A 114,463-nucleotide genomic window follows, 5' to 3' on the forward strand; every position below is an offset into this window, starting at 1 on the left:
GGGCAGTCCGATCTCCGTCGCCAGTTCGAGCGTCGGCTTGGCAGAGACGGGCGACTGATGCGCGTCCGGCGCGGCAAGGGGAGGAAACCATGCGAGCGATAGCAAAGCTCGGCCCCCGTGACGGGGCCATGTCTATCATCGACAAGCCGGCGCCCGCCCGGGTCGAGGGCGACGTTCTGGTGCGCATCGCCGCCGCCGGCATCTGCGGCACGGATGTCGCGATCTGGAAATGGCACGAGGCGGTGGTCGCCCAGTATGCCCCCGCCTCCCCAGTGGTGGTGGGACACGAGTTTTCGGGAACGGTGGAGGAAGCGCCTGCGGGCAGTGCGCTCAGGAAAGGCAACGTCGTTGCCGTCAACCCACAGATCGCCTGCGGCAAGTGCCGCTATTGCGGTCTTGGGCGGCCGACGCTTTTCGACGATCGCCGGTTGATGGGCGGCCCACATCGACGGCGGCTGGGCCGAATGGATCAGTGTGTCGGCGAAGCAGGTTTATCGTCTTCCCGACTCCGTTGATGCGGCGATTGCGCCGCTTCTGGAGCCTCTGGCGGTCGCCGTTCATGCGGTGTTCGAGCGTGCGCCGGTTTGCAGCGGCAACGTTGTGGCGGTGATCGGCGTCGGGCCGATCGGCCTGCTTTCCGGCAAACTCGCCCTGCACGCCGGGGCGTCGGACGTTCTGATTACGGGCGTAGCGGCCGACCGCGCACGGCTCGACCTGGCGCGGTCGCTCGGCATGATCGCGGTCGATGTGAGCGAAGCCGATCCGATCGCGGCGCTGCGCAGGGTGGCCCTGGCCGGCGCGGACGTGGTCTATGAAACCAGCGGCGACGCCGCCGTCGTCGAACAGGCTCTGGGCCTTGCGGGCAAGGCTGGGCGGGTCGGTCTCGTCGGCCTATGCCACGGGCCGGCAACCTTCGTGACCACGCCGGCCGTGCTTAAGGAACTCGAACTGATCGGCTCGCGCGGCTACAACGATCCGACCTGGTGTTTGATGATGCGGCTGTTGCCGGCGCTGGCACCGGCCATCATGAAACTTGTGACGCACCAACTGCTCTTCGAGGAGTTCGAACAGGCGCTTGGCCTGGTAGAGCGTCGCGAAGGCATGAAGATCATTCTGCGGCCATAGCAATGACCGCCTCGCGGCAAACGAGACGGTCAGGCTCCGGCCCGGTTCCAACCTCTGTAATCGTCGCCAAACGCTTCCCAACCCTGATCGGTCACGGCAACCGTGTCCTCGAGCTTCAGGAAGCCGAGGCGCGGGTGGTTCCATGTGGTCTCGATCGACAGGACCATGCCGGCAAGGAGCGGCCTGTCACGGTGCGACGCGGGGTACGGAATGGGCCCGTCCGCCATCAGACGCGGCGCTTCGTGACTGATGAGGCCCATGCCGTGCGCGACGAAGCTGAGCGTTCCCTCGCGCGGTGCCGAGGCAAGGTCCCTCACTTGCGCGAAAATCTCCGCGCCGAGCTGGCCGGGCGCGATCGCGCTACGCGCCGCCTGCTGGAAGTGCTCGATCCGCGACAGCGCGTCGACGAGTTCGGGCGACGGTTCGCCGAGGATGCCCATGCGGCAGATGTCGCCGATGTAGCCGCCGAGATTTCCGCCCGAGTCAAGCGAGACGATATCGCCCTCCCGCACAATCTGACTAGAGGGCGCGCGGTTGAGGCTGCTGCCTGCGGTGACAAGGCAATATTCGAAGACGAGGCCGCGCGATTGCTCTTGCTGTCGCAGCGTCTCAACGATCTGCGCCTTGGTTTGGCCGGGCCGGATCGACGCGAAGGTATCGAGCATCGATTGTTCGATCCGCTCGGACGCCGATTTCAGGAGCGCGAGTTCCGCCGGCGTCTTCACGGCCCGAAGCGCCTCCATCACCTCGATGCAGTCGTCGATCCGTTCGGCCGCCTCCCGCGAGAGCAGCGAAAAGGCGTCGGCGGGGAGAAAACCCGCCTCTATTCCAATCCGGCGGTGGTTTCGCCCGATCATGCGGAGATGATCGAGACACAGCGCCATCGCATCAACACTTCCGCGCGCTCTGGCCACGACCGTCTCGACCCAGAAGCCCCGAGCTTCCTGCTCGTAGCGCTCGTTGGAATTGGCGATGTAGGCGGCTTTTTCGGGCGCGCCTTTTGGATAGACAAGGATCGGCAGGTAGCGGCTGAGCCCTATCGCGTCCATGTAGTCGAACATGAAGAACCGGTATCCGCCGAGCATGTACTGAAGGTTGTGTTTCGAGGTGAGGAGAAGCGCGTCGAAGCCGGCTTCGTCCATCAGCCGATCGAGCCTTTCGGCATCGAAAGGCAACCTGCCGGCGGCGCCGGGCTTTGTGGTCTCGCTCATCTTTCCTCCCTCCGTGTTCCGGGTCTACGGTCAGGCGCGAACGCTGACCGGTTTTGTCCGCCTTGCATCGAACCGCTCCACCGTCTGTCGCGAAGCCTCAAGTGTGCGGCGAGCCCATTCAGCGGCGCCGTACTGCGCGATCCTGTTGTGGCTTGGAACCTCGACGCTGACGATCAGGTCTGCGGGCAGCGCGGCAAGTTGTCCCTCGATGTCCACGCCGCCTTCGCCGGGAAGCAGCCTTTCCTGGCGGGCCGTGAACAGCAGCTCCTCGCGGCTCGTGGGGATGCCGGGCGGTGCATCGCAGATCTGTACGTAGCTCATGTGCGAGGCAGGGATCGCCGACAGGTCCGCCAGGGTCGTCGTCGAACGGGCGACGTGGATGGTGTCGATCAGCACCTGCGCGTTGGAGGCGCCCGACTGTTCGACGATGCGCCTGGCCATGCGCGCGTCGCAGACGGCGGTCCAAGGTGTGAATTCGAGGTTTACGCAGAGGTTGAAACTTGCTGCTGCTTCGCAAAGGGCCGAGAACGTGTCCTGCATGCGCGAGCGGTCCGGATCGTCGCCCGCGGCGATGACGGTGCCGGCGCCGAGCCGGTCGGCGGCTTCCAGCATGGGCAGCCAGTCGTCGACAGCATTGCGGCCGTCGATCTTGGCGATCTCCACGTCGAGTATGCCGATCCCAGTGTCGCGCAAGCAGGTGATCGTCTCGGTAAGCAGCCCCGGATCGGCAAAGAGCGGAAATGCCTTTCCACCTTCCAATGCAGGCAACATTCGCAATCCTGCGAGGTCGTAGCCAGCCGAAGCAGCGTGTGCGATCGTCTCATGCGGATTGCACGCAAGTGTCAGATAAGAAAGGGAAAAACGTCTTTTCATTGCAGCAGTCCAGCTCTTCCGGCAGGTCAGAAAACACAACGCTTATTGACATACAGTACCTCATTTGCCAAGCATGTAGCCGAGATCGTGCAGGGAGCGAAACACACACCGACCCGGTGGGTCGGGGATGCCGGTCGGACCTAGGAATGCCACCCCTAAGGAGGAGAGACATGCGTTCCATTACGAGAAGACTATTCGTGGCCGGGCTTTCGGCTGGCATTGCGCTGGCGGCCGGATCGGCGATGGCACAGGACACCGTCGTCATGCGCATCGCCCACAACATGCCCGAAACGCACAGCTACGCGCAGTGGCTGGGCAAGTTCCGTGAAGTGGTGGAGGAAAAGCTCCCCGGCCGCTTCGACATCCGCGTGTTCCCGGCGGCCCAACTCGGCACTGAGACCGAGTACCTAGAGTCGATGCAACTCGGTACGCTCGATGGCGCCATCATGGGTCGTCACGGCCAGATCGACGCCCGGCTCGACGTGCTCAACCTGCCGATGATCTTCGACGGCGACGCGCATGTCGACGCAGTGCTGCATAGCGACAGCGAGGTGCGCGGGCAGCTGGAGGACATTCTCTACGAGAAGGGCTTCAAGGTTCTCGCCTGGGGCGAACTCGGTTTCCGCCACATCACCACCAACGGAAAGGAAGTGCGCACCGCCGATGACCTGAAGGGCATCGATATCCGCGTGCCGAATGTCCAGCCGTGGTTGACCGCCTTCCGCGCCTGGGGTGCGAACCCGACTCCGCTGCCGTTCGAGGAAGTCTATTCGGCGTTGCAGCAGGGCGTGATGAGCGCGCAGGAGAACCCGCCCGAGAACATCTACACCTCGAAGTTCTACGAGGTGCAGAAGACGATGAGCCTGACCGAACACGCCAACATCCCGAGCGAGTTCATGCTTTCGCGCGCCTTCTGGGAGAAACTGCCGGAAGACGCGCAGGCCGTTATGCTGGAGGCGGCGCAGGAAGGCAGCAAGATCCAGGTGGCGGCTGCGCGGCAGGCAAATGCCGATCTCGTCGCCAAGCTGGAAGAGCTGGGGCTTACGATCGTCCGCGACGTCGATAAAGAGTCCTTCCGCGCCGGCGCCGAAGAGTCCTACTCCGCTTCGGAGGCGACGATCGGGCGCGAGCTCATCGACGCAGTGCTGAGCACGAAGTAGTCACGTGCGCTTCGTCAACCGCACACTTAGGGTAGTGATCGGACTGCTCATCGCCACGCTGGTTGCCAGCGTGGCGATGGGGGTCTTCTACCGCTATTTGCTGCGCCAGTCGCTACACTGGGCGACCGAGGTGCCGAACGTGCTCCTCATCTGGATCGTTTTCCTGGGCAGTGTCGTGGCGTTCTACGAAAAGCGGCACATCGTTTTCGACGCCTTCGTCGAGGCTCTGCCGGCCACGCTCTCGCGACTGTTGCGCATTCTCTCGGAACTGCTCGTTCTGGTGTTCTTCGTCGTGCTCATCGTCTATGGCTACCAGATCGTCATGCAGGCGATGAACAGCTTGTCCGATGCACTGAAGCTGCCGCGGGGCTACTTCTACATCTGCCTGCCACTCTCGGCCGGGCTGATGGCACTGTGCAGCCTCGAAAATCTCTTCCGCCTGATCATCACGAAATCACCGGGCTCCGCGCCATGATATCCATCATCTTCCTGGTCTTCTTCTTCGGGCTCCTGATTGGCATGCCGATCGCGATCGCCATCGGCCTCGGCGCCGTCACGGCCTTCTGGGTCGAGGGCGCATTCCCGATCGCCCAAGTTCCGCACAAGATGGTCAACGGCGTCTATTCCTTCCCGCTGGTCGCGGTGCCGTTGTTCATCCTCGCCGGCTCGCTCGCCGGCGAGACGAGCATCGCGGTGCGGCTGGTCCGCCTCGCTTCGGCGCTTGTGGGCCATATCCGCGGCGGTCTCGGCCACGTCAACGTCGCGTCCTCGATGTTCTTCGGCGGCATCTCCGGCTCGGCCGTCGCCGACACCGCGGCCGTCGGCAGCCTGATGATCCCGGCGATGGAGAAGCAGGGTTATTCGCGCGCCGACGCGGGCGCCATCACCATCAGCTCGTCGACCATCGGCATCCTCATCCCGCCGTCGATCCCGATGGTGCTCTATGGCGTCACCGTCGGCTCTTCTATCGGCGCGCTGTTTCTGGCGGGCATCGTGCCGGGCCTCCTCGTCGGCCTCCTGCTGATGGTCTCCGTCTACGTCATGGCCAAGCGCAAGGGCTGGCCGCAAAGCGAGCAGCGCGCGCCGGCGAGCGAGCTGTGGGAGGCGTTCAAGGGCGCCATCCTGTCGCTGCTCCTGCCGGTTTTCTTGCTCGGCGCCATCGTGACTGGCCTGACAACGGCGACCGAGGCAGGCGTGATCGGCGTGCTCTATGCGCTGTTTCTCGCCGGTGTCGTCTATCGCGAATACACATGGCGTCAGCTCTTCACCATCACAGTCGAGTCTGCCATCAACACGGCAGTGCCGCTGTTTGTCGTCGCCACCACCTCGGTCGTCGCCTGGGTCGTCGCCATCGAACAGTTTCCGGCCGCGCTGGTGGGCTTTTTCAACGACCTCGACATCGGCCCGGTCTTCGTGCTCCTGATCATGAACCTGTTCCTGCTCATGATCGGCATGTTCATCGACCTGGTGCCGGCGATCATCCTGTTCGGCCCGATCCTGCTGCCGGTCGCCGCCGTCTCGGGCATGGACCCGATCCAGTTCGGCGCCATGATGGTCGTCAATCTTGGTGTCGGTCTGATCACCCCGCCGGTGGGCAACTGCCTCTATGTGGGCGCGGCCGTGGCCAAGGTGTCTATCTGGCGGCTGGTACGCGCGACGCTGCCGTTCCTCACCGTCAACGTCATCGTGCTGATGCTCGTCACCTATGTGCCGGCCGTCACGCTCTGGCTGCCTTCCCTGTTCTTCTGATTGCGGAGCGATCATGAAAGCGCTCGTCTTTCTCGGCAGAGAGAGCATTGAGTTTCGCGACGTGGCCGATCCGGTCGCGGGGCCGGGCGAGGCAATCGTCGGTGTCGAGGCGTGCGGCATATGCGGGTCCGACATGCACGGCTATCACGGCCACGATCCGCGCCGGGTGCCGCCAATGATCATGGGCCACGAGATCGCCGGGGTGGTGCAGGGCGGCGCGCTCGCCGGCCGCCGCGTCGCGGTCAACCCGCTGTTGACCTGCGGGCGCTGCCCGGCCTGCTTGTCAGGCGCGCAGCAGCTTTGCGAGGAACAGAAGAACATCGGCCTGCCGCCGAACGAAGGCGGGTTCGCGGAGCTGGTTAAGGTGCCGGAACGCAATGTCGTTCTTCTTCCCGACGGGCTCGACTTCGCCGCCGCAGCGCTGAGCGAACCGGTCGCGGTCGCTTACCATGCGATGCTCGTCGGCGCGCGGCTCACGCGCCGCCCGCTGTCGGCCTCGCTTGTCGTCGTGCTCGGCGGAGGGGCGATCGGCCTTGCGGCGGCGCTCGTCGCGCTGACGCAAGGCGCAGGCCGAGTCATGCTCGCCGAGACCAATGAGGCGCGCCGCCGCACCGCAGCTGCCGCATCCGGGCGCATCGAAGCCTATGATCCCGCCGGCTCGTCGGGTCCGGTGGAGGGCAGCGCCGACCTGGTCTTCGACGCCGTCGGCGCAAGGGCTACGCGCGAGGCGGCCTTCGCGATGGCCGCGCGGGGCGCGGCGATCGTCCACCTCGGGCTTTTGCCGGGCGCCGAAGGCGTCGACGTGCGGCGGCTGACGCTGCGCGAGATCAGCTTCGCCGGCTCTTATTGCTATTCCACGTCCGACTTCAACGAGACGGTCGGGCTCATCGCGGCGGGTCGCCTCGGTCCGCTCGGCTGGGTGGAGGAACGGTCGATGGCCGAAGGCGCGGCCGCGTTTCGCGACATCGACACCGGAACCGCTGCAGCGGCCAAGATCATTCTGAGAAACTGAGGAACTGCAATGATAGTGAAGAGTGTCCGCGGGCTCGATGTCCCCGCGATCGGACTGGGCACGTTCGGCCTTTCGGGTAACGAGGGCGAGGCGGCGATCCGTGCCGCGCTCGACATGGGTTACCGGCATCTCGACACCGCCATCCGCTACGGCAACGAGCGCGAGGTGGGTGTAGCCGTGCGCGCTTCGGGCATCAATCGCAGCGAATTGTTCGTTACGACCAAGATCTGGCCGACCGACCATGCTCCGGACATGGTGCGTCGGCGCGTAGACGAAAGCCTCGAACGGCTCGGTCTCGACCATGTCGACCTCCTGCTCGTCCACTGGCCGAGCAAGGAGGTGCCTCTGGGCGAAACGCTGGCGGCTTTCGCCGAGGCGCGCGATGCCGGTAGGGCGCGGGCGATCGGCGTCAGCAACTTCACCACCGCGCTGCTCGGCGAGGCTATTGACCGTCACGGAGCGGAGCTTGCCGTGAACCAGGTCGAGTACCATCCCTTCCTGGCGCAGCCGAAATTGTTGGCGGCGCTGCGCGCGGCCGACATGCTGATGACCGCCTATCTGCCACTGGCGCGGGGCGCGGTGTTCAGCGACGAGGTTCTCGCTCGCATCGGTCGCCGACACGGCAAGAGCGCCGGTCAGGTAGCGCTGCGCTGGCTCGTCCAGCAGGACAATGTTCTTGCCATCCCGCGCTCGTCGAAGCCCGACAACATGCGCGCCAACATCGACATCTTCGATTTCGAGCTGGATGCGAAGGAGATGGCGGAAATCCACGCCCTCGACCGTCAGGAGCGACAGGTCGAGATGGAATGGTCGCCGCAGTGGGACCGGGCATGACGATGTCTCAGGCCGAGCGGCGGTTTCTCTCGCGCCGCTGCCGACGATCAGCGATGGGCCGCGTTCTCCACCGCCGGTTTGCCGATACGCGCCTTTTGCATCTCAGTAGGTCGCCCGGCCGCCCGAGACGTCGAAGGTGAAACCGGTCGCGAACGAGCATTCCGGACTGGCTGTGAAGGCTGCGGCGGTGGCGACCTCATCGGCGGTGATGAAGCGGCCGAGCGGGATCTTGTTCCTGCCTGCTTCCACGAAGCCGGGCGTCATCTGCTTCAGAAGGTCGGTTTCGACCATCGCCGGCGCAATGCAATTGGCAAGCACGCCAGTGCCCGCCAGTTCACGCGCGATGGTCTTGGTAAAGCCGATGACGCCCGCTTTCGCTGCACCGTAGGCGCAGATTCCCGGCACAGGCTCCTTGCCTCCGATGGAGGCGACATTGACGATCCTGCCGTATCCCCTCGACTTCATGTGCGGGATGCAGGCGCGGCAGCACAGGAAAACGGCCGTCAGATCGAGGGTAAGCACCCGCATCCAGTCGTCCAGGGCGTACGCCTCGACGGGCTCGACAGGTCCGGTGATGCCCGCATTGTTGACCATGACATCGATACGGCCGAAACGCGAAATAACATCCTGCGTGGCCGCCTCGACCGCGTCAGGCCCCGTCACGTCTATGGTCGTGATCCCGAGGGGCTTGAAACCGGCGACGGCCGGGTCGAAGCCCGCCGTGTCGATGTCCCACAGGACGATGTTTGCGCCTTCCGACGCCAGCCGTCCGGCTATGGCCAGCCCAAGCCCACTGGCCCCGCCGGTCACGACTGCGACCTGACCTGAAAACCTGCCCATCAGAGCGTCTCGCGATAGAAGTCGATCGTGGCGCGCAGCCCGTCATCCACGCCGATGGGCGTCCACCGGGGAAAGAGCGTTTCGAGCGCGGCATCGCTCCGCGGGCTGTCGATCGGTATGGGCTCTCCCGCACAGTCGATCCGCGCGCCGGGAACCGCGTTGCGGATCGACGAGACGACCTCTTCGGCCGTCGCACGATGGCCGATGAGGTTGACGACATGCGCGTCCGTGAGCGGCATCCGCACAGCATCGAGAAAAGCGGCGGCAACGTCTTTCACGTGGATCATATCGAACGCGCCGGTGATTGGCATCGTGTAGGCCTCGCCGCGTGCCGCCGCCCGGCAGGCAAGTGTCGGGCCGGCAGAAAGCCCACCGTCGCGCCCCGGCCCATAGACCACATAGGGACGGAAGCCGATGGAAGCGATGCCGCTGTCTTCCATGAATGCGCGGGCGCTGTGCTCCGACGCCAGCTTGAAGGCGCCGTAGAGTGTAACGGGGTGGGGCTCCGCATTGCCATCGGGGCCGAAGACGCCGGCGCTGCTCATGTAGACCACCGACGGCATGCCATGCGCGCGCGCTGCAAGGAACGCATTGAGCGTACCGATGAGGTTGACGCGCGCGCCAAGCACAGGATCGGCCTTGCAGGCCGGCGTGAGCAGGCCCGCCAGGTGGATGATGCGGTGGCAACCCTTCGCTGCGGTGACGACCGCGTCGGTGTCCGCGATGTCTGTGGCGATCCATTCGAGGCCTGAAGCGATATCGCTGCCGGCGATTTCGACAACCTTGCGCCTGTCGTCGGCACGGTCTAGCACGACCGGTGTGTGGCCGCCGCAGATGATGGTCCGGACGATCCACGCGCCAATGAATCCGCCGCCACCCGTCACCAGTATCTTCAAAGGTGTGCCTCCTGCTTGACGGATTGAGAGAACGACTCAGCGGGCGTCGTTGGCGACAATCACGTGCTGGGTCCGATAGAGCGTCGCGATTGGCGCCTGCAAAACGACACCAGTGAGACGATCGACCACTTCGCGCAGCGCTGTTTCGGCCGCGCGTGGATCGTAGGCGTCAACGAGGATCGCCGCCGCGACTGTCCGGTCGACATCGCCGCGGCTCTCGCGGAACGTCTTCTCGGCGGTCGGCTGCTGGCCGAGCGCGCCGTCTCCGTCGAGAAGATGAACACCGAGGACGCCTGCAATCCGGGCAATCGCCGGAAGCCAGTCGATCTCTCCCAGCGGAGCTGAGAACTGGGCAGTCGCGTTCCAGCCGCCCACGCCGCGCCCGATGCTCTGGCGTACGCGGCATACAGTGCGCGAGGGGGCGACATAGGCCGACAGGATTCGCCGGGTCCAGGGCGTCGGATCGTTAAGGCGCGCGAGATAGGGCGCCGACACGAAAACGTCCGCACTTTCGGCCTCGTACATCATGAAATATTTCTGGTCTTCGGCAGTACCTTCGACGCCGATGCCGCGCCGACCCCGCCTGAAACCCGGCACCCCCAGGCGTTCCGGCATATGCTCGATACTGTGCCAGGCGTTGTAGTCGTCTTCCTGATCGGCGACGACGCCGCCCCAGTTGACCAGCGCACCCTGTCCCAAAAGCCCCGACACGGACACCTCCAGATTGCTTCTCCCGCTATTTGCCTTTTGAGGTACTGTATGTCAATGAGCGATGTCTCATCGAGGTTGGACCATGGTGCAAACTTGTCTAAAGTCTGCATTTTGTATGTCAGGCACGAGCGGCGGAAAACGAGACGATGGCGTTGAAGGCAAACAAGAACATTAACCCGATGAAGAAGAGTCCCATCAACCGGCCGCAATCGCTTGCCGTGACCGTCGCGGAGCGGCTGAAGGCGGCGATCTTGAAGCGCGAGCTCTCGCTTGGCGAGGCGCTGTCGGAGGAGAAGATCGCGGCGGCGATGGACGTCAGCAGAACGCCGGTGCGCGAAGCCCTGACCATACTGCAACTGCAAGGTCTGATTACCATCCTGCCTCGGCGCGGAAGCTTCGTCTTCAAGCCCGAGAAGGAAGACCTGCATGCCATCGTCGAGTACAGGCTGCGGCTGGAACTGCTTGCCAGCGAACTGGCGCTGGAACGCTCCCCGGCGGCACTACACAAGGCGCTGGCAAAGACCATAGACACGATGGAGAAGGCGCGCGACAATGACGACACGCTCGCCTACGCTAACGCCGACACGCAGTTCCACAACGCCTTTTTCGACCATTGCGGAAACCACTTCTTCGTCGAAGCCTACGATATCGTCGCAGGCAGGATCGCCGCGCTGCGCGCCCATATGTCGGCACAACTCGGGCTGCATCGCCAGAAGACATTCCAGGAACATCTGGAGATGCTCGGCGCAGTCGAGAGGCGCGACCGTGACGCGCTGCAGCGGATGCTTAGGGACCACATCGCCGAAATGGAACCCAACTACGCCAACGCGCTGAATCTTGTCTGACGTGGCCTTCCGACCACTCAGGCGCGTCCCGACCTTCTCAGTATCGCCATGGACGCGGCATGAGCCATTGCGGCACGACCCAACGCGTCGATCCTCTCGGCGAGACGCTTGTGCGGAACCTCGACGCTGATTGTCACCCCCTCCGGGATAACGCGAGCCAAGCCTGTCAGATCGATCCCGCCTTCACCCGGGAACAGACGTTCGCCGCGTGCGATGCGGATCAATCCTTCATCCGACGCATCGTAGAGAGTCGCGCCATCGCAGAACTGCACGTAGTTTACCCGATTTACCGGCAAGGCGGCAATCTCGTCGAGTGTCGTTGCCGAGCGGTCGTAGTGCAGCGCATCGACCAGCACGCCGCCGTTTTCGCACGCGGCCGCCTCGACGATCCGCGCTGCCGCAGCAAGATTTGGCACACCCGTCCACGGCATGAATTCGAGGTCAGCTGTGAGTCTGCGCGGGGCAGCCATTTCACAGAAGCGCGCGAAGCTCTCCGTCAGCCGCGCATGATCAGTGTCATCACCTGCCACCAGGACATGCCGCGCCTCGAGCGCAGCGCAGCGGTCGCAGAAGCGATCGAACAGAACCCAGTCGTTCTCTGGCTTCAGCCGAATGATCTCGATATCTCCAATCCGCACTCCGGTGTCCGCCAAGGCCGACTTTACCTCTGCAAGTAACCGGTCGTCGGTTAGCAGCGGATAGTCGGGTTCGCCGCTGGCCGCGGACGGCAGGATGCGCAGGCCGACCATAGCGTAGCCGGCGGTTGCGGCGATCCTGACTGCCTCGACCGGGCCGACATCGAAGGTCGTCAGGAAGGCGAGGGAGAGGGGATGTGTCATTTCCGGTCTCACTTCAGTGGCGAGAAGGGAAGCGGCATCGCGATTTGGCTCGTCATGCCGGGGCTCAGCCAGTCAGGCCCGCCCTTGGGCGGCCACTTGCCGTCGGCAACGGATTTACTCCGTGCCTCGGTGCGGGCGGCTAGGCTCGGATAGGGCCAGATCTGCGTGAGGCGTGGCGCCCCGTCGAGGCCGTACATGGCAACCGTGAGCTTCGAATAGGCTTTGCGCTCCGGCACCGCCAAACGCCATTTTTCCATCGTCGGCACGATGCCGTTGACCTTCGTGTGGTAAGTGCGGAACTCGTAGACGGGCCCGAAATTGCCCGGTTCTACCGGCGGCAGGAAGTCCAGCGCGCGATAGCTTTCCATGCTGAGTGCCGTCAGGTGTTCAGTGCAGCCGAACGGATCGTCGCTGCGCAATGCGCGTTCGCGCTCCCCCATCATTTCGCCGAGATCGTCGAAGGCGCGCAGCACGAACACCCGGTTCAGCGTGCCGATGTCGGTGCTCCAAGCGCCGCACAGCTGGCCCTTGCCGGCGTTGATCCATGCCTCGATGCCGGGCGAAGCCTTGCCTGCGCCAAAAATGACCGTGTCGAGCGTCGCCAGTTCGTAGTAGCTCATGCCGGTTCCTCCTTCTCTATATCGATACCCGCGACGGGCCAGCCGGCGATCAGGCGGCCGGCGACGTAGCCGAAAGTCATGCCGGGACCGAGCGTGATGCCGCCCGACGGATAGTTGCCGCCCATGATCGAGGCCATGTCGTTGCCCACGGCGTGCAGGCCTGGTATAGGCCGCCCCTGCGCGTCCAGCACGCGCGTCGCGGGATCGGTCGTGAGGCCGGCGAAGGTGCCGAGCGAGCCCGGCACGATCTTCACCGCGTAGAACGGCGCACGGTCGAGCGGTGCAAGCGAGGGGTTGGGCCGGTGGTCCACATCGCCCTGAGCGCGGTTATAGGCGCTTTCGCCGCGATGAAAGTCGAGATCTTCGCCCTCGGCTGCAAAGCCATTGAAGCGTGCGATGGTCTCGGCGAGTGTGCCCTGCGGAATGTCGCAATACCGCGCCAGTTCCGCGAGCGTGCGCCCCCGCTTGAGATAGCCCACGCGGATTGCCGGGCCGAGCGGAAACGGAAACGGTTTGGACCAGCCGAGACCCCAGCGTCGCTGCGCACGATGGTCCGCTATTAGCCAGCATGAGGGGGCCTCGCCTTCGGGTGTGACTGCGATCAGCGCCCGCATGAAGTCATGGTAGCTGTCGGCCTCCGATACGAAACGCCGGCCCTGTGGCGTCACGGCGATGATGCCTGGCTTCGCGCGCTCGATCAGGTGCGGGAAGTTGGCGAGAGAACCATCGGCGCGCGGCACGACAGAGACGGGCGCCAGCGCCACGTTCGAGACGAGATGGTGCATGAGAGCGCCGCCCGCTGCCTCGCCCAATCGGATACCATCGCCGGTGTTCTCGCGCGGCGCGGCGGAATGGTGGCCGGCGCCGCCACCGGCCTGCGGGGCGAGCGCGTCGAGTCGCTTCCGGTCGTGTGGAAAGCCGCCCGTAGCTAGCACGACGCCGCGCGTCGCCCTGACCACAAGCGGCCCTTGGCGGGTCGCAAGCCTCGCTCCGGCGACGCGCGTGCCTTCGCGTAGCAGCGTCGTGGCGGGCGCGCTGTCCATAAGCTTCACTCCCTTGTCCAACGCAGAGCGTATCAGCCGCGCCATCAGCGCGTTGCCGTTAACCAGTTGCATTCCTTGTCGGTGCAGGACGCGGTCGCGCAGATGGCGTGCGATGCGGCCTGCCACATGCATCGCCGAACGGGGGCTCCGCGACGCCTTGAAAAAGTGCGCAAGGTCCGCTCCGCTGGCGATGCCCATTCCCCACAGGCTGACGACATCCAGCGGCGGGCGCAGCTTCGCAATCCAGCCGCCGAGCGCGCGGCCGTCATAGGGCGCCGCGGAAACCGAGCGCCCACCCTTCAACGCACCCGGCGTCTCGTGAAAGTCGGGAATGCGGTTGCCGTCGATCCAACGCATTGCGGTGTGTTCGCGGAAGAAGGAGACCATCTCCGGCCCGTTGGCGAGAAACACCGCCAGCCGTGGGTCGCCCGCGCGATTGCCCAGTTCGCTGCGCAGATACAGCATCGGGCCGTCCGGCTGCTCCTCGATCCCTGCCTCGCGAGCCAGCGGATTGCCCGGAACCCAAAGCCATCCGCCCGACCAGGCCGACGTGCCGCCGAAGACCGGCGCCTTCTCGGCGACCACCACCTTCAGCCCGAAATGCGCCGCAGTCACCGCCGCCGCGAGGCCGGAGGCTCCGGAGCCGATCACCAATACGTCGCATGCTGTCTCGCGGCTCGGTTGCCCAGCCATTCATTCCTGCCCGAGGGCGTCTGCACGGTTTCCCGCGCGCCGGAGCCGCAGGCACTTCATGCCTGCTCGCGCTCCGCCTCTGGAAACGGGTCCAGAGCCCTCACTTTTGATTGAAAATACTGTGAACCGGCGGCCGCCTCGCCCAACTCCGCCGCAGCGGCCTGGAGGCGCGGCGCCAGTTCCGCCATTCTTTCGTCGGTCATCCTGACGGCCGGCCCTGCGATCGAGAGGCAACCCAGTACTGGTCCGTCGCCGTGGTAGCGAACCGTCACCGCCATGGCGGCCATACCCGGAATGTAGCTGTCGACCGCAACCGCGTAGCCACGCGCGCGGGCCTCTGCCAGATGCTGCAGCAGCACAGTCAGGCTGCGCGGCGCGTTCGGACCGATCTCTTCAGCCTGCCGGATCAGCCCCTGCGCCGAGACACGCGCCAACGCTTCCTCATCGCTCATCACCGACAGCCAGGCCTTTCCGCCGGCCGAGCTCGCGAGATGGACGATCACGCCCTGTTCCTGGCCCGGGTCGTAACGCAGTCCGCGCGTCGTACCCTGTGCGACCGCCACCCAGATCAGATTGTCACCGTCGATGACGGAAAGGCGGATCAGTTCGCCGCTGTCGGTCGCAAGCCTGTCCAGCACGGGCTGGGCGACGTCCGTGATGCCAGCCCGGCCCAAGAAGCCGAGCCCCATGGCCGGCAGCTTGATGGTGAGAGCATAGTCGCGCTGCGCGTGCGTTTGTCGCACATAACCGAGCCGCGCCAGTTCCTGCAGCGTGCGATGCACACCCGAGATCGGCTGGTCAATCGCGGCGGCGATTGAGGAGACGGGCATGCCCGCCGGATGATCGACGAGAAGTTCGACGATGGCAAGGGACTTTTCGAGGACGCTGCTCATGGGATCGTTCCATTGTTGAAAGTGGTCCCAGAAAGTCCTTGCAGCGGCGAGAGGTCAACCCCCACCCGGGTTCCGCGTGCGGCGGCCTCGCGGATCGCGTCGAGAACGATTAGATTGGCAGTGGCGTCGCGCAGTGACACGTGAGGGAACATCTCTCTGCCCCGAATGAGGTCCGCAAAGTGCGCGAGTTGCGCCTCGTAGGGATCGCCGTGAACGACCGGCAGTTGCTCGGCATGCAGCGCGCGCGTCCAGTCGGGTTCGTCCTCTGGCAGCCAGAGTGTCAGGTCAGGCAGCGACAGCGCGCCCCGGCTGCCGGCATAGTGGTGCGCCGTCGTCTTGTGGGCCGGAAACCGCGCGAGGTTCTCGCCCGATGACAGATCCCAGGCCCAGGGACCTGACGCCGCGTCGGAGATGACGAGCGTTGCGATGCCGCCATTTTCGAACGTCAGGCAGACGGCGGCGCTGTCTTCGACCGCAAAGCCCCTGCGGATGCTGGAGGCGATCGCCTGTACGTTGACGATTCCCCCGAAGAAGTGTCGAAGCAGGTCTATTTCGTGGACAAGATTGATGAGCAACGGACCGCCCACACCAGGTGTGCACCGCCACCGCGCGTCGAAATAGCTTTCGGGCTTCGCGAGCGAACAGGTGACACTGGCGATCACCAGATCGCCGATCCGACCGGAGCGGATTGCCTGTTGCGCGGCGCGGACGATGGGGTTGTGGCGACGGTGATGGCCGACGAGGACAGGAAGCCCGGTCTCGTCGGCAACGGCGATCAGCTTCAAGGCAGAGTCCAAGCTCTCGGCGACGGGCTTCTCCAGAAGCACCGGCAGGCCTGCGCGCAGAAGCGTTGCCGACACTGGCAGGTGGGTTTCGTTCGGCGTCGCCACGATCGCCGCCTGCGCCAGCCCGGAGGAAATGAGCGCCGCCACGTCCGGCAGGCAAGGCACGCCAGTAGATTCAGCCAGAGCGGCTACGGCAGGTGACGGATCGACCAAAGCGGAAAGGCGCATCCCGCCGACGCGCGCCAATGTGTCGACATGCGTGCGCCCGATAGCGCCGGCACCGATCACTGCTACGTCGATGGGTTCAACCATGTGCTGCATCCTCCCCGGACAGGCGGATTGGATAGTCGAATTTCGAGAGAAACGGAAGAGCTTTTTATTCTTGAAAGGACTTCAACATTCATCCATAGTCGCCCCGTCCGGCCGGGAAGAGCCGGAAACGGGAGGCGTGCATGCATCGCGTATTGGCCGACATCTCGAAAGATTACGACGTCGTCGTGCTAGGTTCCGGCGCGGGCGGCATGTCGGCTGCAGTGTTTGCCGCGCTGGACGGCGCGCGCGTCCTTCTGGTGGAGCGCACCGAATATCTCGGCGGTACCTCGGCCTATTCCGCTGCCACCACCTGGATCCCGCTCACCCATCACGCAGCGACGGTCGACGCCGAAGACAGCTTCGAGAAGGTATCCCGTTACCTTGACCGTGCGGTCGGCAACCGATCGCCGCGCGCGATGCGGGCCGCATTCCTTGACGCGGGGGCGGGCGTCGTGGAGGAATTGGAGCAACGCACGGAGGTGAAATTCCGGCCGCGTCCTTTCCATCCCGATTACCTTTACGAACTGGAAGGCGCGACGTCCTGCGGACGCGCGCTCGAGCCTGAACCGTTCGAGGCGGCGGGATTGGGAGAAGCGCTGAAGTTGATTCGCCCGCCAATTCCCGAGTTTACCGTACTCGGCGGGATGATGGTCGACCGCGACGACATCCCGCATCTGATGAAGATCGGCAAATCGTTGAAGTCGACAGCCTATTCGGCGCGTCTCATTGGTAAATACTATCTTGCGCGCCTGCGCCACGGGCGTGATTCCCGCCTGTTGATGGGCAATGCCCTGATCGGACGGATGCTGGCCAGCGCCCAGCGGCTCGGTGTCGATATCGTGACGCAGGCAGAAACCATTGCACTTCGCGCAGAGGGGAATTCCGTTGGCGGCCTGACGCTACGCCAGGGAGAGACCGAGCGGGAGATCGCGGTTGTTGGTGGCATCGTGCTCGCCACCGGCGGGTTTGCTCGACATCCGCGGATGCGTCAGGAAAAGCTTCCGCAGCCGGCTCCCGAGTTCAGTCCCTCGGCGCCCGGTCACACCGGTGCGCTGCACGATCTGGCCTTTAACCTCGGTGCGTATCACTCCGATGAAGGGGTTCAACCGTGTTTCTGGGCACCCTGTTCGCACCGCCGTCGCAAAGATGGTACGGTCGCCGTCTTCCCGCACTTCGTGTTCGATCGCTCCAAGCCGGGAATCATCTCTGTCGGACGGGACGGTCGTCGCTTCGTGAACGAGTCGACCAGCTACCACCTTTTCGGCGCCTCCCAGTTTGCTGCCGACGTGGATGGTTCGCACATTCCTGCGTATCTGATTGCCGATGCAACCGCCTTGGCCAAGTACGGGATGGGCATGATTCGTCCCGGCGGCGGCGACATCAAGTCGTTCCTCGCTGATGGCTATCTGACGGAGGGTGTGACGCTCGATATTCTAGCTGCAAAGCTCGGCATCGACGCGGAAGGGCTCAAAGATTCGGTCGCTCGCATGAACCGCTATGCGACAACCGGTGTAGACAAGGATTTTCAGCGCGGTACCACAGTCTACGAGAGGGCCAATGGGGATCCCGTTCACGGACCGAACCCGACGCTCGGAAAGCTGGAAACAGCTCCATATTATGCGGTCAAGCTTTGGCCGGGCGATATTGGATCGGCGATGGGTCTGGTCGGCGATGAAAACGCGCGACTGCTGCGCCGCGACGGTTCCGTGATCGAGGGGCTCTACGCCTGTGGCAATGACCTTCAGTCGATTATGGGCGGGGTCTATCCTGGACCGGGCATCACCGTTGGTCCGGCGATCGTTTTTGGAGCTATCGCCGCGCGCGATGCGGCTGCGCGATCTCGCGCTGCTCGTGGGAGGCATGCGGCATGAGCCGGGTTCTCGTCACCGGGGGTACCGGGTTCGTCGGCCCTCCCACCGTCGCTGCGCTGCTGGCGGCGGGTCATGAAGTGCGTGTATTCGATCTCAAGCCGCGCGAGGATGTGCTGCCGCGCAGCGTCGAGATTGTCTCAGGCGACGTCACGGATGCCGGTGCGGTGGTCCGCGCAACTGAAGGTTGCAGTGGCATCGTGCATCTTGCCGGGTTGATGACGGTCGACTGTGCCCGTGATCCGCTGCTCGGTGCACGGGTCAATCTGCTCGGCAGCATCAATGTGTTTGAGGCCGCTCGGCCAGGCGGCCTGCCAATCGCCTATCTCAGCACCGCGGGCGTGTTCGGTCCACAGGATGCGGTGCACCCGAAGCCGATGACCATCTACGGAACCACCAAGCTGGCGGTGGAAGGCGTGGCCCGCTCCTTCTGGCTGGACCACAAGGTGCCGAGTCTTGGACTGCGGCCCTATATTGTCTACGGACCAGGCGTCAGTTCCGGCATCGCTGCGGGACCGTCGATCGCCATTGGTGCATCGCTGCGGCGCGAGTCGGCCACCATCCGTTTCTCTGGACGGGTGGGGTTCGTCCATGTTGGCGATGTGGCGCGGCTGCTGGCTGCTGCGATCGATCATCGGCTCTGCGGGGCCGAGGCTCTGACCATGGCGGGCGACACCCGCGAGATGGACGAATTTCTCGCTGAGCTGGCGCGCCAGACCGACTGGAACGGTATCACCGTCGAAGGAGAGCCCCTGCGCATTCCCGCCGAACTGACGTCCGATCCCGTGCCCGCCGTGCTGGGCGATCATTCAGCGACCGCCATCGAAGAGGGGATCGCGCTCTCTCTCGCCGTACTCCGGGAGGCAGCGGGTGTCGAATAGTCCAACGATTGGAGCCCATTGTCTATTTTGCGCAGGACCGCCGCATGATTGTTTCAGCAATATCCGGCCATGTTCACAAGAACCGGCAGCCATGGGGAGGAATGCATGACAGCGGCGCTCAGGATCGACGGGGAGACGATGATCTTTCCCATTGTGGGCCATCCGATCGGACAGGTAAAATCACCCGCTTCCCTCAGCCAGATTATGACAGAGCGCAACTTCAACGGCATCGTGGTGCCGGTGCATGTGCTGCCGGAAGCCCTTTCGGGTTGGCTCGCCCAGACGCATGCCGTGCGAAACTGTGGCGGCATCGTCGTGACGGTGCCGCACAAGGGACCTTGTCTCGAAGCCTGCGCCCGGGTCACGGCGCGCGCCGGGGCAGCCGGAGCTGTCAATATCATGATTCGCGAGGGTGACGAATGGATCGGCGATGCGACAGATGGGCAGGGGTACATGGACGGCATCGCAGCGGAAGGCTTCGACGTTGCCGGCAAGGCGGCGCTTCTGATCGGTGGTGGTGGCGCGGGGTCGGCTATTGCATACGAGATACTGTCTCGCGGTGCCAAGGAACTTGCGCTGCATGATATCGATGCAGCGCGACGCGATGCCCTCATCTATCGGCTTGACGCCGCTTTCCCTGGCCGGGTTCGCGTCGGCGGCACCGATCCGCGAGGATTTGCCCTTGTGGCCAACGCCACGCCGTTGGGCATGCGTGAGAGTGACCCGTTGCCGGTCCGGACGGAACTGCTGACCGCGGACCAGTTTGTCGCCGACGTGGTCACGCGACCTGCCATTCCTCCCCTGATTGCAGCCGCAAGGTCAGCCGGTTGCCGGACGATGCCTGGATCGGGGATGTTCAATGCGCAGGCCATCTTGCTGGCCGAGCTGCTCATGGGAGGGAGGACGATCGAAGCCTGATTAACATCAGGTTACGCAGTCCGGCATATCGGCACTCGTCGTTACGGCAGGTTTCGTGCATGCAGGATAGTCAGTCAGCGGGAGTGGCTGCGGCATCCGTGTCGAGCTGCCCGTAGGGTTGAAGCGAATCAGCTTTCCGTGGCGTCCGGATAGCCATGGAGGTGGTTGATGTAGATCCGGGTACAAAGGGAGGAAACTATGTTGCGCACATTCTTGGGAGCGACGGCTGTTGCGCTCGTCTTGTCGGCGATACCGGCGTTGGGGGAGGTGAAGGTTGGCTCGATCATTGAGCTTTCGGGTCCCGGCGCAGCCGCCGGCACAAATTTCCATGACGGCGTGAAGATGGGCTTCGAGGAAATAAATGCCGCTGGTGGTGTTCTTGGTGAACAGGTCCAGTTGTCCGAATATGATAGCCAGACCGATCCGCAAGTCAGCCGCGCCATGGTGCAAAAGGCCATCGACGATGGTGTCTATGTAATCACCGGCACCGTGTTCTCGTCCTCGACGGTGGTGAACATGCTGGTCGCACAGCAAGCGGGCATCCCGCAGTTCACCGGCTCTGAGGCGCCCTCGATCACACAGAAAGGCAATCCCTACATCTTCCGCACAACGTTCGGAGCGCAGAAGGGCATGCCGAAGGTGGTCAAGTATATGGCCGAAGAGATGGGCGTGAAGAAGGTCGCCATTGTCTGGGCGAATACCGAGTTCGGCAAGGGCGGCTATGGCGCCTTCATGGATGAGGCAAGGAACTATGGCATTGAGATTGTTGCCGACCTGCCGACGGAGCAGGCCCAGACCGATTTCTCGGCTGACGTGCTAAAGGCCAAGAATTCCGGCGCGGACGCCGTGTTCGTCTACCTGACGGAAGAGGAAAGCGCCCGCTTCCTGCGCGAGGCCCAGAAGCAGTCCATCGGGCTCCCGCTGGTCGGCGAGACCACCCTGATCGGCGCGAAGGTGATCCAACTGGCGGGCGATGCCGCCAGCGGAGCCATGGGCCATGTCGGGCTCACCGCAGATGCGGGTATCCCGGCGATCACCGAGATGGTGGACCGCTTCAAGGCAAAGTACAACTACACGCCCGACCACAATGCCATCAAGGGCTACACGGCGGCGTGGACGATCAAGTGTGTGACTGAGATGGTTGGCAGCACCGACAGTCAGGCCATTGCCGACAAGATGCACGGCCTCACCCTGACGACCGATGAGTGCCCGGGCGTGCTGATGGACGCCACCTGGGACGAAACTGGCGAAATGTCGCGCGAGAGCTTCTTCGTCGAGGTCGAGAATGGCAAGCAGACCGTGAAGGCGATCCTGCCGCCAAACTGAGTTTCATCACTTACATGCCGACTGGCCTCGAGGGTGCCGGTCGGCATGTATTTTCTGACGACGCCAGCTTCACAACGGGGATGCTCATGGCCGAGTTCCTACAGCTCATTCTTTCTGGCCTTGCCGCCGGCTCGATCTACGCCCTCGCGGCGGTTGGATTCACGCTGCTCTGGCAGGCCTCCCAGACGATCAATTTCGCGCAGGGTGAGTTTGTCATGCTCCCGGCCTTCTTTGTGCTTGTCGGAATGACGGTCCTCGGCCTGCCTCTATGGACCTCGATTGCATTTGCGCTGGTGCTTTCTCTGATTGTCCTCGGTCTGATGTTCAAGAAGCTGGTCGTGGAGCCGATGCTGCCGCATGGCACGCTGCCGCTCGTCATCGCCACGATCGCACTCGGCGTGCTATTGAAGGAGAGCGTCAAGGAATTCTACGGCGCGACGGCCCAGCCGTTCCCCGCGATCTTTCCCCAGACGGTCTACAATGTCGCCGGCGCCAGCATCTCGCTGCAAGATATCGGCAACCTCACGGTCTCGATGCTCGCCATTGTCGGCCTTCAGCTGTTCCTCGGTCGGACCCGCACCGGCCGCTGCATGCAGGCAACGGCCCAAAACCCGAACGTGGCCGAAATACTTGGCGTCAACGTCAAGCGGATGGTGTTGTACACCTTCCTCATCAATGCCGCGCTCGCCACCGTCGCCTCGGTGCTGATCTCACCGATCTATCTGGCGAAATTTTCCAACGGCGAAACGCTTGGCTTGGTCGCTTTCATTGCCGCCATCGTCGGGGGGTTCAACCAGATCCGCGGTGCACTCGTGGGCGGATTGCTTATCGGCGTCATAGACAATCTTTCCGCTGTCTACATCTCTGCCCAGTACCGCTCAGCAATGCCACTGATATTGCTCATCATCATCATCCTGGTGCGCCCGCAAGGCCTACTGGGCACCTCGGAGGGCCGCTCGGTATGAACCCTTTCAAGCTTCTGCTGCTCGCTGTCGGCCTTGTCGCGCTGTTCGTCGCGCCGATCGGACAGGGCAACTACATCATCTACACGCTGAATTCCTGGCTGCTGTTTTCCATCGCTGCCATGGGTCTGAATCTGACCTTGGGCTATGCCGGTCAGGTTTCGCTGGCCCAGGCAGGGTTCATGGGCATTGGCGCATATGTCACTGCTTTGATGACACTGGCCGGGATCCACTGGATCTTCGCAGCGGTCCTGGCGATCTCATCCTGCTTCCTGGTCGGCTTGATGCTCGGCTATCCGGCTCTGCGGGTGCAACATCATTTCCTTGCTTTCGTGACGCTGGCCTTCAACACGCTACTGTTTCTGGTTCTGCGGAATGAAGAAGAGATGACCGGTGGCTCATTGGGTCTCGTCGGCATGCCGCGTCCAGATATCTTCGGACTATCCACCGGCGGCAATCTCCAGTTCTACTATTTCACGCTCGTCTGCTTCGTGTGTGCGGCCGGCGTCATGTGGTGGATTTTGCGCTCGCCATGGGGCAGGGCCTTCATGGCATTGCGCGAGAACCCGATCCGGGCCGAAAGTCTTGGGCTCAAGGTGCGTCGCCAGACGCTCCTGGCATTCGCCATCGGTTCCGCCTTTGGCGGTCTCGCCGGAGCGATCCAGGCGCCGCTGGTCCAGTTCATCGAGCCGCACAGCTTTGGGCTGATCCATTCGCTCAAGTTGCTTCTTATGGTCGTTGTTGGCGGCTCCGGCTTCTTCTTCGGCCCGATGCTGGGTGCCGCAGTCGTCATCCTTCTGCCGGAGGTTCTGCGCTTTACTGAAGGCTATTATCTCATCATCTACTCGGCGCTTGTCATCGTGCTGATGGCCTACTCGCCGGGCGGCCTGATAGGCTTGGGCCAAAAGCTGTTCGACAAATTCAGGCCGAAACAGCAAGCCCGCCACGACCTGAAACAGGGGGTCCAGCTGTGACGGAAACGATCCTATCAGTTCACAACATTTCGAAGCAGTTCGGCGGTATCCATGCCGTAAGTAATGTAAGCTTCGACGTGAAAAGAGGTGAAATTCTCGGCCTGATCGGCCCGAACGGATCCGGCAAATCGACGCTGTTCAACTGCATCCTTGGCCAGCTCAAGCCTTCGGCAGGACATTGTGAGATCGATGGCCGGCCAACCGACGGCGTGCGCCCGGCGGATCTGTCGCTGATGGGGGTCGGCCGCACCTTCCAGCAACTCTCGGTGTTTCCGAAGATGACCGTGCTCGACAATGTGCTGCTGTCCGGCCAGGAACACGAGGGTTCGATGCTTTCACGTCTGTTCGGTCCCGGTGACGCGGGCCTGACGAAGAAGGCGGAGCAGTTGATCGAGTTCTTTCGTCTTACACCTTATCGGGACACCGAGGCGGGCTCGCTCTCCTACGGCCAGCAGAAACTGGTCGACGCAGCAATGGCCTTCATGGCGGGGCCGGGCATCGTGCTGCTCGATGAGCCGGCTGGTGGCGTGAACCTGACGATGCTGACGCATCTGAAGGATCGGCTGATGACCTACAACCGCGAGCACGGCACTACATTCGTGGTGATCGAGCACAATATGGAATTCGTGATGTCGCTCTGCACACGCATTATCGTGCTCGCCGAGGGCGAGCTGATCGCTGAAGGGACACCGGAGGAGGTTCGGTCGAACCAGACGGTCATCGACGCCTATCTTGGAGGCTGACATGTTGGAATTGAAGAATGTGGCTGGTGGCTACGGCCGTATCACCATCCTGAACGGTACAAGTTTCGAGATCCCGAAGGCGTCGATCACCACAGTTATCGGCCCTAATGGTGCCGGCAAGTCCACGGTGTTCAAGGCTGTGTTCGGCCTGCTCAATATTCATTCCGGGCAGATACTTCTGGAAGGCGAAGATGTGACGGGCCGTAAGCCTGCGGAAATGATCGCGCGCGGCGTCACCTATGTGCCGCAGGGTCGCAATGTGGTGCCGCAGCTTTCGGTCTTTCACAATCTCGAACTAGGCGGCATCACATCGAAAGACCAGGCGACGGTTCGACGGCGAATCGATGAGGTGATGGAGCAATTTCCCATGTTGCGCGAGCGGCGCAATCAGAAGGCGATTGAGCTTTCTGGCGGCCAGCAGAAGCAGATGGAGGTGGCACGTGCACTCCTGCTCGACCCCAAACTGATGCTGATCGACGAGCCATCGATCGGTCTGTCGCCCAACCTTGTGCAGGAAGTGTTTCAGACGCTCATCCGCCTGCGCGACCAGGGAGTGACCATCCTGATGGTGGAACAGAACGCCAAGGCCGCGCTAGCGATCTCCGACTTCGGGCTGGTGCTTGAGCTAGGCCAGACGCGCATGCATGACAAGGCCGACGAGTTGCTTGCGGACCCGCGCGTCGGCCAGCTTTTCCTGGGTGGCCATATCGATGACGCGGCCTGAACCTCCCGAGCGCCGCACTGCGAAGGTCGGGCCGCCTCACGGCACCCGACCTTCGCCCGTTCTGGGGTTGTCAACCCTTGGATGCATCTCCGAAGTCGCCGAATGCGGTCCATCCGCCGTCGACCGGCAGCACCGCCCCGGTGATGCCACTGGCGGCGTCCGAGCACAGGAACGCCACTGCCGCCGCCACTTCTTGCGTTGCGATCAACCGCCCGATCGGCGTTCGGCGACGCAGCGTCGTCAGGTCGATCCGGCCGGCATCCGCAAGCTTCTTCACCAGCGCGGTTTCCACGAACGCCGGCGCCACGGCATTAACCCGAACACCGGCGCCGGCCCATTCGCAAGCCATCGCCCTCGTCATCGCTACGATGCCAGCCTTGGCCGCACCGTATGCGTTGCGCTTCGGGAGGCCGGTCAACCCTGCGATCGAGGATAAATTGACGATTGCGCCCCGGCGGCGCCCGACCATGCCGCGCCCCACCTCTCTCGTCATCAGGAAAGTACCGGCCAAATGCACGTCCAGCACACGGCGGAAGGCGTCAAGGCCCTGCTCGAGCGTTGGCAGATGGCTGTCACCGATCCCGGCATTGTTCACCAAGATGTCGAAGGGAGCGCGCGATGCCGCCGCGACAACCAGGGACTCAATGGTAACATCGCAAGCGATGCCGCGATGCGCTTCACCCAGTTCGGCCGCGCGGCTGACAGCCTTGTCGGCCTCGAGATCGGCAATCGTCACGCGATGGCCAGAGCTGGCGAGCGCCCGGGCGATGGCGAGGCCGATGCCGTCGGCCCCTCCCGTGACCAGCGCCTCACGCATAGCCGGGCCTTGGCACCTGCGCCATCAGGCTCTGCGAAAGACCGCCATCCACCACGATATCCTGCCCCGTCACGTAGGACGCACGATCCGATGCGAGGAAGAGCGTGACGTCTGCCATGTCCTGCGGCGTCGCGATGCGTCTCAGCGGCACCATGGATTCCCGCTTCGCCTTGATGTCTGGGTCGGCATAGAACGAGGCTGACATCGGCGTCATCACGAGACCGGGACTGACGCAGTTGGACCGTACCCCACGCGGGCCCCACTCATAGGCGAGTTGCCGCGACAGCATCACCGTCGCCGCCTTGGACGCGGAATAGGCACCACTGGCGGGCTGCGGCTGGCCGCCGGAGATCGAGGCTACATGGACGATGGCACCGCGCCCGCGCGCGAGCATGCCGCGGCCGAAGGTCTGCGAGGCAGTGAGGTAGCCGGTCAAGTTCACTGCCAGCATCGCCGACCAGTCAGCTTCCGAAAGCGTGTCTAGTGTGCCGGGACGCAGGATCGCGGCGGAATTGACCAGTATGTCAGCCCCGCCTTCAGCCTCCACGTGGGCAGCAGATTCGGCAACCTCGTCGGGTTTCGCCAGATCGCAGCGCAGCGCGAAGGCATTACCGCCGAGCGAAGCCGCCTGCTCCTCGGCGCGCTCGGTGTCGCGGTCGAGCAACACGACCCGCACTCCCTCGCCGGCCAGCCCAGCGCAGATCGCTTGACCGATACCGCCGCCCGCACCTGTGACCACGGCGGTCTTTCCCTCAAGTCCGAGCCAGTTCATGCGGCCTTCTCCCCTGTTGCGCCGGGCGCGATCCCGGCCAGATAGCGGCCGGTGATCCAGCCGAACGTCATCGCGGGACCGAGCGTGATGCCCGCGCCGGGATAATTGCCGCCCATGATCGAGGCGCGGTCGTTTCCGACGGCGAACAGGCCGGGAATGACCCGGTTCTGCCGGTCGAGTACCTCGCCCGGCACCGTCGTCTTAAGACCATCGAAGGTGCCGAGGTCGCCCATTTCCATCCTGACCGCGTAGTACGGGCCCTTCTCGATGGGCGCGACCGTCGGATTGGGCTTATGGTCGGGGTCGGCGAGATAGCGGTTGAAGGAGGTCTCGCCGCGATGAAACTGCTCGTCGCGGCCCTGCCGAGCGCCCCGGTTGAACGCCTCGACCGTGGCCTCCAATCCGCGGCGATCAATACCGCAGGCATCCGCTAGATTGGCAAGCGTGCGCCCGGTCTTGAGATAGCCTGTCCGTGTCCAAAGCCACCGCGGCATCGGTGCCGGCTTGGCGTGGCCCAGCCCATACTTGCGGATCGTGCGGCTGTCGCAGATCAGCCAGGCCGAAGCCTCGCCCGACGCGATCATCGCCGCGCCGACATCGTGATAGCTTTCGCTTTCGTTCGTGAAGCGGCGTCCATCGGACAGCACTGCGATCATGCCAGGCTTGTAGCGGTCGAGCAGATGCGGAAAGATGCCTTGGCCCGGCACGCGGCTCACCGGCATCCATGCCGCGGGTTGAGGAAACTCGGCGTCGAACGCGCCGCCTACCTCCTCGCCGAGCCGTATGCCGTCGCCGGTATTGCCCTCAGGCACAGGCGAATATTGTGCGCCGCCTGCCTTCAGATGCGCATAGACGCTTGCGCGCCGGACGAGATCGTTGGCATAGCCGCCGCAGGCGAGCACCACGCCTTTCGTCGCCATGATGCGGCCGGGTGTCGCTCCGCCCGTCTCGACACCGACGATACGGCCGCCTTCTCGGATCAGTTTGAGCGCCGGCGTGTCGGTGAGAATGTCGATACCGAGATCAAAGCAGCTCTTGGCCAGCCGCGCCGCCAGCGCGTTGCCGCTCGTCACCTGTACGCCGCGCCCATGGCGGACCACCTCGCCAGCATGGGCGATGAGACGCTTCATCACGTATGAGAATGAGACAAGCGACCTGGTCGCACTGAAAAAGTGCTTGATGTCTGCATTTGACGAATTGAACATCATCCCCATGAAGGTGATAGTCGAGAGCGGCGGGCGCAGCCGCTTCAGATTGCCGCCCAGGACACTTGTATCGAACGGCGCAGCCAGCACCGAGCGGCCGACATCCACCCCACCTTCAACAGTCGGGTGATAGTCGGGGTAGAGGGTTGGTACGAACTTCACCGCAGTCTCGCGCTCGAACCAGTCGAGCATCGCCGGGCCGGCATCGAGATAGGCGTCGACTGCGGCTGCGTCGAACCAGTTGCCGGTCTCCGCCTGCATATAGGCGCGCGCCGCCGCCCGCGAATCCGATGGGTTGTTCGCCTTGCCATGGCGATTGCCTGGCACCCACAGCACACCGCCGGAAAAGGCTGTCGTGCCGCCATAGACCGACTCCTTCTCGATGACGATCACCGAGAGCCCGTGCTTCCTGGCGGTGACAGCCGTGGCCAGGCCACCGGCACCCGAACCGATCACCAGAACGTCACAGTGGCGCTCGTCCATATGCTCCTCCCATATCGGGCTTATCCACGCCGATGTTAATTGCGAACTGGTCCGGCAACCAATGGACGATCGCTCCCAATTCTTGCACAATCGGTGCCGAGTGGTTCCATAGGCAAGGGGAAGAGCCAGGATGGCAGACGCGCTTGATGAGCCGATCCCGCGCTATTATCTCTATGGAGATCAGGGCGTTGATGTTGAGCTCGATTTCCTCCACATCGAAGCAATCCGCGAACGAAGCGGCGCAAATGATTGGAGAATCCGTCCTCACTCGCATCCCGACCACACGCAGGTGCTGCTGGTTCGCGAAGGGGGTGGAGTCATCAGGATGGAGGACCAGGCCAACTCGATCGACCCGCCCGCGGTAATGGTGATCCCGGCCGGCATCGTCCATCAAATCGACTTTCACACAGGGACGGATGGCTTCGTCGTTACCTCTGCCCTGGGATGTCTGAAGACGGCGGCGGCCGGAGATCCTCGCCTCGACTCGGCAGCGGCCCGACCGGCCGTCTACCCGCTTACGGGAACCGGTCTCAACCTGACTGCGGTGGAAGAGACCTTCGCCTGGCTGCATCGCGAGTTCATCTGGTCGGCCCCGGGTCGGCGCAAGGTGATCATGGCCCAATGGATGCGCATACTCGTGATGATCCTTCGTTTGAGCATTACCCGCGACGATGCGAGCGGCGCTCCGACCCGAGACTACGATCTGCTCGTGCGTTACCGGGCGCTGCTGGAGAGCAATTTCAGGGAGCAGCGAAGCCTCCGCTTCTATGCCGATACCCTCGCGGTAACGCGGGCGAGGCTCAACGCCGCTTGCAAGAGTCGGACGGGCAAGACCGCGTCTGACCTGCTACACGAACGCATCGTGATCGAAGCCAAGCGCTATCTCGTCTACAGCGGGAGCGGCATCGCACAGATCGCCCATATGATCGGGTTTGACGATCCTGCCTATTTCAACCGCTTCTTCGCGCATCGCGTCGGCATCTCGCCGGGGGCGTTCCGCAAGCAGGCGCGGCGCTCGGCGGAGTGACTCTTGAGGCCGGAAAACCACATTTCGACCAATCGTCCAATGATTGTCGCGGGCGGTCCATTTTCTCGCCTTCCGGCGAATGGCAGAGTGCGCACACGGAGGTACAGATGATCCACGAATGGCGCACCTACAGGCTGAAACCTGGCGCGGCCAACGCCTATCTCACGCTGCTAGCTGACGAAGGTCTCCCGCTCGTCACGCGGTACCTGCCGCTAATGGGCTACTGGCTCGCCGAGACGGGCATGTTGAATGCTATCCATCATCTGTGGGCCTATGCCGACTGGGCCGAAAGGGAAAAGGCGCGCACCGCGCTGGCGCGGGAAGAAGGTTGGACCGCGGGCTTCATTCCCAAAGCCTTCCCTATGGTCGAGGCGCAGGAAAATCGGTTTCTACAAATCAGGCGATCGTCGCCGGCCTACGACGCCGCGCTGGCGCAGCGCCGGGAAGTCCGGCCGGCGCGGCTGGCCGGATCGCAACTATTAGCCGGGGCGTGCGCCGTCCTGCTGACTGGCACTACGCACGAAGCGGCGGTTGCGGAGTGGCTCCCGCTTTCCGGGAGCGACGATCGGACCGTGACGCTGCTCGGGCGTGACGAGAATCCGGTTCCATCCTCGCCACTCGCAGCAGAAAGCCATGTGATCCTTCGGCCGCTGGCGTTTTCACCACTTTGAAGCATGGCGGCAGCGGCCCTTTGCGGGGGTGATCCGGGAACATGCCGGGAGCCAGGCAGCCAGATTGAGCGTTAACGGATCTTCCTCACTTTGTGTGGGTGGCAGCATTCGTGCCGTCAGCAGTTCGGGGCACGACCCAGGGAGCACATGCATGCCGTCCCGCGATCGATGATGCACAAGTTATAGCCGTGAGCGCGGTATGGCGCCCTGCCTGAACCGGTCTCCATCGGCAGCGTCAGCTGCGCCAGGCAAATTGCACCAGATAGCGAATCAAAACTGGTCTGAATGCGGCTTGCGCGAGGGCGGTTTCATCCGATAAAGCTCGGCGAAACAATCGAGCGCCCGAACGCCGGCTCTTTCCACGGGTCAGCGGCGAATTGCAGGGGCTGTTTCTCATCTAGGATGGACTATGAAGCGTCAGATCAGGCCATTTGTCGTGGAGGTCAAACACAAGCGGGGCAATTCCAAATGGAACCGCTCAATCTGGGGTGACCTCGACCTCTCCGCCATGGCTGCCGAGGCTACCAGGGAGGCCGACGCGATGGAGCTGCAGAGTCCTCAGCTTATTGACTCTGATCTGGCCCCCATTGATGCTGAAGATAGCAATAAACAGCGAGTGGAGCATTCCATGCCCGACCCCCAGGAAGCTGAAGCAGCACAAGCGACGACAGATGCGCCTGCGAAAGCTGATTCAACCGAAACAAAGATGCTGGCGCCACGACCCAAAAGAGCGGCAAGAGCAAAACCAAAGCGGTCAACTGCAAAGGAAGCTGCCAAGGCGGTTGCCTCGGCTTCCGTCCCTCCTGCGCGCGCCACGGCGCCCCGCAAGATCTACTCCGAGAAGGAGCGCGCACAAAAGCTTGGCCAGATCGAGAAATCGATCGGTCGCGGTGACAGTGTCAAGAAAGCAACAAAGCAGGCCGGTATTTCGGAGCAGACCTATTACCAATGGAAGAAAGCTGCGGCGTCATTACCAAAGGGCGACGACCTGAAGGACCTCCTCGCGCTCGAGGAAGAAAATGCCCGGCTGAAGAAGCAGCTGGCCGAGCGTTTGCGCAAGGAGAATGCCGAGTTGAAGAAGAAGCTCGGGCTCGACTAACACAACATTTGGAACGGGCCCATCGGGCCAAGATTTGCGATGGCAGGAGAGGTGGTGGTGGTCAAAATGTCCGGCCTTTCCGTGCGGCGCCTATGGCCGCTGCCCGGCACGGGTACCGACCAAGAACCTGCCTTGATTCAGTTCCCGCTGCCTATTCGCGTGACCGCAAGTATTCGAGGCGGTGCGCAAGCACTCCGGCCGCTCTCCCCACACTACGCGTCAGCGTTGGGCGCTAGCTAAAGCATCGACCCCTGGGAGGTACGCCTGCGGGAGGGGGAGTTCGGGTGAAGGTTAGGAGCCGCCCTGCACGAGGTGGCAGCGTGAGGTCGGCTGGGTCAGTTACATTTGCAGCCGCTGAAGGCTGCTAACGCTGCGCCGATTTCAACGTTTTCAGGATACGGTTCTCCGCATCCCGCAGCGCCTGCTGTGGTGCCTTGCCTACGAAAACGGCGTCGTGAATTTCCTCGCCCAGCGTCCGTTCGATCAGGTTGAACTGCGGCACAGGCGGCCGGGCCCATGTCACCAGTTCGCTCCTGCGCGCCATCCGGTCGACCATGCTGACGATGGGCGAGGAGGCCAAGGCCTCGGGATCGGCGCAGACGGAGAAGCGCGGTGCGACGGGAAAACCGTTTTTTACATGCGCCTTCATCGCCTCGGGTGAAACCATCCAGGCGATCGCACTCATGATGTGCCGCTGGCGCTCGGGGTCGACGTAAGCCGGGATCGTCATCAGGAAACCGCCGACTGGCGCCGACACGCGACGCATTCGGCGCGAGGGGGGCGGAAGATAGGCCACGCGTCGCGCGACCCTCGAACTCAGCTCGTGCTCAAAGCGGGCGGCGCGCATCGTCCAGCAATAGGTGAGCGCTGTCTGGCCGGACATGAAGTAGTGGATGCGCCGATCCCAGTCGATGCTGGCGATGTCTGGTGGCGACACCTCGGCGAGTTGCTTCATATATTCGATGACCTCGAGCGTGTCGTCGGTGTCGATCTGGAGCTTCAGCGTCTCAAACGTGTCGAAGCTCCAGCTTTCCTGATTGTGCAGCGGCATGTCGATGACGGTGGTCCGGCATGCCGCGAGGAAGAACATGAAGGAATTCGCGATGGGCATGCCGCGCTGCCCGTTCCACCCGATGCCGTAGAAGTCGCGGCCAGGGTCATGGAACGCGCGCGCAGCGGCGATGGTCTCATCGAAAGTCTTGGGGAAGGGCATATCGCGAGTCTCGAACAGATCCTTGCGCGCAGCGAGAATTTCGATCGTGCAGTAAAGGGGGATTCCGAACTGTGTTCCTTTCCAGTTCCCCGTTCCCCAGACCGAAGGGTGGAAGTCGAGCGGGTTGATGGCGGCATCCGCGATCAGATCGCCGAGCGGCGCGAGGTCGCCCCGCTCGGCGAACTCGCCGAGCCACGGCATGTTGATCGACACGATGTCGTATGCGGGATCCTTCGTCTCAAAACTCCGCCGCGCATTGGCGTAGAGGTCGGGCAGGCGCTGAAGGTCGAAGTTGCTCTTGCGGCCAAAGTCATTGCGGAAGTCGGACCACATGTTCCGCATTGCTACGAAGTAGTTGTCGTCGTTGAGCAGGAACTTGATGTCGGAGAGGCCCATCTCCTCGAGGTCCTCGCCGCGGATGGGCGAGATGATCTTGGAGCCGAAGTAGCTGCCACCGAAATAGTATTCGTTTGCCTCGGTGCCCTTCCTCAGGCCGAAGGTTTTTGCGAGATGCGCCTTCACGTGCGTGGCATAGGTCATGAAGGTGTCTAGCAGCACGTCCGTCGGCTCGAGGAAATGCGTCTTGAGCCCGTTGCCGCGCGGGACCTGCCGGATGAGCCCGTCCTCGATCATATTCGTAATCATGCGGTTGCCGGTGCTGTAGGGTACGTCCGCAAGCGTGATCAGACCCGACTTGTCAATCGGGTTCAGGCGCAGATGGGCGTCCACGAGCTCGAGCGTGATGTTGAGATAGACGTCCGGTTTGGCCCCGGGCATGCGCTCGTCGAAGGGCTGCCGGAGCCTTCGCAGGAAATCTACAATCCGCGACACCTCGTGGCTGGTGAGTTCCACATCCTGTGGCTGCAATTTTTCCGCGTGTCGCACTTCTGCCTCTACGTCATTACAAATTACGGTGCCATTTCACCAAAGAGAAGAAATCTTCTTCGCTAAGCCCCGCGTTCGCTGCCGCGCGGTATAGCTCAAGAATTAGGCCGTTGACTAGAAGCGGCACCTCCTTGTGGCGCGCGGCATCGCTGATCAGGGTGAAATCCTTCATCATCTGGGCGACTGAGAAGGCGGACGAATAGTCGTCCGAAACCACTGCGTCGACCTTGTATTTGAACAGGGGCGAAGCGACGGCGCTCTCGCAGATCACCTTCATCATGTCCGATCTGGACAGTCCCCCGTGTTCTCCGAGGTTTAGCGCTTCCGCCAGAATCGCGGATGACGCGCCGACGAGTGTGTTGAGCACCAGTTTCATGTAGCGCGCCTCCTCTCCCAGGCCGAGCAGGAGCTGCTTGGCCGATACGGCTTTGAGGAAGGGTAGGGCGGCGTCCCAAGCCGTTTCGTCACCCGAGGCGAGAATGGTGAGGGAGGCTTGCTCGGCCATCGCCGTGCTGCCCGAAAGCGGAGCGCGAAGGTAATGAATCGCTTTGGCAGCCAGAGCCTTGGCGACAGTCTCCGACGCTTGCGGCGAGACCGTGCTCATCTCGACGAAGACGGCGCCGGGGCGGAGCATTTCTGAAAGAGACACGCCCTCGCTTCCCTGACGCCCGAGCGCAACTTCTAGCAGCGCATCGTCGTTCGGAAGCGTCGCGAAGACGATGGGAGACTCGGCGTGATGCGCCAAGGTGTCGACAGCGGTCGCACCTTGGTCGGATAGCCATGCTCGCTGGTCCTCGCGAGGCTCCGTAACGACGAGATCGACGCCCGCGGACAGAAGGTTCAGAGCCATTGGCGCGCCCATCTTGCCTGCCCCAATCCAGCCTGCGCGCCTGCCCGACAATACGTTCTTGCGAGCTGCGTCCACCTTCCGATCCATGAGTCGTACCTCCGTTGTCCTGCCCTTGATCCTACGTTTCCACTTCGGGTTAGTAGCGGGCAATTTCTCCAAAGCGGAGAAATTATCTGCGCGACGGTCGGATTGGTTTGCTACGACTTTTCGGCAAATGAGCGCGTTTCGTGCCCCAAGGAGGACACGGTGGCGTAGCGCGCTCGCCGGAGCAGACAAGAGGGAGGGTAGTCCTTGAGAGCGGTACGTTTTCACGGTGCCAAGGACATTCGTGTCGAGGATGTGGGGGAACCAGCGGGCAATATCGCAGCGGACGACGTCCTTATTGCGCCCATCGTCACCGGTATCTGCGGCACCGATCTTCACGAATACGTTACAGGCCCGATTGTCACGCCGGTCCAGCCGCACGTCTATACGGGTGCCGCCAACCCACAGATACTCGGACACGAGTTTTCGGCCAGGGTTCTCGCCGTGGGAGACGCAGTCAGCTCGGTCTCGGCAGGCGATCGTGTCTCGGTCCAGCCGCTCGTTTCGCCTCGACACGACTACTATGGCAAACGCGGCCTCTACCATTTGTCCCCGCAGCTCGGTTGCGTGGGTCTCAGTTGGGCCTGGGGCGGCATGGGCGAGAAGGCGATCGTCAAGGACTACAACGCCCAGCTCGTGCCCGACGGCATTACCGACGAACAGGCTGCGATGATCGAGCCCGCGGCGGTTGCCCTGTACGGCGTGGATCGCGGCGGGGTCGAGGCGGGTTCCACCGTTCTCGTTTCGGGGGCGGGCCCGATAGGCGCGCTCACGGTTCTCGCCGTCCGCGCAGCGGGTGCCGCGACGGTTATTGTTTCCGAACCGAACCCTAACCGCCGCCGCATCATGTCCAATATGGCGCCCTACGCCCACGTCGTGGACCCGGGCTCCGGTGACCTTGCTCAAGTCGTTGGCGACTTCACAGAAGAGGGCGTGGGCGTCGACGTCGCCCTCGAATGCGTGGGCCTGGAGGCATCGCTCAACGCCTGCGCCCAGTCCGTCCGCCGCCAAGGAAAGGTGGTTCAGGTGGGTCTGCACATGAAGCCTGCGAACGTCGATGCGATGCTTTGGGCGCTCAAGGACATCACTGTCGAGGCGACCTGGTGCTACCCGACGCAGATCTGGCCGCGCATCGCTCGGATGATCGAAGCCGGCATCTTCCCGGTGGAGAAAGTCATCACAGCACGCATCGGCGCCGAGGATGTGGTCGAAAAGGGCTTCGAGGCGCTGCTCGATCCCGCGGGCGAGCAACTGAAGATCCTCGTGACGACCTGATCAGAAGCGACATCGAAGAAAGAGAGCCAGGATAATGACGGACAAGAACGTCGCGTTGATCGTCGGGGCCACGGGGCTCTCGGGCAGCTACACGGGCCGCCACCTCAAGGACAACGGTTGGACCGTCGCAACTGTGTCGCGCAGCGACGCGGATCTGGACTGGTCCGACCGGCACATCGCGGCCGACTTGACCGATGCCGAGCAGAGTAAGGCTGTGCTTTCGGCTGCCGCCGATGTCAGCCACGTCTTTTACTGCACTTGGTCGCGGCAGGCGAGCGAGGATGAGAACGTCCGCGTCAACGGACTGATGATCCGGAATCTATTCGATGGTATCGCGGACGCGCCGGTGAAGCATGCGGCTCTCGTCACTGGGCTGAAGCACTACCTCGGCTCCTTCGATGACTACGCGAAGGTCACGCCTTACACGCCGTTCCTGGAGTCGGGTCCGCGCCTGCCTGGGCCGAACTTCTACTACGCACAGGAGGACGTCCTCTTCGAGATGGCCGAGAAGAGGGGCTTCAACTGGTCCGTGCACCGCCCGCACACGATGATCGGGCTTGTCGTCGGCAACTACATGAACATGGCCGTGACGCTCGCTGTCTACGCCTCGATCTGCAAGCACACCGGTCGACGCTTCGTGTTTCCAGGCTCGCCGCAGCAGTACAACTGCGTCACCGACGTGACCGATGCACGGCTTCTTGCGAAGCAGCTTCTCTGGGCAGCGACGACACCCGAGGCAGCAAACATGCCGTTCAACACCGCGAATGGCGACGTCTTTCGCTGGACATGGCTATGGAAGCAGATCGCTGACTACTTCGAACTGGAGGTCGCAGAGTATCCCGGCCACCCGACGCCACTCGAGGAGCAGATGGCCGGTGCGGACACGATCTGGAAGGAGGTCGTGTCTAAGCACGGCTTGCAGGACACCCCGGTGAACAAGCTCGCCTCCTGGTGGCACAGTGACGCTGATCTCGGGCGTGAGCTCGAATGCTTCACTGATATGACCAATAGCCGGAAGCTCGGCTTCGACGCCTACCAGGCAACGCGCGGGAGCTTCATCGACGTCTTCGACGAGCTGCGCGCGCGCAAGCTTATTCCGGCCTGAACCCAAGGAGCAGGGACAAGAAGATGCATTATGTCGTCCATTGCCTCGACCATGACGGTGCCGTGCAGAAGCGGCTCGACAACTACGAGGCCCACAAGGACTACCTCGCTTCCACATCGATGAAGACGGTCATTTCGGGGCCTCTTCTCGCGGATGACGGAGAAACCATGATCGGCAGCTGTTTTGTGGTTGAGGCCGACAGTAAGGCGGACGTGGAGGCCTTCAACGCCAACGATCCCTTTGCCAAGGTCGGCCTTTGGAAGCAGGTGTCGATCCATCCGTTCAATAAGCGCGTGGACAACCGGTGATGGCGGGTCCCGTTAAAGTCGCGCTCGTAGGCCTCGGCTGGTGGGGGCAAAAGATGCTCTCGGTACTCGAAGCCGCGCCGGAGGAAATTGCGGTTGTCCGCGCCGTCGAGCCCAACCTCGACGCCGTGCGGGAGCTCTGCAAAGGCAAGGGCATTCCGCTCTCCACCGACTATACGGACGCGTTGGCCGATCCAGAAGTGGAAGCCATCGTCCTTGCCACGCCGCATTCCATGCACACCTCCCAGATCGCAGAGGCCGTGGCCGCGGGCAAACACATTTTCTGCGAGAAGCCACTCGCGCTGACCGCCGAGGAGGCCGCTCGCTCGGTTGCGCTCTGTGCTGTGGCGGGCCTTGTGCTTGGCATGGGCCATGAGCGGCGCTGGGAGCCGCCAGTGGCCGAGATGCTGGCGATGGCCGATGCCGGCGAGCTCGGTCGCATTCACCAGATCGAAGCCAACTTCAGCCACAACAAGTTCGTGAACCTCGACAAGGACAACTGGCGAGTGAAGTCGACGGAGGCCCCTGCGGGCGGCATGACGGCGACTGGAATCCACCTTCTGGACCTGTCGGTTCGCTTACTCGGCCCCGCAGAAAGTGTGCTCTGCATCTGCGAGCAGCTCTCATCGGATCTGCCCCAGGGCGACACGGTAGCTGCTTACATCAAGTTCGCGGGCGGCGGCACGTCCTACGTCTCGGCGTCTCTCGCCAACCCCTTCATGTCGCGCTTCACCGTGTACGGATCGAAGGGCTGGATCGATATCCGCGACAAGGCCCATGTAGAGGCTCCGGACGGCTGGGTCGTGACCTCCGCCCTGACGGGCGGCCCCATCAAGTCGGTTGAGATCGGCAAGTCGGAGCCCGTGAAAGACAACCTGGTCTCCTTCGCACGCGCCGTTAGGGGAACGGAGGCCTACCCGATCACCGCTGATCACCTGGTCAACAATATTGCGCTCTTAGAGGCGGTTTTCAGATCCGCACTCAGTGGCGAAATTGAGAAAGTGGCCCGCCCGGCAGGTAATAAGCTGGAGAAAGCGTTATGAAAGCCCTGATCTTCGACAAACCCAAGAAGCCTCTGATCACGCAGGTGCAGACGCCCGTGATTGGCGACAACGAAGTGATGATCCGCTCGCGCCGCGTGGGCATATGCCACTCGGACTACGAACTCTTGGCCGGCCAATACATCATTCCGATCTCCTATCCCGTCACCCCCGGCCACGAATGGGTGGGTGAGGTAGTCGAGGTCGGTAAGAACGTATCGAGCCTTGGGGAAGGTGATCGGGTGGTGGGCGAATGCGTCATCCAGACACCCGAGCGCATCCACCATTTCGGCTTCTCAATGGACGGTGCGGACCGCGAATATTTTGCGGCCCGCCCCGAATGGCTTCACAAGCTCCCCGACGCCGTCGACGATGCCCAGGGCGCGCTGATCGAACCCTTAACCTGCGGCTATTATGCGGTGCTGCGCCACGGCGGAGTAGACGCTTCGCAGACGGTCGTGGTCTCGGGCGGCGGCACCATCGGCCTCGTGTCCGCGGCGGCGGCCATAGGTATGGGCGCGCGGGTGATCGTGGTGGATCCAGTGCCACTCCGCCGAGACATCGCGATGAAGCTCGGCGCGGACGGCACCGTCGATCCCTTGGACGGCGACCCGGTCGAGACGGTGAAGGAGATGACGAAGGGCGGCGCGGACCTGACTGTCGAATGTGCAGGCCATCCCGCCTCGCTCGCCAACGTTTTCGACTACACCCGCGATGACGGCTGCGTATCGATGGTGGGCATCAACATTAGCCAGAAATTCCCAGTAGAACTCGGCAAGATCCAGATCAAGAACCTCTCCGTGAAGGGCTGCATCGGCTCACCCGGCGTCTGGCCTGCGGCGATCCGGTTCCTGGAGCGGACGGGCCTCGATCTCTCGCCGATCCAGACCCACACCTACGGGCTCGCCGACGCGCTGAAGGCACTCGACATCGGCAGGGATCCCGAGAAAGCCGTGAAGGTCACGCTGGAGATCGCCTGAGGGCGAAACGGGCAGGGAGGCGCGGACGATGACACAGGCCCGCAATGTCGATACCGGCAAGGCCATGCGCATGGGCGGCGGCATGGCGCTGTCCAAGGGATTCGTGACGATCGTGGTCTCGACAATCGCGCTGATAGTCCTGTGCTTCATCTTCGCGCCATCTGCCGTGACGGCGGGCTCGCTCATGGGCAGCCTCCCCTTCGCCGCTGTACTCGCCATCGTCGGACTCGGACAGATGCTGGTCGTCCAGCAGGGAGGCTTCGACCTGTCGGTGCCGGGCGGCGTCTCGCTCGCCGTAGTGATCGCCACGCACACGGCCAACGGCAACGACACACTGCTCCTGAATGCAGTGTTGTTCGCCTTCGGCTGTGCGCTGTTAGCGGGCGTCCTTAACGGGCTCATGGTTGCGATCTTCAAGCTGAACGCGATCGTCGCCACGATCGGCATGAACACGCTTCTCTTTGGGGCTGTTTTCGCCGTGTCAGGCGGTGTGCCACGGATCACAACAGATCTCCTAGCCGAGATCGCAGGCGCCCGCACCTTTGGCATCCCGAATTCGGTATTCTTCGGCCTTGCCATCCTCACGCTCGTCTCCTTCGTCATGAAAAGGACCGTCGCCGGGCGGCGCTTCGAGGCCATAGGGGCCAATCCGCAGATGGCCCGCACGGTTGGGCTGCGCGTCGAGGTCTACGAGGGCATGGCCTATGTAATGGCGCAGCTGCTCTACTGCACAGCCGGCATTCTGATCGCGGGCATCACGAGGGAGCCGACAGCCTTCCAGGGCAACTCGCTTTTGCTGCCGTCGGTGGCCGTGGTCGCGCTCGCTGGAGTGTCGCTTCTGGGTGGGCGCGGCTTCCCGATCTCTGTCGTCGTCGCCGCCTTCTTTCTCAACCAACTGAGCCAGTTCGCACTGTCTATCGGGATTCCCTATTCGGCTCAGACCATCGTCCAGGCCCTCGCCCTCGTCTTCGGGATCGGCGTCTACTCGATCGATTGGGCCGGGCGCTTCAAAAACACCAACCAGCGTTCAACGGAGGAGGAAAACCATGGAAACCAGACTGCTTAAGGGTGGCGTCGCCGCGCTTGCGCTAGGCGCTGCCTGTACGCTCGGAACCGCCGCGTCAGCTCAGGACACGCCGTCCTGGTGCGGAGCAGCGAAAGCCACACTCGCGCTGCTTGACGGGTTCGGCGGCAACAGCTGGCGCATCGTTACGGCCGAGGCCGGTCGGGAGGAAGCCGCCCGCTGCCCCAACATTACGGAATACTTCTATGCCGATGGTCAGGGTGACACCCAGCGCGCGATCTCGGACATCAACTCGATGGCTGCCCGCGGTGTCGACGCGCTTGTCGTCTTCGGAGATGCCGGACCGGCGGTTCTTCCCGCACTCACCAATGCCTACCGCTCCGACGCCGTCGTCGTACCCTACCGCGTTAATGTCGGCGGCGAGGCTGGCACGAACTACACCCGCTTCGTCGGCGCGTCCTTCGTGGACGACGGTATCAGCTGGGGCAACTTCATCGCCGAGCAGTTCCCGGACGGCGCGAACATCCTCTTCCTCTCCGGTCCCGCCGGCAACAGCCAAGGGCTCCAGGAACTCGAGGGCATGCGGCAGGTGCTGGACGACAGCTATGTCTTCCTCAATCCCGAACCATTTGCCGTCACCAACTGGGACCCCTCGCTCACGCAGCAGGTCCTGTCGGCGGCCATCGCGCAGCATGACAACATCGACGTGATCGTGTCCGACTTCGGGCCATCGCTTGTGGGCGCCCTTCCAGTCTTCGAGAACTTCGATCGCTCAATCCCGACGATCGTGACCTCGGACGGCAACTCGCTGGGCTGTTTCTGGAATGAGAACCACGAGAACCACCCGGACTTCGATCTCTTCACGATCGAGACCGGGACCGACAACGTCCGCCTGGCCGTGCAGTGGGCCATCGCGGAAGCCACGGGCGGCGAGGCGCCCGACGCCGAGGTCTTTATCTCCAGCCCATTCGAGAACTCAGTCACCGGCGAGCCAAATCCCGTGCAGTGCCGCGATGATCTCCCCGGTGCGATCTACCTGTCTTCCGGCGTGCCCGCAGACCGTCAGGCAGAGCTCGTCGGCAACTGATCCGACCAGGCTCCGGGCGGGCGATCCCTCCGGAGCATCCCCCGCTATCAACGGGACGACGCGAATGATGCAAATGGCCGAACTCAAGACCTCCACGGACACCGTCGACATCAGGAACGAGGCTCCGGCCCGCACAGTGATCCGGATGACCGATGTCTCAAAGGCGTTCTCCGGCGTTCAGGCGCTGGCGAATATAAGCGTGGAGTTCTTCGCCGGCGAGGTGCACGCCATTCTCGGTGAGAACGGCGCAGGCAAGTCCACGTTGATGAATATCATCACCGGCGTCCTTCAGCCGGATACAGGGCGCCTGGAGTTCGAGGGGCGGGACGTAATGCCGCTCGACCCCGAGAAGTCCTCGGCGCTCGGTATCTCGATCTCCTATCAGCATCCTGCGATCCTCGAGGACATGAGCGTGCAGGAGAACCTGCAAGTGGCTTTGCCTGCGGACGTGTTCGAGACCAGAGGTCTTCGGGAAACTGCCCGGCGCCTTCTCGACGAAGTCGGCCTCCACGTGCCGCTCAACATGCGGACCGAGGAGCTTACCGTTGCGCAGAAACACCTGTTGGAGCTGGCCAAGGCGCTCGCCTTAAACCCTAAGGTCCTGATCCTCGACGAACCGACGGCCTCGCTCGATCAGGATGCGACCGATATGCTCTTCGCCCGCGTGCGCGATCTAAAGGCGAGGGGCACTTCCGTCATCTACATCACGCACCGTTTGGCCGAGCTGCGGAAGATCGCCGATCGCGTCACGGTCCTGCGCGACGGCCGCAAGCGCGGCAGTACGCTCGCAAGCGAAGTGTCAAACCAGGACCTGCTCGACATGATCGTCGGGCGAAAGCTGGAATCGGCCTTTCCACAAAAGTGCGAGGACCCGAGCCCGCTTGTCAATTTCGAGGTGAATGGGCTCACGGGGCGCAAATTCGCGGACGTGGAGTTCGAAGTTGGCCGCGGGCAGATCATCGGCATCGCAGGGGTGGAGGGCAACGGACAGGTCGACCTGATGCGGGCGCTTGCGGGTCTGCAATCGTGGAAGGGCACGATCAAGCTCGACGGCAAGGCGCTCTCCGCGCGGCAGATCAAGCACAAGGCCGCATACATGCCGTCCGACCGGCATTCCGAGGGCGTGGCCAAAGATCTCACCGTCCGCGAGAATGCGACTGTCGCTTCGCTGGAGAAATACGCGACAGGAGGCGTCCTCAGCCGCCGCCATGAAGACGAGAAGGTGCAGGAGGTATTCCGGTCCCTCGCTGTCAAGGCGTCCAGCACCGAGGCCAAGATCCTCTCTCTCTCGGGTGGAAACCAGCAGAAGGTCGTGATGTCTCGCGCGCTCCTCTCGGAGCCCGGCTTCATCATCGCCGACGAGCCGACGCAGGGCGTCGACGTTGGTGCACGGTTCGAGATCTACCGCATCCTGCGCGAGGTCTCTAACGCGGGCACGCCCGTCATCGTCAACTCGTCCGATGCGGCCGAGCTCAAGGGGCTCTGCGACGTCGTCGTGGTCATGTCGCGCGGGCGCATCGTCAAGACGCTGCGCGGAGACGAGATCACTGAGCCCAACATCGTCGGCGCCGCTGTCGCCGCCGACACCGAGACCCACCACTCCGAGGAGGCGCGCAGCTCCGCGAGCGGGATCGGCTTCAAATTCCGCCGGTTCGTCCAGACCGACAACGCGACGGTCGTTCCACTCACCATTGTGGCGGTCCTGCTCGCGCTCTACATATTCTGGCAGAACGAGAACTACCTCTCGTCCTTCAACGTCTCGAACATACTGATCCTCGCAACTGCGCTTGGCTTCATCGCGCTTGGGCAGACCATCGCGCTCCTGATGGGCGGAATCGACCTGTCGGTGGGGCCGCTCGCCGGCTTCCTCGTGGTGATTGGCTCCTTCTTCGTGAACGACGGACAGGCAGCGACCACGATGGCGCTCGGCTTCGTGCTGATGTTCTGCGCGGCGCTGCTCGTGGGTCTCATCAACGGCTGCCTCATTCGCTTCGGCAACTTCACCCCAATCGCCGCGACACTCACGATGTTCATTGGCCTTCAAGGCATGAGCTTCGTTCTGCGCGATGGCCCGGGCGGCTACATCGCCTTCAGCGTCATCGACACGCTGACATATCGGATCGGATCCGTGCCAATTGCCTTCATCCTGCTTGTCTTCTTCGCGCTCGTCGGTGAATGGGTTCTCCGCCGCACCCGGCCTGGCTGGCAGCTCCGCGCGGTGGGTTCGAACGAGGAGTCGGCCCGGCGGATCGGGGTGCGGATCGACCGAACCTTCATCGCCGGCTATATCGCCGTCTCTCTCCTGACCTTTATTGGCGCGATCATGCTGATGGCGCAGATCGGCGTCGGCGACCCGGCGCAGGGCGTGAACTACACGCTTGGCAGCATCACGGCGGTGGTCCTCGGCGGCACGAGCCTGCGCGGTGGACGGGGTACTTTCATCGGCACAGTTCTGGGCGCGCTCCTCCTGACCGAGGTTCTGAACGCGGTATCCTTCCTTGGCCTCTCGCAGACGTTCCAGTACGGGTTCCAGGGCTTCCTGATCCTCGTTGCGGCGTTGATCTACTCGACCGCGCGCCGCCGGCCCGAGGAGTGAAGACAAATGGATACTTTCATCTACAACGCCGCGCCCGGCCGCGTGATCTTCGCCTCCGGCGCGCTTGAACGGGTAGGCGACGAGATCGAGCGTCTCGGCTGCAAGCGCGCGCTTATACTTTCGACACCGTTCCAGAAGCCTGATGCGGAGCGTCTCGCTGAGCACCTGGGCAACCTGGGGGCGGGTGTTTTCGCTGAGGCCGCGATGCATACGCCGGTGGATGTCACGAAACGCGCGATGGCAGCCTTCGAGGCCGCGGGGGCCGATTGTGTCGTGGCGCTCGGTGGCGGCTCGACTATCGGGCTTGGCAAGGCGATCGCTTGGCGGAACGACACGCCGCAGTTGGTCGTGTCGACGACGTATGCCGGCTCGGAGGTCACCGACATTCTCGGACAAACCGAGGGCGGAAGGAAAACCACGCTCCGCGATCCAAAGATCCGGCCAGAGGTCGTGATCTACGACCCCAACCTGACGCTCGGTCTGCCCGTCGCGATGAGTGTGGCGAGCGGCCTGAATGCCATGGCCCATGCGGTCGAGGGGCTCTATGCACCCGACGCCAACCCGGTGACATCGCTTATGGCTGTCGAGGGGCTGCGCGCCCTGCAATCTGCATTGCCGATCATCGTGCGGATGCCGGAGGACATCGACGCGCGCGCCGAGGCGCTCTACGGTGCCTGGCTGTGCGGCATCGTGCTCGGCTCCGTCGCCATGTCGCTCCATCACAAACTCTGCCACACGCTGGGCGGCGGGTTCGACCTCCCGCATGCAGAGACGCATGCGATCCTTCTGCCGCACACCGCGGCCTACAACGAGACGGCAGCAAGGGAACGGCTGGCGCCTGCCGCAGCACTCTTCGGCGGTGATCTAGGCGGTGGCCTTCACGACTTCGCGGCCGGAATGGGGGCGCCGCTCTCGTTGAAGCACCTCGGCCTGAAGGCCGAAGAGATTGAGCGGGCCGCCGAAATGGCCACCCAGAACCCATACGCCAATCCTCGGGAGGTCACGCGCGACGGTATCCTTGAACTGCTGACGCATGCGCATTCAGGAAAACGCCCCACCGCAAGCTGAACGGAACGAGACCATGATCGAACATGCCAAGATCGACTATTTCACCGAGGAAGGCTCGGTCGACGCGGTGAACGCGCGGATCTCAGGCGACACGAACGGCCGGTTGGCCGACGTGATGCGCAGCCTCGTGACCCACCTCCATGCCTTCATCAAAGACGTGGAAGTCACGCAGGAGGAATGGGCAACGGCCATCGATTTCCTCACGCGCACAGGGCAGATCTGCGACGACAACCGGCAGGAATACATCCTCCTGTCGGACGTGCTCGGAGTCTCGATGCTGGTGGATGCGATCAACAACCGACGGCCCACGGGAGCGACCGAAAACACCGTTCTCGGACCATTTCATGTTGACGGCGCACCGGAGTACCAGATGGGCGCCAGCATTACTCAGGCCGGCGGGCGCGAGACGTGCCTGTTCGAAGGGAACGTGAAGGACCTCGACGGCAACCCGGTCGAGGGTGCGAAGATCGACGTCTGGTGCGATAGCGAGGACGGCTTCTACGATGTGCAGCAGCCGGGCGTGCAACCTCGTCACAACAATCGCGGCGTCTTCACCACGGGCCCCGACGGGCGCTACTGGTTCCGCGGCATCAAGCCTGTCTCCTACCCGATCCCCGACGACGGCCCGGTCGGCCAACTCCTCACGAAGCTCGGCCGCCACCCGTATCGTCCCGCTCACATGCATTTCATAGTCGGCGCACCCGGCTACGACACTGTCGTCACGCACACTTTCGTCGACGGCGATCCCTACCTGACGTCCGACGCCGTTTTCGGTGTCAAGCGCAGCCTCATCGTGCGGTACGAGCCGGTCACGGACGGCAATACGAAATGGCGCGCGGAATATGACTTCGTGCTGCACAGAAGCGAGTAAGGAGGAAAGACATGGCTGAACACATGGGAGGCGTGGTCGTTACCGGCGCGGCGCGCGGCATCGGGCTCGCCGTCGCGCGGCACGCGGCGAAAACGGGATACGGCGTCGTCATCGGCGACATCGACGAGACGGCGGGGAAGACCTCAGCGGAGGAGATCAAGGCCGACGGCGACCAGGCGATCTTCTGCAAGCTCGACGTGACCGACCGCGCGTCCGTGGCCGCGGCAATCAAGGACTGTGAGGAAGCATTCGGACTTCTACATGGCATGGTCAACAACGCGGGATTCAACCGCCCCATGCCGTTTCTCGAGGCGACCGAGGAGAACTGGACGCAGATCATGGCAGTCAATGGCCTCGGCGTCCTGATCGGAATGCAGGAATCCGGCAAGGCGATGATCGCGGCAGGCCACAAGGGCAAGATCATCAGCACCGCCTCAATGGCGGGTCGCGCGGGCTTCGGAGACTTCGCCCCCTACTGCGCGAGCAAGGCCTCGGTCATCAGCCTGACGCAGGCGGCAGCCAAGACGCTCGCGCCCCACGGGATCTGCGTCAATGCCTTCGGGCCGGGCATCGTCGATACCGAGCTCTGGGACGGTCTCGACCGCGACATGATGGCGATGGGAGCGACATCCAAACCCGGCGAGGCGATGAGCACCTTTGCCGCAGGCATCCCGCTCGGCCGCGTCTCGCTGCCTGAGGACGTGGCGGGGACCGTCGATTTTCTGTTGTCTCCTGCCTCGGATTACATGACCGGCCAGTGCCTGATGATCGACGGCGGGATGATCATGCAATGACCCACCGACAAATTGGGAGAAGTGACTTGAATCAGAAGGGCAGCCCCCGAATCGCCTTCGTCGGAACGGGAGCGCAGGGCGCGTCAATTGCCGCCGACTTCGCGGTCGCGGGACTCGACGTGACCTTCATCGATCAGTGGCCCGCGCATGTGGAGGCAATGAGGGCGAACGGACTGACAGTGAACCTACCAGAGCGCCAGATCCATACGTCGGTCAAAGCTATGCATCTTTGCGAGATCGCCGAGATCAAGGAACTCTTCGACGTCGTCTTCATGGTCGTGAAAGCCTACGATACCCGCTGGGCCGCCGAGATGATCAAACCGGTGCTGGCCGAGGACGGTTTCATCATCGGCCTCCAGAACGGCATGACGCACGAGGACATCGCCGGAATCGTCGGGCCGGAACGGACCATCGGCGCAGTGATCGAGATTGCTTCCAACATGTGGGAGCCCGGGATCACGAACCGCCAGAACGACACAGACGAGTCGTGGTTTGCTCTGGGCGCAGTCGATCCCGCACAGCAGCACCGCGTGGAGGATGTCGCAAAACTCCTGCGACATTCGGGGACGGTGGAGGTGGTGGACGACATCAAGTCCGCCAAGTGGATGAAGCTCGTTGTGAACGCCGCCGAACTCATCCCCTCGGCGATCATCGACACTGCGCTTAGGGAGGCGGCCGAGGACCCTGAATTCCTCGATGTGATGCGCGTTGCTGGCTACGAGGCGATGCAGGCTGCACTGGCGGACGGCGCCACCATCATGCCGATCATCGGCATGCCGCCCACGATGTCGAACGATCCCGACCGCTACGTGGACCAGATCTTCGACATGGTTCTCAGCACCTTCTCGCGCGACGACACGCTGACCTGCTCACTGCAGGACTGGCGCAAGGGACGGCGGGCCGAGGTGCAGGAGGTGAACGGCATCGTTGTGGACGTCCTCAAGACGCAGGGACGCTCGGCGCCGATGAACGACTTGGTCGTGGAGATGGCCCTGGAGATCGAGGCCGGGCGGCGCCGTCCGGGCCTGGAGAATGCCGCGCGCCTGATCGAGGCGTGTAAAGCGATGGCAGTCGAGGCTTAGGCGCCAGGCCAGCCGGGGAAATCCAGACTTCGTAGCGGAGGAGAATACAATGACCGAACAACTGACGGTGATCGCCCATCTCAGGGCACTCGACGGGCAGATCGAGGAGACGAGGGCGTTTCTGCAGGGGCTGATCACGCCCACCCGGGCCGAGCCCGGCTGCGTCGAATACTGGCTGCACCAGGACAACGAGGATCCGGCTGAATTCACTTGCTACGAGAACTGGACCAGCCGTGCCGAGTGGGACAAGCACATGGAAATGCCCCATCTCAAGGAATTCACGAAGGTCAAGGACAAGCTCTTCGAACTTCAGAAGCTTCGACTGATGACGATGATCTGCGGCCCCGAGTCCAAGAGATGAGCGCCGGTCTTCCCGGGCTTTACGGCACCGACCATGTCGGTTTCACCGTGCCCGACATCGATGCAGCGACACGCTTTTTCGTCGAAGTCATCGGCTGCGAGGTGGTCTTCGAAATCGGCCCCTTCGTCGCTGACGACGACTGGATGAAGGCCCATCTCGACGTGCATCCTCGCGCTGTCATCAAGACACTTAGGATGCTCCGCTGCAAGAACGGGCCGGCCTTCGAGCTCTTCGAATACGATCTCGAGGGGGCCAGGCAGTCGCCTCCCGCGAACAGCGACGTCGGCGCTACCCATCTCGGCTTCATGGTCGAAGATATGGCCGCAGCGGTTGCGCATCTGAAGGCGCACGGCGTCGAGGTGATGGGCGATCCAACCACGATGACCGAAGGTCCGTCCCAAGGGCTGACCTGGGTCTACTTCAAGGCCCCTTGGGATATGCAGCTGGAATTGGTCAGTTATCCGAAGGGCATGGCTGTGACGCAGGCGGACCCCACCGCCCTCTGGTCGCCGAAGGCCGTCTGAAGGCCGATAAATCTTCACAACTAGGAGGGCGGCCAAGTGTAACCCCACCTTGTTTGTGAGTAAGACTTTGGCATTCCGTATAGAATCTGATTCCGGTTGGGGTCCTGATCGGCGCCGGTTGAGATCGATGGTCAATCCGATTCTGAAATTTGCTCAATGGGATAAGCTCAAATTGTGCAGGGGTCGCTGTTTGCGCGCCGATACACCGAATTCTATCACTGGGCCAAGGTCGCCGCCGATGTTGCTCGCATCTCCCCGCAGGCGGAAATGGACATCGTGACCGCGATTGTCGCCGAGGAAGAGCGACGCAGCGGTTCACGTGCGGGTGTGCGTGCCGCTTGCGCGCGGCGCCCGGCAAGGGAAGCTTCGCCGCGGCGGGCGAGATCGGCCCGGCCCCGCAAATCTGCCGTGTTGCCCGCCGCGCCCTTGCCCGTCTTGCTCTTCGCGGCGTGCCGATCCTCGTTCCGGAAAGACCGGGAGCGGGAATCGGATAAGAGGAGCGCGCGAAGGCGCGGGCGAGATATGGAAAAAGCAGACCTGGAAGAGCTGAGAGGAAAAGTACCCTGCAACGCCGTGCTGGAGCAGGCAGGGTTTGCGCTCGATCTCAAGGAGAGCAGCCGCAAGGCGATGAAGTATCGCCGTGCCAGCGAGATCATCATCGTCATCCATGACGGCAAGGGCTGGTTCGATCCCTTGTCCGATGCGAAGGGCGACGTCTTCTCTTTGGTGGAACATCTCGACGGCATTCCTTTTGCCGCCGCGCTCTATTTCGTCGCCGAGCTGGTCGGCTTCACGCCGTCCGAGCCGATCTGGACACGCGACGCCAGGGACCGCGCGCCCGACCTGACGATCGTGGAACGCTGGCGGGTCCGGCGCAAACCTTGGCCCGGCTCGGCGACATGGCGCTATCTCCACGACACGCGCCACATCCCTGGGCGTGTCATCCGAAAGGCCATTGCCGCGAACCTCCTGCGCGAAGGCCCGAAGGGCAGCATGTGGGCCGGCCACACCGATCACGCCGGTCAGGTGACCGGCTGGGAGGAGCGCGGTCCCGATTGGCGCGGCTTCGCGACCGGAGGCGCCAAGATGCTGTTCCGTCTCGGCCGGTTCGATGCGCCCCGACTTTGTGTCACCGAGGCGGCGATCGACGCCATGAGCCTGGCCGCGATCGAGGACGTTCGCGCGGATACGCTCTATCTCAGCACCGGCGGCGGCTGGGCCCCGGCCACGGCCGAAGCCCTTCGAACATACGCCCATCGGCCGGGCGCCCATCTTGTGGCGGCCACCGACAACAACGCGCAGGGCGAGACATACGCCGGCCGTCTGCGAGACCTTGCGGCCGAGTCAGGAAGCGGGTTCGAGCGGATGTGTCCGCTGGAAGACGATTGGAACGCCGAACTGGGAAGGAGTGAGGAATCGAAAGGGAGGGAGAACTCGAAGGGAGACGGCTACCGCATGCCCGCCGGCCGCCTCAAGGGTGACGCTTCGCCCGGCTGACGCCGGCCCTTGACCCGGCCGGACGGAGAGGCGGCCGCTTGAGAGGGGTCCGGAAGGGCTGAAGACGATGGTGAATCGAGAGGATGAGCCGCGCTCCAGCCCCGGAGGCAAAGGAGCCCACCAATGACCCTCTCTCCCATCCGCAAGATCTATTTCGGAATTGCCGATCGCCGGCAGATGTTCCGTCTGTTCGATCGCCACGCCCAGCGCCCCTACCGCTGGCAGAACGACGAAGGCGCCCTGTTCGCGGGCGAATGGTTCGAGATCGCCCGGCCCGAACACGACTACATGCTCGATATCCTGCCGCCGCTCTGGATGCGCGGTGAGATGTTCGCCCTGGGCGAATTCCTGGCCGGCAGCATCACCAGCGTGTTCTATGCGCTGCGCATCAATGGGACGGACCGCTACTTCCATGCCTATTGCGATCTCGCCTGGCCGGGTTCGCCGGTCGAGATGCGCGACGCCATCGTCGAGCGGGAGCGCCGCCCGGTCAAGGCGATGACCCGCGAGGAGCGCATCGAGCACATCTGGAGCGCCACCGAAGACCGTTATCGCGGCTATGCCGGGCCGAATTTCCGACCCGAGCATCGGGGCAAGCGCACCGTCATCGTCTATGGCAGGCATGGAAGCTGTTTCGCGCTGCTGGATCATCTGACCGACGCGCAGATCTCGGAAAAGCTTCCCGTTCATCTGCGCCACCTGCCGCTGCTCGAGGCCGCGTGAGGCCGCCATGTTCACCTTCCCGATCATGGCCGTGCGCAAGGTCATCGCGCGCGGGGAAACCGACGCGGCCGCCAATGGCGGCTTCCGCAACCCCTATTACGGCCTGAAACCCGGCCAGGGCGAAAAGCCCGGCCTGTGGCTCGTTGGCGACGACGGCGTCTACATCATCTCGAACGGCAAGCTCGCCGATGGCGAGACACCGCTCGTCGTCTATTCCGCCGAATGCCACCGACAAGGCAATCCGGACTGGTGGGACTACAAGCGCCGCCATTTCGGGGGCGATGACGGCGTCGAATTCATCGATGCCGACCTGCTGATCCCGAGCTTCAACCGGAATTTTGGCGCCACCCATCTGAGGGTGCACTCTACCTGCCACGACATCTCGTTCGCGCTGATCACCCGCTGACCCCATCCCGAAACCGTCGCGCGCGTCGCGCCACCGGCAATCCCGGCGGCGGGCGGGCGTGCATCCCGAACACATGGAGAACAATTAATGCCCAGTGACGACCCCTTCACGCTCGATCTTTTCGGCAACACCTCCCTTTCATCCGGCCTCGGTCTTGGCGTCACCGCGTTCGGCACCACGATCGAACTGCCGGAGGATCACGAGGACGACGCGTCGGAAGGGCCGCTGCCCGCGGCTTCACAATGCCCCGGCAAGACCGCCGACAACGAACGCGGCGAGAATTTCCATCTTCCCGGCGATCGCGGTCTTGCCCGTGGCTGGAGACAACGCGCCCAGGACAGTATCGCCGCCATCGCGCTCGCCCAGACAATCGAATCCGAAGCCCGTGCGGCGACGATCGAGGAACAGGCGGCTCTCATCAAGTTCACCGGGTTCGGCGCTTCGGAGCTGGCGAACACGGTGTTCCGGCGCCCGGGCGAGGAGGACTTTCGCAAAGGCTGGCAGGAGATCGGTGGCGATTTGCAGGATGTGACCTCAGAGCAGGAATACGCTTCGCTCGCCCGCTGCACGCAATATGCGCATTTCACGCCGGAGTTCATCGTCCGGGCCATCTGGGCGGGTCTGCAACGGTTCGGCTGGCGCGGCGGCCGGGTGCTCGAACCCGGTATCGGCACGGGGCTGTTTCCCGCCCTGATGCCCGACGACCTGCGCCCGGTCGCCCATGTCACCGGTATCGAGCTCGACCCGGTCACGGCGCGCATCGCCCGCCTGCTCCAGCCCCGCGCCCGGATCGTCAACGGCGATTTCGCTCGTGCCGATCTGCCGGCGCATTTCGATCTGGCGATCGGCAATCCGCCCTTTTCCGACCGCACGGTGCGTTCGGACCGGGCGTATCGCGGCCTCGGTCTGCGGCTGCACGACTATTTCATCGTCAAGGCGATCGACCGGCTGAAGCCCGGCGGGCTTGCGGTTTTCGTCACTTCCAGCGGCACCATAGACAAGGCCGATCCAGCCGCCCGGGAAATGATCGCCAGACAGGCCGATCTTGTCGCAGCCATCCGCCTGCCGGAGGGCAGTTTCCGGGCCGAAGCCGGCACGAACGTGGTGGTCGACATCCTCTTTTTCCGGAAGCGCAGGCCTGACGACGCCGAGGCCGACATGTCTTGGCTGGAGACCGATGAGGTCCGGTCTGCAACCGAGGATGAGGGCCCAATCCGGGTCAATCGCTGGTTCGCGCAGCATCCGGATCACGTGTTGGGATTCCATGCCACGACGTCCGGACCATACGGCGAAACCTATACCTGCTTGCCGCAGCCCCATGTCGATCTGGAGCAGGCGCTTGGCGCCGTCATCCGTCTTCTTCCGGAAGCGATCTATGACGGTGAGCCCGAAGCCGTTGACCCGGAAACCGATGCCGGCGATGCCGACCAACTCGATGAGACCGAAGGGCAGGGGATCCGCGAGGGCAGCTTCTTTGTCGGGAAGAACCAAGCGCTGATGCAGATGCGCGGCGGTGAACCCGTTACCATCACGGTGCGCAAGGGCCGCTCCGCTGACGGCATCTCCGACAAACAGGACAGGATCATCCGCAAGCTGATCCCAATCCGCGACGCCGTGCGGGGAGTCTTGAAGGCTCAGGAGCGCGACGAGCTCTTCAAGCAGCACCAGGTCAGGCTGCGCATTGCGTGGTCGAACTTCGTGCGTGCCTTCGGTCCGGTCAATTCCACCACCGTATCGGTGAAGGAGGATCTTGAGACCGGCGAGGCCCGGGAGACGCACCGCCGCCCCAATCTCCAGCCCTTCCTCGACGATCCCGATTGCTGGCTCGTCGCCTCCATCGAGGATTACGACCTCGAGTCGAACACGGCGCGCCCCGGTCCGATCTTTACTGAGCGCGTGATCGCCCCACCCACGGCGCCGGTCATCACCTGTGCCGCCGATGCGCTGGCCGTGGTGCTCAACGAGCGCGGTCATGTCGATGTCGATCACATTGCCGAGCTCGTGCATGCCGATGTGGACACCGTCATCGCCGAGCTGGGTGACGCCGTTTTCCGCGATCCCGAGACCGGGTCCTGGCAGACCGCCGACGCCTATCTCTCGGGCAAGGTGCGCGACAAGCTCAGGGCCGCGGAAGCCGCCGCGGCCCTCGATCCGGTATTTGAACGCAATATCCGGGCGCTGCGTGATGTCCAGCCAGCCGACCTCAGCCCGTCCGATATCACGGCGCGTCTGGGTGCCCCCTGGATTCCGGCCGACGACGTGGTCGCCTTCGTCAAGGAGATGATGGGCGCTGAAATCAAAATCCGCCACATGCCCGAACTCGCCTCCTGGACGGTCGAGGCACGACAGCTTGGGGTTTGCGCCGCGGGGACCTCGGAATGGGGCACGGATCGGCGGCACGCCGGCGAGCTCCTTGCCGATGCGTTCAACAGCCGGGTGCCGCAGATTTTCGACACCGTGAAGGAGGGCGATAGCGAGAGGCGCGTCCTCAATGTGGTCGACACCGAGGCGGCCAAGGAGAAGCTCACAAAGATCAAGACGGCCTTCCAGACCTGGATCTGGTCCGATCCCGACCGCACCGACCGGCTTGCCCGGGACTATAACGACCGGTTCAACAACATCGCCCCGCGAACGTTCAACGGCGATCACCTTCAGCTTCCGGGCGCTTGCAGCGCGCTTTCTCTTTATGGGCACCAGAAACGCGGCATCTGGCGCATTATCTCGGCGGGCTCGACCTATCTCGCCCACGCCGTCGGCGCCGGCAAGACCATGACCATGGCCGCCGCAATCATGGAGCAAAAGCGGCTCGGGCTGATTGCCAAGGCGATGCTGGTCGTTCCCGGTCATTGTCTGGCGCAGGCGGCGCGCGAGTTCCTGGCGCTCTACCCGACCGCCCGCATCCTTGTTGCCGACGAGACCAACTTTACTTTAGCCAAGCGACATCGCTTCCTCGCCCGTGCCGCCACGGCCAATTGGGACGCGATCATCATCACCCATTCGGCATTCAGGTTCATCTCCATTCCGTCCGCCTTCGAGCAGCAGATGATCCACGACGAGTTGGAGCTCTACGAAGACCTGCTTACCAAGGTCGAAAGCTACGACCGCGTGTCGCGCAAACGGCTCGAGCGGCTAAAGGAGGGGCTCAAGGAACGGCTCGAAGCGCTCGCGACGCGCAAGGACGATCTTCTGACCATTTCCGAGCTCGGCATCGATCAGATCATCGTCGACGAGGCGCAGGAGTTCCGCAAGCTCTCCTTTGCCACCAACATGTCGAGCTTGAAGGGCGTCGATCCTACGGGCTCGCAGCGAGCATGGGACCTCTACGTCAAGTCCCGCGTCGTTGAGGCGAAGAATCCCGGCCGTGCGCTCGTTCTGGCGTCGGGCACCCCGATCACCAACACGCTCGGCGAGATGTTCTCCGTGCAGCGCTTCCTCGGAATCGGGGCGCTGAAGGAGCGTGGTCTGCACGAGTTCGACGCCTGGGCCTCGACCTTCGGCGACGTGACGACCGAACTCGAGCTTCAGCCATCGGGCAAGTACAAGCCGGTCACGCGCTTTGCCACCTTCGTCAACGTCCCCGAGCTCATCGCGATGTTCCGCTCCTTTGCGGACGTCGTGTTGCCCGAGGACTTGCGGCAGTATGTGAAGGTGCCGGCGGTCTCGACCGGCAGGCGCCAGATCAGGACCTCCAGGCCGTCCGCCGCTTTCAAGCGCTACCAGACCGTGCTCGATGCGCGCATCAAGGCGATCGGGGAACGGGAGGGACCGGCGCAGCCCGGAGACGACATCCTGCTGTCGGTGATCACCGATGGCCGCCACGCCGCGATCGATCTGCGGCTGGTCGACCCCGACAATGGAGACGAGCCCGACAACAAGCTCAACGACCTGATCGGCAACGCCTTCCGCATCTGGGTGGAAACGTCACAGTTCACCTATCGCAAGCCCGACGGAGATCGCTTTGAACTGCCCGGTGCCGCGCAGATGATCTTCTCCGATCTCGGCACGATCAGCGTGGAAAAGAGCAGGGGATTCTCTGCCTATCGCTGGATCCGGGACGAGCTTGTGCGCAGGGGCGTGCCGGCGTCGGAAATTGCCTTCATGCAGGATTACAGACGCGCACAGGCCAAGCAGCGCCTGTTCGGCGACGTCAATGCCGGCAAGGTCCGGTTCCTGATCGGCTCGTCGGAAACCATGGGCACCGGCGTTAACGCCCAGCTGCGCCTTAAGGCCCTGCATCACCTCGACGTGCCGTGGCTGCCCTCGCAGATCGAGCAGCGGGAGGGGCGCATCGGCCGGCAGGGCAATCAGCATGACGAGATTGATATCTTCGCCTATGCGACGGAAGGTTCGCTTGATGCCACCATGTGGCAGAACAATGAGCGCAAGGCCCGGTTCATCGCCGCCGCGCTTTCCGGTGACACCTCGATCCGTAGGCTCGAGGACATAGGCGAGGGCCAGGCGAACCAGTTCGCCCTGGCGAAGGCGATCGCGTCGGGCGACCCGCGCCTGATGCAGAAAGCCGGGCTCGAGGCCGATATCGCCCGGCTGGAACGGCTACGTTCCGCCCATATGGACGATCAGCATGCGGTCCGCCGTCAGAGCCGCGAGGCCGAACGCGACATCGAGGTCGCGACCCGCCGCATCGCTGACATCGGCATGGACATCGACCGGCGCGTTTCGACCGCGGGCGAGGCCTTCGCAATGACGGTCGTCGGCAAATCCTTTTCCGACCGCAAACCCGCCGGGCGGGCGCTGATGAAGGAGATCCTCACCCTCGTCCAGCTCCAACAGGAGGGTGACACCGCAATCGCCTCGATCGGCGGCTTCGACGTCGAATTCTCCGGCGAGCGGTTCGGTGGCGATGGCTACCGCTACACCACCATGCTCATGCGCACCGGGGCCGAACATGAAATCGAACTTCCCGTCACGACGACACCGCTCGGCGCAATCTCACGCCTCGAACACGCGCTTACGGCGTTCGAGGACGAGCGGCTCCGGTATCGCCAGCGATTGGCGGACGCGGAGCGAAGGCTCGCCTCCTACCGCGCTCGCCAGGGCGGAGCCTTCGCCTTTGCGGGAGAGCTTGAAGACAAGCGCCGGCAATTGGCCGAGATCGAAAAGGATCTGGCCGACGATGTTATCGCCAACGCGCCAGGTGTCGATAAGGCTGCATGACGCGCGTTGCGCTCAACCCAACCGATCCTCATCATCGATCAGCTCCAGACGGAACCGGCGGCTCTCGCCCCATCTCCAGAGCACCAGATTAATGTCTCCTGGACCCGCTCCCTTGGCGAAACTGCGAACGAGCAGGCCGTTATAGCCTTCCGCAATCAGGTTGCGCGCGAAACGCTGTGTGCGTGCCTCACCTGTCTTGATCATCTGATCGCGCCAGGTCGGATCTGCCAGTGAGGCTTCGTCAAGACCCGCCGCCGTAAGCGCTGCCGTATCTGAGGCGTCGAAGACCATCTCGATCTCGGCACGGTAACAGACCAACGTCGTCGGCTGCAGATCGCCTACTTGATTGGACTCCCTCAGAGCGGTCATCACGGATGTCGAGGTGTAAAGGGCCGGCACACCCTTCGGATTGAACCGGCCGCCATAACGTTCCGCGCCGCGTCCCGACATCGGTTCGCGCGCGAAGACCGGATTTATTGCCCGGTAGAGCTTTCCGGAATAGGTGAGCGCCACGATCAGGCGTGCACGCCGGCGTCGACGGCATCGATGAAATCGAGAACCTCTTCGGCCCGACCGCCGCGAACCAGTTGCATGGCCGTCTGCCCGGAAAATCCAGGCAACGGCTCGGACCGATACCAGGCGTAGGCCATCAGCGCAGAACCGAAACGCGGTTCGACCTTGTTGACGATCTCCACCATTTCACGCAGGCGGCGCTGTGTCTTGTCCGAGCGCACCCGATCCTTGCGCTGGATCGCGTCCTTGCCAAGGCCGACCGTGCGCGCGATCTCCTCGCTCGTTGTGCGAAAGACGGTTGCGATCTTGTTAGGCGCGAACATCCCGTGATCTGAATATTGTGCGAGATTCATTCTGCCGCCTCGTTGCCATTCTTTCTGACGCAATATAGCGTCATTGAAAGCGGCATTCAAGGGCCGCGCCAGTCGTTTTGCGGGAGAGGGTGAAGACAAGCGCCGGCAACTGGCGGAGACCGAAGCCGAGCTTGCGGACACAGCTACAGGGTCCGAACGAGCCGCCGCGTGACGAACCCTCTCCGAGGTGAACCGATTTTCTGGAGTTGACCGGAACCGGTCGGCGGTTAATCTTGCAACATGCCTGAGTAGAAGACGGAGCCTGGCATCTTCGACATTCCGTCATCATAACCGGCGAACGGCATCGCCCCGTCACGCCGAAGATAATCAAGACAGCACCAGCTCCGTCTGGCCATGCTGCAGCTAGCTTCCATCCAAAACAAACAATCGGCGCCCGCCTCGCTGGCGGATGCTCGTCAATATATATGGAGCCGGACATGCGATATGCATTGGTCAACAACGAACGTGTCGAGGCCAGCCACGGTCTTTCTGCCCTGTGCCCGGGCTGCGGGCAGCCCATGGTCGCCAAATGCGGCGACCGCCGGGTCCATCACTGGGCGCATCGCGGCAGGCGAACCTGCGATCATTGGTGGGAACCCGAAACCCGATGGCATCGTCAATGGAAGAGCCACTTTCCGGCCGATTGGCAGGAGTTCGTCCAAGTTGCTGCAGACGGCGAGCGGCACATTGCCGACGTCAGGACCGGGCACGGTCTGGTACTGGAATTCCAGCACACCCACCTGCGGCCCGACGAACGCGCCGCGCGCGAGGCTTTCTATCCGAACCTCATATGGGTCGTAGACGGTACCCGCCTCAAGCGCGATGCGCCGCGCTTTGCTGCAGGTGGGCAAATGCTGCGGCCAACGCCCTGGAGGGGGATCTACACGGTCGCCTTCCCGGGAGAGTGCTTTCCGCCGAACTGGCTCGATTGCCGGGTTCCCGCCTTTTTCGATTTCGCCGGTGCAGGACCCGTTGCGCCGGGTGTCATGCCGGTCGAGCGTTATCTTTGGGGGCTTCTGCCCGGGCGGGCGGAGGGCCACGGCGTCGTCGTGGCTCTCGGCCGCGAGACTCTCGTGCGGGCCGCGCACGAGCGTCCACAGATCCTGGACGCTGTGGGGATCGTCGGCTTCCTTCAGGCGCGGTTCCGGGCGGAACGCGTGGCGGCAATGCAGGAGGGCCGCCGGCTCCCATCCGGAAAACGATCGAAGCGCAGGCGCGTGTGGAGAAGGCCGCGGCAGCGGCGGCGGTTCTGAAGACCTGCGGTCAAGCCGTAAACACAAAGGGGAGGGGGAAGAAGAACTACCCCTCGCAGAGCGGCCAGGCCGGTGCCGGTTTCACCTCAACCGCGCCGCTCGCGATCCCGGCCCGTCGGTCGTCGCGATGGCTCACGAGCCATGCTCGCCCTGCCGGGCAGGGATGCTCGACCGCAGTTGCACCGGCCCGTCCGCTCCGCGGGCCGGGGGATGTCTTCGGGAAGAAGACGAAAAAGGGACCGGCGCGGTGCCGGGTCCCAAACCCGAAAGGAGCATCCCGATGGAAATCAAGCTTGTTGATCCGCGCGCGCTCGTCGAAAACCCCGACAGGGCCCGCCGCTCGAAATCCAATCCCCAGGCCGATGCGCTGCTGCTCGCAACGATCAAGGCGGTCGGCATCGTGCAGCCGCCCGTCGTGGCGCCTCAGGCCGATGGCGGCAATGGCTTTGTCATCCAGGCCGGGCATCGCCGCGTCAAACAGGCGATCGCCGCCGGTCTCGAAGAGATCGCGGTCATCGTCGGAGAAGCCGCCGAGGATGGCGGCGCCATGCGTTCGCTCGTCGAAACCCTCGCCCATGAAGGGCTCAATCCGGTGGACCAGTGGCGTGCGATCGAGCGCCTCGTCGCCATCGGCTGGACCGAAGAGGCGATCGCCGTCGCGCTCGCGCTTTCGGTGCGCCAGATCCGCAAGCTGCGGCTGCTTGCCAATGTGTTGCCGGCCATGCTCGATCATATGGCCAAGGGCGACATGCCCAACGAAAGCCAGCTCCGCACGATCGCGGCCGCCTCGCTCGACGAACAGAAGGAGGTCTGGAAGGCGCACAAGCCCAGCAAGGACGATCCCCAGGTTTCCTGGTGGAGCGTGGCCAACGGCCTTTCCAAGACCCGCATGTATGCGCGCGACGCGAGCTTCGACGACGAACTTGCCCAAGCCTACGGCATTTCCTGGGTCGAAGACCTGTTCGCGCCCGCCGACGAGGACAGCCGCTACACCACTGACGTCGAGGCCTATCTCGGTGCGCAGCAGGAGTGGATGACGCGGAACCTACCCAAGAAGGGGGTCATCACCGAAGCCAATACATGGGGCCAGCCGGAGCTGCCCAAGAAGGCCGAACGGGTCTACGGCAAGCCGAAGAAGTGCGATCACTCCGCCATGTATCTCGATCGCGACGGCAAGGTGCAGACCGTTCACTTCCGCACGCCGGAGCCGAAAGCGGCCAAGGGCAGGGGGTCCTCGGGCGAGGATGCCGTCGTGATGCCCAAGACGCGGCCCGACGTCACCCGCAAGGGCATCGAGATGATCGGCGACTTCCGCACCGACGCCCTTCATGAGGCGCTCGGTCGTGCGCCGATCGAGGACGACACGCTGATGGCCTTGCTGGTCCTCGCCTTCGCCGGCCAGAATGTCAGGGTCGATTCCGCCAATGGGGGTGGAGACGATTACTACTATGGCAATCGCAGGATCGCGCGCCACGCCGCCTCGCTCTTCGACGCCGAGGGCAAGCTCTCCTTCGACATGGAGACCCTGCGCGTCGCGGTTCGCTCGATGCTGATCGAGGTGCTCTCCTGCCAGGAGAACCGGACCAATAGCGGCATCGTTGCTTGCGCTGCGGGCGATGTGATCGGCGCCGACGGTTTCCTGCCGAACATGGGCACGGAGGAGTTCCTGTCCTGCCTGTCGCGCTCCGCCCTCGAAGCATCGTGCGAAGGCACGTCCGTCCTGCCCCGGCCCCGGGTCAAGGATACGCGGGCGGCGCTGGTCGAGGCGTTCAACAAGCAGACTTTCCTTCATCCCTCGGCGTTCTTCGCACCCGACCGCGACGCGCTCGCCGCGTGGCTCGCGTCCAACACGGTCACCGAGGAGGACGAGGAGCCGGACGGCACGGGCGCCAAACCGGTCGACCCGGACCACGACGACAGCGAAGGGTTCCGCGAGGCCGCCGAATAGCCCCACCACCTTTCTCTTTCGAATGCCCAACCCGCCGCCGGTCCACTCCGGCGGCGCTTTCGTCTCAACATCCAGAACAGGAGGACGTCATGTCCGCGCAATTCATCTTTGACCACGGGCCGCTTGGCGCGATCTTATCCTGACTCTGTGTTCTGTCTCAGAATCAGGCATAAAGGGCTTCATCGACGTTTCCGGTGGGTCTCATCAGACGTCCGGGTCAAGCGTTCCCGCAGCGAAGCGAGGATAACGCTTGAGGCGGCGGCGACTCCATAAGCTTGTCTATGGGGTGCAGGCAAAGTCCTGCACCCCTGCCACGTGGCGAACGGGAGAGCGCGAGGGGAACCCCTCGCATTCAAGAATGAATCGCGCCGAAGGCGCTCCACTCTGGAGAACGTATGCCGCAGCTATACTTTACCGATCTCACGGCATTGCGTCGTCCGGCACTCGGAAGCCGACGTTCGGCCCACAACTCCAGAGGAGACGTTCAGGTACCGGACAATGCACCTTCCTAAGCGGACAGTCCTCTATAGTCCTTGCGTGATGGGGATCGGGTGACGTCCCTGGACGTGGTGTAGCTGGTTAGGGCGGTGGTCATCGGCGCTTTCCGGTAGGGTCTGGTTGCGACACCAACTCCTCACTGGAAGGAATACCGATGACCGACGACATGATGAACCTGCGCGCGCTCGTAGAGAAGGCACCTGACGCCGATCTTCTTCGCGAGATGATCGGCTTCGCCGCCGAGCGGCTGATGGAGATAGGGGTGGGGGCGGCACCGGCGCCGGCTATGGCGAAAAGAACCCGCTTCGGACTGCCCAACGCAACGGCTACCGCGACCGGGATTGAGAGACACGGGCGGGCACCGTCGAGCTTCGCATCCCGAAGCTCAGGAAGGGCTCCTACTTCCCGGGCTTTCTGGAGCCGCGCCGCATGGCCGGGAAGGCACTGACGGCGGTGATCCAGGAGGCCTACGTCCAAGGCATCTCGACCCGCTCAGTCGACGACCTGGTCAAGGCCATGGGCATGAGCGGCATCTCCAAGAGCCAGGTCTCGCGGCTGTGCGAAGAGATCGACGGCAAGGTGAAGGCCTTTCTCGATCGCCCGATCGAAGGCGACTGGCCATACCTTTGGATCGATGCCACCTATCTGAAGGTGCGCCGCGGCGGGCGCATAGTCTCCGTCGCCGTCATCATCGCGGTCGGCGTCAACGCAGACGGTCGACGCGAGGTGCTGGGCATGGAGATCGGCACGTCGGAGGCCGAGCCGATCTGGACCGAGTTCCTGCGCAAACTCACCCGGCGCGGCCTGCGCGGCGTGAAGCTCGTCGTCTCCGATGCGCATGAAGGCCTGAAAGCAGCCACCGCCAAGGTGCTCTCGGCGACATGGCAACGCTGTCGCGTCCACTTCATGAGGAACGTGCTGGCGCATGCTGGCAAGAGCGGTCGCCGCGTCGTCTCGGCCTTCATCGCCACCGCCTTCGCGCAGGAAACACCGGAAGCCGCAAGCGCCCAGTGGCGGGCCGTCGCCGACCAGATCCGACCCAAGGTGCCAAAGCTCGCCGCCATCCTCGACGACGCCCGAGCCGGACGTGCTCGCCTACATGACCTTCCCGAAGGAGCGCCGGGCGAAGCTGCACTCGACGGGTAAGATCGACAAGCGATACGATTTGGATCGTGGTACTCTTTCCATGCGCGGGCGACCTCGTGGCGAAGCGCGGTGCATCGGCTGTGAGCGCCGCCAGGCAGCCTACTCAAGCCTTGCCGGATTGAGGCGCCCGCGCGCCCTTCCCTTGGGCGGGCGTAGGCGCCAGGACCCGACGAGGTGCTCGTAGCTCTCCTCGGCTTTCCGGGCGATGTTCATCTCCTGATGCCGCAGTTCCTTCACGTGATAGGCATCGGTCGGACCGCGCGAGTTTCCCTTCTTCTGTGGCTTTCCGGCTTGCAGAACCATGCCTCGCACCTTGTGCGCCACCAGGCTCGGCCGTGCCCACAGATAGTCCTTCTCCTTCGTCAGCATGTGCCAGACAAGAACGGCCAGCTTGCGCGCCACGGCGACCGCGGCCACCTGATGACCGCGTCGCGCGCGGATCCGAACGAAGAACGCGCACGCGGGTCAGGCGTATTTCCTGTTCATTCTTGACTAGGCTGCACCCGGCCAAACTCGTCTGCAATCCTGCTAAACCCTTGCTGAAGAATCATTGCATCGCTGGAACAGGCCAGCAGCAGGGCGCCCTTGTCACGCCATAGCCCAGCTTCGCCGGGCGTGGCGCAGAGAACAGCCCCGACCTTGCCATGGCGTTTCGCCGCCGCAAGAATCAGCTCCTGCTTTTCGGCCAGAACCGTGTTCTGCGAGGGTTGGCCAAACACACCAAGATCTTGGGCGAGATCCGCTGGTCCAATTGTCAGCGCATCGATCCCTTCAAGCGCCGCGATTTCTTCCAGATCCTCGAAAGCGGCAGCGGTTTCAAACATTACCGTAACGAAAACCTGAGCATTGGCGAAAGTCCGCCGCTCTGCCACCGATCCACCAATGTCAAAATCCGTGGCCGGACCCGGATAACCGTGACCGCGAAGGCCAAGCGGAGAAAACCGCGAGGCCTGAACAATCTCGCGGGCGTGTGCTGCGCTTTCGACCTGAGGGCAATGGAGGTTCCAGACCCCGATGTCGAGCAGCCGCGTGATCCATTCCCGGTTCGCCACCGGCGGCCGGACCGCCAGCGGAAAATTGATGCTGCGCGCAACTAGGGCAAGGGTGGCCACAGTCTCAATGGAAACACCGGTGTGTTCCATATCGAGCCGGGCGAAATCGAGCCCGGCGCTTTTCATCAGCGGGAGGATCCCCGGATTGTGGACCATATTGATCCATGCGCCCATCTGAGCGTGACTGCGGCTCAGAGCCTGTTTTAAGAGGTTTTCGTTCACAGTTTGCTATTCCAGTTCAAAAGCTGCTCTGAACGAAGAGCAGCCATGCTAGAGGCAGGATGTCAAACCTTAAGTGAATCGCGCCGGGTTTGCCGGTCGTCTTCCTGCCGCTGGGGCGCGTCCAGGCAGAACGAGGGCATGTAATCGTGGAGGTGGTGTCCAATCTCTTTCCCGCGCGAATGAACGTATGGGTGGACCGCGGCGCGCAGCTTTTCTCGCTGGTCTACGTGGCTTTCATAGGGTGGTGGGGCTGGCAGGAGGCGGTTCGTTCTTTCGCGCGCAACGAGGTCGTCACCATCATCCAGACCGACCTGCCGATGTGGCCGTCGAGGCTGCTTGTCCCGCTCGGCCTTGTTGGAATGTCCCTCGTCATTCTCGTCCAGCTGGTTCGAGGCTTCCGTGACGACACGGACGGTCCGGCCACCGACCACGCCGCGCATTGATCAGGAGCCTGAAATGACGCCTCTTGTGATCGGGTTCGCCGGTATCGGCGCGCTCCTCTTCCTCTTGGCCCTGCGCGTCCCGATCGCGGTCGCGCTCGGTGCCGTGTCGCTGATCGGCATCGGTTTCATCCGCGGATGGGACGCCGTCTACGGCGCAGCGCGCAGCATGCCCTATGCGTTCGTTGCCAAATGGGAGCTGTCGGCGGTGCCGATGTTCCTGCTGATGGGCTCGATCGCCTATTATTCGGGACTGACCACGAGCCTCTTCAGGGCGATGCGGCTATGGTTCTCACGCCTTCCCGGCGGCCTCGCGGTGGCGACCAATTTCGGATGCGCCGGCTTTGCCGCCGCGTCCGGCTCCAGCATGGCAACCGCCGCCTCGATGGGCCGGCTGACAATCCCGGAAATGCGGCGTTACGGATACGATCCGGGCCTGGCGACAGGCGTGGTCGCCGCCGCCGGCACGCTGGGATCGCTAATCCCGCCGAGCATCATGCTCATCATCTTCGGCATGATGACCGAAACCTCGATCGGCAAGCTGTTCATCGCCGGCATCTTTCCCGGCATCCTCACCGCGCTCGCTTATGCCGTCATGATCATCGCGCGATGCACGTGGAGGCCCGAACTTGCGCCTCCAGTCACCGAGACGGTGACGTGGAAGGAGCGTTTTCAGGTGCTGGCCGAGATCTGGCAGCTTCCGATTCTCATCCTGATCGTCATCGTGTCGCTCTACACCGGCATCGCGACGACCACCGAAGCGGCGGCCGTGGGAGCGCTGGCGGCGTTCGTCATGGCGGCGATGAACCGGACCCTCACCTTCGACGTCATGGGTTCGTCAGTGCTGGAAGCACTGAAAAGCACATCGATGATCCTGTTCATCTGGTTCGGCGCCATCTTCTTCAGCCGCTTCCTGACCTTTGCGGGGCTGCCTCAATATATGGCGGGACTGGCCGAAGCGATGGCCTTCAGCCCGCTCCTGCTGCTCCTGTTCGTGGCGACGATCTATCTGATCCTCGGCATGTTCCTCGATCCGCTCGGTCTGATGCTGCTGACGGTTCCGATCTTCCTGCCGTTCTTCGAGGCGTCGGGCTACGACAAGATCTGGATGGGCATCATGGTCGTCAAGTTCATCGAGATCGGGCTGATCACGCCGCCGGTGAGGCTGAATGCCTTCGTGGTGAAGGGGATCGTCGGCGACAGCATCAGCCTCGGCACGATCTTCAAGGGTCTGATCTGGTTCATCGCGGCCGAGATTGTCGTGGTGCTCCTGCTTATCATGTTCCCCGACATCGTGATGGCGTTGCCGAATCGCATGTAGTCGCCGGCAATGCCTGTGATAGCTGATGCACCCTGGAGTGCGGCGGCGGCCGTTCCACACAAGATGGGGGTATGAAAAAGGAAGGCATCAGCCGTAAGAAGTCAGGGCAGCTCATCAGCGACTTGGTCGCGGACGTCGAGCGGCATATCGCCGACAAACTCGTTCCGACCCTGCGTGCTGCGATCGTTCAGCAGCTTGGCGAGCCGGAACATGGCGAATGGTCGATCGCGGTCGATCATACCGACGCTCAGACGGTGAACTTCCACTGCCCACCGTCGCTTCCGGCGGTCGACCATAAGGGCATGGACTACATCACTCCGCGCGTGAAGCTTGAACTCGGTGCCCGCGGGAACCCATGGCCAGCCGAGGCGAAAGTCATTCGTCGTGATCTCACGGTTCGTTGGGAAGCCCGGGGCGGTCAGCTCGTGGGAAAGTCTCGTCCCGGCCAGTAGGCCGGGTCGTCGGGGCAGCGACCCCCGATGGGAAGCCGGGCACCGAAGCGCTCGTCCTCGGAGCCGGTGGCGGGGGTCTGATGATCGACCCAGTCATAGACCACAACGCGCTCCAACACGCGCCATTCGCCATCGCGTTTTGCAAAAAGATCACAATACCGCCCGGATATGAGCACCTGGGTTTCGATGCCATCAGGGCCGCGACCCCGTTGCAGGGCCAGGAAATAGCTCTCCACCGTGGCAAATCCGTCGCCTTTCAGCTCGATCAGGATATTGCCGACATGATGAACGTTTCGCACGCCGCGCGCCCATGCGGCCTGGACCCGCTCGAAGAACCCTTCGACCGGCCCTGAACTGGCTCCATGACGATCGGTGGCGTCGGGCCAGTAGCTTGAGCGCAGCGCGGCCTCGTCTGCGCGGTCGATGCCACGGCAATAGCGGTACAGGCAGTCGCGGATTGCCTCGCGGTCTAGCACCCGCATCAGATCAGGATCTTTCATCGGATCCTCATGGGTGAGACGCGGAGCAATGCGCAGGTCAGGCGGCGCATATGGTCGGCATCATCTGGCCGTCGTAATTAAGCAATGCGGTACCCTCGGCGCTGGAGGTGGTGTGGATCACCGTTCCGATCAGGACCGTATGGCTTCCGGCGACATGGCGGGCGGTAGGCACGCAGATCAGGCTTTGATGCGCGCCGGTCAGTACCGGCGTGCCGATGCGTTGATCCCAGTCGCAGGAAAACCGCTCGGCACCCCTCAGTCCGCGCTGGCCAGCAAAGGTCATGGCGACCTCCGTTTGCCCGGCATCCAGAATGTTGATGCTGTACTGCGTGGCCCCCGTCAGCCGGTCATGGGCGGTCGCCGCGCGGTTGAGGCACACGAGCACCAAGGGGGGATCGGCCGAGACCGAGCTGAAGGCCGAAACCGTCATGCCGCAGCGTTCGTCGCCCTCGCCGGTGGCAACCACGCACACGCCCGAGGCAAACCGCCGCATTGCGCTGCGGAAGGCATCCGCCGGCACTGGGGCCGGGACCGCGGGTGCCCCGACATGGGCGCGGATCCGGCCCTGAACATCCAGCCAGCCGTGTTTTGCGGCAAAGCCGATCATCGCAGTGAAGCCTTGCTGCCAATCAGCGGAACCGGACAGCGGCGTGAGGGCGCGGATCGCATCCGGACGCACCCAGGCGTGCCCGGATGTGTCCAGCTCGGCAACCGGAGCCAGCACGCTGGCCAGATCGAGCGGCTGCCCGGCCGGGGTGCCGACCCCCAGCTCGATACAGAAGCGCCGGAAATCCGTCGCCTCCTCCAGCTTCGGGGCGACGCCCGCATTCAGCACGATGCGCATGGCCTTACTCGGCCGCGTTAAGGCTGAGCCGCTCGCTGCCGACGGCCTTGGTGACGGCGGGAATGATCGTCTCGCCCCACAGGTCCAGCTGCCGCAGCATGGTCTTCTGGTCGAAGTCTCCCAGTTGCGTCTGCACGGCGATGTGGTCCGGGCGCAGGATCTCGATTTCTTCGATCAGCCGTTCGATCACCTGATTGACACTGCCCACCGGCAGGTTCGCGCGCATCTCGTCAAAGCTCATGTCGGTGGGATGCGGTACTTCCTTCATCAAATAGCCGTCGTCGGTTTGCTGGGTGCGGTCCTTCAGGCTGAACGACAGGCGGCGCTGGAATTGCGCGTTCGCCAGATAGCTGTTCACCTCGGCCCGGTTGTCGCTGGCATAGGCGCAGCGCAGAAAGCCGATCCGGCTGCGGCTGCCATCGGTGCCCGAGGCTTCGATATCGGCGTCCAGCTTTTCGCGAAGACCGCGGATCGCGTCGGTGCCGCCCAGCAAGGCCGTGACGAACAGATTGTAGCCTTCGCGGAAGGCCCGCTCGCGCATCCTCGGGTTGCCCGTGGTGACCCAGATCGGTGGCATCGGTTCCTGCACCGGCCGCACGGCGATCGAGCTGGGCGGGATGTTCAGGTACTGGCCGTGATGCTCGAAGATCTTCTGCGTCAACGCCTTGGGCAGCACGTCGAGATATTCGGCAAAGATCTTGCCTGCCTCATCCAGCGAGGTGCCGAAGCGCTCGAATTCGAACTGCTGATAGCCCGAGCCGATGCCCAGCTCCAGCCGCCCCCCTGACAGCGTGTCAACAAGGCCGACTTCGGCCAGAAACCGGGGGGCGTGGTACAGTGGCAGGATACAGACCGCGGAGCCGAGGCGGATCGTACTGGTCTTGCCCGCGCAATGGGCCACCATCATCAGCGGCGACGGCGAAAGCGAATAATTGTTGAAATGGTGTTCGGCATACCAAGCGTTGGAGAAACCGGCCTGTTCGGCCCTGACGGTCTGCTCCACGGAATTCGAGATCACCTCGGACGAGGACTGATGATAGCCGCGCTGCTGCGCAAGAATGAAAGCACCGAAATCCATGGTCTTTTCTCCTCCTGATCGGACCTTTCCCAATGGATACAGTCTTGCGCCGAATGCGATAACCGGCGAAAAACGCAGTTCAGAATTCCGATTTGCGAAAAGGCCAGATGGACAAGCTGCGTGCCCTCGAGCTTTTTGTGGCCACGGCCGAGACCGGGAGTTTCTCGGCGGCCGGGCGCCTGTATGGGCTGTCACCGGCCAGTGTTTCGCGTCATATAAACGATCTGGAAAGCGGCCTTGGCGTGACGCTGATCCACCGCTCAACGCGTGCTCTGGCGCTGACCGAAAGCGGGACGAACTACCTGCGCGATGCACGCGGCATCCTCGCAAGCGTCCGGTCTGCAGATTCTGCCGTGGCAGACCAGACCGAGCAGCCGCAGGGGCTGCTGCGCGTCCATTCGCGCACGATGTTCGGCTTTTCGGTCCTGGCGCGGTTGCAGCCGGCTTTCGGAGAAGTGTATCCCGACCTTGTGGTCGACCTGCACCTTTCGGAAAAGCTGGTTCGCCTGCGCGAGGACGGCTTCGATCTGGACTTTCGCATTGCCCCGCCCGAGGAACGCGGGCTGGTGCGGCGCAGGCTGTTTCGCAGCCACCGGATATTGGTCGCCAGCCCGGCCTATCTGGCCCGCACGCCAGCCATCGCCACACCGAAGAATCTGCACGCGCATCAGTGTCTGACCTATTGGATCAATCACGAGCGTGTCACATGGCGCTTCCGGGGCGCTTCCGACGACGAGGAAATTGTCGCTCCCACGGCGTTCAGCAGCAACAATGGGCTGGTCCTGCTGTCGATGGCGCTTGCCGGAAAGGGTATCGCGTTGCTCGACGATTATACCGTGGCCGATCATCTGGCGACCGGCGATCTGGTGCAGGTTCTGCCCGAGCTGCGCGTGACGAACACAACTTTCGAAGAGGGGATATTCGTCACCTATACCGAAGCGCCCTTCATTCCGAAAAAGCTTCGTTGCTATCTAGATTTCGTGGTGAAGAACTGGGGCGATGCCCTGAAGCGCGGCGATGGTGGAAATGCTTGACCAGCCGGTCAGTCAATGCTCAGGCTCGGACAGCCACCAGACAGGAAGACACGCATGACGAATGAGACTGGCAGCGACAATCAGCCCGAGGCGGAAATCAGCGACCGGGTGCGCAGCCTGCTGGCTATCGGGGCGCAGATCTTTGCTGAAAAGGGCTACGATGCCACATCCATGCGCGACATCTCGACGGCAGCGGGGGTGTCGAAGGCGTTGCTCTACCATCATTTCACCAGCAAGGACGCCATCTATGCCCGTATTGCATTCGAATCGACGCAGCATTTGAACAGCTTTGTCGAAGCGCGCATCCCGGCGGATGGCAGCGCCTCGCAGAAGGTGCGCGCCTTCATGGTGGCGACCGCCAGTTTCTTTTCCCAGCATCGCGCCGCGTGGATTGCCGCCAGCAATGCCTTCTGGAGCGAGCGAAACCAGCATCGGCAGGAAGAACGGCTGGCTCGCCGCAAGGCGTTCGAGCAACGCTTGCGCGAGCTGATCCGCGAAGGCATCACCTCAGGGGAGTTCCGTGAGGTTGATCCTGCCGATGCCGGACGCTTGATCCTGTCCGGCGTCAACTGGATGCATCGCTGGTATGACCCGGCCAAGACCCACACTGCGGAAGAAATTGTCGAGCGCTACGCGGATATCGTGTTGAACGGCATCCGCAGGCACTGATCCTCGCCACAGCAAAAAGCCCCGCCTGAGCGGGGCTTTCCTGGGCTTTACGGGAGCGAATTATTCGATGGTGATGCCGTTCGCCTCGATCACGCCGCCCCAGAAATCCATGTCCCAATCTAGCTGCGCCTGCATCTCCTGCGGGCCACCGACATTCGGCTGCATGCCTGCATTGCGCATTCGCTGCTGCAGCTCTTCATCGCTCATCGCGTTCTGCAATGCAGCACTGAAGCGCGACACTTCCTCTGCTGGGGTGCCGGCCGGTGCCAGAAAGCCGAACCAGAAGGACGAGACCAGCCCCGGGAAGCCCAGTTCGGTCGTGGTGGGCAGATCAGGGAAGCCGGGGTCGCGTTCGGGCGACGAGATGGCGAGCATCCGCACGTCACCCGAGTTTACATGCGCGACAAGCGAGATCGGGGTCGCGAAATTCAGATCGTTCTGGCCCGCGATCAGGTCGACGATCTGCGAGGGATTGTCCCGGTACGAAACGTCTACCATCGGCACGCCCAGTTCCGATTGCAGCACCATGCCGAACAGATGCGTCACGCTGCCCGGCCCGAGCGTGGCGTAGCGCAGAGGCTGCCCAGTGCTTTCGGCATGCGCCTTCAGCTCCTCCAGCGTGGAGACGTTCAGCGCGCTGGGAACGGTGATCGTCAGCGGTCCGCTCATCATCGTGCCGACCGGCTCGAACGAGTCCATGTCATACGACAGATCGTCGCGCAGCAGCACGTTCAGCGACAGCGGCCCGGTGGCTCCGACGAAGTAGGTCAGACCGTCCGCGTCGGCATTGGCGGCATATGTCGCGCCGATGATGCCGTTCGATCCGGGGCGATTATCGACAAGAACCGGCTGACCAAGCTCGGCTGCAATCCGGTCGCCCACTTCGCGAACCAGCCCGTCCAGCAGCCCTCCGGCGCCATAAGGCACCACGAGGCGGATCGGATCGCTGGATTGGGCAAGGGCGCCGATTGGCGCAAATGAGGTAGCCACGGCGAGCGCGGCTGCACTGAGAAAAATCCGACGGGTTGCGTCAGTCATAGTGAAGTCCTCCCTGATTCACGCAGGCAAACCCTGCAGGAACGCATCTCAAGCTAGAGGGTGACCGGTCGGTCGGTCAAGGGAGAGGTTGGCCCGAAAATGCGGTTGCTGGATCTGGCGGGCGATGTTAGAACAACCAGTGACTGACCGACCGGTCAGCGACACCAAGGGAGGGGAACAGGCAATGTTCGACAAGAAAAACGTGCGCGTCGAGATGCATGGGCTGGTTGCCCTTGTGACGCTGAACCGGCCGCCGGTGAACGCTTTGGACCGTCAGACGCGGTATGAGCTGGTCGAGATCTTCGACGAAATTTCGCAGCGTGACGATGTGCGTGCGGCGGTTCTGACCGGATCCGGCAAGACCTTCTGCGCCGGCGCCGACCTCAAGGACCGGCCCGATTCGTCGCGGCCCGGAGACTTTCTCGAACACAACCGGATCACCCGGGAAACCGGCAACGCGATCCGCGAATGCAACAAACCCGTGGTCGCAGCCATCAACGGCGCTGCGCTGGGGGCGGGGCTGGGGCTGATGGCCTCCTGCGACATCTTCTATGCCTGCGAGGAGGCGGTGTTCGGCATGCCCGAGATCAACGTCGGCCTCGCTGGTGGCGCGTCCATGCTGCACTCTCTGTTCGGCCGTTCCACCACGCGGCGCATGTTCTTCACCGGCGTTCGCCTGTCCGCTGCCGAGCTGAAGGACCGCTCGATCATAGAAGAGGTGACCAGCGCCGCCGACCTGCTGCCCATGGCGATGGCCGTCGCGCAGGACATCGCCGGGAAGGCGCCGCTTGCGATCACCTATGCCAAACAGGCGGCCAACATGGTCGAAAACATGCCCCAGCGCGATGCCTACCGGCTGGAGCAGAATTACACCATGGCGCTGTCGAAGACCGAGGATGCACAGGAAGCCCGCAAGGCGTTCCTGGAGAAGCGCGCGCCGGTGTTCAAGGGGCGCTGAGATGAGCCATGAACGGATGATTTCGGGACTGGACGCCGTCTTTTCGCCGCGCTCCATCGCCATCGTCGGGGCGTCGACTGACCCCACCAAGACGGGCGGTCGCCCGGTGCACCTGCTGATCAAGCACGGATTTGCCGGAGCAATCTATCCGGTCAACCCCAAGGCCACCGAAGTGCAGGGCCTTGCGGCCTATGCCCGGCTCGACGCGCTGCCGGAAGTGCCGGACCTGGTGCTGGTGGCCGTGCCAGGCGCCGCTGCCGTGGCGACGCTGGAAACCGCGGCCGCGCTGGGTGTCGGTGCTGCGATTGTCCTGAGCGCCGGTTTCACCGAGGCGGGACCGGAAGGGATTGCGCTGCAAGCCCGCGTGACCGAGATCGCCCACGACAGCGGGATGCGGATCGTCGGGCCTAACTGCCTTGGCACCGTGAGTATCCGGTCGCGGGCCATCGGAACCTTCTCGATCGCGCTGGAACAGGAGATGCCGCTGGACGGTGGAATTTCGATTGTCTCACAAAGCGGCAATGTCGGCAGTTCCGCTTTGCGGATGCTGGGCGATTGTGGCGCCGGTGCTGCCCGCTTCATTGCCACCGGCAACGAGGCAGATGTGCAGATCGCCGATGCGATCGGCTGGATGGCGAACGACTCCGAAACGAGCGTCATCCTGTGCTGTATGGAGACCTGCCGGGACGGCGCGCGGCTGACCGGGGCGCTGGAGCTGGCCGCCAAGGCCGGCAAGCCGGTGATCGCCCTGAAGATTGGCACGTCGGAAGCGGGACAGAAGGCGGCACTTTCGCATACCGGCGGTCTGGCCGGTAGCGACCAGGTGTTCGACGCCGTGTTTGCCCGCTACGGCGTGGTGCGGGTGCGGTCGCTGGAAGAACTGGTAGAAGTTGGCGCGGCGGCTGAAGCCGTCGGCCAGCGCTGCGTGGGAACGCCTCCGTCGGCCACGATGATCGCCGCCTCGGGAGGGTTCGGCGTCATGATGGCCGATGCGGCCTCGGCACATGGCATCAGTGTCAATCCACTGGGCGAGGGCGCACAGGCACGGATCCGCGCGCTGCTGCCGCTGGCCGCGACGGCCAATCCGGTCGACGCTACCGCCCAGATGTCCGCCAGCCCGGACATTCTGGAAACGCTCGTCGATGCCGTGCTGGAGGATGACGCCAATACCACGGCCTGCCTGATGTTGGCGCTCGGCATGGGCATCCCACGTCTGCGCCGGGTGTTCACCGAGGCGTTGGCCAAGGTCAGCGCACGCCATCCCGACAAGACGCTGGTTGCCTGTTTGGCCGGGCCTGCCGATGCGATTGCCGATCTGCGTGCGCTGGGCATCGCCTGCTTTCCCACTATCGACAGCGCGATGCGAGGTCTTGCTGCTCTGGGGCAGATCGAGCTGTTCCGCGCGCAGCCGCCCATCGCCATAACCGCCGAGCCGCCACAACCGCTCAATCCTGCCGTCTGCCGCAACGAGGCGACGGCCAAGGCGGCACTGTCGGCGGCGGGACTTTCCTTTGTTCCCGAACTCACCGTCACCAACGCCGAGCAAGCCTTTGCGGCTGCGGAAAAATTTGGTGTCCCCGTCGCAATGAAGATCCTTTCGCCTGACATTCAGCACAAGAGCGACATCGGCGGTGTCGCGCTGAACGTCCGGGGCGGGGCTGAGGCCAAGGCAGCTTTCACTCGCTTGACCGCCGCAGCCGCGCTGAACGCGCCCTCCGCCCGCGTGGACGGAGTGCTGGTCTCGCCGATGACGACAGGCGGGACCGAGCTGATCCTCGGCACGCTTGCGGACCCGGTGTTCGGCCCGGTGGTCATGGTGGGCCTCGGCGGCATCTTTGCCGAGATATTTGAAGACACCGCGCTGCGCCTTGCCCCGGTGAGCGAAGTCGAAGCGCATGCCATGCTGCGCGAACTGCGGGCTTTTCCGCTGCTTGACGGGGCGCGGGGTCGCGCGCCGACCGATCTGGACGCAGCCGCAGCCGCAGTCGCCGCCTTGTCGCGGTTTGCTGCGCGCCACGTGGCCGACATTGGCGAAATCGACATCAATCCGATGCTGGTCCGCGCCCGTGGGCAGGGTGCTGTAGCGCTGGACGCGCTGCTGCTGCCGACACGGACGGACCATCCCGAGGGAGACCAATAATGACAGCCTCGAGTGCCCTCCAGACTGCACCGTCAGGGAGATCCCACGCCGCTCATGCCCGCGACTGGTTGGCCGAAAATCTCAAGGGCCGCCTGCGTATCGACCGGGCGCATGAAATTCCGGTGACCTTGCAGGAACTGGTCGATTTTGAAGTGGGCATGCACGCGGCGGGGCTGGCGGGCATCACTTGGCCGCGCGCCTATGCCGGCCACGGGCTGACGCTGCGCGAACATCTGGAGATCAACCGTGAAATCGGTCTCGCGCCGGTGCCGAACTCGGTCAATTCCATCGGCAAGGAACTGGCCGGGCCGATCATTCTGGCAATTTGCAACGAAACGCAAAAGGCCGAATATCTGCCCGCTATCCTGAAAATGCAGGCGATCTGGTGTCAGGGTTTCTCAGAACCGGGCGCGGGGTCGGATCTGGCGGGGTTGCGCACCCGCGCCGAGCGGACGGCGGATGGCTGGCGGATCAACGGCCAGAAGATCTGGACCAGCGGCGCCTCGAAATCGCAGCGCTGCCTGTTGCTGGCGCGCACCGGAACCGCCGAAGACCGCCACAAGGGGCTAGTGCTGTTCGCCGTGCGGATGGACACGCCTGGGCTGGAGGTACGCGAGATCCGCTCGATCGACGGGCACCGGCATTTCTGCGAGGTGTTCTTCAACGACGTGATCGTTGATGAGGCCGACATGCTGGGCGCGCCGGACGAAGGCTGGGCCGCCGCCACGCGCGTGTTGTCCATCGAGCGCGCGACCAACCGGATGTACCGATCATGGCGGTTCCAGAGCGAGCTGGAGCACCTGATCGACGCCTGCCGGACCGATGCGCGTGCCATGGCGCTGCTGACGCCTTATTCCCGCCAGCTGGCGCAGATCCGTGTCGAGGTGGAATTGCTCAAGGGCCATGTCGAGACGCTGGTGGAAACGCTGCTCTCGGGGGGACAGATCGGTCCGCGCGGCAGCTTTCCCAAACTGTACTGGTCGGAATCACATCAGCGGTTTGCCCAGATCGGCTGGGAGATCGTCTCGCGCTTTCCCCCCGGTGTCGACGGGCCGTTGCGCGACATCCGCGCGCGGATGGAGGCGGTCTATTTCGCCAGCCGCGCCGAAACCATCTATGCCGGCACGACCGAGATCCAGCTCGACATCATTGCCGGCCGCATCCTCAAACTCCAGAAGGCGGCGTGACCCATGCATGATGATCTTGATCCCGCAGAATTCGAGGATACCGCCCGCGCCGTGATGGCCAGCTGCGCCGGGGCCGCCGATGTGCCCGCGCGTGCAAGACTGCTGGGCGAGGCGGGCCTGCTGGGCGTCCTCGCCCCCCAGGCCACAGGCGGGCTCGACCTACCGCTGCGCTACGCCGTGCCGGTCTGCAGAACCGGGGGGCAGGCGTTGCTGGGCTTTCCGCTGATCGAGACGCTGCTTCTGGCGCGGCTGCTGGCCGATGAATCCCCCGATCTGGCCACGGGGCTTGTGGCGGGTGAGACACTGGCGACCATCGCCTGGACTGGCGTGGTTGAGGACGAGATCGTTGGCGGAGCCCCCGTGGCGCGGGTTGCCGATTATGTGTTGTGTTTCCGGCGCGATGGCGGCGCGCTACTGCTCGAGACCGCCGCGTGTACCGATCTTGACGAGACACTTTCCATCGACGTGGATACCCCGGACGCGGCGCTGCGGCCCGGCGCTGCGCAGGTTGCGCAATTGGACGTCGCTGCTGTGGCGCGTCTGCGGGCGGACGCCAAGATCCTGCGCGCTGCCTGTGTCCACGGATCAGCGGCGCAATGTCTGGAGCTGGCGGTGGAGCATGCGCAAGGCCGGGTCCAGTTCGGGCGCCCGCTCTCGGCGTATCAGGCGCTAAGGCACCGCCTGTCGCGCGATGCGTTGGCGGTCGAGACCATGCGCAATGCCCTTGTCCGCGCCCTGAGTGAACCCGCCGAGGGTCCGGCTTTCGCGCGTGACGCCGCGTGGCTGGGGGCAGCGCAGGCCGGTCCCGGAGTGGCAGAGAGCGCCATTCAGGTGCTGGGCGGGATGGGCTTCACTTGGGAAGTGCCGCTGCACCGCCACTTGCGGCAGATGCGCACCCAGGCCGTCCTCGGCGCCGCTGTCGAAGGTCTGGATGACCTGGCCGCGCATTTGCTCAACGGCTCCAACAGCCCCTGGAACGGAGATTTCCACCATGTCGCCTGACGCCAAAGTCGCCCTCATCACCGGAGCAGGCCACGGGATCGGCCGCGCCACCGCGAAGTTGTTGGCCCGACGGGGCTGGCTGGTCGGGGTGAACGATCTGAAAGAGGAGTTCGTCACCGAAGCTTGTGGCGAGATTGGTGCGAACGCCTTTCCTGTGGTGCAGAACGTTGCCTCGCGCGAGGGGATCAATGCTGCTGTTGATGCGGTGATGGCGCGGGCTGGCCGTCTGGACGGTCTGGTGAACAACGCAGCCTGGGTACGCTATCAGGCGATCCCCGACATCGCGCCCGAAACAGTGGACCGCATGGTCCAGATCGGCTTCAACGGAGTAATCTGGGGCATTCAGGCAGCGGCAGCGGCGATGAACGCAGAGCGCGGAGGCACGATCGTCAACGTCGCCTCGGCTGCCGGATTCCGCTCGGCACCGCATTCGCTGGTCTATAGCGGGATCAAGGCCGGGGTCATGGGCATGACCCGCGCCGCGGCGGTGGAACTGGGACGCGGCAACATCCGTGTGAACGCCGTGGCGCCATCTGCCATCCCGACCGAAGGCACGTCTCGGCACCGCTCGGCTGAGCGCGACGCGAAGCGGATCGCCGATACACCGCTGGGCCGGTTGGGAACCGTCGACGACATCGCCCGCGCCATCGCCTATCTGATGGAGTCCGACAGCGATTTCGTCACCGGGCAGGTGCTGTCGGCGGATGGCGGCATTGGTATCGCGATCAATTGATGCCATGAACACCGCCGCCACCGATCCCGCAACCGCGCCGCTCCGGGCCCTCGTCACCGGGGGCACCGGGGGTATCGGCCGCGCGATCTGCCAGCGCCTAGCGGCAGAGGGCCATCGGGTGGTGGTGGCTGATCTTGACCACGGCGCAGCCGAGGGATTCGCAACCGCGTTAGGACCGGAACACGCGGGACTAGGCGTTGATCTGACCGATTCAACGGCGACCGCCGGGCTGCCCCGGCGCGCGGCAGAGCGTGTGGGCGGTGCACTCGATCTGATTGTCAACAACGCAGGCCTGACCGACAGCAGCGGGCATGACATGACGGCGATGCCGAACGCGATCTTCGATCGGATCGTCGCGGTCAACCTGACCGCGGTGACGCAGATCTGCGCCGCTGCGCCGGAGGTTCTGAAACCCGGCGGCACACTGGTCAACATCGCCTCGGGCGGCGCGTTCCGGCCTTTGCCGCTGCGTGGGCCCTATAGCGCCACCAAGGCTGCGGTCGTCGCGCTGACGCGAGAGCTGGCGGCGCCCTGGCGCAGTGCCGGGCTGCGGATATGCGCTGTTGGGCCGGGCTTCACGCTGACGCCGATGGTGCAGGCGCTTCATGCTGCAGGCCGACTTGATCTGGAAAGCGTCGCCGCCTCGATTCCACTGGGCAGGCTCGGTCAACCCTCGGATATCGCGGATGCCGTGGCCCTGCTAATCGGCCCTGCCGGGGATGCCCTGAACGGACAGACGCTGGTCGTGGACGGTGGCAGCGCAGCGGGAAACGCGCCGATGGCTGGCCCAGCGCGCGGCACAGAACGCACCGGAACAACCGTGGTGCTGAGCCATGATCACGCGGACGATTCTGCCGTGACCGCAACGCCTGCGCTCGCGGCCGTGATCGACCGGCGCGGTGACGCCGCGGCCGAAGTCGTCTTGCGCCGCGCCCGCGACCTGTCGCGTCTGTGTGCGGGTCATTCCGGTCGGGCGCGGAATTTTGCGCTGCTCTTCGTCAGCTCCGGCGCGGATCTGGCCGCGCAAAGCGGGCTTGCCATGCTGGCGCGGATCCTCGCGCTGGAATGGGCGCCATCCGGCGCGCGGGTGAATGCACTGATCTGGCACGGCCCGCCCACCGAGGGTTTGACGCGCCTGTGCGAGTACCTGACCGGACCACAATCCGCCTTTGTCACCGGACAGCGGATCGAGGGCGGACACACAGACTGAGCGGCCCGGCCGGGCCGCCGAATTCGACGCAGCAGATCTCAGGGAGGAGTCATGCAGTTCGTCAAGGAAAGACTGGGAGATATCGTCGCGGGTCTGGTGACCAGCGGCGTGGGCCTCTTTATCGTGACCGAGGCGAGCAGTTATCGTCTCGGCACATTGCTGCGCATGGGTCCCGGTTACTTTCCGCGCCTTCTGGGCGTGGTGATGGTGTTGCTGGGGCTGCTGATGATCGTGACGGCGCGGCCCGGAGGGCTGGGCATCTCGGTCAGTCGCGGGCAATGGCGCAGCACTGCGCTTCTGGGTGCCGCCTTCGCCGCCTTCGTATTGACCATCGAGCCGCTGGGCATGTTGGCGGCGGTGTCGGTGACGGTCTTCCTTGCGGCCATGGCGAACGACAGGACGCCATTGACTACCGCTCTCGTGCTGGCCGTGCTCACGGCGATTGGCTGCACGCTGTTGTTCAGCGTCGCGCTCGGCCTGCAAATCAAGGCGTTCTGACATGTCCTCATTGCTATCGGATATCGCGCTCGGCCTGAGCGTCGCGGCATCGCCCAGCGGCTTGATGTATTGTTTCCTGGGGGTGTTCCTGGGAACCTTCGTCGGCGTTCTGCCGGGCATAGGCATCATGGCGACGCTGGCCATGCTGCTGCCGATCACCTATCACATCGAGCCAACCTTCGCTCTGATCATGCTGGCGGGGATCTACTACGGCGCCTCTTATGGTGGTTCCACAGCGTCCATCCTGCTGAACCTGCCCGGCACTGCCACCAGCGCCGTGACCGGCCTGGACGGTTACCCAATGGCGCAGCAGGGTCGCGCCGGTCAGGCGCTGTTCATGACGGCGATTGCGTCCTTTATTGGCAGCATCTTCGGTGTGATCCTGCTTGCAGGCTTTGCCGTTCCGCTGTCGCGGGTCGCGCTGCAGTTCGGGCCGCAGGAATATGTCGCGCTGATGACGCTGGGTCTGGTCGCCGCGGCGGTGATCGGGACGGGGCGGTCGATCCGGTCGCTGGCGGCTGTCGCGCTGGGGCTGGCACTGGGGCTGATCGGGCTTGATCTGAACAGCGGCGTTGCGCGGTTCACCTTCGGGCAGACGGTGCTCTATGACGGCCTACCGCTGGTGGCGGTTGCCCTCGGTCTGTTCGGTCTGCCCGAGATTATTGCCAACGCCGGACGACGCGAACTGCCCAAGGTGCTGAGCGGCACGATCCGCCTGCGCAACATGCTGCCCACGCGCGAGGACTGGCGCCGTTCGGCCATGCCGATGGCGCGTGGATCAGGGATCGGCGCGTTTTTCGGCGCGTTGCCTGGCACCGGCGGGTTGGTGGCAACCTTTGTTTCCTATGCGCTGGAACGCCGTGTCAGCAAGCACCCTGAGGAGTTTGGAAACGGCGCGATCGAAGGCGTTGCTGCCCCCGAGGCGGCGAACAACGCTGCGGTACAGGCCGCGTTCATCCCGACGCTGAGCCTCGGTATCCCTGGCGATCCGGTGATGGCGATCATGCTGGGGGTGATGATGGTGCACGGCATCCTGCCGGGGCCCGGCGTGATCCAGTCGTCGCCGGACCTGTTCTGGGGTCTGATCGTCAGCTTCGTGCTGGGCAACCTGATGCTGCTGGTGCTGAACCTGCCGCTGGTGGGGCTGTGGGTGCGGCTGCTGAAGATCCCCTACAACCTGCTATTCCCGGTGATCGTGGCCTTCACCTGCATCGGTATCTACAGCGTCAACAATCAGGTGACGGACATCATCGTTCTGGTGGCCTTCGGGTTGCTTGGACTGGGGATGCGGGCGCTGAAGTTCGAGGCATCGCCACTGCTGCTGGGTTTCGTGCTGGGGCCGATGATCGAAGAGCACTTCCGTCGCGCGCTTATCGTCAGCGGCGGCAATCTGGGTACCTTCGTGGAACGGCCGATTGCCGCAAGCCTTTTCGCGGTGGTGGCGTTGATCATCCTGTTGGCGGTCGGTGCCAATCTCTGGATGATGGTGCGCGCGCGCGGGCAGGTGAAGGATGCGTGACGCCCGGATTGATGCGCTTGGCGCGCTGGGACTTTCAGTCCGCCGCCTGTCCTCCGCACCGGCGGCGCTTGGGGAAAGCCCGGTCTGGGACCCCGCGAGCGGCGTGCTGTGGTGGATCGACGGTGTGGCGGGCGTTCTGCACGGCATTCGCCCGGACGGGGGCGGAGCCGCGATCCAGTCGCAGGTGATCGGCGGTCATCTGGGGTGCATTGCTCTGGCGACGGACGAGCGGCTGATTGTGGCGCGCGATCATGAGGTCGCGCTCTGCGATCCCGCAACGGGTGCGACGGAGCCGTTTCTGGTGCTGAAGGATGCCGACGCCAGGATGCGCCTCAATGACGGCAAGTTGGACCGGCAAGGTCGGTTCCTCTGTGCCGGGATGGGGCGCGGGCGCGAACCACTGGGGGGGCTGCACCAGATCGACGGAACCGGGCGTCACCACATGCTGGCCGGGGGTATCCGCGTCGGCAACGGGGTTTGCTTCAGCCCGCAGGGCGATATTCTCTATTTCACCGACACGCCCACATGCGCGGTGATGGCCGCCGACTACGATCCCGAAACCGGGGCCGCTGGTGTCCCGCGCCGCCATATCGACACTGCCGGACTGGAAGCCGGCATCGACGGCGCGACGGTGGATGCCGCAGGCAACCTGTGGGCCGCGCTGATCACTATCGGCGAGATTGGCTGTTTCGCTCCGGACGGACGGCTGGTGCAGCGCATTCCAGCGCCGGTCGATCTGCCCAGCAGCCTTGCCTTCGGCGGCAGTGCAAGGGCCACGCTATTCGTCACTTCGATCCGGGACTCCGGTACCGGGCGTGCTGTCTCCAGCCATGCGGACGGCGGCCATCTGTTCGCGTTGGACGGGCTCGGCGCCACGGGATTGCCCGAGGCCCGTTTCGCGCCTGGCACGCATCTTAAAAGGATTGCCCTATGACACAAACCCCCGCCGCTTTTGGCCCGCTCGCCGGGCTCAAGGTGCTCGACATCGCCACGATCATCGCCGCCCCCTTTGCCGCCTCGCTGCTGGCGGATTTCGGCGCGGATGTCATCAAGCTGGAGATCCCCGGCAAAGGCGACGGGTTGCGCGCCTTTCCGCCGTTCCGCGACGACAAACCGTTGTGGTGGAAGGTGACGAACCGTGGCAAACGCTATGGCACGCTGGACCTGCGCCGGCCCGAGGGGCTGGCGATCATGAAGCGCATGGTCGCCGACACCGATGTACTGATCGAGAATTTCCGCCCCGGTACGCTGGCCGATTGGGGACTGGACCGCGAGACGCTATGGCAGATCAATCCGAAACTGGTGATCCTGCGCGTTTCGGCCTTTGGTCAGACCGGCCCGAAGGCAAGCATGGGCGGTTTTGCCCGCATCTTCGAGGCGATGGGCGGACTCACGCATATTACCGGCATGCCGGACAGCGCGCCGGTTCACCCCGGCTATCCAATTGCCGACGCGTTCGGCGGCCTTTTCGGGGCATTCTCGATTCTGGCGGCGCTGTTCGGAATCCAGCGCAACGGGACTGAGGGCGAGGAGATCGACCTTGCTTTGACCGAGGCGACCTTCCGGCTGCTGGAGAACCTTGCCATCGAATATGACCAGCTGGGGCAGGTGCGCGAGCGCGACGGCAACAACAACCAGTACACCGCACCCGCCAACGTGTTCCGCACCAGCGACGGCCGCTATGTGACCGTGACCGGATCGACAGACAGCATGTTCGCCGCGAATATGCGCGCCATCGGTCGGGCCGATCTTGTTACCGATCCGCGCTTTGCAACCAACCGCGCCCGGATGGAATGCCGCTCCGAGCTGGACTCGATTTTCAAGTCCTACATGGAGCGCCATCCGCTGGGCGATGTGCTGGCCGATTTCGCCCGCGAAGGCGGGGCGATCGGGCCGATCTATTCGGTCGAACAGATCTTTGCCGACCCGCAGGTGCAGGCACGCGAAATGGTCACCGAGGTCGCGGATGATGATTTCGGCACCGTGCGCATGCAGAACGTCGTCCCGCGCCTGACACGCAACCCGGGCCGTATCCGTTGGGCGGGCAAGGATCTCGGGGTGGATACGGATGCCATTCTGAGCGATCTGGGCCTGAGCGCAGACGAGATTGCCGCCCATCGCGCGAAGGGGGTCATATGACGCCGACGACCACGCGCCTGATCACTGAAACGCGCGCCGATGGGGTGCGCATCCTGACGCTGGACGGGGCCGGGACGCGCAATGCCATCGGCCCGGCGATCTATGCCGAGCTGTCCGCCGCGATCATCGATGCGGGGGTCGACCCCGTGGTGCGGTCGCTGGTGCTGACCGGGGCGAACGGCTTTTTCAGTTCGGGCGGAAATGTCGCCAGCCTGCAAGAAGGTCGTAATCTTCCGCTGTCCGACGTGGCGCGCAACACCGACCTTTTGGGTGCGATGATCCTCGCCATCCGGGCCTGTCCCAAGCCGGTGATCGCGGCGGTTGAAGGCGGTGCTGCGGGTCTCGGCCTGTCGCTGGCGTTGGCCTGCGACATGATTGCCGCCACCCGGGGCGCACGCTTTACCGCTGCCTATGTCCGCATCGGCCTGACGCCGGATGGCGGCGCCACCCATCTGCTGTGTGAGGCTCTGCCACGCCAGCTGGTTTCGGAAATGTGCCTTCTGGGACACCCGATGGAGGCTGAGCGCCTGCACGCTGCCGGTGCGATCAACCGGCTGGCCGATGCCGGGGGCGCGCTGGCGGCGGCTCTGGAACTGGCGCAGTCCTGTGCTGGCGGGGCTGCGGGCGCGATGGCAGTCATCAAGGATCAGATCAGGCAGGCGCCGCGCAACGGGCTGGCGGCCCAGCTGGACCTTGAGGCGCGGCACATCAATGCCGCGCGGTACGATGACGAGGCGGCCGAAGGGTTACAGGCCTTTCTGGAAAAGCGGCGGCCACGATTTCCCGGCGCACCTGACAATTGAGGAATCCTATGATCCGCGATGAAAAACGGCTTGAGGCGCTTTTGGCCGAAGTGCACGAATGGGTCCGCACTGTAGTCCATCCCGCCGAAGACCGGGTTGCTGCCGAGGATGCGGTTCCCGACGAAATTGTCGCAGACATGGCCCGGCGCGGCTTTTTCGGCTGGTCCATCCCTGAGGAATATGGCGGGCTTGGTCTGACCACCGAAGAATTGGTGCGGGGCGCGCTGGAGCTGTCGCAATGCGCCGTCGCGTTCCGGGCGCGGGTAGGCACAAATACCGGCATCGGCTCGGAAGCACTGGTCGCCGATGGCACCGAGGCACAGAAGCGCCAATGGCTGCCAAGGCTGGCGCGCGGCGAGGTGACCGGCAGCTTCGCACTGACTGAGCGAGAGGCGGGATCGGACGCCACCGCGCTGACCACGTCGGCCAGGCGTGACGGGGACGATTACGTCCTCAACGGGCGCAAGTGCTACATCACCAATGCACCGATTGCCGGATTGTTCACCGTGCTTGCCCGAACCGATGCGGACCAGCCCGGCGCGCGCGGCATCTCGGCGTTTCTGGTCGAGCGCGGCATGCCGGGCTTGTCTGTCTCGGCCCCCTACCGGATGATGGGGCAGGCGGGTTCGCCGGTCGGCGAGGTCATTCTGGAGGATGTGCATGTTCCTGCGGTCAACCTCGTCGGGGGCATCGAGGGCAGGGGCTTTCACACCGCGATGAAGGTGTTGAACAAGCAGCGCATTCATCTGGCGGCACTGTGCACCGGTCCGGCGATCCGGATGCTGGACCTTGCCATGGATCACGCGGAAACCCGGCAACAATCGGGCCGCGCCATCGTCGATTTCCAGCTGGTCGCGGCGCTGCTGGCTGATTGCCGCACTGACATTGCCGCAGCGCAGGCGCTGGTGTTGCAGACGGCGAAGGCCCGGGATCGGGGCGAGGACATCGCGCTAGAGGCGTCGATGTGCAAATACTTCGCATCCGAGGCCTGTGGCCGCGTTGCAGACCGCTGCGTGCAGGTGTTCGGCGGCGCGGGCTATGTCGCCGATCATTCCCCGATCGAGCGTTACTACCGCGATGTGCGGCTGTTCCGCCTGTACGAGGGGACCAGCCAGATCCACCAGCTGAACATCGTCAAACAAATGCGGCGTCGCCGGGCGGAAACCGCCGGTCAGGCGCGATGGCCAACGAGTGCCGTTTAAAGCGAACGGCTTGTAGATCGTCACTGCATCCACCATTTAGGCGAGCCAACCGCCCATCCCGCTGCACGCTGATGTTCAGCGCTGGCGGCTGGGGCTGATGCGCATGGAACTGATGCAGACCATGGGGATGCAGGCCTCTGTGGTCGCTGACATCAGCGGTTGCAACCTCGCTGCCGCCCTGGCGGCTGCGCCGCTATTGATGCCGGGACGGGCGATGCGGTGGCCGCCATCCAGACTGCCTGTGGCGGGACACCGGCAGCCGTGATCGGTTTCATCGGCGCTGAGGCGACAGCGCGGCTGGGCTTCGACTGTCTGGCAAGGGGCGGAACCAAGGTTGCCGTGGACCTGTTCGGCGGCCCAGCACCCCGGTCACTGCTGCAGATCACATTGAAATCGGTGAGCATTGGGCGCAGCAATGTCGGCGACTGATTGATTTCGCGGCGCTGAGAACCCTGGCCTGAAAGAGCGGCCTGAGGCCCTTTCCCCGCGCAGCCTGTCCCCTATCCGAGGCAAATGCCATGATGGACCGGCTGCCGGCGGTCAGATTCCGGGGCGCGCTGTTCTGGTCTCTGATCGACAGAGGTGAAACTGGCCCGGTGATTCCGGGCCAATCCGATTCTTACTCGATCGAGATCCCCGCAGCCTCGACAATGTCGCGGAACTTCGCGTTCTCTTCCGCCACGAACCCGGTGATTTTTTCGGGGCCGTAGTCAATCAGGGACATTGTACCGTTGCCCTCGAGATAGGTGATCAGACGCTCGGTGCCCAAAGCGTCACGCAGGGCGTCGGAGATGCGCGTGACGACCTCGTCCGGAGTACCGGCGGGGGCAGACATCAAAGTCCACCCGGCGTTTGTCGCGTCGGGATAACCGGCCTCGCTCAGGCTGGGGACATCGGGGAAGCGGGTATGCCGTTCGATCCCGGTTGTGGCCAGAACGCGCAGCTGACCGCCGTCGATATAGGGTGCCAGTACCGCCGAATAGTCGAAGGTAAGGTCGATGACACCGGAAACCAGATCGGCAAGCTGGTTGCCGCCGGTCCGGTACGGGACGTGCTGAATATCGACATCGGTCGCATGCCGGAAAAGCTCACCGGCAAGGTGCTGGGCCGTGCCGATTCCGGGCGAGCCAAAGTTCAGGCTCGCCGGGTTTTCCTGCGCGTAAGCGATCAGTTCTTCCACGGTCTGGTAGGGGGCATCCTGTGGCACCACCAGAAGCTGGCTTGAATAGGATACGCCATGGACATGCCGCAGCGCCGTCATCGGATCGTAGCGCACCGAGCCCGGGGTCAGGGCCGGCAGGATCGCCATCGGTCCGGATGAGGCGTAGAGGATGGTGTAGCCGTCAGGATCGCTGGAAATCACTGTCTCGGTGCCAACCAAGCCGCCGGCACCGGGACGATTTTCCACCACGACGGGCTGACCCAGTGCCTCGGACATCGGTTCCGAGAGAAGGCGGGCGGTCGTATCGGTCACGCCTCCGGCACCGAAGGGCACGACCAGCGTGATGGCCCGTTCCGGATACGCCTGAGCGGCGGCGCTGCCCACCATGGCGCTGAGCAGGATGCCGGCGGCCGCTACCGCCTGTGTGTAATGTCTCATGGGTTCCTCCCTGATGTCGTAGAGCAGCCGAAGTCATGCCCAAGGCACTGACTGACCGGACAGTCAGCAGATAATACGCAATGCGCGCCTCGACGCAACACCCCTGAGCCCGCTCTTTTTCGGAATTGCGTATCGACGAGCCAACCCCATTCTGCTAGTGACCGTCCGGTCAGTCAGGAGGCTTCCGCCAGGCTCGGATCGGGGATGCGGCTGAAGGAGAGAACATGACGAAGGACTTAGTGGGTGGCGTCATCGCCATTCTTCTGGGGCTCGCCTTTTGCGCCTACGCCTATGCACATCTGGATATCGGCTCGTTCCGTCGACTTGGGCCGGGCATGTTTCCCTGTATCGTGGGCGCGGCGCTAGCGCTTCTGGGGGCAGCGCAGGTTCTCGTGGCACGCCGCCAGCCTGTAACATCCGGAGAACCTTCAGATCTGGCATTCGGCGAATTCCGCCTGCGGTCGGTCGTCTGGGTGCTGGCGTCGGTCATCGCCTTCGGATTGAGCATCCGCACGCTCGGGCTGATCCCGGCGATTCTGCTTACCGTCGTCATCTCGACGCGCGCTGACAGCGAGACCCACCTGCTGACCGCGCTGGTGCTGGCAGCGGGGCTTTCCTTGTTGTGCTGGCTGATCTTCGGGGCGGCACTCGGCCTTCCGATTGCGCTTCTGCGCTTCGATTTCTGAGGTTGATGGTATGGAGATCCTGAGCAACGCTATTCTTGGCCTCGGCGTCGCGCTGAGCCTCACCAACCTGACATACTGCTTTTTCGGGGTTCTGTTGGGTACCTTGATCGGGGTCATTCCCGGCATCGGTGCCCTGACAGCCATTTCGATGCTGCTGCCGGTCACCTTTTACCTTGATCCGACCACCGCGCTAATCATGCTGTCGGGGATCTGGTACGGAACCAGCTACGGCGGCAGCACCACTTCGATCCTGCTGAACATTCCCGGCACGCCTGCGAATGCGATCACCTGCCTTGACGGCTATCCCATGGGCCAGCAGGGCCGCGCCGGGGTTGCGCTGTTCATGACGACGATCGCGTCCTTCGCTGCGGCGTCGATCGGCATCGTGATCTGCATGGTCTTCGCTCCGGTTATCGCCGCCTACGCCCTGCGCTTCGGACCACCTGAATATTTCGCGATCATCCTGTTCGGTCTTGTTGCCGCCTCGACGATCTCGAACGGCTCACCGATCAAGGCGCTGGCGATGGTGGTCGTCGGTCTGATGGCGGGGTCGGTGGGCATGGACGTCTATACAGGCTCGTTGCGGTTTACTGGCGGCGCAACCGAACTCATGGACGGGATCGGCCTGGTCGCGCTGGCAGTGGGCATCTTCGGTGTCTCTGAGATCATCATGTCCGTGGGCCAGAAGGTCGGGACGGTGATCTCGGCCAAGGACATCACATTCCGCTCCATGCTGCCAACGCGTCGCGACATGCGCGATTCCGTCGGCCCGGTGCTACGCGGAACAGGTTTCGGGACGTTCTTTGGCACGTTGCCGGGCACCGGGCCGTCGATCGCGGCTTTCATCGCATATGCCACCGAGAAACGGGTGGCGCGCAATCGCCGGAACATGGGCAATGGCGCCATCGAGGGGATCATGGCCCCCGAAGCGGCGAACAACGCAGCCGATCAGGCGAGCTTCATTCCCACCTTGTCGCTGGGCATTCCCGGAAGCCCCACGATGGCGCTCATGCTGGGGGCGCTAATGGTGCATGGCATCACCCCTGGCCCCAATCTGATCGCTGAACAACCGTCACTGTTCTGGGGCTTAATGATGAGCTTCTGGATAGGCAACCTGATGCTGCTGGTGCTGAATATCCCGCTGATCGGAATCTGGGTGCGGATGCTGACCATTCCGTACAACCTGCTTTACCCGGCTGTACTGGTCTTCATCTGCATCGGCGTCTACTCGATCGGCAACAGCACGTTCGAGGTGATGGTGACCGCGGGCTTCGGGCTTTTCGGCTACGCGGTCCGTTACATGGGTTATCCGGTCGCGCCTCTGCTGCTGGGCTTCGTGCTTGGCCCGCTGCTTGAGGAGCATTTCCGGCGCGCCCTGCTGGTCTCGCGCGGCGATTTTTTGGTGTTTGCGGGGAGCGGGATCAGCGTTGCCTTTTTGCTGCTGACAATGCTGCTTCTGATCTGGGGTGGCTGGTCCAGCTACAGGGATCGCCGCGCGTTGTTCACTTAGGAACTCCTGGTTAGGGCGGTTCTTGGTTATCCGCCCATCGTATTGCCCGCGAGGTCGTCGTGAAGCCGAGTCAGGACATAACCTACATCACGGACCATAATAGCATCCGCCCGCCGCTCGTGCACGATGATGACATCAACCTTCTCAAGGCGCACCCAATGCGTGCTGTGGCGATAGCAAAAGGCTTGCGCATGCAGGTCGGTTGCAATGACCTGGAGACGAATAATCGGCTTAGTTCCACAGGGAAACCAACAGTCGAGAAGAAGAAACGCTCTCCCCATCTGGTCGACCGATCAGCATGATGAATAGCCCCCGCGTTCTGTAAGCCCCTTCGGGGTCAGGTTTGGTGTCGTCGTTCGAACTCGACGGGTGACAGCATCCCGTTCCAGACGTGCTTGCGCGGGGGGTGTAGAATATCTCGATGTAGTCGAACGCGTCCTTTCTTGCCTAAACCGGCTATCAGCGACCTTCAGTCGGCGACGGAGCGCAAGGGTGCGGTCTGCTAGGCTTCATCGCGGAAGACACGGGCGTCTCTTGAGCTGCTTAGGCGCTGTCGTCGTCAGGCGTTCCCGCTCGCGATCAGCGTCTTGTGTGCGGCGCGGAAGGCATTCTGCAGCCTCTTGTTGTCGAGGCCTTCGAGGGCATGGAGGTTGAGAAACTGGCGCCCGGCGAACAGCTTGCGGTCGACGGGGGTTAGGTCTGCTTCGTCGCAGACCTCTTGCCAGAAGTTGGCGATGGTCTTGATCTGGTGCTCGATAAGCGCTGCGGCTTCCGCTTCTTTCAGGTGATAATCCGACGCGGCGGCGAGCAGAGTGGCGAGCGTGCTGGCACGGCCCTCGCCCTTGATGAGCATGGCTTGCGTGGCTTCACTGCCTGTGCGGCCTTGTGGGCAGATGTCATAGGCGGGCGTGAGCGTGAGCATTCTGCCGTCCCAGAAGGCGGCATGGTTGCGGGCGTGGTCGTCGGTATTTCCGCAAAGCACGTTGAAGCAGATCCGCCTGTAGAGCTCCTTGAGTGTGTCCTTCGGGTCAGTGAAGCGGTGGCGGATGAGTTCGGCGAGGTCTTCGTAAGAGGCGTAACGGGCCATCATCTCATCGAGCCCGAGCATGGTGAGGGCCGAGACCATGGCGCGGCGCGTCCAGCCGTCCCGTGTGTGTTGGCGGTCGAATCGCTTGATCAGCAGCACATCCTTATGGGCGGCACGGGTCATACGGGCGCGGCGTTGAGCCCGCAGGCAGATGCCAGCTTCATCGCGATGAATTCGGCCTTCACGACGCTGTAGGTGTCGTTTGTCGCGGAGAATTTGGCGATGAGTTTCTTCGTCCCGTCGTCAATGAGAGCCTTGGGACGTGCGCCGCCGATCGATGTGCCGTGATTGAGAGCCTGGTCGAGCGCCGGGGGTAACGGCACGCCTCTTTCGATGAGGGCGGCCGCCTCCATGAGCTCGTCAAGCGAGGCCTGTGCGGCAAGGCGGGGGACATACTCTGAGGCCGATGCCTGAAAATCAAGGGCACCAATGCGGTCAGAGCCTGACTGGAGCAGGAAGGTCAGCTCGCAGGCTGTCAAAGTCATTTCCTGCATGGTCGCGTCCGGTGGAAGATGTCCTCCCTGCCGGCCCTTCCTTCGGTTCTGGCTGCGGTCGTAAACCGGCGGCCGGAGGCTTCAAGGCCGCTGGCGCGCCGCGGAGCGGCCGTGCGCACCAGCCTCGACAAACCAGCCCCGCGGGACGGCGCCAGGGCAATAGGCCCTGCTTGCCCGCAAGGCTGCTTTGCTCGGCTTTGGTCCGCACGGACCCTGAAGTCTCCGTCTTTCCGCCGGTTTTCCTGACCGCGCCCGAAGGGAGGGCCGGCAGGGGCCGGTTCGAGCCTTCGGACAAACCACGAAGGAAAGGAATCTCCCATGACCAGAACCGCTCGTTCAAGCCGTCAATCCAGCAAGGTCGTCCAGCTCCGCAAGGGCGCCTCCCTCGAAATGGTCCGCCTCGCCTGTCCCGACAGCGCCCAGGCATCGCTCATCTCCGAAAGCTTCGGCCTACCCGTCATCGACAGCGACGGCATCCGCGATCTCCATCGCAAGATCATCATCGACACGGCCGGATCGCTGAGCGAAGGCCTCGGCGAACGGGCCATGCAGATCCATCTCCAGCGGATCGTCGGCTCCTATGTCGGCTCGGCCCACGGCGCCGGTCAGTTCTATTCCCGATCGGTCTCGGAAGCCCGCGATGCTACGGCCAGAAACGCCAACGACGATCGCGACGCGGACCTCGACGGTCCTGTCGGTTTCGACAGCGCCGCCCAGCGCAAGCGTGAATTCGCTGCCGACATGGGCATCCAAGCCCATGCACTCCGCTGCGCCGTCGAAGGCGTGGTGTCCGCCTACGAAGAAGTCGTCGGCGAGGCCTGGAAACCCTTCGAACGCCCCGTCGAGAATCCCGACAAGACCGTCGATTGCAAGGCCGCTGAGTGCAGATGGCCGCTCTTGGCTGAGCGGATCGGGCGGAGCTCCGGCTCCGCCCATCAAAATGGGTCCGCCTGTATGCCCGTTCTATGGCGCGTCGTCCGATGAAGCGCTGACCCGAATGCGGCTTTGGTCAAGTCTAGTCCGGCGATCCGATCTGCGCGCTGCCAATTTTCAGATCGTCTACCAATCCCTTGCCGAACCCCCTCGAGACAAATGACCCGCACTACATGGTGCTCTAAGTCGGGGCAGACCCGGGGTCTTGCGGAGGCATGCCCTCCACGGGATATTTGAACCGTGGCATCGGCTTGCCGGCGTTCATCAGCTGCTCCACAACAAATGTCTCCTGAAAAGCCAACAGATCGGTGCCGAGCTTGTCGAAACTGCGTTCTATCTCGGTGACCCGCGCAAGCGACATGCGATTTTCCTCGCCGTTCGGTGTCGAATAGACGGCCGTTACCATGGCGACCGCCCGTTCACCCTTCTCGTTTGGGTAGCCTACCATCTGGGCGTGAGCCAACCGATTGCGAACCTTGCTTTGTGCGTGAAGCCGGTTGTTTAGGCCTTTCCAACGGGTCAGATACGTCGAATGTTTCGACAGCGCCTCGGTCAGCGCGGCGTTGACCATTCTGTGCTTGCCGTCAAACGAGACGATTGCCCAATAAGCCTTTTCCAGCGGGGAGTTTCCCGCATGTGCCCCGGCAATTAGTCGGAACAGCTCGCAATGCAGCCATTCAACATAGGCCCAAGTGGAGAGAGCCCGGCCGAAGGCAACATAGAGGTCCGTCTCCTCCTTTGATGTCCCGTCCATCAGTCCCCCCTCTTGTTGCCAATGATGTGGTTCGGGCGCAAGACTACCGGCAATCCGTTTTAGCGCGAACGTTGGTCCACTCTCATAGCGCCGTCCCCTTCGACCCCTTCACGAAAATCGATGTGTCGGACCCAAGCGTCAACGCGTGTCAGGTCGTTGGGCTTCTCTTTGAAACGCCACACATCAGTTCTGAAAAAGGTGCAGCGGTCGTGCAACCAGGATGCCGGCTGAAGCGGCGGCGCGGGTCGTCTGCATGAAAACGCGCAGCATCGGGCTCGGCCCTTAGGACGATTCAATCCCGCTCTTCAGGGATGGCATTCCTGGTGCGGCCGCGGAACTTCCACGATCAACCCGTAAGGGGTCCGCTAGCAAAGCTGCGGCCGTTTGGCTGACGCCTGCACGGTGATCGCGTCCGCTTGCCACACACTGACGGAGCCATCAGAGCGGGAATTGGCCCGCTCCAACAATGGAGCCCTCGGATGTCGCACGATCTTTCCCTGGCCCAGAAACACGCCTGGAGACTCGCCCGGACCTTGATGACGCCGGTGGTCCTCTTCCAGTCCGACGACGCATACGGGGTGCTGCCCGCCGATGAAGTCGAGGAGTCTGAGGTCAACATACTCTTCGAATACGATCCCTACACCGGTGGACACGCGGTCCATTGAACCGCCCTTCCACTCACTGTCCGCAACGGCGGCGCCTGGCGCCGCCGCCCCTTTTTGTTTGGACCGCCCGCGGCCCGTCTCGGTCGGTGGCCTTGGCGGAGCCGGCCGCGCCAGCAACGGCTTGCGCCGTCCTCCCCTTCGGTCCGGCCCTGCGGGTGCAGGCGCGCCCTGAAGCTCCGCCTGAACCGGCCCCGTGACGGGGCCGCGATCGGCGCGGCCTCCAGATACGGAGGTTGAAATGAGCAGGAAAGAAAAGGGCGCGAAGACCGACATCTACGCGCGCATCACGGAGAAGATCGTTGCCGATCTGGAGAAGGGCGTGCGGCCATGGGTGAAACCCTGGAGCGTCGGCCATGCCGACGGACGTATCACCCGACCGCTGCGCCACACCGGTGAACCATACACCGGCATCAACGTCTTGTTGCTGTGGTCAGAGAGCCTGGCGCGCGGGTTCACGGCACCGCTCTGGATGACCTATCGGCAGGCGGCGCAGATCGGCGCACAAGTCCGCAAGGGCGAAACCGGCGCGACGGTCGTCTATGCGAGCCGGTTCACGAAAACCGAGACGGACGCGCGGGGCGAGGAATTGGAGCGCGATATTCCCTTCCTCAAAACGTACACCGTCTTCAATTGCGATCAGATCGACGGACTTCCCGATCACTATTACCACCGGCCCGAAAAGGTCATCGATCCTGTCGAGCGGATCGAACATGCCGACCAGTTCTTCGCCAACACTGGGGCCGTGATCCGGCATGGCGGCGCCCGAGCATTCTACGCGCCGGCAAGCGATCACATCCAGATGCCGCCCTTCGAGACGTTCCGGGACGCCGAGTCCTACGTCGCCGTGCTCAGTCACGAAACAGTCCACTGGACCTCGAGGCCCGATCGGGTTGGCCGCGATCTGAGCCGCTACGCCAGGGACAAGACCGAGCGCGCGCGCGAAGAGCTCGTGGCCGAAATCGGCTCGGCTCTGCTTTGCGCCGACCTCGGCATCGTTCCGGAACTCGAACCACGGCCGGACCATGCGTCCTATATGGCGAGCTGGTTGCGTGTCCTGTCCGACGACCGAAAGGCAATCTTTCAGGCCGCCGCCCATGCGCAACGGGCCGTGACCTATCTGCACGGCTTGCAGCCCTCCGCCACCGACACGGGACAGTTGGAGGCGGCCTGATGCTTTCTTTTTCGAATACTGCTGCGGAGGGCATCGAGCCCTCCGCCATCCGGCTGCGCGTGCTATCGCTCGGCGCCGGCGTACAATCGACCACCCTGGCGCTGATGGCCGCCCATGGCGAGATCGGCCCGATGCCCAATTGCGCGATATTCGCCGATACTGGCTGGGAACCGAAGGCGATCTATGACCATCTCAACTGGCTGCGATCGCCCAACGTCCTGCCATTTCCCGTCCATGTCGTTTCGGCGGGCAACATACGTGATCAGCTCATGGGAGCGGCAAAGGGTAAACGCTGGGCATCGATTCCGGCGTTCGCCAAAACCGTCATCCCGGTGGGATCCTCCGTGCCCGTATTCGACGAGGATGCGGCCGGTGCGCTCGTCGAGGTCTCCACACGGCGCACAACACGCGACACGGTTTCCATCGGCATGATCCGGCGTCAATGCACCACGGATTTCAAGATCGTACCGATCCGGCGGAAAGTCAGGGAACTTGCGGGGCTGACCCGGAAGCGCTCGCCCGGCCATGCCGTTGTCGAGCAATGGATCGGAATCTCGTGCGATGAGATCATGCGCGTGAAGCCGAGCCGCGAAACCTGGCAGGTCAACCGCTGGCCGTTGATCGAGATGCGCATGAGCCGTCGGGACTGCCTCGCCTGGCTGCGCCGCCACGATTACCCTCAACCGCCGAAATCGGCCTGCATCGGCTGGCGGCATTCGTCGAGGCGGTTTCGAGGGCCGGAGCCAAGCTGGTGCTTGTTGGCGACGCCGAACAGCTCCAACCGATCGAGGCGGGTGCTGCCTTCCGCGCCATCGTCGAGCGCACAGGCTATGCCGAACTCGAGACGATCTACCGCCAGAAGGACGCCTGGATGCGCACCGCCTCGCTCGATCTTGCGCGCGGCAACGTGAAGGCCGCGCTCTCGGCCTATAAGGGCCACGGCATGGTGATCGGTCACAAGCTCAAGGCCCAGGCGGTCGAGAGCCTGATCGCATCCTGGAACCGCGAATACGATCCCGAAAAGTCCACGCTCATCCTGTCCCATCTGCGCCGCGACGTGCGCGAGCTCAACCGGCTCGCCCGCGAAAAGCTGGTCGAGCGCAGCATTGTCGGCGAGGGCCATGCGTTTCAGACGGAAGACGGGACACGGCATTTCGATGCTGGCGACCAGATCGTGTTTCTCAGGAACGAGGGCGCGCTCGGCGTCAAGAACGGCATGATCGGCAGGGTGGTCGAAGCCGAGCCCGGCAGAATCGTCGCAGAGATCGGGGACGGGCAGGGGAACCGGCGCATCGAGGTCGAGGAGCGCTTCTATCGCAATCTCGATCTCGGCTATGCCACTACGATCCACAAAAGCCAGGGCGCGACCGTCGATCGCGTCAAGGTGCTCGCCTCGCTCTCGCTGGACCGGCATCTGACCTATGTGGCGATGACCCGGCACAGGGAAGAACTTCAGCTCTTTTATGGCGAGCGGTCGTTCCAGATCGCGGGCGGTCTTGATGCGCTCCTTTCGCGGCGCAACGCCAAGGAAACCACTCTCGATTACGCCACCGGACGCTTCTACCGGCAGGCGCTCAGCTTCGCCAACAATCGCGGACTTCATCTCATGCGGGTCGCACGCACACTCGCCCGCGACCGGCTGGACTGGACGCTGCGCCAGAAGCGGCGCCTTGCCGATCTCGGCCGAAAGCTTCGCGCCGTCGGCACCCGCATCGGTCTCTTCGACACCACCCTGTCCGTCGTCCAATCGAAAAAGGAGGCCGAGCCGATGGTCAAGGGCGTCACCACATTCGCCAAATCCGTTACCGACGTCGCGGCCGAGAGGATTCACGCGGAAAAGGAAGTCGCGAGACAGTGGGAGGAGGTGTCCGACCGGTTCCGCCTGGTCTTCGCCGATCCGGAGGCGGCGTTTCGCGCCATGCGCTTCGATGCCGTCCTCGCCGATCCCGCAACAGCATCGGAGCGTCTCAATCAGCTTGCGCGTGAACCCGCTTCGATCGGCGCGCTGCGCGGTCGCGAAGGGTTGCTGGCCGGCCGGTCGGATCGTGAGGCGCGGCGTGAGGCCAACGCGAACATCCCGGCACTCGGGCGCGAGATTGAACGCTACCTGCGTTTGCGTGAAGCGGCCACGCGCAGGCTCGAGGCCGATGAAAAGGCGCTGCGCCGTCGCGTCTCCATCGATATTCCCGCGCTTTCACCCGCTGCGCGTGTCGTGCTCGAAAAGGTGCGCGATGCAATGGACCGCAATGATCTTTCGGCAGCGCTCGGCTTCGCACTGGCCGACCGCATGGCCAAGGCCGAGATCGAGGGCTTCAACAACGCCGTGTCCGAGCGGTTCGGGGAACGCACATTGCTCTCGATCGGTGCGCGCGAGACTGACGACACCGTGTTCAGGAAGCAAGCCCTCGGCTTGCCCGCCACCGAACGCGAACAGCTCGCTGCGGCCTGGCCGATGATGCGCGCCGGCCAGCAGCTCGCCGCCCACGAGCGCACCGTGAAGGCGCTCAAGGAGGGCGTGGTCGCGGCCTACGAGCACATCGTCGGCGAGAGCTGGAAGCCCTACGAGCGGCAGGCCGAAAATCCCGGCCAGACCGTCAGCCGGCAGGCCGCCGACCTCCAGATGGCCGCTCTCGGATAGCGGCCGCGGGCGGGGCTCCGGCTCCGCCCTTTCCTTGTCCGCTTGTTTGCAGGTCGGACCCGATGGGTGCCGACCTATTCCTATTTTGCGGCAGACGCCGCTGGCTTCCGCGGGACCGGGAGGCGGAAGGGAAACATGAAGACCCATGGCGAGTCCGGCGCAATCGCGGCCGTCACGATCGTTGGGCCTGCTCCGGTCCTCGTTCCGCGAAACGGCGATGCCGTCCTCCACTGCCGTTCCGGCCCGGCTGCGACGTCTCTCCGTCTTCCGATTGATCCTCCCGGGTTCGCGGACCTGCGGTCCTCTCGCGGGCGGACCTCGTGACGGCCGCGATCGGCGCGGCCTCGAATGGAGGTTCGAACCATGAACAGGAAAGACAGCAAACCCCGCGTCGACATCTACGCGAAGATCACCGACCGCATCGTCGCGGATCTGGAGAAAGGCGTTCGCCCATGGGTCAAGCCGTGGAGTGCTGCCAACACCGCCGGCCGCATCACGCGGCCCCTGCGCCACAACGGACACCCTACCAGGGCATCAACGTGATCCTCCTGTGGTCGGAGGCGGTCGCACGAGGGTTTGCCTCGCCGATATGGATGACGTTCAAACAATCTGTCGAACTTGGCGGGCATGTCCGAAAAGGCGAGACCGGCTCGACCGTCGTCTACGCCAGCCAGTTCACCAGGACCGAGACCGACAGCCAAGGCGATGAGGTTGAGCGCGGTATCCCGTTCCTCAAAGCCTATTCGGTCTTCAACGTTGATCAGATCAAGGGATTGCCAGACCACTATCATAGTGCGCCGCCGCCGGTGATCGATCCCGTCACGCGCATCGCCCACGCCGATGCGTTTTTCGACGCGACCGGCGCCAGGGTCGTCTATGGCGGCGCCGGGGCATATTATTCCCCGTCTTCCGACCACATCCAGCTCCCGGTCTTCGAGAGCTTCCGCGACGCGGAGTCATTCGTTGCCGTCAGGGCGCACGAGACAATCCACTGGACGGCTCCGGCCCACCGGGTCAACCGCGATCTCAGCCGCTACCACAAGGATCGCAGCGAACGCAGCCGCGAGGAATTGATCGCCGAGCTGGGATCGGTGTTCCTCTGCGCCGATCTCGGCATTGTGCCCGAACTCGAGCCACGACCGGACCACGCCAGTTACCTTAAGTCCTGGTTGGAAGTGCTCTCCAACGAGAAGCGCTTCATCTTCTCGGCCGCCGCGCATGCGCAACGCGCAGCCACCTACCTGCACGATCTTCAGCCGACGGCGAGCGTCGCGGAGGCAGCCTGATACGAAGGCCCGACCGTTGCCGTTCAGGAACTCCGTCGTGGGCCGGTCATGACGGGAGGCCGGGGTGGGAACGGCGCATCTCGCCATACGGTGATGCGGACTGTGACGCCGATGAAGGGACGCCCGTCTTCATTCCGGTTGTTCCTGCTACGGGCACATCCACCTGCGTCCTCGATGTGGCTGGTCTGACCGAAGGCCGACCTCGCTGCGCTCGGTCTCGCTCTTGTCCGCAACCGCCGGTCTCCACTTTCTTCCCCTGGCCAAACCACCCCACGCGACAAGTCGCGGGGGCCCCCGGATTTCGCGGCCATTCCTCGCGAGGCAAGAAAGTCTCTCCCGGCCGCCCTCCACTGACGTTGCGGCCCCTCCGGGGTGCGGGTCGATCGCCTCCGGTCTGTCGACCGCCATCGAGGTCGCGGTGGTCGCGGCTCGAGAAATCAAAGGAATGAGACAAATGGCTACCATCGGCACCTTCACCTCGACCGGCAGCGGCTTCAACGGCGTCATCAAGACCCTCAACCTCAACGTCAAGGCCAAGCTGGTCCGCGTCGAGAACCCTTCCGACAAAGGCCCGCACTTCCGCATCTTCGCGGCAGCCAATGTCGAACTAGGCGCAGCCTGGCAGATGACCTCCAACAAAGGCCGCGACTACCTCTCGGTCAAGCTGGACGATCCGAGCTTCCCCGCTCCGATCTATGCCACCCTGATCGAGGTTGAAGGCGAGGACGGTCTCCAGCTGATCTGGTCCCGGCCCAACCGGGACTGATCACGCCGGCCTGTAGGCCCCGCCGAAAAGGGCGGGGCCTTCTGCTTGACGCCGCGGTCAAAAGAGATGGCCGGCCTTAGCGGTGAAAGGACTGCCGAGACTGGCTTTCGAGCCGATTTTCGGCTATACAAAAGAGCAAGTTACAGGAGCCTGAAACATGACCGCAACGCTAATGGAAAGCCCCGCTGTCGCAGATCGCGCACATGCGCTGCGGCTGGCCCAACAGGTCATCAGAACCCTCGATCAGAAGCCGCTTGAGCCCATCGTCGCGGCGATGCTGACCGACGGCCACAAGGCCGCGCTTTCGGCAATGGCCGTGTCGCGAGACGAGCCAAATCTGTACGAGCAGTTCCTCGTCCTGTGTGAAGAGGCCGGGCTGTTGAGCGAAGAGGATTGCGATCAGCTGGGCGATGCCTATGTCGAAGCAAGGCGCGCCCGTGCCGCTTGATGAGTGACCCCTATCTTTACCCGGGCACCACAGTCCTCATCAATAATTTCAACATCAGGGATCAGGCCAAACTCGATAGCAAGGAGCGTCGGGAGACCCTGAAGACGTTGAAGGGTCTTTACGACAATCCGGTCAAGGGCGAATTCGGCCTCGCGCACCTGCTGGAAATACACCAGCGCATCTTCGCGCCGGTGTATCCGTTCGCCGGCGAAATCCGCCGCATCGATATGGTCAAGGCCGAGGAGAAGCTGGGCGGCGGCAGTGTCGAATACGCACCGTTCCATCTTGCGCGCCTCCAGGCCGAGCACTGCCTGAAGCAACTCAATGCCCGCGACTGGTCGGGTCTCAGGGACCTGTCGCGGCCGGAGGACATGGCCTCATTTGCGGGGATGATTGTCGACCTCTGGAAGGTCCATCCGTTCCGGGAAGGCAATACGCGCACGACCATAACCTTCATGCACCAGTTTGCGGCTGCCAAGGGCCTCGCGCTGGACCGTGAGTTGATCCGCACCAATGCTGAATATGTCCGTCACGCGCTGGTGGTCGGCACCCATGGTGAAACCCATTATCTGACGCGCATCCTGACCGACGCGCGCCAACGCGAACATGCGCGCGAGCAGAGCCAGGCGCGCATGGGGGCCCAAAGCCGTGCACCGTCACAGCAGTCTGCGCGCCGCGCGACGGCGCTGAATCCTTTAGCGTGAAGACCAGACGTCTCAGCGGATCGTCATCGTTTCAGCGGATCGTCATCAGGTGCCAGCCCCATGCCGGTTCGCGCTCGAAAGGGGCGGGGCTCCGTCGATTTTCCAGTTTCCCCGAAACAACAGGGACCCGAATGAACAGCACCGCTGAAATCGAACAAGCCGATCGCGGTTATGCGACGGGCCAGCTTGGTCGGGAGCCCGCAAGATCGGCACATGCGCAGCAGCTTCTGCGCCGCAGCACGTTCGCCAAGCCGCTAGGACTGTCATGTGAAAAGCAGGCGCGCGTTCCGACCAGGTGAGATCGCGGCTGCGCAAGACCCCTGCCGATCCAAACATCCGCTCAACCTGGCTTTCAAGGAGACATGCAATGGCAACCATCACAACACCCGACGGGACCAGCCTCTTCTACAAGGATTGGGGACCGAAAGACGCGCAGCCTATCGTTTTCCACCATGGCTGGCCGCTCAGCGCCGATGACTGGGACAACCAGATGCTGTTCTTCCTGTCTGAAGGCTACCGTGTGGTCGCGCATGACAGGCGCGGCCATGGCCGGTCCGACCAGACCGACACCGGCAACGACATGGATACCTATGCCGCCGACGTGGCTGAGATCGCCAAGGCGCTCGATCTGCGCGACGCGGTCCATATCGGCCATTCGACCGGCGGCGGCGAAGTGACCCGCTATGCGGCCCGCGCCGAGCGTGGCCGGGTGGCCAAGGCCATCCTGATCGCCGCGATCCCGCCGGTGATGGTCAAGTCCGACGCGAACCCGGACGGCGTCCCCATGGATGTCTTCGACGGCTTGCGCTCGGCCCTTGAGACAAACCGCGCACAGTTCTATCGCGATCTGCCAAGCGGGCCCTTCTATGGCTTCAACCGGGAGGGCGCGAAGGTCAGCCAGGGCCTGATCGACAACTGGTGGCGCCAGGGCATGAGTGGCGGCGCCAAGGCGCACCATGACTGCATCGAAGTGTTTTCTGAGACCGACTTCACCGAAGACCTGAAGGCTCTCGCCATTCCCGTGCTGATCATCCACGGCGAGGACGACCAGATCGTGCCCATCGAAAACGCGGCTCACAAGGCGATCAAGCTCGTCCGTGACGGAACGCTGAAGACCTATCCCGGCCTTTCTCACGGCCTGTTCGCCACGCATCCCGAGGTGGTGAACCCGGATATGCTGGCCTTTATCCGCGCCTGACTGGCCGAGCCGCCTTGAGAAGAGGTAAGATCATGACCGATACCACGAACGCCATTTTCGGGAGAGGTTTGCAGACACAGCCGCTGCACGCTCGGGTCATAACTCGATGGAGGCTGCCAGTGAACACATCTCAAACCACTGAATATTCGTGCTGTTGTGAGAGGCGTGCCTGATGAAGCAGGTGCGTGCAGCCGTGATCGAACGGGCCAATGATCCCTTCGTTATACACGATATCACCCTTGAGGCGCCCCGGCCGGATGAAGTGATCGTCCGTATGGTGGCAACAGGTATCTGCGCAACCGACGCGCATGTCCGCCAACAATTAATTATGGCGCCATTACCGGCAATCCTCGGTCACGAGGGTGCGGGGGTCGTGGAACGGGTCGGATCGACTGTCAGCCACGTGAAACCCGGAGATCACGTCGTCCTGTCCTACCACGCCTGCGGACAGTGCAAGCCGTGCCTGTCCTCTCATGCCGCCTATTGTGAAAAAGTCTGGGAGGCCAACTTCGCAGGCGCGAGACTGGACGGCTCCACAGGCGTTCGGCGCGAGGGTCCGGACGGGCTCCATGCTCACTTCTTTGGTCAGTCCTCGTTTGCCACCTATGCGCTCGCCCACCAGCGCAACACCATCAAGGTTCCGTCCGACATTCCCCTGGAGATCCTCGGGCCCCTCGGTTGCGGCATGCAGACCGGCGCGGGGGCGATCCTCAAGGCGTTGAAGGTCCCGGTCGGTGCCACCGTTGCGGTCTTCGGCGTCGGCGCGGTCGGCCTTGCCACGATCATGGCTGCCAGGATTGCAGACGCTATGACCGTCATCGCCATCGACGTGAACGCCGGGAGGCTGGAGTTGGCGAGGGAACTGGGCGCGACGCACGTCATTAATGCAGCCAGCGATAAAAACATCGCGGCTGCGATCCGGCAGATCGAGCCGCGCGGCATCGAGTTTGTACTCGAAACCAGCGGGCGTGCATCGAACCTTGATGCCGGAATTGCTGCGCTCGCGCCAATGGGACATTTCGGGTTCGTCGCCTTCAACGACCGTTCGGAGGCGGTTGTGGACGCGGCGCGTCTTTCGGTCGGGCAGACGCTTCAGGGCATCATCCAGGGCGACGCCGTTTCGGCATTGATGATCCCTGAGCTTATTGGCCTCTATCGCCGCGGCCGCTTCCCTTTCGATCGCCTCATCACCTTTTACGATTTCGCCGACATCAACCGGGCATTCGAGGACGTCGCTGCAGGCCGCGTCATCAAGGCAGTCCTCCGCTTCGAACCTCCGGCTGTCTGAACGGCCGAACTCCCCGATCAGCAGAAAGAAGGAATCAGACCATGTGCGACGACCATCAAAAGCCTATCACGGCTTCAGACACACCAGGGTTTTTCGGTATCGACCGGTACGGCTTTCCAGAAGCGGGAGAGCATCCGCTCGATCCCGCTGAATACTACCCGCCCTATTTCTGGAGCGAGCGCTTTCAAAAGCTCGGCTACCATGTCGAGGAGCTTCGCGGCGGCTTCTACTGGGTGACAAGCGGGGGCTATGATGCAGCGTTCATTGTGACGGACGAGGGCGTGATCGCGATCGATGCTCCCCCGACGCTCGGCGAGAACATGCTTGCCGCAATCGAGGACGTTACCGACAAGCCGGTGACGCATGTGATCTACAGCCACTGGCACACCGACCATATCGGCGCAGCCACCGTATACGGGCCGGACGTCGAGATTGTCGCCCACGAGATTACCAAGGAGCTTCTCGAACGTTTCCCGGATCCGGGCCGGCCGCTGCCGACGATCACCTTCGCAAAAGAGTATACGCTGACGGTCGGCGGCGTTACCCTGGAGCTGTCCTACAAAGGCGAGAACCACTGCCCCGGCAACATCTTCATCTACGCGCCGGCGCAGAAGGTGCTGACCTGCATCGACATCATCAGCCCCGGCAGCGCCACCTTCATGCACTGCGACGCCTCCCAGAACATCACCGCCTGGTACGAGGCGCAGCACCAGATCATGGAGTACGATTTCGACTATCTGGTCGCCGGGCACCACATGAAGTACGGTACGCCCGAGCTGGTCAGGGAGTCGATCGAGTATTTCGCTGATATTCTCGAAGGCGCTCAGGCGGCCATCGACAAATTCTCGCGATCCGACCGGCTGATCGACATCCTGCTGAAGCCAGGGCTCGACCGCTTCTGGGTCGGGTCGGAGAACTGGATCAACTCAATGGCCAATTATGCGACCAAGCATGTGCTCGAGAAGAAGACGAGCAATGGGAAGCTCTGGTCAGAGCGTCTGGCCGGCGTGACGAGCATGACCAAGTATCACGCCTATACCGTTAAGGAGTCGATCCGCCTCGAGCGGCCGCGCCCCAACTACCGGCTGCGCGGCGAGAATTCGCCGCCGTTCCTCGCCTGAACTCGAGCCCGCTCCTCCCGTCGCGACCCTGCGCCTCTTGTGAATTGCCGACCGGCTGGAATCCGGTCGGCAATTGTCATCCTGGACCAGGAACATGTTTCGCAAGTGCCCGACGGGCGAGTTATTCATGAATGACAGGGCGCAATGTGCCCGCATGCGGGAACTTTCCCTGTCGATAGGCAGCGTAATAGCCTGCGAGCTCCTCCGGCGACCCAGCGATGAAAGGCCCTTTCGCAACCACCTGCATGTCCTGCGGCTGACCGGCATAGAGCAGCAGCCGGGCGCCGTGCTGACCTGCCCGCAGCGCAAGCAGGCTTGCGCCGTCAGCGGAGGGGTCTGACCAGCCGACCATGTTCGCTGCCAGCTTCTCGGCCGAGCGGCCGGCTTCGATATCTCCGTCAATGACCACAAGGAAAACATTGTAGGAGGCAGGCAGCTGCGGCGTGAAGACGGCTCCCGACGTCAGTTCGATGTCGGCCAGCGTGACCGGAACTTCGTTCAGTGTCGGCGCCGCTGCACTCGCCAACTGCCCGCTGTAAACCTTTGCGACAACGCCGGACTCAGCGTGTACCGGCATCTCGGCGCGACGCAGGACCTGCACACGCGGAGGCATGTTGCGCTGCGCCTCCGGAAGGACCAGCCAGAGCTGGAACAGGCGCATGCCGGTGGTGGCCTTCGTGTCTTCCCCATGGACGATGCCGCTGCCAGCGGTCATCCACTCGACATCGCCCGCGTCCAGCCGGCCGTTGATATCCTCCAGTGTGCCGTTGAGCATGAAGGTCACGGTCTCCAGCCCGGCATGAGGGTGTGCATCTCCAAGGGGCCCTGCCTGGGTGATGTTGTCATCAGCCATGAGGAAGAAGGGGTCCGTGGCGGGCAGGTTATCGGGCTCTACCACCAGCGCAGCCTTGTGATTCTCGCCGGCGAAGCCAGGCCCGAGCGGCGGGATCCGGGTGACGCGGGCTATTGATCTTTCAAACATGATTCAGATTCTCCATGGAGTTTGAGCCGGACGTTCACCACCGCGCCTGGTATCGCGGCGGCTTCATTGTCTTGCCTCCGCCGCCGAAGGCGCGTTTCCCGGCGCGTTCAGAGAGATTTGGCGCACCGGATCGCGCACGGCCCGACGATAGTCGGACGGGCTCACGCGTTGGTGCTTGATGAACACCCGGGCAAGCACCTGGTTCGACGAATATCCCACCTCCTGCGCGATCTCGGTGACCGGAAGGTCCGTCGTCTCCAGCAGTTCGCAGGCCTTCTCCACTCTCAGTCGTGTCAGATAGACTCGCGGCGGCACGCCGACACTCTGCTTGAACATGCGCGCGAAATGAAAAGGTGAGAGTCGCGCTTCGGCTGCCAGTTCGTCGAGGCTGATGTCTTCTGAAAGCCGCGCCCGCAGCAGTTCCAGGCAGCGGCTCTCTGCCCACGGAGCGAGGCCGCCCCTGGCTGGCCCGAATGGCGCGCCGCCCAACCGGCAAAGTTCGGCCAGGATCTCGCAGCCTGCGGCCTGCGCCAGCAGGCGCGACGGCGCACCTTCCTCATCGCACAAGACCCACAGGTTCCGGACCGCGGACCGGATAGTTGGCGAGTCTAACGCCCCCATACAGAGTTTCTGATAGTCTATAGAAAACCGCCCATCGGCGGCTTCATCCAAAACGGGCTGCCACCGCGCCAACGGAAACGACAAGCTGCGAAGCTCATGAGCGGCGTCGACAATGACCGTGTTTGCGAACCTTGGAGCGGAGAGAAAAAAGCTGCCCTTTTCGCTCCTCACATCGAAGCGCCCCCCTCCCATATCGCCGCTGACACGGCTGCCACCATGCAGGTCTTGATACAAGACGAGATCCGGGACGGCGGGGTCGGACATGTCCCCGGCCGGCTGCGCGGCCTCAAGTAGATGAATGATGTCACCTGCGGACTTCATCGAGCGCACATAGTGCGCAAGGTGACCGTTGCTGTACCATTGAGCAAAAGAATGATAGGTCATGCTGCGTCGCCTTTCGGAGGGCGGTACTCGCTTATCGCAGATTCGCACGCCGCGCCGCGGCTAGCCCTGATCCTTGCCAGTACGCTGTGGGCGCCGCCATTTGCGCGGACGGCTTGGTCTTCAGGTGCATAGCTCGACGGCGACCCGGTGAAGGCGTCCGCTCGACCGGCGTTTAAGGTGAAGGCGGACATTGGGATTTGGCATCATCCCGCTAGTTGTATCGTTTCACAACCAATGTGTATCGTTGCAATTGTGACCTGTCAAGGCTACGGTAGGATACCTCGGACTACCAGATCCTGTCGTCTGGCGACTGGCTTGGTCCTTAGGCGTGATCCGGCTGGGAAATCTGTCCGAGCTCGTTGAATATGGAGGAGTGGAAATGGCCCGGAACAGCAGTAAGGTGAATGGACCCATCGAGAAGAAGCAGACCAGAATCCGGGCGCATTGATTGGAACCACGCAGCAAGAAACCGACGCTGAAAACCATTGCGACCGCATTGGGTTTGGGCGTCACGACTGTCTCTCGCGCCCTTCGTGACGATGACAAGATCAGTGCCGCGACGCGAAAATCCGTTCAGGATATGGCGCGCAAGCTTTGCTACCATCCCAGCAGCGCCGGTCTGCGACTGCGGACCGGAAAGACGAACGTACTGAGCCTTGTCCTGGATACCGAAGAGGAGATCGGCAGCTTCCTGTCGCAGATTGTCTTCGGGATCACCGAGGGCCTCGAGGGCACGCCTTATCATCTCATTGTCACGCCCTATTCGAAGCACGGCGATCCGGTCGCGCCGATCAGGCAGTTGGTCGAGACCGAAGCCGTGGACGGAATCATCATTTCCCGGATCGAGCCCGAGGACACCCGGGTGAATTTCATGATCGAGCACGGCATGCCCTTCGTGACCCATGGCCGGACGCACATGGGCGTCGAACATCCCTACGTCGATTTCGACAACCACGCCTTTGCCCGGATCTCGGTCGAATGTCTCGCCAGCCTGGGGTGCAAGCGACTGGCGCTGCTCGCCCCGCCGGCAGGCCTGAGCTTCCACGACCACACGCGGCGAGGCTTCGAGGAGGCGATCGCCGGGCAAGGGCTGGAGGAGGTGCAGTTTCAGGGCATCTCGAACGACAGCTCGATCGAGCAGATCAGGCTCGCCGTCAGAAACCTGATGCAGCAAAGCCCCGCGCCGGACGGGCTGATCAACAGCTCGGGCGGGGTAAGCGGAACGGGCGGCGCGATCCTGGCAATCCAGGCCGGCCTGAAGGATATCGGCGCTGTCATCGGCCGCGACGTCGATATCGTCACCAAGCAGCTTTTCGCAAACCTTTCCGTATTCGGCGACGCATTCTACGTTGTTCACGAGGACGTGCGGGAAACGGGCCGATGCCTGGCCAAGGCGTTGCTCGGGTCGATCGAGTGCAAGCCCGTCTCAGAACTTCAGACCCTGTTTGTTCCGACGAAAGTGTCGCTACAGTCGACGACTAACCGAGACGCATGATCGTCTCACTGGCTTGCTGTCGCGTCGCCGCCAGACGGGCTCTGTTGCACGAGTTACCTTAGCGCCGGACGTCCCCTTTCCCCGATCCGGGGTATTGGACAGCGGGCGAACGTCCACATCGCTGGTGCTGAAATCGGATGCTCGGATTTCCAATGAATTCTCGTAGATCCCGGTTTGGATCGTGCGCCAGGCCCGCCCCTTGGGACCGAAACCACACCTGTTCGTTCCGCAACTGCGAAGCGTAACACCAAGCTCTATCGCTTCTCCAAGGAACGCCCACGAAAAGATCCGCAAGACTGGGACGACGACAGCAATCCCGGGAACGAAGTCAAATCGATTTCCTGCGCTGATGTGTGGATGGTCGCGGGCAGTTTCGGAGTGCGATGGCTGGCTTGCAGCAATCAATGATGTGATCCGTGCGGGAAGGAGTGACCATGCCACAGCAAGACGATCGGCGATTGCCGTTGACAACAACGTCGGGCGCGCCAGTGGGTGACAACCAGAACAGCCTGACCGCCGGTGATCGCGGCCCGGTCCTCTTGCAGGACTGGCAGCTGATCGAGAAGCTGGCCCACCAGAACCGGGAACGGATCCCCGAGCGGGTGGTCCACGCCAAGGGCTGGGGCGCGCATGGGATGTTCAGGATAACGGGCGACATATCGCACCTGACCTGCGCCAAGGTGCTGCAGCCCGGCGCCGAGACACCTTTGATCGCGCGTTTCTCGACGGTTGCGGGGGAAATGGGGGCGGCCGATCATGAGCGGGACGTTCGCGGCTTCGCGCTCAAGTTCTACACGGAAGAAGGCAACTGGGATCTGGTGGGCAACAACACGCCGGTCTTCTTCGTGCGTGATCCGCTCAAGTTCCCCGATTTCATCCATACGCAGAAGCGCCACCCGCGCACGAATCTGCGATCGGCGACGGCGATGTGGGACTTCTGGTCCCTGTCGCCGGAAAGCCTGCATCAGGTGACGATCCTCTTCTCCGACCGCGGCCTGCCGGTCAGCCCGATGCATATGAATGGCTACGGTAGCCACACCTACAGCCTATGGAACGACGATGGAGAGCGGGTCTGGGTCAAGTTCCACTTCAAGACGTCTCAGGGGCATCGCCACTACACGAACGCCGAGGCGGAGGAGGTCGTCGGCAGAACCCGCGAAGGGTATCAGGAAGCTCTGTTCGGCGCGATCGAGGAAGGAATCTACCCTCGATGGATCGTGCAGGTTCAGGTCATGACGGAAGCGCAGGCGGGCGAGTTGCCCTTCAACCCGTTCGACGTCACGAAGGTCTGGCCCCATGCCGATTTTCCGCCGATCGACATCGGTGTGCTCGAACTCAACCGCAATCCGGACAACTACTTTGCCGAAATCGAGCAGTTGGCCTTCAGCCCATCGAACGTCGTGCGAGGCATCGGCCACTCGCCCGACAGGATGCTGCAGGGCAGAATCTTCGCCTATGCGGACGCCCATCGCTACAGGCTGGGCACGCACTACGAGGCGCTGCCGGTCAACCGGCCCCGGTGCCCGGTCCATCATTATCACAGGGATGGGGCAATGCGATTCTTTGGCAACATGCCTAATCCGGATGCCTATTACGAGCCGAACAGCTTCGGCGGCCCGGTAGAGGACGGATCGTTCACCGAACCACCGCCCCAGATCGAAGGTCCGGCTGCCCGGTTCGATCATCGGGAGGGGAACGACGATTTCAGCCAGCCCCGCGCCCTGTTCCTGTTGTTCGACGACGCGCAGAAGGCCAGGCTGTTCGCCAACATCGCCGCCGCGATGCGCGGCGTTCCCGACAGGATCGTCGAGCGGCAGATCGAGCTTTTTCGGCAGGTCCATCCCGATTTCGGCGCGGGCGTTTGCGCGGCACTGGATGCGCTCGATCCGCAATTCTGATCACACTGGCCGATGCGAAAACCCGTCTGAAGGTTCATAAGCATAAGGGGAAACCAGGCGCGGAAGGCATCACCGGAATGACCAGCGGCATACACCACGTCACCGGCATCACCTCCAATGTGCAGGCCAACGTCGACTTCTATGTCGGCTTTCTCGGGCTAAGGCTTGTGAAGCGCACCGGAGGCTACGCGGACGCCGAGCAGTTGCATCTTGTCTATGGAGACGGCCTCGGCAGTCCCGGCTCGTTGCTGACGTTCCTTGTCTGGGAGGCGGCGGGCCGCGGCCGTACGGGCATCGGCCAGGTATCGGAAGTGGCGTTGGCGGTGCCGCCAGTTTCGCTCGGTGACTGGATTACCAGGGCGCTCGCCGCCCACATACCGCTCGAGGGTCCATCTCGCGAGTTCGGGGAGCCGGTCCTCCGGCTGAAGGATCCAGACGGGCTGATCGTAAAGCTGGTCGGAATGGACATGGCAACGCCAGCCCCACGTCCGAACGCACCCACCCGGCTGCGGGGCGTCACGCTCCTGACGGACAAGGCGATTGAGACCGCAAGCTTTCTGACACGTTTCGGGTACACCGAAGAGCGGCGCTCAGGCGTTACACAGCGCATGGACTCCGACACCGACATCGTCGATGTCAGGGAAGTGTCTGGTTTCGTGCCTTCCGTGTCCGGCGGCGGGGTGCCCGACCATGTCGCCTTTCGGGCGCGCGGCATCGATGAGCTCCGCTCCATGCGGCTTTCGCTGAAGGATCACGGGCCCACCGAGGTTCATGATCGGAAGTACTTCGTGTCGCTCTACGTTCGCGATCCCGCCGGTATACTGATGGAATACGCGACCGACGGGCCGGGCATGACCACTGACGAAGCGCCTGCCGAGCTTGGCCAGACACTGTTTCTGCCGCCGCATGATGCCGATCGCACCGAAGATCTGAGGGCAATGCTTCCACAGATTGCCTTGCCCGGCGAAGAGAGGTTTCCGGCCCGCGACCTTCCTTTCATTCACCGTTTCAACCGGCCGCAGAATCCGGACGGCGCGACCTTGGTGCTGCTGCATGGCACCGGCGGCAACGAAGCCGATCTGATGCCGATCGCACGACGCATAGCCCCGCATTCGGCGCTGCTCGGCGTGCGTGGCCGAGCGACCGAGGAAGGAACCAATCGCTGGTTCCGCCGCGTTGACGCAACGACGTTCGATCAGCAGGATATACGTGGCGAAGCCGAAGCCTTCGCGGCGTTTGTCGAAGGCGCCGTAACCGGCTATGGCCTCGACCCCGACAAACTTGTCTTCCTCGGCTATTCCAGCGGCGCCAACATGCTGGCGGCGGTCATCCAACTTCATCCTGGCGTCGTGCGCCGCGCGGTTCTGTTGCGCGGCATCCAGCCCCTGGAGAAACCACCGGCCGTGGATCTCTCGGACACGAGCGTACTGGTGCTAACCGGACGTGATGATGCGCTTGCTCGTAACGCGCCGGCGCTGGCGAACGCGCTCATGGTTCAAGGAGCGCGCGTCGACAGTCTGGAACTCTCAGCCAATCATGAACTGGCCGTTGCAGACGTCACTGAATCAGCTGAATGGATTCAGCGAAGACTCTCTATGAATACGTAGTCCCTTTGCACGAGCAGTCCTGTTGGGGCCGAATTGGACTAACCTGCTTCCAAGGGTTTCCGCGACCGTGGGCAGGCTTGGCGATCGCCTCGACCGACGGCCGCTGACGATCAGCTCCTGCGCATCAGGATCATCTTTTCCTGCGTCATGTCGCGCATTGTGTAGGGGATGCCGCCAGTGCCGTATCCGGATTCCCTGCGACCGGCGAAAGGCATCCAGTCGGTACGGAATGCGGTGGGATCGTTGATCATAACGGCCGAGGCATCGAGGCGGTCGGCGGCGCGCAGCGCGACATCTATGTCCTGCGCGAAGATGCTGGCCTGGAAGGCCGTGGGCAGCGCGTTGGCCTGGGCGATCGCCCCGTCCAAATCGCGGTAGCGGTAGACCGCGACCACAGGGCCGAAAACCTCCAGCGTCGATATCTTCGCATCGGCAGCGGGGTCGAGCAGAACCGCCGGCTGCAAGGTCGTCTCGGAGAGGCGCCTGCCGCCCGTCGCCAGTGTGGCCCCTCCGGCAACAGCCTCATCGATCCACTGCGCGACCCTGTCGGCCTCGCGCGGCAGGATCAGCGGCCCGACTTCAGTATCCTCCAGGCTGGGATCGGCGGTGCGCAGTCTTTCCACGCGGGCGACGAGCCTCTGCGTGAAATCCTCGGTGATGTCGGCATGGACGAAGATGCGCTGCGTCGACACACAGACCTGTCCGGCATGGTAGTAGCCGCCCTTGACGATCGGCTCGATCACCTTGCCGAGATCGGCGCTGCGGTCGACGATGGCGGGTGCCGCCCCGCCATGCTCGAGCGCCGAGCGCGTGCCGGGGGCGAGCTTGGCATGCAGCGACCAGCCGACCCGGGCCGAGCCGATGAAGCTGAGGAAAGAGACGCGGCTGTCGGTCGCCAGCTTTTCGGCCAGAGCGTTGTCGTCCGTGACGAAGGTCTGGCACCACGGCTCGGGCAGACCCGCCTCGCGGACCAGCGCCACGAATTCAAGACATGACAGCGGTGTCGTGGCGGCCGGCTTGACGATGACCGGGCAGCCGACCGCGATGGCCGGCGCGACCTGATGGACGATCAGGTTCAAAGGATGGTTGAAGGCGGAGATCGCCGCGATGACGCCGATGGGTTCCTTCGTGGTGAACGCCCAGCGGTTCTCGGCTGCGGTCGACAGTCCCATCGGGATCTCGCGGCCGGCGAAATTGCGCAGTTCGTCGGCGGCGTTGTGGACGCCGTCAATGGCGCGGTTGGCCTCGATGATGGCGTCGGGCAGCGGCTTGCCGCCCTCACGGGCGATCTGCATGGCCAGATGATCGCGCTTGCCCTCCATCAGCGCGGCCAGCTTGCGGAGAATTGCAACGCGCTGGTGAGGCTTGAGCCAGCCGTCGCGGTCCCTGAAGACCTGCTCGGCCGCCTGCAGCTTGCACTCCAGCGCGGCGGCATCGTCCGTCTCGATTTCTGTGATCGGCACGCGGTCAAACGCCTGAACGACCTTCAGCATTGTCGGTCTCCTTGAACTTCCGTTACTTGCATTCCACGTTGGGCGTGCGGTTGCGCAACTCATCGACGAGCACACGGGTATTCTCGGAATAGTCGATAGGCACGTCGACCAGATGGACACCGCCGCCGGCGAACGCCGCCACCAGCGTCGGCGCGAGATCCTCGACCGCGCTCACCCGCGAACCCTTCGCGCCATAGGCCTCCGCATAGCGCACGAAATCGGGATTGCCGAAGGTCATGCCGAAATCCGGAAAACCGTCGACAGCCTGCTTCCAGCGGATCATGCCATAGGCACTGTCGTTCAGGATGACGACGACGAGGTTCAGGCCGAGGCGAACTGCGGTCTCCATCTCCTGCGAGTTCATCATGAAGCCGCCATCGCCGCAGACGGCCATGACGCGGCGGTCCGGATTAAGCATTGCCGCCATCATCGCCGAAGGCAGGCCGGCGCCCATCGTGGCGAGCGCATTGTCGAGCAACAGCGTGTTGGCGACATGGGTGCGGTAGTTGCGCGCGAACCAGATCTTGTACATGCCGTTGTCGAGGCAGGTGATGCCGTCTTCCGGCATCACCTTGCGAACGTCATGAACGAGACGCTGTGGCGTGACCGGAAAACGGCCCTCCTCGGCGCGGTCGTTGAGGCGGGCGAGGATGCGCTGGCGCAGATCGAGCATTCCCTCGTCGGGCGTCAGCTTTCCTTCGAGCCGCCCGGCAAGCGCCTCGACGGCAGCGCCGATGTCGCCGATCACCTCGATATCGGGGTGGTAGACCTGCTCGACAGTGGCTGACTGGTAGCCGACATGGATGACCCGTGGCCCGCCGGCGCTTTTCATCAGGAAGGGCGGCTTCTCGACCGTATCGTGGCCGATGGCGATGATCAGGTCGGCGCGCTCGACGGCCTCGTGGACGTAGTCGCCCTCCGACAGCGCCGCGGTTCCCATGTAGAGGTTCGAGCCGCCGGTGACCGCGCCCTTGCCCATCTGCGTGTTGAAGAACGGCAGCCGCGTGCGCCTCACGAAGCTCGAAAGCGCTTCGACCAGCGCAGGCCGGTTGCCTGCCGCACCGACCATGACGAGCGGTCGGCTGGCGCCAAGGATTATCTCCGCCGCGCTGTCGAGCGCCAGAGCCGAGGCGACAGGCCGCTCCGCGGTGTGGACCGGAATGACGGAGGCGTTCTCGATCTCTTCGGCCGCGACGTCCTCCGGCAATTCCAGATGCACCGGCCCGGGTCGCTCTTCCATCGCGACGCGAAAGGCGTCACGCACCGTGGAGGGTATGGCGGCTGCGCTGACGATCTGGCGCGTCATCTTGGTCAGCGGCTTCATCGACGCCACGATATCGACGATCTGGAACCGGGCCTGCTTGGCGCTCATCACCGGCTTCTGGCCAGTGATGAGAATCATCGGCATGGCCCCAAGATGCGCATAGGCCGCCCCGGTCGAGAAATTGAGCGCGCCGGGGCCGAGCGTGGCCAGGCAGACGCCGGGCTTGCCCGTCAGCCGTCCATGCGTCGCGGCCATGAAGGCCGCGGCCTGCTCATGACGGGTCAAGAGCAGTTCGATACCGGAGGTTCGTAGCGACTCCAGCAGGTCGAGGTTCTCCTCGCCCGGCACGCCGAAGATGCGTTCCACGCCTTCGTTCTCCAGCGCGGCGACAAGAAGGTCCGATCCCTTGGGCATGGTCTAAAGCCTTGTGTTGACGGTTTCGGCGGAACGCGCCGCAATCTTACAGGCAAGTGCAATCGCCACACATCGTCCGCGCTGCTTCAGGTGTTGGTCCCATGAAGAGAGTGTCAAGGAGAGGCCGATCAGACAATGATCGCGACCTCATCTTCTGCAGAGGCCACTAAACTGTGACCACCACTTTCCCGCGCAGGCCGTTGGCCGATCCAGCCTCAAGATGCGCGTGTGCTTCGCCGATGCGCGCCAGCGGGTAGGTCGCACCGACAACAGGCCGGACCAGTCCGCGCTCCACAAGACGGGTCAGCGCGTCGAGCTTTCCCCGGTTCTGACGTGTAAAGAGGAAGTGATAGGACGCATTGCGGCCCCAGGCTTCGATAAGGTTCTGGGGTTGGGCGATGTCTACCAGCGTCACCACACGACCCATCTGCGCAAGGACCAGTGGGCTTCTGGTCAGGGTATCCCCCCCAATTGTATCGAAGACCACGTCGACACCTGCGCCGCCCGTGAGATCGTTGATCACTTCGACGTAGTCCTCCGTCTGGTAGTCGACGGCAAAATCCGCACCGAGCTCTGCCACGAAAGCGTGATTTTTCCGACTTGCGGTCGTGAAGACCTGAGCCCCCATTGCCTTGGCTACCTGGATCGCGATGGTGCCGACTCCACCAGCGCCACCATGAATCAGGATCGTCTCCCCGGCTCGAAGCCGCGCCCGCGTCTCGAATGCTTCCCAAACAGTCCCGCCGACCAGAGTCAGGCTTGCAGCTTCCTGATGGCTGAGGTTCTTCGGCTTCCGCGCGACCAGGTTCACATTGGCAACGTGCTGCTCGGCGTAGGAACCTTGCGCGCCGAAGATGAGAGGCGTGTAGTAGACTTCGTCCCCGACAGCGAACTCGCTCACTTCGTCGCCGACTTCTTCGATGACGCCGGAGATATCATGGCCGGTGATCGCAGGGAGTGGGACGTAGTCGGCATAATCTCCTCGCCGGATCTGGTAGTCCAGGGGATTGACGGCCGTCGCGTGAATCCGGACACGCACTTCCCGAGATCCAACCGAGGGTACGGGGACATCTCTCATCTCGAACGCATCGCTCCCCCCGAACCTGGTGAGCACGGCAGCCTTCATAGTATGTTTCATCATCTACCTTTCTAGCCAACTCGATAGTCCGATCAGTAGAGGCGGCTTGGTTTCTGCATGTCTGGCACGCTGTACCAAAGACTGCGCGCTGAACCGGGCGAGCCGGCTGCAGTCAGCCTCCAACATCCGGCGATTGCAGGGCAGTCGATCACCGTGTTGATTTGATCCTACCGAAAGCCCCCGATAATGCGGTGCGGAGGCTGCTGCGCAGGTGCCAATATTGCGCTTCTTCCCTGTTCCCAAGGACAGCGCACCGGGCCGCGCTTTCGGGTCCGCGCGACACATCGCGCCTATTCCACCGCTTCGGCTGCCTGCCGGATCACATCGGCGACTTCGTTGGGGTTTGTCATTGGCAACATGTGACCATTCTCGACCTCCTCCACCGTCGAACCGGCTCGCTGCGACATCTGGCGTTGCAGGTCGGGCGTGATGGTCCGGTCGAGGGTCGCGATGACCGACCAACTCGGCTTCTCGACCCACGCTGCCGATTGTGTCTGGAATTCGAGGATCGACGCATTGGATGCTGCCTGCGACCTTGCCACGAAGATGGCGTCTTGATCGGACAGGCCATTGCCGACAACAGTGAGAAATCCGTCTTCATGGATCAGGTAGTGGCCATCGTCGAAGACCGTGAGCATGTCGGGTGAGAACTCGCCCGGATTGGAGGCCAACAGGCCCCCGCCGCTTTCTCCGACATCGGGTTGGAACGCCGCGATATAGACGAGGCCCCTGACGTCAGGGTCGGCACCGACTTCGGTGATCACGATGCCGCCATAGGAATGCCCGACCAGAAGCATCGGGCCGTCCTGAACATCGACTATCCGCTGGACCGCGGCAATGTCAGCTTCGGTGGATGTCAGCGGCATCTGCGCGACCGTGACCTTGTAGTCCTCCGCGGTCAGACGATCATAGACGTCGCGCCAGGTACTGCCATCGACATTCGCGCCATGGACAAGAACGATGTTCTTCACATCGGCGAGCGCCGCGCCTGACGGTAAGGTCACGAAGCCGAACACCATGGCACTGGAAAGAAGGAGAGACGGTAGATGATACATGATCGGGGTCTCCGTTCGATGTTGATGTGATGTTGCTGCGGGGAGCCCGTTTGGGCGACCTGTCATGGCGGCATTCAGTTCTCGGACATCGAGAGCCAATCGACGGCCCTGTTTTCTATCGGCAGTACGCGACCGAGAAAGTCACGGACGAGCGC

103 protein-coding genes and 6 pseudogenes (1 of these 109 cut by a window edge) are annotated in these 114,463 nt (G+C 63.3%); 75 read left to right on the top strand and 34 right to left on the bottom strand.

Annotated elements, in window-relative coordinates; genetic code table 11:
* Positions 1-89 precede the first annotated feature (89 nt).
* Both GM909_RS14855 and GM909_RS14860 read left to right on the top strand, forming a co-directional pair.
* Complete coding sequence (locus GM909_RS14855; RefSeq protein ID WP_198174263.1) at positions 90-515, top strand: alcohol dehydrogenase catalytic domain-containing protein; 426 nt, start codon at positions 90-92, stop codon at positions 513-515.
* Complete coding sequence (locus GM909_RS14860) at positions 475-1,125, top strand: zinc-dependent alcohol dehydrogenase (RefSeq protein WP_198174264.1); 651 nt, start codon at positions 475-477, stop codon at positions 1,123-1,125. Before GM909_RS14855 ends, GM909_RS14860 begins: the two co-directional genes overlap by 41 nt.
* A 29-nt stretch (positions 1,126-1,154) precedes the next feature.
* Here GM909_RS14860 and GM909_RS14865 read toward each other — a convergent pair whose 3' ends face one another.
* Both GM909_RS14865 and GM909_RS14870 read right to left on the bottom strand, forming a co-directional pair.
* Positions 1,155-2,336 (bottom strand): M24 family metallopeptidase, encoded by a 1,182-nt coding sequence (locus GM909_RS14865; RefSeq protein ID WP_157017187.1) that lies wholly within the window; start codon positions 2,334-2,336, stop codon positions 1,155-1,157.
* A 30-nt stretch (positions 2,337-2,366) separates the two neighbouring features.
* Positions 2,367-3,209, bottom strand: coding sequence for a sugar phosphate isomerase/epimerase family protein (locus tag GM909_RS14870; RefSeq protein WP_157017188.1), 843 nt, complete (start codon positions 3,207-3,209; stop codon positions 2,367-2,369).
* Positions 3,210-3,379: 170 nt separating this feature from the next.
* On the opposite strand from GM909_RS14870, the gene GM909_RS14875 reads away from it, so the two are divergent.
* Genes GM909_RS14875 through GM909_RS14895 form a run of 5 tightly spaced genes read left to right on the top strand, consistent with a single transcriptional unit; the run spans position 3,380 to position 7,964 of the window.
* Positions 3,380-4,369 carry a TRAP transporter substrate-binding protein gene (locus tag GM909_RS14875; protein ID WP_198174266.1) on the top strand — a complete coding sequence of 330 codons (990 nt, stop codon included), beginning with the start codon at positions 3,380-3,382 and terminating at the stop codon, positions 4,367-4,369.
* A 4-nt stretch (positions 4,370-4,373) separates the two neighbouring features.
* Positions 4,374-4,844 carry a TRAP transporter small permease gene (locus GM909_RS14880; RefSeq protein ID WP_157017190.1) on the top strand — a complete coding sequence of 157 codons (471 nt, stop codon included), beginning with the start codon at positions 4,374-4,376 and terminating at the stop codon, positions 4,842-4,844.
* Positions 4,841-6,118, top strand: coding sequence for a TRAP transporter large permease (locus tag GM909_RS14885; protein WP_157017191.1), 1,278 nt, complete (start codon positions 4,841-4,843; stop codon positions 6,116-6,118). Before GM909_RS14880 ends, GM909_RS14885 begins: the two co-directional genes overlap by 4 nt.
* Positions 6,119-6,131: 13 nt before the next feature.
* Positions 6,132-7,130 (top strand): alcohol dehydrogenase catalytic domain-containing protein, encoded by a 999-nt coding sequence (locus GM909_RS14890; protein WP_157017192.1) that lies wholly within the window; start codon positions 6,132-6,134, stop codon positions 7,128-7,130.
* A 9-nt stretch (positions 7,131-7,139) separates the two neighbouring features.
* Entirely contained in the window at positions 7,140-7,964 is an 825-nt protein-coding gene (locus GM909_RS14895; protein ID WP_157017193.1) for an aldo/keto reductase, read from the top strand.
* A gap of 102 nt (positions 7,965-8,066) precedes the next feature.
* Here the strand turns inward: GM909_RS14895 and GM909_RS14900 are convergent, their stop codons facing one another.
* Genes GM909_RS14900 through GM909_RS14910 form a run of 3 tightly spaced genes read right to left on the bottom strand, consistent with a single transcriptional unit; the run spans position 8,067 to position 10,411 of the window.
* On the bottom strand, positions 8,067-8,804 hold the full coding sequence (locus GM909_RS14900; protein ID WP_157017195.1) for an SDR family NAD(P)-dependent oxidoreductase: 738 nt from the start codon (positions 8,802-8,804) through the stop codon (positions 8,067-8,069).
* Positions 8,804-9,700: an NAD-dependent epimerase/dehydratase family protein gene (locus GM909_RS14905; protein ID WP_157017197.1), complete on the bottom strand. Its 897-nt coding sequence runs from the start codon at positions 9,698-9,700 to the stop codon at positions 8,804-8,806. The genes GM909_RS14900 and GM909_RS14905 overlap by 1 nt, the downstream gene beginning before the upstream one ends.
* Positions 9,701-9,736: 36 nt before the next feature.
* The gene (locus tag GM909_RS14910; RefSeq protein ID WP_157017199.1) at positions 9,737-10,411 is read right to left on the bottom strand and encodes a hypothetical protein; all 675 of its coding nucleotides are present in this window, start codon (positions 10,409-10,411) and stop codon (positions 9,737-9,739) included.
* A gap of 146 nt (positions 10,412-10,557) precedes the next feature.
* On the opposite strand from GM909_RS14910, the gene GM909_RS14915 reads away from it, so the two are divergent.
* Positions 10,558-11,256 carry a GntR family transcriptional regulator gene (locus GM909_RS14915; protein ID WP_157017201.1) on the top strand — a complete coding sequence of 233 codons (699 nt, stop codon included), beginning with the start codon at positions 10,558-10,560 and terminating at the stop codon, positions 11,254-11,256.
* A 17-nt stretch (positions 11,257-11,273) separates the two neighbouring features.
* Here the strand turns inward: GM909_RS14915 and GM909_RS14920 are convergent, their stop codons facing one another.
* Genes GM909_RS14920 through GM909_RS14940 form a run of 5 tightly spaced genes read right to left on the bottom strand, consistent with a single transcriptional unit; the run spans position 11,274 to position 16,441 of the window.
* A complete protein-coding gene (locus tag GM909_RS14920; RefSeq protein WP_157017203.1) occupies positions 11,274-12,095 on the bottom strand; it encodes a sugar phosphate isomerase/epimerase family protein in 822 nt (273 codons plus the stop codon).
* A gap of 8 nt (positions 12,096-12,103) precedes the next feature.
* Complete coding sequence (locus GM909_RS14925) at positions 12,104-12,715, bottom strand: NIPSNAP family protein (RefSeq protein WP_157017205.1); 612 nt, start codon at positions 12,713-12,715, stop codon at positions 12,104-12,106.
* Entirely contained in the window at positions 12,712-14,451 is a 1,740-nt protein-coding gene (locus GM909_RS14930) for an FAD-dependent oxidoreductase (protein WP_157017207.1), read from the bottom strand. Before GM909_RS14930 ends, GM909_RS14925 begins: the two co-directional genes overlap by 4 nt.
* Before the next feature lie 56 nt (positions 14,452-14,507).
* Complete coding sequence (locus GM909_RS14935; RefSeq protein WP_157017209.1) at positions 14,508-15,344, bottom strand: IclR family transcriptional regulator; 837 nt, start codon at positions 15,342-15,344, stop codon at positions 14,508-14,510.
* Positions 15,341-16,441, bottom strand: a complete 1,101-nt coding sequence (locus GM909_RS14940; protein ID WP_198174267.1) for a Gfo/Idh/MocA family protein — start codon at positions 16,439-16,441, stop codon at positions 15,341-15,343. Before GM909_RS14940 ends, GM909_RS14935 begins: the two co-directional genes overlap by 4 nt.
* Positions 16,442-16,581: 140 nt before the next feature.
* Here GM909_RS14940 and GM909_RS14945 point away from each other — a divergent pair, with 140 nt between their 5' ends.
* From GM909_RS14945 to GM909_RS14955, 3 genes are all read left to right on the top strand, one after another.
* Entirely contained in the window at positions 16,582-18,312 is a 1,731-nt protein-coding gene (locus GM909_RS14945; protein WP_157017213.1) for an FAD-dependent oxidoreductase, read from the top strand.
* Positions 18,309-19,190 carry an NAD-dependent epimerase/dehydratase family protein gene (locus tag GM909_RS14950; protein ID WP_157017215.1) on the top strand — a complete coding sequence of 294 codons (882 nt, stop codon included), beginning with the start codon at positions 18,309-18,311 and terminating at the stop codon, positions 19,188-19,190. The genes GM909_RS14945 and GM909_RS14950 overlap by 4 nt, the downstream gene beginning before the upstream one ends.
* A gap of 105 nt (positions 19,191-19,295) precedes the next feature.
* The gene (locus tag GM909_RS14955; protein WP_157017217.1) at positions 19,296-20,108 is read left to right on the top strand and encodes a shikimate dehydrogenase family protein; all 813 of its coding nucleotides are present in this window, start codon (positions 19,296-19,298) and stop codon (positions 20,106-20,108) included.
* Positions 20,109-20,236: 128 nt separating this feature from the next.
* Here the strand turns inward: GM909_RS14955 and GM909_RS26055 are convergent, their stop codons facing one another.
* Positions 20,237-20,395, bottom strand: coding sequence for a hypothetical protein (locus GM909_RS26055; RefSeq protein WP_235911923.1), 159 nt, complete (start codon positions 20,393-20,395; stop codon positions 20,237-20,239).
* Here GM909_RS26055 and GM909_RS14960 point away from each other — a divergent pair.
* The 5 genes from GM909_RS14960 (at position 20,376) to GM909_RS14980 (ending at position 24,837) form a co-directional block, all read left to right on the top strand.
* The gene (locus tag GM909_RS14960; protein ID WP_235911920.1) at positions 20,376-21,434 is read left to right on the top strand and encodes an ABC transporter substrate-binding protein; all 1,059 of its coding nucleotides are present in this window, start codon (positions 20,376-20,378) and stop codon (positions 21,432-21,434) included. The genes GM909_RS26055 and GM909_RS14960 overlap by 20 nt on opposite strands.
* Positions 21,435-21,520: 86 nt before the next feature.
* Positions 21,521-22,399, top strand: coding sequence for a branched-chain amino acid ABC transporter permease (locus GM909_RS14965; protein WP_157017407.1), 879 nt, complete (start codon positions 21,521-21,523; stop codon positions 22,397-22,399).
* Positions 22,396-23,370, top strand: a complete 975-nt coding sequence (locus GM909_RS14970; RefSeq protein ID WP_157017221.1) for a branched-chain amino acid ABC transporter permease — start codon at positions 22,396-22,398, stop codon at positions 23,368-23,370. Before GM909_RS14965 ends, GM909_RS14970 begins: the two co-directional genes overlap by 4 nt.
* Positions 23,367-24,113 (top strand): ABC transporter ATP-binding protein, encoded by a 747-nt coding sequence (locus GM909_RS14975; RefSeq protein ID WP_157017223.1) that lies wholly within the window; start codon positions 23,367-23,369, stop codon positions 24,111-24,113. Before GM909_RS14970 ends, GM909_RS14975 begins: the two co-directional genes overlap by 4 nt.
* Position 24,114: 1 nt before the next feature.
* The gene (locus tag GM909_RS14980; RefSeq protein ID WP_157017225.1) at positions 24,115-24,837 is read left to right on the top strand and encodes an ABC transporter ATP-binding protein; all 723 of its coding nucleotides are present in this window, start codon (positions 24,115-24,117) and stop codon (positions 24,835-24,837) included.
* A 70-nt stretch (positions 24,838-24,907) separates the two neighbouring features.
* Here the strand turns inward: GM909_RS14980 and GM909_RS14985 are convergent, their stop codons facing one another.
* From GM909_RS14985 to GM909_RS14995, 3 genes are read right to left on the bottom strand one after another with little or no spacing between them, the layout of a single operon-like run.
* On the bottom strand, positions 24,908-25,654 hold the full coding sequence (locus tag GM909_RS14985) for an SDR family NAD(P)-dependent oxidoreductase (RefSeq protein WP_157017227.1): 747 nt from the start codon (positions 25,652-25,654) through the stop codon (positions 24,908-24,910).
* Complete coding sequence (locus GM909_RS14990) at positions 25,647-26,426, bottom strand: SDR family NAD(P)-dependent oxidoreductase (RefSeq protein ID WP_157017229.1); 780 nt, start codon at positions 26,424-26,426, stop codon at positions 25,647-25,649. Before GM909_RS14990 ends, GM909_RS14985 begins: the two co-directional genes overlap by 8 nt.
* Complete coding sequence (locus GM909_RS14995) at positions 26,423-28,114, bottom strand: FAD-dependent oxidoreductase (RefSeq protein ID WP_157017231.1); 1,692 nt, start codon at positions 28,112-28,114, stop codon at positions 26,423-26,425. Before GM909_RS14995 ends, GM909_RS14990 begins: the two co-directional genes overlap by 4 nt.
* 130 nt (positions 28,115-28,244) lie before the next feature.
* Between GM909_RS14995 and GM909_RS15000 the strand changes: the two genes are divergently transcribed.
* The 3 genes from GM909_RS15000 (at position 28,245) to GM909_RS15010 (ending at position 30,911) form a co-directional block, all read left to right on the top strand.
* Positions 28,245-29,141 carry a helix-turn-helix domain-containing protein gene (locus tag GM909_RS15000; protein ID WP_157017233.1) on the top strand — a complete coding sequence of 299 codons (897 nt, stop codon included), beginning with the start codon at positions 28,245-28,247 and terminating at the stop codon, positions 29,139-29,141.
* 107 nt (positions 29,142-29,248) lie between these two features.
* Entirely contained in the window at positions 29,249-29,812 is a 564-nt protein-coding gene (locus GM909_RS15005; RefSeq protein WP_157017235.1) for an NIPSNAP family protein, read from the top strand.
* 409 nt (positions 29,813-30,221) lie between these two features.
* Entirely contained in the window at positions 30,222-30,911 is a 690-nt protein-coding gene (locus tag GM909_RS15010) for a transposase (RefSeq protein ID WP_235911909.1), read from the top strand.
* A gap of 364 nt (positions 30,912-31,275) precedes the next feature.
* On the opposite strand, the gene GM909_RS15015 is transcribed toward GM909_RS15010, so the two are convergent.
* Both GM909_RS15015 and GM909_RS15020 read right to left on the bottom strand, forming a co-directional pair.
* Positions 31,276-33,009: an extracellular solute-binding protein gene (locus GM909_RS15015; RefSeq protein ID WP_198174268.1), complete on the bottom strand. Its 1,734-nt coding sequence runs from the start codon at positions 33,007-33,009 to the stop codon at positions 31,276-31,278.
* Between the two features lie 16 nt (positions 33,010-33,025).
* Positions 33,026-33,946: an NAD(P)-dependent oxidoreductase gene (locus GM909_RS15020; protein ID WP_157017239.1), complete on the bottom strand. Its 921-nt coding sequence runs from the start codon at positions 33,944-33,946 to the stop codon at positions 33,026-33,028.
* Between the two features lie 204 nt (positions 33,947-34,150).
* On the opposite strand from GM909_RS15020, the gene GM909_RS15025 reads away from it, so the two are divergent.
* The 18 genes from GM909_RS15025 (at position 34,151) to GM909_RS15110 (ending at position 55,856) form a co-directional block, all read left to right on the top strand.
* Entirely contained in the window at positions 34,151-35,218 is a 1,068-nt protein-coding gene (locus GM909_RS15025) for a 2,3-butanediol dehydrogenase (protein ID WP_157017241.1), read from the top strand.
* 34 nt (positions 35,219-35,252) lie between these two features.
* Complete coding sequence (locus GM909_RS15030; protein WP_157017243.1) at positions 35,253-36,323, top strand: SDR family oxidoreductase; 1,071 nt, start codon at positions 35,253-35,255, stop codon at positions 36,321-36,323.
* Between the two features lie 23 nt (positions 36,324-36,346).
* Complete coding sequence (locus GM909_RS15035) at positions 36,347-36,631, top strand: YciI family protein (protein WP_157017245.1); 285 nt, start codon at positions 36,347-36,349, stop codon at positions 36,629-36,631.
* A complete protein-coding gene (locus tag GM909_RS15040; RefSeq protein ID WP_157017247.1) occupies positions 36,631-37,671 on the top strand; it encodes a Gfo/Idh/MocA family protein in 1,041 nt (346 codons plus the stop codon). Before GM909_RS15035 ends, GM909_RS15040 begins: the two co-directional genes overlap by 1 nt.
* Positions 37,668-38,648, top strand: a complete 981-nt coding sequence (locus tag GM909_RS15045; RefSeq protein WP_157017249.1) for a zinc-dependent alcohol dehydrogenase — start codon at positions 37,668-37,670, stop codon at positions 38,646-38,648. Before GM909_RS15040 ends, GM909_RS15045 begins: the two co-directional genes overlap by 4 nt.
* A gap of 28 nt (positions 38,649-38,676) precedes the next feature.
* Positions 38,677-39,714 (top strand): ABC transporter permease, encoded by a 1,038-nt coding sequence (locus tag GM909_RS15050; RefSeq protein ID WP_198174269.1) that lies wholly within the window; start codon positions 38,677-38,679, stop codon positions 39,712-39,714.
* Positions 39,695-40,759 carry a substrate-binding domain-containing protein gene (locus GM909_RS15055; protein WP_157017251.1) on the top strand — a complete coding sequence of 355 codons (1,065 nt, stop codon included), beginning with the start codon at positions 39,695-39,697 and terminating at the stop codon, positions 40,757-40,759. Before GM909_RS15050 ends, GM909_RS15055 begins: the two co-directional genes overlap by 20 nt.
* 73 nt (positions 40,760-40,832) lie before the next feature.
* Positions 40,833-43,355, top strand: coding sequence for an ATP-binding cassette domain-containing protein (locus tag GM909_RS15060; protein ID WP_198174270.1), 2,523 nt, complete (start codon positions 40,833-40,835; stop codon positions 43,353-43,355).
* 6 nt (positions 43,356-43,361) lie between these two features.
* Positions 43,362-44,423 carry a maleylacetate reductase gene (locus tag GM909_RS15065; protein WP_157017253.1) on the top strand — a complete coding sequence of 354 codons (1,062 nt, stop codon included), beginning with the start codon at positions 43,362-43,364 and terminating at the stop codon, positions 44,421-44,423.
* A gap of 13 nt (positions 44,424-44,436) precedes the next feature.
* On the top strand, positions 44,437-45,294 hold the full coding sequence (locus GM909_RS15070) for an intradiol ring-cleavage dioxygenase (RefSeq protein ID WP_157017255.1): 858 nt from the start codon (positions 44,437-44,439) through the stop codon (positions 45,292-45,294).
* An 11-nt stretch (positions 45,295-45,305) separates the two neighbouring features.
* Positions 45,306-46,088, top strand: a complete 783-nt coding sequence (locus GM909_RS15075) for a glucose 1-dehydrogenase (RefSeq protein WP_157017257.1) — start codon at positions 45,306-45,308, stop codon at positions 46,086-46,088.
* Positions 46,085-47,170 (top strand): ketopantoate reductase family protein, encoded by a 1,086-nt coding sequence (locus GM909_RS15080; protein ID WP_157017259.1) that lies wholly within the window; start codon positions 46,085-46,087, stop codon positions 47,168-47,170. Before GM909_RS15075 ends, GM909_RS15080 begins: the two co-directional genes overlap by 4 nt.
* Before the next feature lie 49 nt (positions 47,171-47,219).
* Positions 47,220-47,531, top strand: coding sequence for a putative quinol monooxygenase (locus GM909_RS15085; protein ID WP_157017261.1), 312 nt, complete (start codon positions 47,220-47,222; stop codon positions 47,529-47,531).
* Positions 47,528-48,055, top strand: coding sequence for a VOC family protein (locus tag GM909_RS15090; protein ID WP_157017263.1), 528 nt, complete (start codon positions 47,528-47,530; stop codon positions 48,053-48,055). The genes GM909_RS15085 and GM909_RS15090 overlap by 4 nt, the downstream gene beginning before the upstream one ends.
* Positions 48,056-48,577: 522 nt before the next feature.
* Positions 48,578-49,552: a DUF3991 and TOPRIM domain-containing protein gene (locus GM909_RS15095; RefSeq protein WP_157017265.1), complete on the top strand. Its 975-nt coding sequence runs from the start codon at positions 48,578-48,580 to the stop codon at positions 49,550-49,552.
* A 123-nt stretch (positions 49,553-49,675) separates the two neighbouring features.
* The gene (locus GM909_RS15100; RefSeq protein ID WP_157017267.1) at positions 49,676-50,275 is read left to right on the top strand and encodes a DUF1419 domain-containing protein; all 600 of its coding nucleotides are present in this window, start codon (positions 49,676-49,678) and stop codon (positions 50,273-50,275) included.
* A 7-nt stretch (positions 50,276-50,282) separates the two neighbouring features.
* A complete protein-coding gene (locus GM909_RS15105; RefSeq protein WP_157017269.1) occupies positions 50,283-50,681 on the top strand; it encodes a DUF3085 domain-containing protein in 399 nt (132 codons plus the stop codon).
* Between the two features lie 87 nt (positions 50,682-50,768).
* Entirely contained in the window at positions 50,769-55,856 is a 5,088-nt protein-coding gene (locus tag GM909_RS15110) for a DEAD/DEAH box helicase family protein (protein WP_157017271.1), read from the top strand.
* 12 nt (positions 55,857-55,868) lie between these two features.
* On the opposite strand, the gene GM909_RS15115 is transcribed toward GM909_RS15110, so the two are convergent.
* Both GM909_RS15115 and GM909_RS15120 read right to left on the bottom strand, forming a co-directional pair.
* On the bottom strand, positions 55,869-56,369 hold the full coding sequence (locus tag GM909_RS15115; RefSeq protein ID WP_157017273.1) for an RES family NAD+ phosphorylase: 501 nt from the start codon (positions 56,367-56,369) through the stop codon (positions 55,869-55,871).
* Positions 56,370-56,371: 2 nt separating this feature from the next.
* Positions 56,372-56,722, bottom strand: coding sequence for an MbcA/ParS/Xre antitoxin family protein (locus tag GM909_RS15120; RefSeq protein ID WP_157017275.1), 351 nt, complete (start codon positions 56,720-56,722; stop codon positions 56,372-56,374).
* Positions 56,723-57,159: 437 nt separating this feature from the next.
* Between GM909_RS15120 and GM909_RS15125 the strand changes: the two genes are divergently transcribed.
* The 3 genes and pseudogenes from GM909_RS15125 to GM909_RS15135 all read left to right on the top strand — a co-directional run.
* Entirely contained in the window at positions 57,160-57,975 is an 816-nt protein-coding gene (locus GM909_RS15125; protein WP_157017277.1) for a competence protein CoiA, read from the top strand.
* Between the two features lie 280 nt (positions 57,976-58,255).
* Positions 58,256-59,923, top strand: a complete 1,668-nt coding sequence (locus GM909_RS15130) for a ParB N-terminal domain-containing protein (RefSeq protein ID WP_157017279.1) — start codon at positions 58,256-58,258, stop codon at positions 59,921-59,923.
* A gap of 652 nt (positions 59,924-60,575) precedes the next feature.
* Positions 60,576-61,577: pseudogene (locus GM909_RS15135) on the top strand (IS256 family transposase); the annotation flags it as partial.
* Between the two features lie 89 nt (positions 61,578-61,666).
* Here the strand turns inward: GM909_RS15135 and GM909_RS15140 are convergent.
* A pseudogene (locus tag GM909_RS15140) lies at positions 61,667-62,032 on the bottom strand (IS110 family transposase); the annotation flags it as partial.
* A gap of 17 nt (positions 62,033-62,049) precedes the next feature.
* On the bottom strand, positions 62,050-62,841 hold the full coding sequence (locus GM909_RS15145) for an HpcH/HpaI aldolase family protein (protein ID WP_157017281.1): 792 nt from the start codon (positions 62,839-62,841) through the stop codon (positions 62,050-62,052).
* Positions 62,842-62,930: 89 nt separating this feature from the next.
* On the opposite strand from GM909_RS15145, the gene GM909_RS15150 reads away from it, so the two are divergent.
* The 3 genes from GM909_RS15150 (at position 62,931) to GM909_RS15160 (ending at position 65,054) form a co-directional block, all read left to right on the top strand.
* Positions 62,931-63,284 carry a TRAP transporter small permease gene (locus GM909_RS15150; protein ID WP_198174272.1) on the top strand — a complete coding sequence of 118 codons (354 nt, stop codon included), beginning with the start codon at positions 62,931-62,933 and terminating at the stop codon, positions 63,282-63,284.
* Positions 63,285-63,297: 13 nt separating this feature from the next.
* The gene (locus GM909_RS15155) at positions 63,298-64,602 is read left to right on the top strand and encodes a TRAP transporter large permease (protein WP_157017285.1); all 1,305 of its coding nucleotides are present in this window, start codon (positions 63,298-63,300) and stop codon (positions 64,600-64,602) included.
* A gap of 71 nt (positions 64,603-64,673) precedes the next feature.
* Positions 64,674-65,054: a nucleotidyl transferase AbiEii/AbiGii toxin family protein gene (locus tag GM909_RS15160; RefSeq protein ID WP_157017287.1), complete on the top strand. Its 381-nt coding sequence runs from the start codon at positions 64,674-64,676 to the stop codon at positions 65,052-65,054.
* Here the strand turns inward: GM909_RS15160 and GM909_RS15165 are convergent.
* The 3 genes from GM909_RS15165 to GM909_RS15175 are packed head-to-tail and all read right to left on the bottom strand — an operon-like array spanning position 65,021 to position 67,476.
* Positions 65,021-65,554, bottom strand: a complete 534-nt coding sequence (locus GM909_RS15165; protein ID WP_157017289.1) for a nuclear transport factor 2 family protein — start codon at positions 65,552-65,554, stop codon at positions 65,021-65,023. The two genes, GM909_RS15160 and GM909_RS15165, sit on opposite strands and share 34 nt — an antisense overlap.
* Positions 65,555-65,591: 37 nt before the next feature.
* A complete protein-coding gene (locus GM909_RS15170; protein WP_157017291.1) occupies positions 65,592-66,398 on the bottom strand; it encodes a flavin reductase family protein in 807 nt (268 codons plus the stop codon).
* Positions 66,399-66,402: 4 nt separating this feature from the next.
* Positions 66,403-67,476, bottom strand: a complete 1,074-nt coding sequence (locus GM909_RS15175; protein ID WP_157017292.1) for an LLM class flavin-dependent oxidoreductase — start codon at positions 67,474-67,476, stop codon at positions 66,403-66,405.
* Positions 67,477-67,583: 107 nt separating this feature from the next.
* Here GM909_RS15175 and GM909_RS15180 point away from each other — a divergent pair, with 107 nt between their 5' ends.
* Both GM909_RS15180 and GM909_RS15185 read left to right on the top strand, forming a co-directional pair.
* Complete coding sequence (locus GM909_RS15180) at positions 67,584-68,510, top strand: LysR family transcriptional regulator (protein WP_157017294.1); 927 nt, start codon at positions 67,584-67,586, stop codon at positions 68,508-68,510.
* A gap of 108 nt (positions 68,511-68,618) precedes the next feature.
* Positions 68,619-69,179, top strand: a complete 561-nt coding sequence (locus GM909_RS15185; protein ID WP_235911912.1) for a TetR/AcrR family transcriptional regulator — start codon at positions 68,619-68,621, stop codon at positions 69,177-69,179.
* Between the two features lie 60 nt (positions 69,180-69,239).
* Here the strand turns inward: GM909_RS15185 and GM909_RS15190 are convergent, their stop codons facing one another.
* On the bottom strand, positions 69,240-70,217 hold the full coding sequence (locus GM909_RS15190) for a Bug family tripartite tricarboxylate transporter substrate binding protein (protein ID WP_157017298.1): 978 nt from the start codon (positions 70,215-70,217) through the stop codon (positions 69,240-69,242).
* A gap of 184 nt (positions 70,218-70,401) precedes the next feature.
* Between GM909_RS15190 and GM909_RS15195 the strand changes: the two genes are divergently transcribed.
* From GM909_RS15195 to GM909_RS25810, 13 genes are all read left to right on the top strand, one after another.
* Positions 70,402-71,175 (top strand): enoyl-CoA hydratase/isomerase family protein, encoded by a 774-nt coding sequence (locus tag GM909_RS15195; protein ID WP_157017300.1) that lies wholly within the window; start codon positions 70,402-70,404, stop codon positions 71,173-71,175.
* Position 71,176: 1 nt separating this feature from the next.
* On the top strand, positions 71,177-73,315 hold the full coding sequence (locus GM909_RS15200; RefSeq protein ID WP_157017302.1) for an acetate--CoA ligase family protein: 2,139 nt from the start codon (positions 71,177-71,179) through the stop codon (positions 73,313-73,315).
* Positions 73,315-74,502, top strand: a complete 1,188-nt coding sequence (locus tag GM909_RS15205; RefSeq protein ID WP_157017304.1) for an acyl-CoA dehydrogenase family protein — start codon at positions 73,315-73,317, stop codon at positions 74,500-74,502. The genes GM909_RS15200 and GM909_RS15205 overlap by 1 nt, the downstream gene beginning before the upstream one ends.
* 3 nt (positions 74,503-74,505) lie before the next feature.
* Positions 74,506-75,504: an acyl-CoA dehydrogenase family protein gene (locus GM909_RS15210; RefSeq protein WP_157017306.1), complete on the top strand. Its 999-nt coding sequence runs from the start codon at positions 74,506-74,508 to the stop codon at positions 75,502-75,504.
* A complete protein-coding gene (locus GM909_RS15215; RefSeq protein WP_157017308.1) occupies positions 75,494-76,237 on the top strand; it encodes an SDR family NAD(P)-dependent oxidoreductase in 744 nt (247 codons plus the stop codon). The genes GM909_RS15210 and GM909_RS15215 overlap by 11 nt, the downstream gene beginning before the upstream one ends.
* A complete protein-coding gene (locus GM909_RS15220; protein ID WP_157017310.1) occupies positions 76,209-77,447 on the top strand; it encodes an SDR family NAD(P)-dependent oxidoreductase in 1,239 nt (412 codons plus the stop codon). The genes GM909_RS15215 and GM909_RS15220 overlap by 29 nt, the downstream gene beginning before the upstream one ends.
* 51 nt (positions 77,448-77,498) lie before the next feature.
* Positions 77,499-77,945, top strand: a complete 447-nt coding sequence (locus tag GM909_RS15225; RefSeq protein WP_157017312.1) for a tripartite tricarboxylate transporter TctB family protein — start codon at positions 77,499-77,501, stop codon at positions 77,943-77,945.
* A 1-nt stretch (position 77,946) separates the two neighbouring features.
* A complete protein-coding gene (locus GM909_RS15230) occupies positions 77,947-79,464 on the top strand; it encodes a tripartite tricarboxylate transporter permease (protein ID WP_157017314.1) in 1,518 nt (505 codons plus the stop codon).
* The gene (locus GM909_RS15235; RefSeq protein ID WP_157017316.1) at positions 79,457-80,398 is read left to right on the top strand and encodes an SMP-30/gluconolactonase/LRE family protein; all 942 of its coding nucleotides are present in this window, start codon (positions 79,457-79,459) and stop codon (positions 80,396-80,398) included. The genes GM909_RS15230 and GM909_RS15235 overlap by 8 nt, the downstream gene beginning before the upstream one ends.
* Positions 80,395-81,603, top strand: coding sequence for a CaiB/BaiF CoA transferase family protein (locus GM909_RS15240; protein WP_157017318.1), 1,209 nt, complete (start codon positions 80,395-80,397; stop codon positions 81,601-81,603). The genes GM909_RS15235 and GM909_RS15240 overlap by 4 nt, the downstream gene beginning before the upstream one ends.
* Positions 81,600-82,406, top strand: a complete 807-nt coding sequence (locus tag GM909_RS15245; RefSeq protein WP_157017320.1) for an oxepin-CoA hydrolase, alternative type — start codon at positions 81,600-81,602, stop codon at positions 82,404-82,406. Before GM909_RS15240 ends, GM909_RS15245 begins: the two co-directional genes overlap by 4 nt.
* 8 nt (positions 82,407-82,414) lie before the next feature.
* Positions 82,415-83,608, top strand: coding sequence for an acyl-CoA dehydrogenase family protein (locus GM909_RS15250; RefSeq protein WP_157017322.1), 1,194 nt, complete (start codon positions 82,415-82,417; stop codon positions 83,606-83,608).
* 261 nt (positions 83,609-83,869) lie between these two features.
* Complete coding sequence (locus GM909_RS25810; RefSeq protein WP_198174273.1) at positions 83,870-84,037, top strand: hypothetical protein; 168 nt, start codon at positions 83,870-83,872, stop codon at positions 84,035-84,037.
* Between the two features lie 190 nt (positions 84,038-84,227).
* On the opposite strand, the gene GM909_RS15260 is transcribed toward GM909_RS25810, so the two are convergent.
* Positions 84,228-85,208 carry a Bug family tripartite tricarboxylate transporter substrate binding protein gene (locus tag GM909_RS15260; protein WP_157017326.1) on the bottom strand — a complete coding sequence of 327 codons (981 nt, stop codon included), beginning with the start codon at positions 85,206-85,208 and terminating at the stop codon, positions 84,228-84,230.
* A 224-nt stretch (positions 85,209-85,432) separates the two neighbouring features.
* On the opposite strand from GM909_RS15260, the gene GM909_RS15265 reads away from it, so the two are divergent.
* Together GM909_RS15265 and GM909_RS15270 are read left to right on the top strand one after the other, a co-directional pair.
* A complete protein-coding gene (locus GM909_RS15265; RefSeq protein ID WP_157017328.1) occupies positions 85,433-85,894 on the top strand; it encodes a tripartite tricarboxylate transporter TctB family protein in 462 nt (153 codons plus the stop codon).
* Between the two features lie 10 nt (positions 85,895-85,904).
* Positions 85,905-87,404, top strand: coding sequence for a tripartite tricarboxylate transporter permease (locus GM909_RS15270; RefSeq protein ID WP_157017329.1), 1,500 nt, complete (start codon positions 85,905-85,907; stop codon positions 87,402-87,404).
* A gap of 559 nt (positions 87,405-87,963) precedes the next feature.
* Here the strand turns inward: GM909_RS15270 and GM909_RS15275 are convergent.
* Positions 87,964-88,958: pseudogene (locus tag GM909_RS15275) on the bottom strand (type II toxin-antitoxin system HipA family toxin); the annotation flags it as partial.
* A 345-nt stretch (positions 88,959-89,303) separates the two neighbouring features.
* Between GM909_RS15275 and GM909_RS15280 the strand changes: the two are divergent.
* Positions 89,304-89,890: pseudogene (locus GM909_RS15280) on the top strand (hypothetical protein).
* 209 nt (positions 89,891-90,099) lie between these two features.
* On the opposite strand, the gene GM909_RS15285 reads toward GM909_RS15280, so the two are convergent.
* On the bottom strand, positions 90,100-90,672 hold the full coding sequence (locus GM909_RS15285; protein ID WP_157017330.1) for a hypothetical protein: 573 nt from the start codon (positions 90,670-90,672) through the stop codon (positions 90,100-90,102).
* Positions 90,673-91,151: 479 nt separating this feature from the next.
* On the opposite strand from GM909_RS15285, the gene GM909_RS15290 reads away from it, so the two are divergent.
* The 11 genes and pseudogenes from GM909_RS15290 to GM909_RS15340 all read left to right on the top strand — a co-directional run bounded on the left by GM909_RS15290 (position 91,152) and on the right by GM909_RS15340 (position 101,957).
* The gene (locus tag GM909_RS15290) at positions 91,152-91,337 is read left to right on the top strand and encodes a hypothetical protein (RefSeq protein ID WP_157017331.1); all 186 of its coding nucleotides are present in this window, start codon (positions 91,152-91,154) and stop codon (positions 91,335-91,337) included.
* Between the two features lie 238 nt (positions 91,338-91,575).
* The gene (locus GM909_RS15295) at positions 91,576-92,508 is read left to right on the top strand and encodes an ArdC family protein (protein ID WP_157017332.1); all 933 of its coding nucleotides are present in this window, start codon (positions 91,576-91,578) and stop codon (positions 92,506-92,508) included.
* Positions 92,508-93,224: pseudogene (locus tag GM909_RS15300) on the top strand (hypothetical protein); the annotation flags it as partial. The gene GM909_RS15295 and the pseudogene GM909_RS15300, both read left to right, overlap by 1 nt.
* A 35-nt stretch (positions 93,225-93,259) precedes the next feature.
* Positions 93,260-95,146: a BID domain-containing protein gene (locus GM909_RS26395; RefSeq protein ID WP_328600464.1), complete on the top strand. Its 1,887-nt coding sequence runs from the start codon at positions 93,260-93,262 to the stop codon at positions 95,144-95,146.
* Between the two features lie 363 nt (positions 95,147-95,509).
* A pseudogene (locus GM909_RS15310) lies at positions 95,510-96,432 on the top strand (ArdC family protein).
* 454 nt (positions 96,433-96,886) lie between these two features.
* Positions 96,887-97,198, top strand: a complete 312-nt coding sequence (locus tag GM909_RS15315) for a DUF736 domain-containing protein (RefSeq protein WP_157017334.1) — start codon at positions 96,887-96,889, stop codon at positions 97,196-97,198.
* Between the two features lie 157 nt (positions 97,199-97,355).
* The gene (locus tag GM909_RS15320; RefSeq protein WP_157017335.1) at positions 97,356-97,646 is read left to right on the top strand and encodes a hypothetical protein; all 291 of its coding nucleotides are present in this window, start codon (positions 97,356-97,358) and stop codon (positions 97,644-97,646) included.
* Complete coding sequence (locus tag GM909_RS15325; RefSeq protein WP_157017336.1) at positions 97,646-98,350, top strand: Fic/DOC family protein; 705 nt, start codon at positions 97,646-97,648, stop codon at positions 98,348-98,350. Before GM909_RS15320 ends, GM909_RS15325 begins: the two co-directional genes overlap by 1 nt.
* A 367-nt stretch (positions 98,351-98,717) precedes the next feature.
* Positions 98,718-99,548 carry an alpha/beta fold hydrolase gene (locus GM909_RS15330; protein WP_157017338.1) on the top strand — a complete coding sequence of 277 codons (831 nt, stop codon included), beginning with the start codon at positions 98,718-98,720 and terminating at the stop codon, positions 99,546-99,548.
* Between the two features lie 172 nt (positions 99,549-99,720).
* Positions 99,721-100,836 (top strand): NAD(P)-dependent alcohol dehydrogenase, encoded by a 1,116-nt coding sequence (locus tag GM909_RS15335; RefSeq protein WP_157017340.1) that lies wholly within the window; start codon positions 99,721-99,723, stop codon positions 100,834-100,836.
* Between the two features lie 41 nt (positions 100,837-100,877).
* Positions 100,878-101,957, top strand: a complete 1,080-nt coding sequence (locus GM909_RS15340) for an MBL fold metallo-hydrolase (RefSeq protein ID WP_157017342.1) — start codon at positions 100,878-100,880, stop codon at positions 101,955-101,957.
* Positions 101,958-102,078: 121 nt separating this feature from the next.
* On the opposite strand, the gene GM909_RS15345 is transcribed toward GM909_RS15340, so the two are convergent.
* Entirely contained in the window at positions 102,079-102,939 is an 861-nt protein-coding gene (locus tag GM909_RS15345; RefSeq protein WP_157017344.1) for a pirin family protein, read from the bottom strand.
* Between the two features lie 63 nt (positions 102,940-103,002).
* The gene (locus GM909_RS15350) at positions 103,003-103,944 is read right to left on the bottom strand and encodes an AraC family transcriptional regulator (protein WP_157017346.1); all 942 of its coding nucleotides are present in this window, start codon (positions 103,942-103,944) and stop codon (positions 103,003-103,005) included.
* 448 nt (positions 103,945-104,392) lie between these two features.
* On the opposite strand from GM909_RS15350, the gene GM909_RS15355 reads away from it, so the two are divergent.
* The 3 genes from GM909_RS15355 to GM909_RS15365 all read left to right on the top strand — a co-directional run bounded on the left by GM909_RS15355 (position 104,393) and on the right by GM909_RS15365 (position 108,944).
* A complete protein-coding gene (locus GM909_RS15355) occupies positions 104,393-105,439 on the top strand; it encodes a LacI family transcriptional regulator (protein ID WP_157017348.1) in 1,047 nt (348 codons plus the stop codon).
* Positions 105,440-105,873: 434 nt separating this feature from the next.
* On the top strand, positions 105,874-107,337 hold the full coding sequence (locus GM909_RS15360) for a catalase (RefSeq protein WP_157017350.1): 1,464 nt from the start codon (positions 105,874-105,876) through the stop codon (positions 107,335-107,337).
* Between the two features lie 77 nt (positions 107,338-107,414).
* Entirely contained in the window at positions 107,415-108,944 is a 1,530-nt protein-coding gene (locus GM909_RS15365; protein ID WP_157017415.1) for a VOC family protein, read from the top strand.
* Positions 108,945-109,054: 110 nt separating this feature from the next.
* On the opposite strand, the gene GM909_RS15370 is transcribed toward GM909_RS15365, so the two are convergent.
* The 5 genes from GM909_RS15370 to GM909_RS15390 all read right to left on the bottom strand — a co-directional run.
* On the bottom strand, positions 109,055-110,437 hold the full coding sequence (locus GM909_RS15370; RefSeq protein ID WP_157017352.1) for an aldehyde dehydrogenase family protein: 1,383 nt from the start codon (positions 110,435-110,437) through the stop codon (positions 109,055-109,057).
* 22 nt (positions 110,438-110,459) lie between these two features.
* Positions 110,460-112,115 carry an acetolactate synthase large subunit gene (locus GM909_RS15375; RefSeq protein ID WP_157017354.1) on the bottom strand — a complete coding sequence of 552 codons (1,656 nt, stop codon included), beginning with the start codon at positions 112,113-112,115 and terminating at the stop codon, positions 110,460-110,462.
* A gap of 166 nt (positions 112,116-112,281) precedes the next feature.
* A complete protein-coding gene (locus GM909_RS15380; protein ID WP_235911914.1) occupies positions 112,282-113,241 on the bottom strand; it encodes a zinc-dependent alcohol dehydrogenase family protein in 960 nt (319 codons plus the stop codon).
* Positions 113,242-113,543: 302 nt separating this feature from the next.
* Complete coding sequence (locus GM909_RS15385; RefSeq protein WP_198174274.1) at positions 113,544-114,407, bottom strand: alpha/beta fold hydrolase; 864 nt, start codon at positions 114,405-114,407, stop codon at positions 113,544-113,546.
* Positions 114,383-114,463: the 3' end of an alpha/beta fold hydrolase gene (locus tag GM909_RS15390; protein ID WP_157017420.1), read on the bottom strand. 825 nt of this gene lie beyond the right edge of the window; only the last 81 of its 906 coding nucleotides appear in the window; its start codon lies off the right edge, out of view — the gene reads right to left on this strand; it ends in the stop codon at positions 114,383-114,385. The genes GM909_RS15385 and GM909_RS15390 overlap by 25 nt, the downstream gene beginning before the upstream one ends.

Source organism: Mesorhizobium xinjiangense (assembly GCF_009749525.1).
In the GTDB taxonomy this organism is placed as follows: Bacteria; Pseudomonadota; Alphaproteobacteria; order Rhizobiales; family Rhizobiaceae; genus Mangrovimarina; species Mangrovimarina xinjiangensis.

Excerpts from the sequence above, each read along its gene's own strand:
- GM909_RS14855 (WP_198174263.1), top strand. The coding sequence starts at position 90 with ATGCGAGCGATAGCAAAGCTCGGCCCCCGTGACGGGGCCATGTCTATC.
- GM909_RS14865 (WP_157017187.1), bottom strand. The coding sequence starts at position 2,336 with ATGAGCGAGACCACAAAGCCCGGCGCCGCCGGCAGGTTGCCTTTCGAT.
- GM909_RS14870 (WP_157017188.1), bottom strand. The coding sequence starts at position 3,209 with ATGAAAAGACGTTTTTCCCTTTCTTATCTGACACTTGCGTGCAATCCG.
- GM909_RS14875 (WP_198174266.1), top strand. The coding sequence starts at position 3,380 with ATGCGTTCCATTACGAGAAGACTATTCGTGGCCGGGCTTTCGGCTGGC.
- GM909_RS14885 (WP_157017191.1), top strand. The coding sequence starts at position 4,841 with ATGATATCCATCATCTTCCTGGTCTTCTTCTTCGGGCTCCTGATTGGC.
- GM909_RS14890 (WP_157017192.1), top strand. The coding sequence starts at position 6,132 with ATGAAAGCGCTCGTCTTTCTCGGCAGAGAGAGCATTGAGTTTCGCGAC.
- GM909_RS14895 (WP_157017193.1), top strand. The coding sequence starts at position 7,140 with ATGATAGTGAAGAGTGTCCGCGGGCTCGATGTCCCCGCGATCGGACTG.
- GM909_RS14900 (WP_157017195.1), bottom strand. The coding sequence starts at position 8,804 with ATGGGCAGGTTTTCAGGTCAGGTCGCAGTCGTGACCGGCGGGGCCAGT.
- GM909_RS14915 (WP_157017201.1), top strand. The coding sequence starts at position 10,558 with ATGGCGTTGAAGGCAAACAAGAACATTAACCCGATGAAGAAGAGTCCC.
- GM909_RS14920 (WP_157017203.1), bottom strand. The coding sequence starts at position 12,095 with ATGACACATCCCCTCTCCCTCGCCTTCCTGACGACCTTCGATGTCGGC.
- GM909_RS14925 (WP_157017205.1), bottom strand. The coding sequence starts at position 12,715 with ATGAGCTACTACGAACTGGCGACGCTCGACACGGTCATTTTTGGCGCA.
- GM909_RS14930 (WP_157017207.1), bottom strand. The coding sequence starts at position 14,451 with ATGGCTGGGCAACCGAGCCGCGAGACAGCATGCGACGTATTGGTGATC.
- GM909_RS14935 (WP_157017209.1), bottom strand. The coding sequence starts at position 15,344 with ATGAGCAGCGTCCTCGAAAAGTCCCTTGCCATCGTCGAACTTCTCGTC.
- GM909_RS14940 (WP_198174267.1), bottom strand. The coding sequence starts at position 16,441 with ATGGTTGAACCCATCGACGTAGCAGTGATCGGTGCCGGCGCTATCGGG.
- GM909_RS14945 (WP_157017213.1), top strand. The coding sequence starts at position 16,582 with ATGCATCGCGTATTGGCCGACATCTCGAAAGATTACGACGTCGTCGTG.
- GM909_RS14950 (WP_157017215.1), top strand. The coding sequence starts at position 18,309 with ATGAGCCGGGTTCTCGTCACCGGGGGTACCGGGTTCGTCGGCCCTCCC.
- GM909_RS14955 (WP_157017217.1), top strand. The coding sequence starts at position 19,296 with ATGACAGCGGCGCTCAGGATCGACGGGGAGACGATGATCTTTCCCATT.
- GM909_RS26055 (WP_235911923.1), bottom strand. The coding sequence starts at position 20,395 with ATGATCGAGCCAACCTTCACCTCCCCCAACGCCGGTATCGCCGACAAG.
- GM909_RS14965 (WP_157017407.1), top strand. The coding sequence starts at position 21,521 with ATGGCCGAGTTCCTACAGCTCATTCTTTCTGGCCTTGCCGCCGGCTCG.
- GM909_RS14970 (WP_157017221.1), top strand. The coding sequence starts at position 22,396 with ATGAACCCTTTCAAGCTTCTGCTGCTCGCTGTCGGCCTTGTCGCGCTG.
- GM909_RS14980 (WP_157017225.1), top strand. The coding sequence starts at position 24,115 with ATGTTGGAATTGAAGAATGTGGCTGGTGGCTACGGCCGTATCACCATC.
- GM909_RS14985 (WP_157017227.1), bottom strand. The coding sequence starts at position 25,654 with ATGCGTGAGGCGCTGGTCACGGGAGGGGCCGACGGCATCGGCCTCGCC.
- GM909_RS14990 (WP_157017229.1), bottom strand. The coding sequence starts at position 26,426 with ATGAACTGGCTCGGACTTGAGGGAAAGACCGCCGTGGTCACAGGTGCG.
- GM909_RS14995 (WP_157017231.1), bottom strand. The coding sequence starts at position 28,114 with ATGGACGAGCGCCACTGTGACGTTCTGGTGATCGGTTCGGGTGCCGGT.
- GM909_RS15000 (WP_157017233.1), top strand. The coding sequence starts at position 28,245 with ATGGCAGACGCGCTTGATGAGCCGATCCCGCGCTATTATCTCTATGGA.
- GM909_RS15005 (WP_157017235.1), top strand. The coding sequence starts at position 29,249 with ATGATCCACGAATGGCGCACCTACAGGCTGAAACCTGGCGCGGCCAAC.
- GM909_RS15010 (WP_235911909.1), top strand. The coding sequence starts at position 30,222 with ATGAAGCGTCAGATCAGGCCATTTGTCGTGGAGGTCAAACACAAGCGG.
- GM909_RS15020 (WP_157017239.1), bottom strand. The coding sequence starts at position 33,946 with ATGGATCGGAAGGTGGACGCAGCTCGCAAGAACGTATTGTCGGGCAGG.
- GM909_RS15030 (WP_157017243.1), top strand. The coding sequence starts at position 35,253 with ATGACGGACAAGAACGTCGCGTTGATCGTCGGGGCCACGGGGCTCTCG.
- GM909_RS15035 (WP_157017245.1), top strand. The coding sequence starts at position 36,347 with ATGCATTATGTCGTCCATTGCCTCGACCATGACGGTGCCGTGCAGAAG.
- GM909_RS15040 (WP_157017247.1), top strand. The coding sequence starts at position 36,631 with ATGGCGGGTCCCGTTAAAGTCGCGCTCGTAGGCCTCGGCTGGTGGGGG.
- GM909_RS15045 (WP_157017249.1), top strand. The coding sequence starts at position 37,668 with ATGAAAGCCCTGATCTTCGACAAACCCAAGAAGCCTCTGATCACGCAG.
- GM909_RS15050 (WP_198174269.1), top strand. The coding sequence starts at position 38,677 with ATGACACAGGCCCGCAATGTCGATACCGGCAAGGCCATGCGCATGGGC.
- GM909_RS15055 (WP_157017251.1), top strand. The coding sequence starts at position 39,695 with ATGGAAACCAGACTGCTTAAGGGTGGCGTCGCCGCGCTTGCGCTAGGC.
- GM909_RS15060 (WP_198174270.1), top strand. The coding sequence starts at position 40,833 with ATGGCCGAACTCAAGACCTCCACGGACACCGTCGACATCAGGAACGAG.
- GM909_RS15065 (WP_157017253.1), top strand. The coding sequence starts at position 43,362 with ATGGATACTTTCATCTACAACGCCGCGCCCGGCCGCGTGATCTTCGCC.
- GM909_RS15070 (WP_157017255.1), top strand. The coding sequence starts at position 44,437 with ATGATCGAACATGCCAAGATCGACTATTTCACCGAGGAAGGCTCGGTC.
- GM909_RS15075 (WP_157017257.1), top strand. The coding sequence starts at position 45,306 with ATGGCTGAACACATGGGAGGCGTGGTCGTTACCGGCGCGGCGCGCGGC.
- GM909_RS15080 (WP_157017259.1), top strand. The coding sequence starts at position 46,085 with ATGACCCACCGACAAATTGGGAGAAGTGACTTGAATCAGAAGGGCAGC.
- GM909_RS15085 (WP_157017261.1), top strand. The coding sequence starts at position 47,220 with ATGACCGAACAACTGACGGTGATCGCCCATCTCAGGGCACTCGACGGG.
- GM909_RS15090 (WP_157017263.1), top strand. The coding sequence starts at position 47,528 with ATGAGCGCCGGTCTTCCCGGGCTTTACGGCACCGACCATGTCGGTTTC.
- GM909_RS15095 (WP_157017265.1), top strand. The coding sequence starts at position 48,578 with ATGGAAAAAGCAGACCTGGAAGAGCTGAGAGGAAAAGTACCCTGCAAC.
- GM909_RS15100 (WP_157017267.1), top strand. The coding sequence starts at position 49,676 with ATGACCCTCTCTCCCATCCGCAAGATCTATTTCGGAATTGCCGATCGC.
- GM909_RS15105 (WP_157017269.1), top strand. The coding sequence starts at position 50,283 with ATGTTCACCTTCCCGATCATGGCCGTGCGCAAGGTCATCGCGCGCGGG.
- GM909_RS15110 (WP_157017271.1), top strand. The coding sequence starts at position 50,769 with ATGCCCAGTGACGACCCCTTCACGCTCGATCTTTTCGGCAACACCTCC.
- GM909_RS15120 (WP_157017275.1), bottom strand. The coding sequence starts at position 56,722 with ATGAATCTCGCACAATATTCAGATCACGGGATGTTCGCGCCTAACAAG.
- GM909_RS15125 (WP_157017277.1), top strand. The coding sequence starts at position 57,160 with ATGCGATATGCATTGGTCAACAACGAACGTGTCGAGGCCAGCCACGGT.
- GM909_RS15130 (WP_157017279.1), top strand. The coding sequence starts at position 58,256 with ATGGAAATCAAGCTTGTTGATCCGCGCGCGCTCGTCGAAAACCCCGAC.
- GM909_RS15155 (WP_157017285.1), top strand. The coding sequence starts at position 63,298 with ATGACGCCTCTTGTGATCGGGTTCGCCGGTATCGGCGCGCTCCTCTTC.
- GM909_RS15160 (WP_157017287.1), top strand. The coding sequence starts at position 64,674 with ATGAAAAAGGAAGGCATCAGCCGTAAGAAGTCAGGGCAGCTCATCAGC.
- GM909_RS15165 (WP_157017289.1), bottom strand. The coding sequence starts at position 65,554 with ATGAAAGATCCTGATCTGATGCGGGTGCTAGACCGCGAGGCAATCCGC.
- GM909_RS15170 (WP_157017291.1), bottom strand. The coding sequence starts at position 66,398 with ATGCGCATCGTGCTGAATGCGGGCGTCGCCCCGAAGCTGGAGGAGGCG.
- GM909_RS15175 (WP_157017292.1), bottom strand. The coding sequence starts at position 67,476 with ATGGATTTCGGTGCTTTCATTCTTGCGCAGCAGCGCGGCTATCATCAG.
- GM909_RS15180 (WP_157017294.1), top strand. The coding sequence starts at position 67,584 with ATGGACAAGCTGCGTGCCCTCGAGCTTTTTGTGGCCACGGCCGAGACC.
- GM909_RS15190 (WP_157017298.1), bottom strand. The coding sequence starts at position 70,217 with ATGACTGACGCAACCCGTCGGATTTTTCTCAGTGCAGCCGCGCTCGCC.
- GM909_RS15195 (WP_157017300.1), top strand. The coding sequence starts at position 70,402 with ATGTTCGACAAGAAAAACGTGCGCGTCGAGATGCATGGGCTGGTTGCC.
- GM909_RS15200 (WP_157017302.1), top strand. The coding sequence starts at position 71,177 with ATGAGCCATGAACGGATGATTTCGGGACTGGACGCCGTCTTTTCGCCG.
- GM909_RS15205 (WP_157017304.1), top strand. The coding sequence starts at position 73,315 with ATGACAGCCTCGAGTGCCCTCCAGACTGCACCGTCAGGGAGATCCCAC.
- GM909_RS15210 (WP_157017306.1), top strand. The coding sequence starts at position 74,506 with ATGCATGATGATCTTGATCCCGCAGAATTCGAGGATACCGCCCGCGCC.
- GM909_RS15215 (WP_157017308.1), top strand. The coding sequence starts at position 75,494 with ATGTCGCCTGACGCCAAAGTCGCCCTCATCACCGGAGCAGGCCACGGG.
- GM909_RS15220 (WP_157017310.1), top strand. The coding sequence starts at position 76,209 with ATGGCGGCATTGGTATCGCGATCAATTGATGCCATGAACACCGCCGCC.
- GM909_RS15225 (WP_157017312.1), top strand. The coding sequence starts at position 77,499 with ATGCAGTTCGTCAAGGAAAGACTGGGAGATATCGTCGCGGGTCTGGTG.
- GM909_RS15230 (WP_157017314.1), top strand. The coding sequence starts at position 77,947 with ATGTCCTCATTGCTATCGGATATCGCGCTCGGCCTGAGCGTCGCGGCA.
- GM909_RS15235 (WP_157017316.1), top strand. The coding sequence starts at position 79,457 with ATGCGTGACGCCCGGATTGATGCGCTTGGCGCGCTGGGACTTTCAGTC.
- GM909_RS15240 (WP_157017318.1), top strand. The coding sequence starts at position 80,395 with ATGACACAAACCCCCGCCGCTTTTGGCCCGCTCGCCGGGCTCAAGGTG.
- GM909_RS15245 (WP_157017320.1), top strand. The coding sequence starts at position 81,600 with ATGACGCCGACGACCACGCGCCTGATCACTGAAACGCGCGCCGATGGG.
- GM909_RS15250 (WP_157017322.1), top strand. The coding sequence starts at position 82,415 with ATGATCCGCGATGAAAAACGGCTTGAGGCGCTTTTGGCCGAAGTGCAC.
- GM909_RS15260 (WP_157017326.1), bottom strand. The coding sequence starts at position 85,208 with ATGAGACATTACACACAGGCGGTAGCGGCCGCCGGCATCCTGCTCAGC.
- GM909_RS15265 (WP_157017328.1), top strand. The coding sequence starts at position 85,433 with ATGACGAAGGACTTAGTGGGTGGCGTCATCGCCATTCTTCTGGGGCTC.
- GM909_RS15270 (WP_157017329.1), top strand. The coding sequence starts at position 85,905 with ATGGAGATCCTGAGCAACGCTATTCTTGGCCTCGGCGTCGCGCTGAGC.
- GM909_RS15285 (WP_157017330.1), bottom strand. The coding sequence starts at position 90,672 with ATGGACGGGACATCAAAGGAGGAGACGGACCTCTATGTTGCCTTCGGC.
- GM909_RS15290 (WP_157017331.1), top strand. The coding sequence starts at position 91,152 with ATGTCGCACGATCTTTCCCTGGCCCAGAAACACGCCTGGAGACTCGCC.
- GM909_RS15295 (WP_157017332.1), top strand. The coding sequence starts at position 91,576 with ATGAGCAGGAAAGAAAAGGGCGCGAAGACCGACATCTACGCGCGCATC.
- GM909_RS15315 (WP_157017334.1), top strand. The coding sequence starts at position 96,887 with ATGGCTACCATCGGCACCTTCACCTCGACCGGCAGCGGCTTCAACGGC.
- GM909_RS15320 (WP_157017335.1), top strand. The coding sequence starts at position 97,356 with ATGACCGCAACGCTAATGGAAAGCCCCGCTGTCGCAGATCGCGCACAT.
- GM909_RS15325 (WP_157017336.1), top strand. The coding sequence starts at position 97,646 with ATGAGTGACCCCTATCTTTACCCGGGCACCACAGTCCTCATCAATAAT.
- GM909_RS15330 (WP_157017338.1), top strand. The coding sequence starts at position 98,718 with ATGGCAACCATCACAACACCCGACGGGACCAGCCTCTTCTACAAGGAT.
- GM909_RS15335 (WP_157017340.1), top strand. The coding sequence starts at position 99,721 with ATGAAGCAGGTGCGTGCAGCCGTGATCGAACGGGCCAATGATCCCTTC.
- GM909_RS15340 (WP_157017342.1), top strand. The coding sequence starts at position 100,878 with ATGTGCGACGACCATCAAAAGCCTATCACGGCTTCAGACACACCAGGG.
- GM909_RS15345 (WP_157017344.1), bottom strand. The coding sequence starts at position 102,939 with ATGTTTGAAAGATCAATAGCCCGCGTCACCCGGATCCCGCCGCTCGGG.
- GM909_RS15350 (WP_157017346.1), bottom strand. The coding sequence starts at position 103,944 with ATGACCTATCATTCTTTTGCTCAATGGTACAGCAACGGTCACCTTGCG.
- GM909_RS15360 (WP_157017350.1), top strand. The coding sequence starts at position 105,874 with ATGCCACAGCAAGACGATCGGCGATTGCCGTTGACAACAACGTCGGGC.
- GM909_RS15365 (WP_157017415.1), top strand. The coding sequence starts at position 107,415 with ATGACCAGCGGCATACACCACGTCACCGGCATCACCTCCAATGTGCAG.
- GM909_RS15370 (WP_157017352.1), bottom strand. The coding sequence starts at position 110,437 with ATGCTGAAGGTCGTTCAGGCGTTTGACCGCGTGCCGATCACAGAAATC.
- GM909_RS15375 (WP_157017354.1), bottom strand. The coding sequence starts at position 112,115 with ATGCCCAAGGGATCGGACCTTCTTGTCGCCGCGCTGGAGAACGAAGGC.
- GM909_RS15380 (WP_235911914.1), bottom strand. The coding sequence starts at position 113,241 with ATGAAGGCTGCCGTGCTCACCAGGTTCGGGGGGAGCGATGCGTTCGAG.